Genomic DNA, 106,765 nt, shown 5'->3' on the forward strand with positions numbered 1-106,765 from the left:
ATCGACGACCTCGACGAGCAAAACAACCACTAGCTCGCCGACACCCCGGGTTTGCTGCCCTGGGTGGCGAATTCAGGAAATCCGGGTGTCGTCGCCACCCCGGGTTTGCTGCCCCGGGTGGCGAATTCAGGAAATCCGGGTCTCGTCGACGACGGATGCCCGCGGTCGCGGGCATCCGTCGTCGGGCGTTCCCGGATTACCTGAATTCGCCACGCAGTGCGGGCGGGCCGGGCCGGGCCGGGCCGGGCCGGGGTGAGGTGGAGCGGGCGGGCGGCTCAGCGCAGGTAGTCGACCAGGGGGGACGCGAGGCCCACGTAGGTGTCGGGGGTCAGGGCGAGGAGGCGCGCCTTGGCGGCGTCGCCGATGTCGAGGCCCTGCACGAAGGCCACCAGGTCGGCCTGGGTGATGCGCTTGCCGCGGGTGAGATCCTTGAGCAGCGCGTACGGGTCGGCAATGCTCGAACGGCCGGCCGAGACCTCCGCGCGAATCACGGTCTGGATCGCCTCGCCGAGAATCTCCCAGTTCGAGTCGAGGTCGCTTGCGAGCAGCACCCGGTCGATGTCGATCTCGCCGAGGCCGCGCTCGATGTTGTCGAGGGCGAGCAGCGAGTGTCCGAAGCCGACGCCGATGTTGCGCTGCGTGGTCGAGTCGGTCAGGTCGCGCTGCAGGCGGCTCGTGACGAGCGTGGCGGCGAGCGAATCCAGAATCGCGCAGGACAGCTCGAGGTTCGCTTCGGCGTTCTCGAAACGGATCGGGTTGATCTTGTGCGGCATCGTCGAGGAGCCGGTCGCGCCGACCTGCGGAATCTGGCGGAAGTAGCCGACCGAGATATACGTCCAGATGTCGGTAGCGAGGTTGTGCAGCACTCGGTTGGCGTGAGACACCCGCGAGTACAGCTCGGCCTGCCAGTCGTGTGACTCGATCTGGGTGGTCAGCGGGTTCCAGCCGAGGCCGAGACCCTCCACGAACTGCTTCGACACGGCGGGCCAGTCCACGCTCGGCTCGGCAACGACGTGCGCGGCAAAGGTACCGGTGGCGCCGCTGAACTTGCCGAGGTACTCGCCGTTCTCGATCTGCTTCTGGATGCGCTCGAGCCGATAGATGAAGACGGCGATCTCTTTGCCCATGGTCGTCGGCGTCGCCGGCTGCCCGTGGGTGCGGGCGAGCATCGCATCCGCTCGAAATTCCTCGGCCCGCGTGCGCAGCGCCGCAATGACGCCGCGGTACTTGGGCAGCCAGACCTCGGCCACCGCCTGCTGCACGGTGAGGGCGTAGGAGAGGTTGTTGATGTCCTCGCTCGTGGCGGCGAAGTGGGTGAGCTCGGCGATGTGGTCGAGCCCCAGGGTGGCCAGGCGTCGGCGCACGAGGTACTCGACGGCCTTTACGTCATGGCGGGTGGTGGCTTCGAGCTCGGCGAGCTCGTCGATTTCGGCCTGGCCGAAGTCGGTCACGAGCGCGCGCAGCGCGGCCTTCTGGGCCGCATCGAGGGCGACGCTGCCGAACAGGTTGCGGTCGGTGAGCACGATGAGCCACTCGACCTCGACGCGCACGCGGGCACGGTTGAGGCCGGCCTCCGACAGGTGCTCACCCAGCTCGGTTACGGCGGCGCGATAGCGGCCGTCGAGGGGACTTAGCACCTGCGGGGGTAATGAACTCATCGGACTCCTTGTCGAATGGCGGGGGCAAGCTGCTTGAAAAGCGCGGTGTTTGCCCTCTCAATCATGCCTAATACCGAGTCAAACAGTGCATCGTCGGAATAGTAGGGGTCAGGCACGTCCCCCATCGCGGCCTGGTCGCCGTCAAAACTGAGCAGCAGGTGCACCTTCGAGAGGTCCCGTTCCGAGGTGGCCCAGTTGCGCAGAATGCGTTCCTGGGTGCGGTCGAGCACCACGACGAGGTCAAAATCGGCGAACCAGGCCGGATCAAACTGGCGCGCGCGGTGATGGCTGCCGTCGTAGCCGAGCTTGGCGAGGGCGGCGATCGTACGCGTATCGGCCTGCTCGCCGACGTGCCAGTCGCCGGTGCCGGCCGAACTGGTGGTGATCAGGCGACCGAGGCCGGAACGCGTGACGATGTCTCGCAACACCACCTCAGCCATCGGAGACCGGCAGATATTACCGGTGCACACGAAGATGATTCGGAAGGGGGTCGCTTCGTCGGGGCTGAGCGAGGCGAAACTCATACTCCTATTGTGGAGCACATCTGGGCGTTGTGGAGCACATTTGGGCGCTGTGGAGCACGATCCATTCCTCCACAACCTTGCGGGCGGAATCTGTTTCCACATTGTGCGGTCTAGGGCGGCGGACAGGCAGCGGATGCGGGCACACTCGACCTGAGAAGTAATGGCGGCCAGTCGAGGAGGCACGGTGGGCGAATACCCGATCTGCATCATTGCCAGCGAGGGCAGCGGCATGACCGCGGCCGAGCAGATTCAGGCTCTGCGCGCGCAGAGACGGCTGCTGGACGACCTGCTCGAGGACGTGGGGCGCACCCGTCGTCGCCTCGACAGTGAGCCAGGGGCGGGGGCCGCGTGGCAGTCGGCGGCCCAGCGGCACTACATGCTGCGCCGCCTCGACCTGCGGAGTCAATTCGGGACGGTCGTGTGGTTACTCGAGGAGGCCAGGGGCTCCCTGAGTGCCTCGATCGCCGAGGTGGCACGCGGGTGAGCGGCCACGACACGGAGATCGGCCGGGCCTCCGGGGCGTTCGCGGACGGAGGCGCACACGGGGCGCCGGTCACGGTCGGTGGCCCTGGTGGCGTCGGTGGTGGCCCGCTCATGGTCAGCGGCGGCGGGTCGACGAAGGTCGCCACGGGTGAGCTCTTCGCCGAAAGCGCAGTGCTGCGCCGGGCGGAAGCGGATGCCGAGAACTGGCTGGGGCAGCTGGGCAGCATCCGCTCGCTGCAACCCCTGTCATCGTCGGGGTGCACGTACGTGGGTACCGCTGAGCTGTCGGCCGCCGCCGAGGCGATCAGTGCGGTTCGGGAGGAGGCCGCCGACCTCGCTGCGGCACTCGACAGGGCGGCCGAGAACTATGGCGCGACGGAGGGTGACATCGAACGCCTGCTGCGCTCGCTGGGGGCCGATGCAGGCTGGTGGTTCGGACTCACGTCGCACGTCTGGCTGCCTCTGGTCGCCGGGCCCGCACTCGCTGGGATCGCGATCAGCGGTCTGCTGGCGTCGATGATCACCGGCACCCCGCTCAACGAGTTGCCGGCCGAGGTCCTGAAGTATGTCGCCGACCATCCCGAGATCTACACCGATCCGGCCTTCGTGGAACTCGTAGCGGTACTCGTGGCGTCGGTCGACGATGCGGTCGCCGGGCGGATCGGCATTCCGCACTGGCTGTCGCGGCTGCTCGGGGACGACCAGCTCGGCATCCTTGGGGCGTCAACCTCGGCCGCCGGGGTGACGCTGCTGCTGCGGAACGCGGGCATTGGGCGCAGCACGGCGATCACCGTGAAGCAGGCCGCCGAACCGAAACCCGTGCAACCGCCGGCGGGTTTCGCCCAGGCAAGTGCGCGCATCCCACCCTCAGTTGCGGGCACTCCCCAGATCCTGATCGAACGGTATGCGGGCCCGGACGGGCCGGTCTGGTTCGTTTACGTGGGTGGAACGGTGGACTGGAGCGTCTTCCCGGGCATGGAGCCCTTCGACATGTCCTCGAATCTGCAGGGAGTTGGCCAGTTGCAGCCCGCGTCGCGTGAGGCCGTCGAATTGGCCATGCTCGAGGCCGGAATCCAGAAGGGCGACACCGTGCAGATATTCGGGCACTCCCAGGGCGGGCTGATCGTGGCGCAGGTGGCTGAGGCCGGAAAATTCGGCATCGACGGGGTCACAACCTTCGGGGCGCCGAGTGGCCAGGTTGACGTGACGGTATCGACGATGGCGTTTGAGAACAGCGACGATGCCGTCGTGGCCACGGGCGGCCGGGCTGAGCAGCCGTCGCCCGACCGCCTCGTGGTGGGGCACCAGGCCTATCTGGACAAGGAGATCCCGAAGGGGCAGGGGCTACCGGCCCACCAGCTCGCCGCCTATACCGACACCGCGGGGCTGGCCGATGCGTCGGAGGACCCGCGCGTGCGGGCGAAGAAGGAGGCCAGGTTCGGCCTCGAGTTAGGCGCCGGGACGGCCGTACTCTGGCGGGCTGACCGCGTCGAAGAGGGGCGATCCGCTCACGAAGCCGGAGTCGCCGGCGGGGGTGGTCGACGAGGCGGCGGCGGCAGAATGTGAGCCGTCAGGCATCCGCTCGAATGGTCAAGCGCGGGCGGGGCGCACGATCAGGCCGAGCAGCCAGCCGATGATGCCGAGCACGAGGGCCCCGAGTACGCCGGTCCAGAACCCGTCGACGACCAGACCGAAGCCGAGAAAGCCCGAGATCCAGGCCACGAGCAGCAGCAACAGCCCGTTCACGATCAGCGAGAACAGGCCCAGGGTCAGCACATAAAGGGGGAATGCGACGATGCGAACGAAGGTACCGACGAAGCTGTTCACGAATCCGAAGATCAGGGCGATGAGCAGATAGGTCAGCACCTCGGCGCCAGTGTCGGAGGCGTACGAGACGACGTCGACGCCCGCGACGATGAGGGCGGTGAGCCACAGGGCCACGGCATTGACGATCAGGGTGATCAGGAATCTGGCCATGCCTCCACTATGACACCGCCGACGCGTCCCGACGCGGTCGGCGCATACTCCCGTGCGAATATGTCGCGGCGTAGACTCGCCGAGTGAGCCCTACAGACACGTCCGGAGTCCGCCTGCGCCCCGAAATCGTCGCACTGCCGGCGTATAAGCAGGGTAAAGCGGCCGACGCCGACGCTTTCAAACTGTCCAGCAACGAGAACCCCTTCGATCCGCTGCCCGGAGTTATCGCCGCCGTACAGGCCGAAACGGCCTTCAATCGCTACCCGGATGCCTCGGCACGCGCCCTGCGCGAACGACTCGCGGCCAAGTTCGGTCGCCCCCTCGATGAGGTGCACGTCGGCTCTGGTTCGGTGGCGCTGCTGGCCCAGCTGATCCTGGCCGCCGCCGGACCCGGCGACGAGGTGCTCTACTCCTGGCGCTCCTTCGAGGCCTACCCGAGCCTGGTCACCGTTTCCGGCGCCACCAGCGTGCGGGTTCCGGGGCGCGCCGACTACGGTCACGACCTGCCCGAAATGGCGGCCGCGCTGACCGACAAGACCCGTGTCGTCATCGTCTGCTCCCCGAACAACCCCACCGGCACCATCGTGACGACCGAGGAGTTCACCTCCTTCATGGCCGTGGTGCCGAGCGACCTGCTCGTGATCCTCGACGAGGCCTACATCGAATTCGTGACGGACCCCGAGGCCGTGAACGGACTCACCCTGCTCGATTCCTACCCGAACCTCGTCGTGCTGCGCACCTTCTCGAAGGCCTACGGCCTCGCCGGGCTGCGGGTAGGCTACGCGCTCGGCGCCTCGGCGATTCTCGACGCCGCCCGGGCCACGGCGATCCCGCTGTCGGTCACCGGCCAGGCCAGCGCCGCCGCCCTCGCCTCGCTCGACGCCGAGCCCGAGCTGCTCGCCCGGGTACGCGTGCTCGCTCACCGCCGTGACGCGGCCTGGCGGGCGCTCACCGAGCAGGGCTGGGCGATTCCCCGGCCGCAGGGCAATTTTCTGTGGCTGCCGACCGCAGCCGAGACCGCGGCGGTCGCCGAGACCCTGGCCGATGCCGGACTGGTGGTGCGTGCGTTCGCGCCCGAGGGCATCCGCGTCTCGATCGGCGAGGAGGACGCTATCGCGACCCTCCTCTTAATTGGTGCAGATATTGTGCAGGACCTTCCCTCAACACACCCGGCCCGGCAGCTAGGTTAGTACGGTGCCAGCGACCCGAAACGATGCGTCCGTGCCCACGGTGGCGCCCCCGACTCTGCCCCGCCCGCCCCACGCAGCGGCGCCCCACGCAGCGGCACTGAACGACGACGGCCCGACCGTTCGGCTGCTCTCGCCCTCCGGCGAGTTCATCCCGAGCGCCGCCGCCGAACAGTACCTGCCGTATCTCGACCGCCTGACCGAGGCCGATTACCGCAGGTTCTACCGCGACATGGTCGTCGTGCGCCGGTTCGACACCGAGGCCGCGAACCTGCAGCGTCAGGGCCAGCTCGCCCTCTGGGTTCCCAGCCACGGCCAGGAGGCCGCCCAGGTCGGATCGGCCTACGCCACGCGTGCGCAGGACCACGTCTTTCCCTCTTACCGTGAGCACGTGGTCGGCATGGTCCGCGGCCTCGACGTCGTCGATATTCTGCGGATGCTGCGGGGCGTCACCCTCGGCGGCTGGAAGCCCGAAGAGCACGGCAATTTTCACCTGTACACGCTCGTGCTCGCCGCGCAGACCCTGCACTCCACCGGCTACGCGATGGGCATGACGCTCGACGGCTCGACCGGAACCGGCAACCCCGAAACGGACCAGGCCGTCATCGTCTACTACGGCGACGGCGCCAGCTCGCAGGGCGACGCCAACGAGGCGCTCGTCTTTGCGTCGAGCTACCAGACGCCCCAGGTGTTCTTCATGCAGAACAACCACTGGGCGATCAGTGTGCCCGTGTCCCGACAGTCCCGCTCGCCGCTCTACCTGCGGGCGAGCGGCTTCGGCATGCCCGGGGTGCAGGTCGACGGCAACGACGTGCTCGCGAGCTTCGCGGTGACCGCGAAAGCGATGGACGACGCCCGGGCCGGCCACGGCCCCTCGCTCATCGAGGCGCTCACCTACCGGGTCGGGGCCCACACCACGGCCGACGACCCCACCAAATATCGGGACCCGGCGGAACTGGCCTACTGGGTTGCCCGCGACCCGATCGAGCGGTTTCGCGCCTATCTCACGGGCCGCGGTGTCGAGCAGGAGTTTCTCGACTCCGTCGAGGAGGAGGCGAATGACTTCGCCGCCGATACCCGCCGCCGCGCCCTCGAGATCGTCGGCCCGGAGGTGTCGGTCATCTTCGACAACGTCTACGCCGAGCCGCACCCGCTCGTGACCGAGCAGAAAGCGTGGCTCAGCCGCTACGAAGCATCCTTCGAAGGGGGTCAGAAGTGACACCGAGCGCCGCATCCACCGCCGTTACCGGCACAGCCGCCAGCGCGAACCTGCCGATGACGAAGGCGCTCAATGCCGGCCTGCGCCAGGCCATGCTGAACGACCCCAAGGTCATTCTGATGGGCGAGGACATCGGCCCGCTCGGCGGAGTGTTTCGCGTCACCGAGGGCCTGATCAAGGAGTTCGGCGACAAGCGCGTGCTTGACACGCCGCTCGCCGAATCCGGCATCATCGGCACCGCGATCGGGCTCGCCATGCGCGGCTTTCGACCGGTCTGCGAGATCCAGTTCGACGGCTTCGTGTTTCCCGGCTTCGACCAGATCACGAGCCAGCTCGCCCGCATGCGCAACCGCCACGAGGGCGGCCTGATCATGCCCGTGGTGATCCGCATCCCCTACGGCGGACACATCGGCTCGGTCGAACACCACCAGGAAAGCCCGGAGGCGTACTTCGCGCACACTCCCGGGCTGCGGGTCGTCAGCCCGTCGAACCCGCACGATGCCTACTGGATGATGCAGCAGGCCATCGAAAGCAACGACCCGGTGATCTTCTTCGAACCCAAGAGCCGCTACTGGCCCAAGGGCGAAGTCGTATATGCCGAAAGCGGCATACCGCTGCATGCGAGCCGGGTGGTGCGCACCGGCAGCGACGTGACCGTTGTCGGCCACGGTGCGATGGTCAGCGTGCTGCTGCAGGCCGCCGAGATCGCCGCTACCGAGGGCATCACGCTCGAGGTCATCGACCTGCGCTCGATCTCACCGATCGATTTCGGCCCGATTCTCGCCTCGGTCGAGAAGACCGGTCGTCTCGTCGTCGCCCAGGAAGCCGCGGGCTTCGTCAGCGTCGGTTCGGAGATCGCCGCCACCGTCGCCGAGCGGGCGTACTACTCGCTCGAGGCCCCGGTGCTGCGGGTCTCCGGCTTCGACACCCCCTTTCCGCCGGCCGCCGTGGAGACGCACTTTCTGCCGAGTCCCGACCGGATACTCGAGGCCGTCGACCGCGCCCTCGCCTACTAGCGCCCCGCCGGCCAGCGTGTTGGCATTCCGACATCCCCCTAACTTTCAGGAAGGCACCCCATGAGCGTGTCGAAATTCACTCTTCCCGACGTCGGTGAAGGCCTCACCGAGGCCGAAATCGTCGAGTGGAAGGTCGCCCCCGGCGACACCGTGGCCATCAACCAGGTGTTGGTCGAGATCGAGACGGCCAAGTCACTCGTGGAGCTGCCCTCGCCGTTCGTCGGTGTGGTCGGCGAGATCTTCGTGCCGGCCGGCACGACGATTGACGTGGGCACCCTGATCATCACGATCCACTCGGGGGCGGATGCCGCGGGCAGCGCCCCGGCGGCAGCCGCGCCAGCCGCAGCCGGTACCGTCGCCCCGGTCGACCCCGAACTCGTTGCGGCCGCGAACGATGTGAGCGCCAGCATCTCCGCCGAGGCAGCGGAGCTCGCGCAAGCCGAGGAGAAGCCCGAGCCCGTGCTCGTCGGCCGGGGCACGGCCGCGACCATGCCGACCCGTCGGCGCCGCCACACCGGGCCGCCGGTCGCCCACGAGTCGCTGGCTCCCGCTCCCGCAGCACGCGTGGGACCGGCGCCGACGGAGCATATGCCGCGCACGGCATCCGTCGGCCCGGTGCTCGCCAAGCCGCCGATCCGTAAGCTCGCCAAGGATCTCGGAGTCGACCTTGCCTTCGTCGAGCCGACCGGCCCGATCGGTGACGTGACCCGCGAAGACGTGCTGCGCGGCGCCACCCAGGCCAGCGTGTTCCGCAACATCCAGACCCCGGAATGGCCCTCTGACCGCGAAGAACACATCCCCGTCAAGGGTGTGCGCAAGGTCATCGCCCAGGCGATGGTGAAGAGCGCGTTCACCGCGCCGCACGTGAGCCTGTTCGTCGACGTCGACGCGACCCGCACGATGGAGTTCGTGAAGCGGCTGAAGGCCTCGACCGACTTCGCCGGCATTCGCGTCTCGCCGCTGCTCATCATGGCCAAGGCCATGATCTGGGCCGTGCGCCGCAACCCCACCGTGAACTCCACGTTCACCGACGAGGAAATCATCGTGCGGCACTACGTGAACCTCGGGATTGCGGCCGCGACGCCGCGCGGGCTCATCGTTCCCAACATCAAGGAAGCGCAGGACATGAGCCTGCTCGAACTGGCCGGCGCCCTCGAAAACCTCACCCAGACCGCCCGCGACGGCAAGACCAGCCCCGCCGAGATGTCGAACGGCACGATCACGATCACCAACATCGGCGTGTTCGGCATGGACACCGGAACGCCCATTCTCAACTCGGGTGAGGCCGGCATCGTGGCGCTCGGCACGATCAAGCAGAAGCCGTGGGTTGTGGACGGCGAAGTGCGGGCCCGGTTCGTGACCACGATCGGCGCGAGCTTCGACCACCGCGTCGTCGATGGCGACGTGGCGAGCCGTTTTCTGGCCGACGTTGCGAGCATCATCGAGGAACCCGCGCTGCTGCTCGAGTAACCGAACCGATGACCCCCGAAGGCGCCCTGTTGGTTTTGACAATCATTATCATCAGGGTTAGCCTCGGGACATGCACAAACGATACTTCGCTGCCCCCGCCCTGCTCGCCGGGGCGGCCCTGGCCCTCTCTGGCTGCGCCTCGACTCCCACGAGCAACACGGGCACCGAGGGTGATCTGCGCGTCGTCGCCACGACCACCCAGATTGCGGACTTCACCCGCAGCGTCGTCGGCGACGCCGAGGGCGTGTCGATCACGCAGCTCGTGCAGCCCAACCAGAGCCTGCACAGCTACGACCCGTCCGCCGCTGATCTCACGGCCCTCGGCGCAGCCGACGTGCTCGTGATCAACGGTGTCGACCTCGAGGAATGGCTCGATGACGCCATCGACGCGTCCGGATTCGACGGCGTCACGATCGACTCTGACGAGGGCATCGACATCATCGAGAGCGAGGTCGACGACCACGCCGGTGAGACCGAAGCCGAGCACGCCGAGCACGCCGACGAAACCGAGGAAGAACACGCCGCCGAAGAAGCGGCCGAAGCCGCGGAGTCCGAGGACGACGAGCACGCTCATGACGGCGGAGACCCGCACATCTGGACCGATGTCAGCAACGCCCTGACCATGGTCGGCACCATCGCGACCGGCCTCGAAGACGCGAGCCCCGACGCCGCTGCCGACATCACCGCCAACGCGGCCGCCTACAGCGCTCAGCTGACCGAGCTCGACAGCTGGATTCGGACCAACGTCGAGACCGTTCCTGCCGAGGAACGCCTGCTCGTGAGCAACCATGACGCGCTCGGTTACTACACCGCCGCCTACGGCATCACCTACGTTGGCGCCGTGATTCCGAGCTTCGATGACAACGCCGAGCCCAGTGCAGCCGCCATCGACGAACTCGTCGCGGCGATCAGCGCGACCGGCGTGCAGGCGGTCTTCTCCGAGGCCTCGCTCAACCCCAAGACCGCCGACACGATCGCGTCCGAGGCGGGCGTCACGGTCTACTCCGGAGATGACGCCCTCTACGTTGACTCGCTCGGCCCCCAGGACAGCGCCGGCGACACCTACCTCAAGGCTCAGCTGCACAACACGACGTTGATCCTCGAATCCTGGGGCGTCACACCGACGGATGTCCCCGCCGACCTCGAAAAATAGGTAATAGTTAACGAGTGAACGAGAATCCTTCTCAGCAGTCAACGACTGCGCCCCGAGAGACCGACGCCGACGGCGAGACCACCGTCGACTCCGCCCACGCCCCCGCACTGCGGGTGGCGGGGGCGTCTTTCGCGTACGGCGCCGCGCCGGCCCTGGCCGACATCAACTTCGAGGTTGCCGCCGGAACCGCCGTTGCGATGATCGGGCCGAACGGCTCCGGCAAGTCCACCCTGCTGAAGGGCATCCTGGGCCTGATCGCCCGCACAGCGGGCACGGTCGAGGTTCTCGGTGCCTCTCCGGCTCCGGCCGGCACCGTCGGCTACGTGCCGCAGACCGACGAACTCGACCCGCAGTTTCCCATCACCCTCGAGCAGGTCGTCATGATGGGCCGCTACCGGGCGCTCGGCTGGCTGCGCCTTCCCGGCAGGCGCGATCGGGCATCCGTCGCCGAGGCCCTCGAGGTCGTGGGCCTCAGCCACCGCGCGAAAACACGTTTCGGCGAACTCTCCGGCGGCCAACAGCAGCGCGGCCTGCTGGCCAGAGCAATCGCGTCGAACCCGCGCCTGCTGCTGCTCGACGAACCGTTCAACGGCCTCGACCAGCAGAACCGCGACGCACTCATCGAAACCGTCAAGAGACTCAAGCACGACGGCGTCGCGGTGCTCGTCTCGACCCACGACATTGAACTCGCCCGCGCCGTCTGCGACTGCGTGCTGCTGCTCAACGGTGAACAGGTAGCCTTCGGCCCGCTCGAGCAGGTGCTCACCCTCGACAACGTGCAGCGCGCGTTCCACAATGTGGGCATCGAGATGGACGAGCACACGGTTGTCGTGCCCGGCCACGGCGGCCACTAGGTTCGGCCGATTTCCATGGATGTTTTCAGCCCCCTCTTCGACGCGTTCGCGCTGCCCTTCATGTCCCGGGCGCTCGTTGTGCTCGTGGTGCTCAGCCTCGTCGCCGGCCTCGTCGGCGTGCTCGTCAACCTGCGCGGGCTCGAATTCATCAGCGACGGCCTCACGCACGCCGTCTTTCCGGGCATCGCGATCGGTTTCGTCTGGGGCGGCCGCGACGGCCTGTTTCTCGGTGCCATGATTGCCGCGCTGCTCGCCGCCGTGGTGCTCACCCTGATCGTGCGCCGCGCGGTGACAACGGATGCCGCCATCGCCATCGTCTTCACGGCCATGTTCAGCGTGGGCGTCATCGTGGTTTCACGGGAAACCAACTATGTCGGGCAGCTCGAGCAGCTGCTGTTCGGCAGGTTGCTCACCGTGAGCCCGACCGAGGTCGTGCAGACCATCGTCATCTGCGGAGTCGCGCTGCTGCTCGTCGGGCTCACGCTCAAGGAGCAGGTCTTTCGTGCCTTCGACCGCACGTACAGCGCCGCGGCGGGCTTTCGCCCGCTCGTTCTCGACATGCTGCTCAACGTCGCGATCGCCCTCGTCGTGGTGGCGGCGAGCAACGCGGTCGGCAACCTGCTCGTGCTTGCCGTGCTGATTGTGCCGGGCGCCTTCGCCCGGCTCGTGACCCAGCGGGTCTGGTGGCTCTTCCCCCTCGCGGCCGGCTTCGCCGGGCTCTGCGCCTGGTTCGGGCTCGCGCTCGGGTACGAGGCATCCGTCAACAACGGCATCGACCTGCCGAGCGGCGCGACCGTCGTGCTCGTGCTCGTGGCCGGATACGCGGTCGCCTTCCTCGTGCGACTCGCGGTCGATCGCGTTCGCGGCGGCACCGTCGCAGGGACCGCCGTCGCGCGTCGCGCGGGACCTGCGCCGCTGCGCGGTAGGCGTGCCACCCGCGCAGCGGCGCAGGTCCCGCGTAACTCCGCCAACAGCGGAGTGCGACACTGATGGGCTATTTTGCACAGGCGCTGCTTGCCGCCGTGACGATCGGCGCCCTCAGCGGACTCGTCGGCACCCTCGTGGTGCTGCGCCGCCGCACCTTCTTCGCCCAGGCCCTCACTCACGCGACCTTCCCGGGNTCGGCACCCTCGTGGTGCTGCGCCGCCGCACCTTCTTCGCCCAGGCCCTCACTCACGCGACCTTCCCGGGCGCCGTCGGCGCGGCGATGCTCGGCTGGAGCATCCCTCTCGGCGCGGCGATCGCGAGCGTCGCGATCGTGGGCATCATGACCCTGATCGGCCGGGTGAAACGCCAGGGCAGCCAGGTTGCGTCGGGTATTCTGCTGACCGCGGGGTTCGCGCTCGGCGTGACGGTGCAGTCGCTGAACCCGTCGCTGCCGGTGCACGTCGACTCCTACCTGGTCGGATCGATCCTCACCGTCACGAGCGGCGACCTCGTGCTCGCGGTCTCTGTGCTCGGCGCCGCCGTGCTCGTGCTCGCGGTCTTCGGCAAGCAGATTCTGTTCTCGACCTTCGACGTCAACGGCTACCGGGCCGCCGGCTACCGGGAATGGCCGATCGAGGTGCTGACGCTCGTGCTGATCACCGCGACCGTCGTGACGGCCATGCCCGCCGTCGGTGCGATCCTCGCCATCGCCCTGATCGCGGCGCCGGCCGCCGCGGCCCGCCTCGTGACCCGCACCGCGAGCCACATCTTCATCGTGGCGCCGGTACTCGGGGCCGTCTCCGGGGTTGCCGGAGTGCTGTTCTCTCGCAGTCTCGACGTGGCGGCCGGCCCTGCGATCGCCCTCTGCGCCGCGGCCCTCTTTGTGGTGGCCCTGCTCGTTCGCTCGCTCGAACGAATGTGGCTACGGTTAAAGCTATGAAGCGAAATACCTGGCAGCGCGAAGCAGTGCGCGGCGCGCTCGACGCGAGCGGCGGCTTCGTCAGCGCCCAGGGCCTGCACTCGGCGCTGCACGCGAGCGGCTCCCCCATCGGCCTCGCCACGGTCTATCGCGCTCTCGCCGACCTCGCCGTCGGCGGCGACGCCGACTCCCTGCAGTCGCCCGACGGCGAAAGCCTCTACCGGGCCTGCAGTACCAACGAGCATCACCACCATCTCATCTGCCGCAATTGCGGGCTCACCGTCGAAATCGAAGCGGATGCCGTGGAGACCTGGGCGAAGAACGTCGCCTCCCAGAATGGCTTCACCGATGCCGCGCACGTTGTCGACGTCTTCGGGCTGTGCGCCGCCTGCACGGCGGCGGCCGCCGCATCCGCGGTCTGAATCGCGGTCTGATTCGCCACCCGAACGGGGCGCGCCTATTCTGTGTCACCATTGGTCCGTTCGGTGCAGGCGTGCAGTGCACGGCAACTGAACGGTGAGTGCGGGTGGGCAACCATGGATACTGAGCGGCGCGAGACGTCGAGTGCAACGATAACGCTGCTGCTGCGCTATGTTCGGTCGCAGGGCGGGGATGCGGCCGTGCTCGAGGTTCTCGATCGTGCCGGAGTCAAACAAGACGCGAAGGCCCTGCAGGACTCGTCGTCGTGGGTGAGCTACAAGTCCAAGATCCGCTTGTTTGAGGCCGCGACGATCGTTCTCGATGACTCGGGCACCATGTTCGCGGTGGGTGCCAGTGCGGTCGTCGGGGGCGTGCCGCTGGTGCTCGTGCAGTTGCTGAGCATGCTGGTCTCGCCCGGAGCGATCTATCGCCAGCTACCCCGAATGGTGCCGAAGTTCACCACGACGTCCACCATTGACAACGTTCAGGTGACCAAGAACACGGCGACGCTGCGGTTTCGCCTGCACGACGGTTACCTCCCCTCACGGCTGGACTGCCAGTATGCCCAGGGCCTGTTCTCGGCCGTGCCGGTCTTCTTCGGCCTTGCGCCGGCTCGGATCTCCCACCCGACGTGCCAGTCCGACGGCGCTCCAGCCTGCGAATTTCTGCTCACCTGGTCCAGTCGACCGAACTGGTGGCTGCGGCGCAAGCGGAGTCGAATCGTTGACGATTCGCTGTCGGTGCTGCGCGACAAGGTGCGTGACGTGCAGATCGCTGCCGCCGATCTGGTGAGCAGCGATAACGTCGACGAGGTTCTGGCGCGCATCGTCGATCACGCGGCCTCGGCCGTGATCGCGCCCGGCTACCTGCTCGTTCTGAGGTCCGACGACGGCCGGCCGCCGGTGGTGCGCGATCGCGGGCTCAGCAGCGAACGTGCCGCCCGGCTGGCCGAACGGTTGCTGGGCCACGATGATCTCGGCGCGCGCGCGTTGGTGGTGGAAGTCGTGTCGTCCCGCAAGTTGCACGGATACCTGGCTGCGGTGTTCGAGCAGGGGCACGCGGCCATGACCGGCGATCGGCTGCTGCTCGAGGCCTACGCCGGCCACGCGGCCGCCGCCCTCGACCTGGTGACGGCACTGGAGGAATCCCGACGGGAAGGGGCGCGAGCGGCCGCGCTGCTCGCACTCGCGCAGGAACTCGCGGGCAGCGACAGCATCGATGTCATCGGCGGTATCGTCGCGGAGGCTTTGCCCACCATTGTCGGTTCTCAGGCGGCATCCGTGCTGCTCTGGGATGCCGAACGGGGCGAGCTGCGTCCGATCGCGGCCTCCGGGCTGGATCCTGCGGAACGAGAACCGTACCTGCAATCGAGCGTGCCCGTGGCCCAGACCCCGGAGCTGATGGGACTGCTCACCAGACGGGAACGGGTCGTTGTCACGGCCCAGGGTGCCAGCCCGGCCCTCTCCCAACTCCTTCTCGCCACGAGTTCGCACACGCTCATGGGCGTGCCACTGCTCGCGGGCGACGTCTTCATGGGCGTGGCCACGGTCACCTGGGGCGCTGCGGTCACGGCCGAGACGCTCGCGGAGGCCGCAGCGCGGCTGGAGGGCGCGAGCCATCAGGCCGCCACGGCCATGCAGAAGGCCCGGCTGCTCGCCACGGTGCGGCATCAGTCGCTGCATGACGCCCTGACCGGTCTGCCCAACCGGCTCATGTTCGCTCAGAAGCTCGACGCCGCGCTGTCAGCCTGTGACGCTGCCACGATGACCGCGGTCGTGTTCTGCGACCTCGACGATTTCAAGGGGGTCAACGATCGACTGGGGCACGGCTCCGGCGATGAACTGCTGCGCCAGGTTGCGGCCCGGCTGCGCGGCGCGATCAGGCACACGGATACCGTCGGCCGTCTGGGTGGGGACGAGTTTGCCGTCGTCTTCAGCGAGGTTTCCGGCGAGCAGGAGGCCATCGACATGGCGAACCGACTCGTGGAGAGTCTGAACCGTGCGTTCAGGGTGGAAGGCCGTGACCTGCGGATCTCGGCCAGCGTGGGAGTGTCCGTGCATGTGGGTCGGGGCGGGTTGGGTGAGATTCTGCTCGACGCGGCGGATCGCGCAATGTATTCGGCCAAGAGAACGGGCCGAAATCAGGTCGCCGTTTCCGGGCGTCTGACGAGCCATGACCTGCGCGATTCACTGGCTGCCGAGCTGTCCTCGGCCTTGCAGGCGGGCCAGATGCGGCTCTTCTTCCAACCGGTTGTCGATGTCTCCACCCCGCACGGCGACCGGGTGGTGGGTGCGGAGGTACTCATCCGCTGGAATCATCCGAGGCTCGGAGTGTTGGTGCCGGCAGCCTTTCTGCCGCTTGCTCAGGAGATTGGCGAGATCGCCAACCTCGACCTGTGGGTCGTGGGGGCCGCCTGCGCTGCCGCCGCCGCGTGGCCCCAGCCCGGCGATTCGCCCCTCACCGTTGCGGTCAACCTCGATGCATCAACGCTCGTGGACGACAGGCTCTTCACGACCGTCCGAGCCGCGCTCAAGCTCAATGACCTGCTTCCCGAGCGATTGGTTCTCGAGATCGTCGAGAGCAGGGCTCTCATCGACCTGCCCGGGGTCGTGGAGCGGCTGACTGCGCTGCGACAGCTCGGGGTGCGCATCTCGCTCGATGACTTCGGTACCGGATTCTCGACGCTCACCTGGCTGAACACGCTGCCGGTCGACCAGATCAAGATCGATCGAAGCTTCACCATGAACCTTCCGCAGAAGCAATCCACGACCATGGTGCAGGGCATTCTCGCGCTCGCCGCCACGCTCCAGGTGGAAGTGATCGCCGAGGGCGTGGAGACCGTCGAACAGCTGGCCGTGCTGCGCGCGAGCGGATGCCGCCTGGTGCAGGGCTACCTGTTTGGTCGCCCGCAACCGATTCTGAAAACGGTACCCGGGCCCCTCGAGGCCGCGAGTCCTGGCCTTGCGGCTCACGGCAGCGATCGTCCCTGACGCGGCGGATTTGCGGGCGGGGGCCGCGCCCTGTAGTGTGGGACGCTGCTACGCCTGTGTGCGTGCATTGCACGTCGTCCCTCGCGGATCGCGCGCCGACAAGAAATCTTGGGAAGGGCACTCGCCCTTCGGTAATGGAGGAAAACCATGGCATCTGTATGCCAGGTGACTGGAGCCGTTCCCGGCTTCGGGCACAACATTTCGCACTCGCACCGACGCACCAAGCGTCGCTTCGACCCGAACGTTCAGAAGAAGACGTACTACGTGCCGTCGCTTCGTCGCAAGGTCACACTGACCCTGTCCGCAAAGGGCATCAAGGTAATTGATGCTCGTGGTATCGAGAGCGTCGTCAAGGACGTTCTCGCCCGTGGGGTGAAGATCTAATGGCTAAGGCTCATGACGTACGTCCGATCATCAAGCTGCGTTCCACGGCTGGAACCGGTTACACCTACGTAACCAAGAAGAACCGCCGGAACAACCCCGACCGTCTGGTACTCAAGAAGTACGACCCCGTAGTGCGCAAGCACGTTGACTTCCGTGAGGAGCGCTAAAAATGGCGAAGAAGAGCATGATTGCCAAGAACAACCAGCGCAAGGTTATCGTCGAGCGCTACGCCGCGAAGCGCCTTGAGCTCAAGAAGGCCCTCGTTGACCCGGCCGGCACCGACGAGTCCCGCGAAGAGGCTCGCAAGGGCCTGCAGAAGCTTCCGCGCAACGCGAGCCCGGTGCGCCTGCGCAACCGTGACGCCGTTGACGGTCGTCCCCGTGGACACCTCTCCAAGTTCGGCATCTCGCGCGTTCGTTTTCGCGACATGGCGCACCGCGGAGAGCTGCCCGGCATCACCAAGTCCAGCTGGTAACACCCTGCTGCCCACCGTCTAGACGGTCGGATGGGATGTCGACTTCGGTCGACATCCCATCCGTGTTTTAAAGCCGGATGCCCTGCACGGTTTTCGCGCACAGCGAAAATGAGGGCGAATCCCCCGTGAAAAGTGCCCAAAAAGGGCGGAAATCCGCGGAATCCCGCGGATGTCTGTTAGATTCAACGCGGTCGAACCGACCAACGGAGCGCCCGTAGCGGGCGCGCCCGCTTCATGAATACTTTTCTGTTAATACAGACGAAGGTCCGAGGAGGACACTCAATGGCTGACAAGTCGCTGAACAAGACCGAGCTCGTTGCCAAGGTTGCCGCTGACTCCGGACAGAGCCAGGCCACCGTTGACGGCGTGCTGAACGCATTCTTCGCAACCCTGGCCGAGACCGTTGCCGCTGACGGCAAGGTCACCATCCCGGGTTGGTTGGGCGTTGAGCGCACCGCCACCGCCGCTCGCACCGGCCGCAACCCGCAGACCGGCGAAGAAATCGCCATCGCTGCCGGCCACCGCGTCAAGCTGACCGCCGGAAGCAAGCTGAAGGCTGCCGCAAAGTAGTCTTTTCTACCTGAAAGGGCGTCGACCGCGGTCGGCGCCCTTTTTCGCGCCCGAGCGGATGCTGCCCGTCGGCCGGGCGGGTGCGCAGGTGCCGACCGTTAAGATTGAGGCGTGCCTCGCCTCGTTCGCCTTCTCGCACCGGCAGCCCTGCTGCTGGTCGCTCTGCTCTCGACCCTTGCCGCCCTCGCCTACGGCGGAGGAGCCGCAGCCCAGCTGCTGGCCGATCCCGGTCCGGTCGTTCGCTACGGCCTGCCGCTTGCCAAGCTGCTCGTCAACATCAGCGCGGCCGGCACGATCGGCGCCCTCGTGCTGGCGCTCTTTGCGCTGAGCCCGAAGGAACGCGAGTTCAACACGGCCCTCGACTTCGCCGCCGGATCCGCAGCGGTCTTTGCCGTGGCATCCGCCGTGACCGGCTTCCTGACGTTCCTGCTCGTGACCAACGTGTCGATCAGTTTTGACGATCGGTTCAGTGCCACCGCCGGTCAGTTCTTCGGTCAGATCGAGATCGGCCAGGCCTGGCTGGCCACCACCCTGATCGCCGCCGGCGTGACCGTGCTGTGCTTCGCGGTGCGCAACCAGACCGCGCTCATCTTTGTCACGCTGCTCGCGCTCACCGCGCTGCTGCCCATGGCGCAGCAGGGACACTCGGCCGGCGCTGAGGGCCATGACGCCGCCATCACCGCCCTCGGGCTGCACCTCGTCTTTGCGGCCGTCTGGCTGGGCGGGCTGCTGACCATCGTCGTGCTGCACCGTCAGCTGGGTTCCGACCGCCTGCGCAGCGTGCTCGGTCGCTACTCGACCCTGGCCCTCGTGAGCTTCATCGTCGTGGCGGCCTCCGGCTACGTCAGCGCCGAACTGCGGGTCGGCTCCCTCGACAACCTGCTGACGCCCTACGGCCTGTTGGTGCTCGTGAAGGTGGCCGCTCTCATCGTGCTCGGCGGCTTCGGGGTGCTGCAGCGCCGGTTCTTCCTGCGTAAAATCGCCGCCGCCCGCCCGGACGCCGCAGCCCCGGGGCGGTACTTCTGGTGGCTCGTTGTGGCCGAGCTCGGCTTCATGGGCCTCGCGAGCGGTGTCGCGGCCGCGCTGGCCCGTACCGCCACCCCGGTCGCCCAGATCGTCACGACCGAGCAGCTCACGTCGACGCCGGCCCAGGTGCTCACTGGCCAGGTGCTTCCGCCCGAGCTGACCTTCGCCCGCTACTTCACCGAGTGGAACTTTGACATCGCCTGGGCGCTGTTCTGCGCCTTCGGCATATTCTTCTACCTGGCCGGCGTCTGGCGGCTGCATCGCCGCGGCGACCGGTGGCCGCTGCACCGCACCATCCTCTGGGTTGCCGGCCTGGTCGCACTGTTCTACATCACCAACGGCGGCGTGAACGTGTATGAAAAGTACCTGTTCTCGACCCACATGCTCGCCCACATGATGCTCACCATGCTCGTGCCGCTCTTGCTCGTTCCGGGCGCCCCGGTGACCCTCGCCGCTCGCGCCATCGCCAAGCGTCAGGACGGCAGCCGCGGTGCCCGCGAGTGGATCCTGCTGGCCGTGCACTCCCGTTACGCCGGCATCATCGCCAACCCGCTGGTGGCCGCCGGACTGTTCGCCGGATCGCTCTACGTGTTCTACTACTCCTCGATCTTCAGCTGGGCGACCACAGATCACCTCGGTCACATGTGGATGATCGTGCACTTTCTCATCACCGGGTACCTGTTCGTGCAGTCACTCATCGGCATCGACCCGGTTCCGTACCGGCTGTCCTACCCGTTCCGCCTGCTGCTGCTCATCGGCACGATGGTGTTCCACGCCTTCTTCGGCCTCACCCTGATGATGGGCACCGGACTGCTGCTGGCTGACTGGTACGGGGCGATGGGCCGCACCTGGGGGCTCAGCGCGATCGGTGACCAGCAGTTCGGTGGCGGTATCGCCTGGGGCGTCGGAGAACTGCCGACGATCGCCCTCGCGATCGTGGTCGCGATTCAGTGGAGCCGCAACGACGAGAAGGTGACCAAGCGGCTCGACCGCAACGCGGACCGCACCGAAGACGCCGAGCTGATCGCCTACAACGAGCGTTTCGCCAAGCTCGCGGCGCACGACCAGAAGTAGACGCCCGGGCAGGTCGGGCAGGTCGGGCAGGCCGGGCTGCGGGTCAGCGCAGCTGGATTGCCAGGTTACCGTCGGACTGGATCGTGACGCTCAAACCGATCACGAACGACACGTCCTCGTCGCGGGTGCTCTTGTCACCATCGAAGAGTGACTGCACGTCGACCACGATGTGCGCGAGACCGGTGGTGGAGGCCATCTCGAACGAGGACTCGCCGGCCTCGAGCAGAACCGACGGGTACTGGGCGATCGACCAGACCGGCGCACTCAGCACCCGGTCGTTGATCGTGATGCCGAACGGGCAGTTCGAGGGCTGCAGCACCTGGTCGACGATGCACTTGTCGAGAAAACTGTTCAGTTCCGCCTGCACCTGGCCGGTGAAGGTCTCCGTCGGCATCGCGTTGATGGTCACGTCGGTGGCGCCCGAGGCGACCACCGGCACGCTCAGGGGCTCGGAGCTGAGCATGGTGGAGTCGTGCGCGAAGGAATACCGCATCGGAGCGAAGGCCAGGTAGGCGGCCTGCGTCGAGAAGGTGTCCGGGGCATCCGTCGCCGCGTGCGCCCGGGTATCGAGGTCGAGACCGTTCACCGTGAAGGCCCGTTCGTGCAGCACGGTCACCTGCAGCACGGCGAGCGGGCTGGTGGCGAACCGCCAGGCGGTGAAGACTCCGGCGAACGTTCCCGTGCTCTGCACCGTGAACTGCATGGTCGCGGCTTCACCGTCGAGAAGAAAATCGTAGACGACCGTGTGCAGGCCCGGTGACGTTTCGGTGTCGCTGATCTGTTCGAGATCGGTCAGGTCCCCGAGAACGGATGCGCGCAGCAGGGTCCGCGGAAGATTCTGCGGCAGCGAGGCGGCTTCGAGGTCGTCGTTGCTCGGCACGACGCCGGGAAGCGCGAGCGCCCCCTCGGTGTCGTGGCGGGCGAGGGAGTCGAGGTACCCGCCGACGAAACCGCCGGCGCTGTAGACGCCGCGGTTCAGGGCGGTGATGGCGGCCAGCAGCGCCCCGCCGAGCAGAACGGCGATGACGAAGACCGCGATCACGGTGCGCAGCGTGCGCGCACTGGTGCTGCGCAGAGCGCTCATTTGCGGTGGTCCGCCCCCGTTGGTCACTCCACCAGCTTACGGGGGCGACTACAGTGGGATATCCGTGCCGAGCCAAATCGCCCCCCACACCGTCCGAGTGAAAGTACCCCTGTGACCGAGATTCCACTGTCGCGCGAGCAGGCCGAGGTCTACGCGGCCATCGAGGGCACGAAACAGAACGTTTTCGTCACCGGGCGGGCCGGCACCGGCAAGTCCACGCTGCTGAACCACCTGTCGTGGAACACCAGCAAGCAGATCGTGATCGCCGCTCCGACCGGCGTCGCCGCCCTCAACGTGGGCGGGCAGACGATCCACTCCCTGTTCCGGCTGCCGATCGGGGTCATCGCCGACAGCCCGATCGTGCAGAACGATCAGGTACGCAAGCTGCTCAACACCATCGACACCCTCGTGATCGACGAGGTCTCCATGGTCAACGCCGATCTCATGGACGCGATCGATCGCAGCCTGCGGCAGGCCCGCCAGCGCCGGCACGAGGCGTTCGGCGGGGTGCAGATCGTGCTGTTCGGTGATCCGTACCAGCTGGCCCCGGTGCCGGGCGGCCCCGAGGAGCGCGCCTATTTTGCCGATCACTATCGGTCGATGTGGTTCTTCGACGCAACGGTCTGGCAGGGCGCCGACCTGCGTATTTTCGAGCTGACCGAAATTCACCGCCAGCGCGACAATGACTTCAAGGTGATGCTCAACGCCGTGCGGCACGGTCAGGTCACGCCGGAGATCGGCGGGGCACTCAACGGCGCCGGCGCCCGCACCCCACCGACCGAGGGCGTGATCACGCTCGCGACCCGCAACGACTCGGTGAATCGTATTAACGCGGCGGCGCTGAAACGGCTGTCCGGCAAGTCCCTCACGGCCAAGGCCGAGGTCACCGGCGATTTCGGTGGACGCAACTTTCCGGCCGACGCGGAACTCGAGCTCAAGGTCGGCGCCCAGGTGATGTTTCTGCGCAACGACTCGCCGCTCGACGGGGGCCCGCGCTGGGTGAACGGCAGCGTGGGAACGGTCACCAAGGTCAAGGACACGGTGTTCGTCGATATCGACGGGGACGAGCACGAGGTCGAGCCGGCGGTGTGGGAGAAGTACAAGTACACCTATAACGCGGCCACGAAGAAGCTCAGCCGCGATGTGGTGGCCGAATTCACCCAGTTTCCGCTGCGCCTCGCGTGGGCGGTCACGATTCACAAGTCGCAGGGGGCCACCTACGAGCGCGCGATCGTGGATCTCGGCACCCGGGTCTTCAGCCCCGGCCAGACCTATGTGGCGTTGAGCCGGCTGACCAGTCTCGAGGGTCTGTACCTGACGCGGCCGCTGCGGCCGAGCGACATCATCGTCGACGAGAACGTCATCCGCTTCATGACGGTGCTGCCGACGGCGTAGAACGCTGCCCTTCCGCGAAAGCGGGTGAATCGTCGGTCTGGGGCACCCATACCGACGATCCACCCGCTCTCGCGGACGGGGTGGCTCTCGCAGAAGGGGTGGCGGGTCAGTGGCCGCTGTGGGAGGTGCCGTGAGGCACGGCGAGTTGGCCGGCATCCGTCGCCGCCAGGGCCGGGGTGGTCAGTCCGGAGAAGAGCACGCCACCGAGCGTGAGGGCGGTGAGAAAGCGCCAGCCGCCCGCTGCAGCCGGAGTGCTGCGGGTGCTGACAGCGGATGCCCCGCCCGCGTCGGCGGCTGCGGCCTCGGCCGAGCGGTGGCGCTGGTGCACCGCCATGACCACGGCGAGGAACAGATTGAACAGTGAGGCTACGGCCATCGAGTAGAGCGGCAATCCGGTCGCCTCCGCAGAGACTCCGAGGCCCGATCCGAGGGCGGCGGTGGCGCCCCAGACGAAGACGGGAATGAGGGCGGCGCCGGTCACGGCGCGCGGGGCCGGTAGCCGCCCGAGAGACAGGGTTGCGACGCCCCAGGCGAGCTCGGCGATGCCGAACCCGACCAGGAGAACCGCCAGCGGAAATGGAGCGCTCGCTCCGACCGCGACGTGGATCAGGCCGGCGCCGAGTGCGGCGAAGGCGAGCCAGAGGCGAGTGACGGCGCTCATGAGCGCTCCATTTCCGTGGGGTATTACGTGGGGTGGTGCGTGGGTCACGCGGTGAGGGCCGTGACCCGGGTGATTGCGGTGCGTGTTGGTGCGGGCAGTGCCAGGCGATTAGACGCTGGCTTTGGCGTTCACGTTCTTGTCTGCGGTCAGGCCGACTCCGAGCAGCACGATGGCGCTGGCCAGGTGCAGGAAGTGGTCCGCCGTGTTCAGGGCAAGGATGTTCAGGGCCGAGTCCGCGATGAAGAAACCGAGGAGTCCGAGGAGCAGGTAAACCGCTCCGACGGTGGTATTGACGGCCTTCGCAGCGGATGCGCTGGAGAGTCCGGCAATCAGCAGGGCCGCACCGATGAGCAGGTGGGCGACGTTGTGCAGCGGGTTGACCTCGAAGATTCCGAGTAGCAGTCCGCCCTCGGTGGCGATGAAGCCGACTCCGCCGGTGACGGCGAATCCGAGCAGTCCGACGAGCACGTACACGGCGCCGAAGACGGTGCCGATCAGACGGTTGGGTGAAGTGCGCATTGCTGGTGCCTCCTGTAGTTGTCCACGGTTGACCCGTGCTGGCGAGTCTTTCGACTACACGTACTTATTCGTTTCTCCCGCTGATTTGGATTGGAACTCGTTGATTGGCTGTTTTGTCGAATTGGCGCGCCGCGTCTCGGCGCCTTCGCAGGAGCTTCCTAGCGAATAATTTTAGCCAAAGTGGGAGGTGACCGAAAGGTGTGCGTGATCTTACTGAGAAGAGCCCCGGAGCGCGCGCAGGGCGTCACTCCGGGGCGGACCCATGCGGGTCGTCTCAGGCCGTCTTGCGTCGGCTGACCGCGCCGTAGATGAGCAGCACGATCAGTGATCCGGCGATGGCAAGCAACCACGTCGAGATCGAGAAGAACTCATTGAGGTTGACGTTGAAGAGCAGACCGCCGAGAAAGCCGCCGAGCAGCGCGCCAACGACGCCGAGCAGCAGCGTGATGAACCAGCCGCCGCCCTGTTTGCCGGGCAGAATCGCCTTTGCAATGGCTCCTGCGATCAGGCCGAGAAGAAGAAATCCGAAAAAGCCCATGGGGTGTTCCTTTCTGTGGGGGACAAAGCGGTGCTGGTGCAGAGCGAGAGTGACCGCGCTACTCCTTGAAGGTGTCCTTGGCGGCATCCTTCACGTTCTCGCCGGCCTTCTTGACGTGGGCGCCGGCCTGATCGCCCTTGCCCTCAGCGACCAACGAATCGTCATTGGTGGTCTTGCCCAGCGCTTCCTTGGCCTTGCCGGTGAGGTCCTGCGCGGCGTTGCGAATCTTGTCTGATGCACTCATGCGGTTGTTCTCCTTATGTGGGTTGGCCCTGCGAGGCGGCTGCGGAAGCCGCCGCCGATGTGCAGGAGCACGGGGATCTCAGTGCCGAGGACCCGGTCGAGGCCTCGAACGGATTGGTGCACTGCATCGATGACGTCACGCGGTGCCGTGCCGCGCCTCGCCACCACCGATACTTTGAGCATTGAAGCGCCATTTACGCGATATGTCGAGGTGTGCAGGCCCAGAAAATCGCTCTGACCGGCCAGAGATTGTTCGAGTGCCTGTTCGGCGAAGGCCGCGTCGATGCGGGTGCGTCCCTGGTCGGTCTGCGGTGTGTTCACCAGCGTCCGGGTGCGCCCGCGCCCCTGCCGCACGGTGAAAGCCACCAGCGCCCCGATGAGCGCGGCCATGAGCGCCACGACTGCGACCCCGGCCCAGCTGTCGCCGGTCGCGGCCACGGGGATCGCTGACAGCAGTGTCTCGGTTTCGACGATCGCGAACGCCGCGCCCGACCGCCAGAGCTGCAGTGCGGCCGGAACGCTTGCGACGAGCGTTGCGCTCGATCCCGCGAGAAGCAACAGCAGTCCGCTGAACGCGAGCAGCAGCCGATTCAGGGCTCGGTTCGTGGTGGTCACGAGCCGACTCGGCCCGTTGGGGCGACGAGGAGGCGGGGGCGGATGCTGGGCCGCGGCCCCACGCGTTCAAGCGCCGAGACGGCGGCCTCGGTGACCCGAGCCTCGTCGACGCGAATTCCCGAGGTTGGCGTCAGTCGAACCTGCGCGGATCGCCGACCGACCGTGACGCGCACCGCGTCGGGCGCGACGCCGGCGGCGATCGCTGCGCTGCGGGCGAGAGCGGATGCGATCACCTCGTCGTCGACCACCACGGCCAGCCGGTCGGTGGACAGGCCGTGCCTGGTGCGACGGCCGGGCAGCACCGCGGCGAGCAGCAGGAGCAGTCCGACAAGGGCCACCCCGATGCCAAGCGGGACCATGACCCGGCGCAGGTCGCTGGCCGGGGCTGCCGCCGTGCGTGCGGCATCCGTCGGCGAGAACAGCAGCGGGGCGCGGCCGAGGAGCTGCAGCACCATCTCGGTTCCCACGATCAGGCACACCACGATGATGAGTAACGCGACCGTGATGGCGAGGCCGGATCGCGACGAGTGGGTTTCGCGCCGCAGCACCCGGCGGTCGCGCGCGGCCGGAGTCATGGCAGGTGTTGCGGGGGCGGTCTTCACAGCAGTCTCCGCCCCTCGGGGTTGATGGTGGCGCCGCTGACCTGGACGATGACGTGGGCAACGTCGGTGCCGGTGAGGCGGCCGGTTTCGAGTCGGATGTGTTGCCGGGCGCGTTCGGTGCGCTGCAGAACCGTGCCGTCGGAGTGCGGGTCAGGCCACGATCGCGTCGCGGACAGCGAGGTGATGCCGATCGGGGCCCGCACGTGCACGGCCAGCCGGCCGGCGGCATCCGTCAGCCCGACCGTCACCTGGTCGGCCGAGACCGTCAGGGCCTCGGCGCTCAGCACCCTGATGAGCCGGGTCAGGGCTCGCGACGTGATGTGGGTGCGGCCGCGCAGGTCGCTCGCGGTCACGGCGGTCACGATGAACTGCGCTTGCCTCGAAATGCGTCGACGAGCGCCGTGACATCCAGGCGTCCGTCGACGACGCGTCCGACGAGGCCGCCGATGAGCATGAAGAGGGCAACGAAGGCGCACGCCCAGAACCCCAGCACGGCCCAGGTCAGCGCCAGGGTGCCGCCGATCACGATGCCGAGCACCGTCATGGTGTGCGGCGGCGTCATTGGACCCGTGCCTCTGCGGGGTCGGTGCTGTCGTCGTCGCTCGGGATGTGCACATCGTTCACGGTCACGTTGACCTCGGTGACCTGCATGCCGACGAGGCTTTCGATCGCGGTGATGACGGCGAAGCGCACGTCGTCGGCGACCTTTTGCAGCTCGATCGGGTATTCGGCGACCAGGGAGATGTCGACGGCCACCTGGGTTTCACCGACCTCGACGCTGACGCCCTGAGACAGATCGGTTGAGCTGATCGCATTGCGGATGGCACCGAGGGCCCGAGCGGCGCCCCCGCCGAGCGCGTAGACGCCGGTGACTTCGCGCGCCGCGATGCCGGCGATCTTGGAGACCACGCTGTCGTGGATGACGGTCTTTCCGGTGCCCGCCCCGATCTCGGAGGTGGTGCTTGAAGCGAGGGCGGTGGGCTCGGTGCTGGCCATGAGGGCTCCTTGGGTCGGTCGTGGCGTGGCTGGCAAATCGGAAGGGACCATGGCATAGTCACTTCGGATGGTTACAAGTGAGACGTGTCGTCACCCTGATTCGTCACGCAACTGGGTCAACAATTAGTGAACGGCACCCGAATGTCCCTGTCTGATCGCTCCGTTCCGCGGCCGCTCGACCCCCCGGGATCCCTGCCGCGCTCGCTCGACAACGCACCCGACGGGATCCTCGCCAGTCGGGCGGCGGATGGCGATCCGCGCGCCTTCGAAGTGCTGGTGCGGCGCCATGGCCCGTTGATGCGCGCCTACGCCACCCGCATGATGGGCGGCACGAGCGAGTCGGATGACATCGTGCAGGAGAGCTTCATCGTCGCGTGGGAACAATTGCCCACGCTGAAAGACGGCAATTCCGTTCGAGCCTGGCTGATGCGCATTGCGAGCCGCAAGGCGATTGACCGCATCCGCTTGCGTAAGAACGACGAGCCCCTGCACGACTGGGATGCGGAGGCCCCGACATCGCAGTCTCCGGCGCACCGCGTGGAGGTCGCGTCGCAGCGAGAGCGGCTCACCCAGGCGTTGGCCGGTTTGACGCCGACGCAGCGACAGAGTTGGCTGTTGCGTGAGGTTGGCGGGCACAGCTACGAGGAGATCGGTGAGCAGCTGAGCATTCCGCCGTCGACGGTTCGTGGGCTCTTGGCCCGGGCCAGGCGCAAACTGGTAGAGGAAATGGAGGGCTGGCGATGACGAGCTCAGACGACACTCCCGACCGCTCCGTTGACCGCTCCGGCTCCGAACCCGAGGTGACCAACGATTCGGGTGACCTCATCGAGGTGCTCAACGACTATCTTGACCGCGGTGAAGATCCGCCTCGGGAACTGCTCGACGGTTCGCCGGATCATCAGCTGACCCTCGACGCGCTGGTGCGGTTTCGTCGGTTGACGAGGGAGCTGCTGGCCGACGACGTGGCCGCAGAACCCGCTCGCGATGACGGATGGGTCGCCACGATTCTCGCGAATATCCACAGTGAGTCGCGGGCCGGGCGATCGATTCCGTTGGCGCATCCGTCATCGATCGCCGATTTGAGCATCTCGGAGGGGGCCGTTCGCGGCCTCGTGCGGGCGGCCGGCGACGCGGTCTCGGGAACCCTGATCGGCGCCTGCCGGCTCGAGGGTGACGTGACGGAGCCGGGCTCGCCGATCACCGTGGCCGTCGAGGCGAGCGTGTTCTGGGGCGAACGCATCCGAGCGACCGCTGATCACATTCGAACGGCGATCGAGTCGGCGCTGCTGTTGCACACGGAACTCAACATTGTGGCCGTTGATGTGACCGTCACCGACGTGCACCTGCGGCGCACGGGACAGGAGAACAGCTGATGCCCGGCGAATCGGTGCCGCAGGAACTCGTAGAGAATCTCGGCCGGATCGTGCGCGAGATCGACGGGGTCACCGACCTGTATGACGCGCGGCCGACGCCGGTCGCTGCGGTGACGAGCGTCGCGATGCGGCTCACCGGGCGTGGCGCCCCTGAACCGGTGGTGGTCTCGTCGTCGGGTGACGGCCTGACCATCTGGGTGAGCCTCGCCGTGAGTGAGAATCACCCGGCCGCGGACACCTGTCGACGGGTGTTTGACGTGGTTCACGACTTCGTGGCCGCGCACGTGCCGGAGGACACGCTGCGCACGGTGAGGATCCGTGTCAGTCGCATCGGGTAGCTTGGGGGCGAGCCGGTGCCGACGCCGGTAGCTGGAAGAGAAGACATGACAACCGCCGTCAACCTGAACGCGTCGACCCTGATCGCCGACGTTCCCTCCCTGTGCGTCTTCGACCTCGAAACCACCGGAGTCGACACCGACGAAGACCGCATCGTCACCTCGTTCATTGGCCGCATCATGCGCGACGGCCAGGTGAACGGCTCGTACAGCTGGCTCGTCAATCCCGGCGTGCCCATTCCAGAAGGGGCCTCGGCCATTCACGGCATCACCGATGAGGTGGCGCAGCGCGACGGCACAGACCCCGCAGCGGCGATTGCCGAGATGCTCGTGGTGCTGCGTCGCAGCATCGCGGCCGGTCGGCCGATCGTGGCGTACAACGCGAGCTTCGACCTGTCGATGCTCAACGCGGAGGCCCGCCGCTACGGGCTCGAACCGATTGAGGACTTCGGTCCGGTTCTTGACCCCTACGTGATCGACAAGGCCATCGACAAGTACCGCAAGGGCAAGCGCACCCTCATCGTGACGAGTGAGTTCTACGGCGTCACGCTCGAGGGCGCCCACGATGCCGAAGCGGATGCCGTGGCCACCGGCCGGGTCTGCTGGGCCGTGCTGGCGAAGTCCGAGGAGCTCGAGCTGCAGGCGCTGCACGCCCGTCAGGTGGTCTGGGCGGCCGAGCAGGCCGCGAGCCTGCAGTCCTACCTGCGCCGCTCGAAGGCCGACGACCAGATCGTGATCGACGGTACCTGGCCGGTGCGGTAAAGCGCGCTAGCTCAGGCCGCCGATGCGTTCGAGTACCTTCTGCATGATCTGCTCCTCTGGGCTCAGCGAGGAGTGGTGGTTCTCGTAGAACGCCTCGAACCAGTGCAGCACCTCGGCGGCCTCGAGGCCGACGGCCGCCCAGTCGACCCCGGCCGACGCGGTGACGAGAATCGCTCCGGTCTCGAGGTCTTCTGAGGCGGTGGCGATGATGCGGTCTTCTTCGGGGCCGTCGGGGTTCCACAGCAGGGCGATACTGTGATTTTCGTCATCGCCGTGGGCGTGCTCGATCTCGCCGGATCCCAGCCACGGCAGGGTCATCAGTTCACCGGTGATGAGTACCTCGATGAGTTCGAGGGCGACCGGTTCGGTCTCCGGCACGAAGATCAGCAGTCCGCTGTCGTACCAGTCGGCGGCGTCGTCGACGGTGTCCTCGAGGTCTTCCAGCTCGCGCACCAGGGCGGTGAGGCGCATCGCCCAGGCGACGATCGCGGCGGTGTCGCTCGTGCCCCAGGGGGAATCGGCCTCGTCGCCCGGGCCGTGAAAATGAAACGTCGGCTCCCCGTCTTCGATGATGACGTGCAGCTCGCCGCTGTCGAAGCCCACGGTGATGCCCAGGGCGTGGTCTTCGTCCCAGTCGGCCATGAGGCTCGGGTTCTCGAAACCGCGGGGCAGCGCGCGCGGGGGGAGCGCGGTGATGTTACCGAGGTCGAACACCGCGCGAAACAGCACCGACGGCATCCGCAGGCTCTCATCGGCCATTGAGAACGCTCCGTTCGCAAATCGCGGTGGTGCGGTGGGTGTGGCAGCGGCGTGTGGACATGTCGAAAGTTTACTGGGAGCCTCGGACCCGCTGGGCGCGGCTCCGGGGGGCGCCGCCCCTGTACCATTCGACGGAGAGTGGGCTCGACAGCATCCGTTTCGGGCGACCTGCCGCGAAAAGTGGGCTCAACACCGTCGAATGGTACGGGGCAGGTCGGGGGCCGGGCGCGGCGCGGCTGGTCAGGCCGAGGCGAGCGAGGCCGTGGTGAGGGTGACCCGCAGAGTCTCCTCGATCTCGGCCGCACTGATCGGTTTGGTGCAGAAGAACCAGTCCTGGCAGTCGATGTCGGAGGTGTCGTCGGTGGAGTCCTGCATCCGCTCCTTGGCGGTGCCGCAGGAACCGGGCAGGGGAACGATGACGGGTTCGCCGGGAACCCAGTCGGCGGGCGTGGCCACGTCGAAGGCGTCTGCGGTCTGCAGCGCCTTGATGACGCGCAGCAGTTCGGCAAAGTTGCGGCCGGTGCTGAGCGGGTAGTAGATGATGGTGCGAATCGTGCCGGTCGGGTCGATGATGAACACCGCGCGCACGGCGGATGAGGCGTGCTCGCCCGGCATGATCATGCCGTACTGCATGGCAATGCTCATGGTGTGGTCGTCGATGAGCGGGAAGGTGACCTGCACGCCGCTGTGGCCGCGAAAGGTGATCTTCTCTTCGATCGTGCGCAGCCAGGCGATGTGGCTGTACAGTCCGTCGACCGACAATCCGACGAGATCGGTGTTGTATTCGGCGAACTCGGGCTGCATGACGGCGAAGGTCATGAACTCGCTCGTGCACACCGGGGTGAAGTCGGAGGGGTGGCTGAACAGAATCACCCAGCGGCCCGCGTAGTCGCCGGGAAAGCTGATCTCGCCCTGCGTCGTGACGGCGGTGAAGTGTGGGGCCGGGTCGCCCAGGCGGGGCATCGCGTACGGGGCGGTCGGCAGTGATGTGGTTGGGGTGATGTCGGGCATAGCGGCTCTTCTCTTGTCGATGAGTCGACGCGAGAATCCGTGGACTCGAGCCCCAGTATACCCCTTGGGGTATCTTTCTGTTATGCCACAAGCTGCCTATCGACGAATGCCGGAGACAGATGCTCAGTCGTTGAGGTGGAATGGTGCCTGGAGGTGGAGTGCGGATTTGCTCTGCAGGTGAATTGGTCGCTGTGCGGGGTCGGCTGTGGCTGGTGGGGTGATCCAGTATTCGCACCCACCGACATTCTCAGAAGAAAACTCACGTATGAGTAAACCCCACACTTGCAGCGCCCTGTGGAGGGATTATGCGGTCGTTGATCACCGGTGTCGGGTGCCGACGCCGGCGAGCAGGGCGCGGTAGCCCTCCACGTAGCTGGGGTAGGTGAACTCAAAGCCGGTGCTGCGCAGCAGGGCATTGCTCAAGCGTTTGTCGCCGCCGCGCTGGCTCTCCGCGCCGGTCAGCCGCGGTGCCGGAAGGCCGAGTTCTGCGGCCACGAACGTGAGCACCTCGGCGCTCACGACGGGAGCGTTGTCGACCCCGAGGTAGACCGGTGCGGGCGCCTCACGTCGCAGCAGCAGGTGCACGATCGCGGCCGCCGCGTCATCACGGTGGATGCGGTTCGTGTGTCGGGACTGGGCGGATACCGTCGCGGTGCCCTCGCGTACCTGTCGGATCAGTCGTTCCCGGCCAGGACCGTAAATGCCGCCCAGACGCAGAACGGTGGCGGCCGGCTGGCGGGAGTGCAGCATCCGCTCGGCCTCGAGCAGAAGCTCGTCTGTGCTGCCGGGCCGCGGATTGGCGGGGGTCTGCTCGTCGACCCAGCTGCCGTCGTTCACGTCGTAGACGGCGGTGGAGGAGACCAGCACGAACCGTCGCGGGGTCACGCCGGCCGCGTCGAGGGCATCGAGCAGGTTGCGCAGGCCGTCGATGTACGCCGCCCGGTAGGCGACCGGCGTGGGGGCGGCAGCGGCGATCGCCATCATCACGAGGTCGGTACCGGCCGGAACGGTGGGTTGCTCGAGGCTGAGGTCGACGGACTGGCCGGTGATCGCCGCGGGCAGCACGCTGGCGTCGCGGCGCAGTCCGACGACGGTGTGGCCGAGCGCGGCCAGGCGCAGCCCGACCTCGGTGCCGAGGTCGCCGCATCCCGCAATCAAAACCGTCATCTGTCTCCTCTTTCCGCCCCCTGCTGCTTTCAACGGTATGCGCCCGAAGCGCGGTTACCTGACAGTTAGCATGGGGCCATGGCTATCGTTCCCGACACTTCTGACTGGACCTGGGTGCTCGAACGCCCCTGCGGAGCGTGCGGATTGCGTGCAGGTGCGGTCGCTTTCGATGAGCTTCCGGGGCTCATCAGGGGGAACGCCGCCGCATGGCTTCCGGTGCTCGGTCGAGCGGATGCCGCGGTGCGCCCGAACGATCACACCTGGTCGCCCCTGGAATACGCGGCCCACGTGCGTGACTGCTGTCGCCTGTTCGACGAGCGACTGAGCCGCGCGCTGCACGAGAACGACCCACAGTTGGCCGACTGGGACCAGGACGCCACGGCGATCGCGGCTCGCTACGACCTGCAAGACCCCGAGACCGTGGGCCGAGAGCTCGAAGCGGCCGCGGCATCCGTCGCCGAGGCCTTCGCGGCGGTACCGGTCGGCGCCCAGGGCCGCACTGCCCGCCGCAGCGACGGGGCGTCGTTCACCGTGACGACCCTCGGGCAGTACTTTCTGCACGACATCGTGCACCACCTGCACGACGTGGCCGGCGACTGACCGGCCGCCGGGCGCAGGTTAAAGACGCCGGCGCAGTGTAGAAACTGCGCCGGCGTGAACAGGGTGCGCCACGAGTCGCGCACCGGGGGAAGTGGAGCGGATGACGGGAATCGAACCCGCGCTATCAGCTTGGGAAGCTGAAGTTCTGCCATTGAACTACATCCGCATGCCCGCAGGCGCCGCAGAGCGGCAACTGCGAACCGTGCCAGCATACCAAGCTCGCGGCGATAGGCTGGCACCGTGCTGCTCTCCGATCGCGATATCAAGGCCGAACTCCAGCGTGACCGCATTCGGATGGAGCCGTTCCTGCCGGAGATGATCCAGCCCTCGAGCATCGATGTGCGTCTCGACCGCTATTTTCGGCTGTTCGACAACCACAAATACGCCTATATCGACCCGGCCGAGGACCAGCCCGAGCTGACCCACCTGATCGAGACCAAGGCCGGCGAACCCTTCATTCTGCACCCGGGCGAGTTCGTGCTCGGCTCCACCTACGAGCAGATCACCCTGCCAGACGACATTGCCGCCCGGCTCGAGGGCAAGAGCTCGCTCGGCCGCCTCGGCCTGCTCACCCACTCGACGGCCGGTTTCGTCGACCCGGGTTTCAGCGGCCACGTCACCCTCGAGCTCAGCAACGTGGCGACGCTGCCGATCAAGCTGTGGCCCGGCATGAAGATCGGCCAGATGTGCTTCTTCCGCCTGAGCTCACCGGCCGAGCGCCCGTATGGTTCGGCCGAATACAGCTCGCGCTATCAGAACCAGCGCGGCCCGACCGCTTCGCGCTCGTTCCAAAACTTTCACCAGACGGATGTCTCGGTCACCGAAGCGGGCCACGCCGGTACCTGACGCCCCGCTACAGGGTTCACACGATTGAAACGCGCGGGCCGGTAAAATCGGAGGATGACCGACGCCGCGCGCCCCCGATTCGCCGAGGCGCTCGTCGCGCCGTCCGCCACCCCCGACTATCCCGGCCGCATGCGGCGCTTCGGCCAGCTCGTCGGAACCTGGGCCGCCAAGGGCCACCGCCTCAACGAGGAAACCGGCGAATGGGTCGAACGCGACTTCACCTGGCTCGTCGAGTTCATTCTGGAGGGGCGTGCGGTGCAGGACGTGGAGATCGTGCCGAGCGAGACGCATCCGTCGGGCTATGAAACGGTCGCAACCGCGCTGCGGGTGTACGACCCCTATGCCGGGCTCTGGCGCGTGAGCTATGTCGCGCCGACGATGGGGGAGTACTGCCACCTCGTGGCCACCCCGTACCGTAACGGGCTGCGCCAGGACGGAACCCGCACCGACGGGCGCCCGATCCGCTGGAACTTCACGTCGATCACGCCCGACGGCTACACCTGGGAGGGCTGGATGAGCGCCGACGACGGCGCCACCTGGGTGATGGTCGAGCACAACGAGGCCACGCGCCTTCGCTGACCTGACCCGGTTCGAACCGGCCCAGGTCAAAAATTCGTGAAACTTTTTTCGTGACGATGTGCCTGCTTTGTGCGTCTTAGTGGAATCCAGAGAAAATTTCACGAAGGGAGCACCATGTCCAACACCTACACCCCCCACTCTGCGCCTCCCGGGGACAGCGCGGATACCTCGCCTCGCGAGCAGGCGGCCCGTGTCGGCGGTGAGGCCGCAGCTGCCGGTCACCACGTCGCCGATGTCTCGAAAGACGAAGCGCATCGGGTGGCCTCCGAGGCTAAGAAACAGGCCTCCGATGTGCTCGCCGAGGCCCGCACCCAGCTCAGCGACCAGGCCGCCCAGCAACAGGCCCGCGTGGCCTCCGGCCTGCGCTCGATCAGCGACGAGCTGACCGGCATGGTCCGCTCGTCCGCCGACAACGGGGAGAGCGGCGTCGCCAGCGACCTCGTGCAGCAGGCCGCCCGGCGAGCCGGCACCGCCGCCAGCTGGCTCGATGCCCGCGACCCGGGTTCTTTGTTGCAGGAAGTGCGCACGTTCGCCCGACGCAAACCAGGAACGTTCATTGCCCTCGCAGCAGCCGCAGGCGTGCTCGCCGGTCGTCTGACCCGCTCGGTCGTGAGCAGCAACGACGCCGGCGACTCCGGCAGTGCGGGGGCGCATCACGACACGACGCGTGACGCTGTGCGCTCGGCGCAGCAGCCGGCCGGCACCCTCGGTGCGGCAGGCCTTGGCACCAGCGGCCTTGGCACCAGCGGGCGCGGCGCCGACGACCTCAGCGCTGATCCCGACTTTCAGCGCGGCGACGGCCAGAGCACCGGCACCGCTTATCGCGGTGTCGATGGCCTGGGCAGCGACCGATGAGCGGCGAACACGCCACCTCCGCACGCGCTACGTCTGAACACCGCGCACCCGCCGAACACCAGGCGACATCAGAGCAACGGGCCGCCGACACCTCTCTCGGCGACCTGCTGGGGGAAGTCAGCCGCGACCTGTCGACCCTGATGCGCCAGGAACTCGAGCTGGCCAAGGCCGAACTGACCCAGTCCGCGACGCGCGCCGGCAAGGGCGCCGGGTTTCTCGGCGGTGCCGGGTATGCCGGATTGATGGCCGTGCTGTTCCTGTCGATCGCCCTCTGGTGGGGGCTCGGCTACCTGGTCGGCAATGGCTGGTCCGCGGTGATTGTGGCCGTGCTGTGGGCGGCGATCGGCGGCATCCTCTATGCCAGCGGACGCCGCGAGCTGAAGGCCGTCCGCGGAGTACCGCAGACGGCTGAATCACTGAAAAAGATCCCCGAAACACTGACCCGTTCTGACAACCCGAGCCGAAATGAGGACACCCAATGACTGACCGCGCCGATTTCACGGACCCCGCCTACCCGGCAGCCCCGCGCCCCGCGCGCACGGCCCACGACGACTACCGCGACCTGAGCAGCGACGACCTCGAGGCCATGGCGGTTGCCGGCACCAACAGCGAATCCGGCACCGGCTCGAAGGATCCTGACCAGATTCGTCGGGAGATCGAACGCACCCGCCGCGAACTCGGCTCCGACGTCGACGCTCTGGCCGACAAGGTCACCCCGTCGAAGATCATCCAGCGTCAGACGGGCAAGATCCGGTCCGCGCTCGGCTCCGTGTCCGACCGTGTGATGGGCTCGGCGTCCGACGCGTCCGACGCGTCCGACGCCTCCGACGCCGTGGGCGAGCTGCCGCACACGGCGGTGCAGCAGGCCAAGGGCAACCCGATGGCGGTGGGCTTGATTGCTTTTGGAATCGGCTGGCTCGCGGCGTCCCTGGTTCCGGCCAGCGCCTCGGAACAGCGGATGGCGGCCCAGATCAAGGATGCCGCCGCGCCCCTCGTCGATGAGGCCGTGGGGGCAGCCAAGTCGGTGGGGGACTCCCTGCGGGAGCCCGCTCAGAACGCGGCCGCGGCAGTGAAGGATGCCGCCGCTGACGCGGTCGACACCGTCACGAGCGAGGCGACGGATGCGTCCGACGCCGTGAAGGCCCAGGCCCACCGCTCGGCGAATGACGTGCAGCTCTAAGTCAGCACGCCGACTGTTGTGCCCCGCTGATCCGTGAATTCGGGTTGGCGGGGCACATGCGCCCGATGCGCCCCCCGAATACCCAGACAAGGAGAGCCCGATGGCCGACTCCGGAACGAGCCAGAACCTCGTCTCTGCTCCCGCCCCTGACGACCCTCGCAAGCCGGACTCGCCGACCGAGGTCTCACCCACCTCATGGAAATACGTGCTGCGCAAGACCGTGCACGAATTCACCTCTGACCAGTGCACCGACCTCGCGGCCGCCCTCACCTATTTCGCGGTGCTGTCGATCTTTCCGGCCCTCATCGCGCTCGTCTCGCTGCTCGGCGTGATCGGGCAGGGGCCGGCATCCGTCGACGCGCTGCTGTCGATTGTGCAGTCCGTGGCCCCCGGATCGACCGTCGACCTCATTCGCGGACCACTCGAACAGTTCAGTGACTCGCCCGCGGCCGGAGTCGCGCTCGTCATGGGTGTTCTCGTGGCGATCTGGTCGGCATCCGGATATGTGGGTGCCTTCAGCCGGGCCATGAACCGCATCTACGAGATCGACGAGGGCCGCCCGTTTCTGAAGCTGCGCGCGACGCAGCTGGGGGTGACCGTCATCACGATTCTGCTGCTGCTCGTGATGGTGTTGATTCTGGTGGTCTCCGGTCCGGTGACGGATGCCGTCGGCAGCGCCCTCGGCATCGGTCAGACCGCGCAGCTGGTCTGGTCGATCGTGAAGTGGCCCGTGCTCGCCGCGGCCGTCGTACTTCTCATCGCGATCCTCTACGACGACGACTGACGTTCCGACCCGCAACGGCGATGAGCGCGCCCGAAACGGGTGGCCGCTACGGTAATAACGGTAGCGGCCACCCGTTTCGGGCGCGGTCAAGGCAGAAAGGCTAGAGCTTGAAGGGAAAGCCCAGCTCGTCGGGGTAGTCGCCGAGGGCGGTCAGGTTCGTGGCGGCCTTCTGCAGGGCCGCGAGGGTGAGGCCGAGTGTCCCGGGGCCGAAGCTCACGCGGCTGATGCCGAGCTCGGCGAGGCGCTTCAGTGGCACGAGTCCGGGGGCGCCGATCACGGAGAGGCGGCCGTGCACCTGCTCGATCGCGCGGGAGACCTTGTCTTCGTCACCGAGACCGAGGAAGAAGACCACGTCGGCTCCCGCGCCGAGGTAGGCGTTGGCTCGAGCGACGGCTTCGTCCCAGTCGCCGCCGCCGGCGAGCGTGTCGACGCGTGCATTGATGACGAGCGGGATGCCGCTCTGGTCGGCGCCGGCGCGGGCGGCGGCGATGCGGGCCGCGGCGGTCTCGATGTCGAATTGCGGGGCCTTGGCGGCGCCGACGGAGTCCTCGATGTTGATGCCGACGATGCCGGCCTCCTCGATGAGGCGACGGACATTGCGGGTGATCCCCGCGGCATCCGAGGCGTAGCCCTTTTCAAAGTCGGCGGAAACCGGCAGCGGGGTGGCGGCGGCGATGATGGTCGCCGCCCGGATGGCCTCGTCGAGGCTCAGCCCTTCGCCGTCTTCGATGCCGCGCACGTTCGAGATCGAGTGGCTCGCGGTGGCGAGGGCCTTGACGCCGGGGGCCTCGGAGACGATCTTCGCGGTGATGGCGTCCCACACGTTCGTGACGATGAGCGGCTCACCGGGAACGTGGAGTGCGTTGAACAGTTCGGCCTTCTGCAGCTGGGAGAGTGTCATGGCCCCAGTCTGACCGGCGGCCATCGCCCTGGCTAGACCGGCAGAGCGAGAGTGCAGCAGATACTCAGTACTAGTTGATCTGTTGCTGGTGGGCCTTCACCGGGATCAGCAGGAGCAATCCGACGAGCAGCACGAGCATGATGCCGAGAATTCCCCAGTAGGTTTCGCCGAAGACGGTGACCATGATGGCGAAGGCGGTGGGCGCGAGAAAGCTGACCGCGCGCCCGGTCGTGGCGTATAGGCCGAAGACCTCGCCCTCCCGGCCGGCCGGAATCAGTCGGGCCAGAAACGTGCGGCTCGCCGACTGGGCCGGCCCCACGAAGAGGCAGAGCGCGAGGCCGGCGGTCCAGAACACGATTTGCCCGCCGTCGTGCAGAAAAAACACGACGAGACCGCTCACGAGCAGGCCCACGAGGGCGGTGACGATCACGGGTTTCGCCCCGAGCCGGTCATCGAGCGCCCCGACCGCGATGGTCGCGACGCCCGCGACGACGTTGGCCGCGATCGCAAAGATGATCACCTCGCCCGCCGAGAATCCGAAGACGGATGCCGCGAGCACGCCCCCGAAGGTGAACACGCCGGCGAGACCGTCGCGGAACACGGCGCTCGCAACGAGGAAATACACCGTCTGCCGGCTGGTCTTCCAGAGCCGGGCGACGTCATGGCCGAGCACCCGGTACGACGCGAAAAAGCCGACCGTGGCTTGACGCTGTGACTGTGGAGCGCGATACTCCGGAACGCGCAGCAGCACCGGCAGGGCCGACAGCCCGAACCAGGCGGCCGCGATGAGCATCGACACCCGCACCGCGAGGCCGTTCTCACTCGTGACCCCGAACAGCCCCACCTCGGGCGCGATGAAGCCGAAGTACACGATGAGCAGCAGCACGATACCGCCGAGGTAGCCCATGCCCCAGCCGAAGCCACTGACCCGACCGATCGTGGCGGGCGTGGAGACCTGGGCGAGCATGGCGTTGTAGTTGACCGAGGCGAACTCGAAGAACACGTTGCCGGCCGCGACGAGGAACAGCCCAAGCACGAGGTAGCTGGGGCTCGCCTGCACGAAGAACATCGCGATGGTGATGGCGACCACGATGAAGGTGTTCACGCCCAGCCAGAACTTGCGCCGCCCGGACGAGTCGGAGCGTTGCCCGGTGATCGGGGCGAGCAGGGCGATCAGCAGCCCGGCGATCGCGAGGGCCCAGCCGAGCTGGGCCGAGATGACGTCTTCGTCACCGAACGAGGAACCGGTGATGTAGACGGTGAAGACAAAGGTCGTGACGACCGCGTTGAACGCGGCCGAACCCCAGTCCCAGAAGGCCCAGGCCACGACGCTGCCGCGCGTCGGGGTCGGCGTGGCAACGGCGTCGGAGCTGACAGCGGGCTCGATCATGCGCTTACCCTAGTCGTCGCCGGTAACCGGCGGGCATTTTCGCAGAGTTGAGTCACTCACACTCAACTTTCAGGCACAGAAGTTGACAAGGGTTTTCACGACCTGCAACACTTGAGTCAACAAGGCTCAAGTCTGCAAGACCTGAGATTTACACTTTGAAGGAGAACCCCCCACATGGCTCGTGCAGTAGGTATTGACCTCGGAACCACCAACTCTGTGGTGGCCGTGCTCGAAGGTGGAGAACCCACCGTCATCGCCAACGCAGAAGGCTTGCGCACCACCCCGTCGGTCGTCGCGTTCACGAAAGACGGCGAGGTTCTCGTCGGAGAAACCGCCAAGCGCCAGAACGTCACCAACGTCGACCGCACCATCAGCTCGGTCAAGCGCCACATGGGCACCGAGTGGACCGTCGGCATCGACGACAAGAAGTACACCCCGCAGGAGATCAGCGCCCGCATCCTCGCGAAGCTCAAGCGCGACGCCGAGCAGTACCTCGGCGAGAAGGTCACCGACGCCGTCGTGACCGTTCCGGCGTACTTCAACGACGCCGAGCGTCAGGCCACGAAGGAGGCCGGCGAGATCGCCGGACTCAACGTGCTGCGCATCATCAACGAGCCGACCGCCGCGGCGCTCGCCTACGGCCTCGACAAGGGTAAAGAAGACGAGCTCATTCTGGTCTTCGACCTCGGAGGCGGAACCTTCGACGTGTCGCTGCTCGAGGTCGGTAAAGACGACGACTTCAGCACCATTCAGGTGCGTTCGACCGCCGGCGACAACCGCCTCGGTGGCGACGACTGGGACCAGCGCATCGTTGATCACCTGATCAAGCGCTTCAAGGAGACCACCGGCGTCGACGTGTCCAAGGACAAGATCGCCAAGCAGCGCCTCAAGGAAGCCGCCGAGCAGGCGAAGAAAGAACTCAGCTCGAGCATGTCGACGAGCATCCAGCTGCCGTACCTGTCGCTGACCGAGAACGGCCCGGCCAACCTCGACGAGACGCTCACCCGCGCCCAGTTCGAGAAGATGACCGAAGACCTGCTCGACCGCACCAAGAAGCCCTTCCAGGACGTCATCCGTGAGGCCGGCGTCAAGGTCGGCGACATCGCCCACGTCGTTCTCGTCGGTGGCTCCACCCGCATGCCCGCCGTCTACGAGCTCGTCAAGAGCGAGACCGGCGGCAAGGACCCGAACAAGGGCGTCAACCCCGACGAGGTCGTCGCCGTCGGCGCGGCACTGCAGGCCGGCGTGCTGAAGGGCGAGCGCAAGGACGTTCTGCTCATCGACGTCACCCCGCTGAGCCTCGGCATCGAGACCAAGGGCGGCATCATGACGCGCCTCATCGAGCGCAACACGGCCATCCCGACCAAGCGCAGCGAAACCTTCACCACGGCCGACGACAACCAGCCGTCCGTCGCGATCCAGGTCTTCCAGGGCGAGCGTGAGTTCACCCGCGACAACAAGAACCTCGGAACCTTCGAGCTCACCGGCATCGCGCCGGCGCCGCGCGGCATTCCGCAGGTCGAGGTCACCTTCGACATCGACGCCAACGGCATCGTGCACGTGTCCGCCAAGGACAAGGGCACCGGAACCGAGCAGTCGATGACCATCACGGGCGGTTCCTCGCTCGCGAAGGAAGACATCGAGCGCATGGTACGCGAGGGTGAAGAGCACGCAGCAGAAGACAAGCGCCTGCGCGAGGTTGCCGAAACCCGCAACACCGCCGAGCAGCTCGCCTACTCGATCGAGAAGCTCATCAAGGACAACGACGACAAGCTGCCCGAAGACGTCAAGACCGAGGTTCAGGCTGACGTCGACGCCCTCAAGTCCGCGCTCGCCGGCGACGACGAAGCGGCCGTGAAGACCGCCTACGACAAGCTGAACGAGAGCCAGGGCAAGATCGGTGAGGCCATCTACAAGAGCAGCCAGGCGGATGCCGCCGCTGCTGATGGCGCACCGGCCGACGATGCTCCCGCCGAAGAAAACAAGGACGAAGACGTTGTCGACGCCGAAGTTGTGGACGACGACGAGCCCGCCAAGGACGAGACCAAGAAGTAATGGCAGACAAAAACAAGAAGAAGCGCCCAGAGGACGCCGCGGGGGAGCCCACTCAGGGCGCCCCCGCGGCGGGCACGCCCGTGCCCGCCGAGTCCGTTCCCGCTGCGCCAGAGTCGGCTGAGGCCGCCGAGGCTCCAGCGGCTGGCGCCCCGAGCGCGGACCCGGCCGCGGCATCCGCGGATGGCATCGAAGAGGACGAACTGACGGTTCAGGACATCCTCGACGCTGCCGCGCGCGAGGTAGCCGAACCCACCAGCGAGCACCTCGCCGACCTCAAGCGGGTGACCGCCGAGTACGCGAACTATCGCAAGCGCACCGAGGCCAACCGTGCCATCGAGAAGGAGCGCGTGACCGGCGACGTCGTCAAGCTGCTCATTCCCGTGCTCGACGACATCTACCGGGCCGAAAAGCACGGCGACCTCGTTCCCGACAGCGCGTTCGCGGCCATCGCGGCCAAGCTGCGGGCGAGCGTGGAACGGCTCGGCCTGACCTCGTTCGGTGAGGTCGGCGAGGTCTTCGACCCCACGATGCACGAAGCCATCTTCCAGCAGCCCTCCAGCGCCGTCGACGTGGACACCGTCGGCGACGTGGCAGAAACCGGCTATCGCCTTGGCTCGACCCTGCTCCGCGCGGCCAAGGTCGTCGTTCAGGTTCCGAGCGATGGCTAGTCAGGACTGGTTCGATAAGGACTTCTACCGCGTTCTCGGTGTCTCGAAAGACGTCACCCCGGCGGAACTGAAGAAGGCGTACCGCAAGCTGGCACGCAAGTATCACCCGGATTCCAACCCGGGCAACGCGAGCGCCGAAGCCAAGTTCAAGGAATTGAGCGAGGCCAACTCGGTGCTCGCCGACCCCGCGCAGCGCAAGGAGTACGACGCCGTGCGCGCGATGGGCAGTGGAGCACGCTTCACTGCCCCCGGGGGCGGCGGCCAGAACGGCGGCTTTGAAGACGTCTTCGGTGGAATGTTCGGCGGCCAGGGGCGACCTCAGCAGCAGAACTATTCCTTCGAACAGGGCGGCTTCGACGATATCCTCGGAGGGATGTTCGGTAGAGGTGGCGGTGGCGGTGGCGGCGGTTTCGGTAACTCCAGTGGGGGATATCGGGGCACCGGCGCGCCCACGCGTGGCCGCGACGTCGTCGCGTCGACGACCGTGGACTTTCTGACCGCGACGCAGGGCGACCAGATCACCCTGCAGACGCAGGACGGCCGCCCCCTCAAGGTGCGGATTCCGGCCGGCGTCAGCGACGGGCAGAAAATCCGCCTGCGCGGCAAGGGGCAGGCCAGCCCCGACGGCGGCGAAACCGGAGACATCGTGCTCACCATCACCGTGCGCAAGCACCCGGTGTTCGAGCGCGAAGGCCTGAACCTGCGCGTGAACGTTCCCGTCACGTTCGTTGAAGCGACCCTCGGCGCCACCATCGAGGTGCCCACCCTGGGCGGCTCTCCGGTGCGGCTGCGCGTTGCCCCCGGCACCCCGAGCGGGCGCGTTCTGCGCGTTAAGGGTCGCGGCGTGGTCACCCCCAAGGGCACCGGTGACCTGCTCGCCGTGGTTCAGGTGGCGGTTCCCTCGCACCTGTCCAAGGACGCGACCGAGAAGCTCGCGGCTTTTGCCGAATCGCTGCCCAAGGAAAACCCGCGCGACGACCTGATCGCGCGGGCCCAGGGCTAGCGGCCCGGGGTTGACGATGGACGAGAACACACCCGTGTTTGTCATTTCGATGGCGGCCGAACTGTCAGGGATGCACCCGCAAACCCTGCGCCAGTACGACCGCCTCGGCCTCGTCAGCCCCGAGCGCACCCCCGGCAAGAGCCGCCGTTACACGATGCGCGACATCGTGAAGCTGCGGGAGATCGCGGAACTCGGCACCGAGGGGGTCAGCCTCGAGGGCATCCGTCGCATTCTGGAGCTCGAAGATCACGTGCGGCGCCTGGAATCGCGCCTGCGTGACCTGGAAACGACCCTCGCGGACGAGATGCTGCAGCGCCCCGGACGCCGCGTTTTCGCCGCCGGTGCGGCGGGCGATGTGATCTCGATGAAGGCCGGAACCCGCACACGCCGGTCGAATCAAGTCGTGATTTGGCGTCCGTTAGACCACACTTAGGTCAGAGCGGCACACGACACACCCAGCTTCACGGCCCATAGTCGTGAGGCAACTCATTTAATACCAGACACGCATCACCATCACCAGCAGTTTCTACCTGTGCGGGTTTACCCGCACAACTGCACCACACTCTTCAGGGGGAACGATGTCCGATCAGGGCACACAAGCACGCACAACCGTCGCCACGCCGCAGGGTTTCGACTTCGACAAGCTGCGCCGCCGGCCCGATGTGGAAGCGGACAACCTCTTCGCCGTCGACGCGAGCGACCGCCTGATTCTCGACGAAGCGGCCGGCGCGCTCGCGGTCGCCGGCCCCGGCGAGGTCGTCGTGCTCGGCGACCGTTACGGCGCACTCACCCTCGGTGCGGCCGCCCTGCACGATGTGCGGGCAATTCGCGTCTACCAGGACGCCCTCTCGGGCGAGCAGGCCCTCGACAGCAACGCCGTCGCCTTCAAGCTGACCAACGCGTATCGCTCCCACGACCTCGGCTCCGAGCTGCTCACCGGCGCCCGCGTCGTGCTGCTGCAGCTGCCCCGCGGCCTCGACGAGCTCGACGAGATCGCCGCCGCGATCGCCCGCTACGCCGCCCCCGACGTGCTGATCTTCGCCGGTGGCCGCATCAAGCACATGACCGTGACCATGAATGAGGTGCTGCGCCGCCACTTCGGCGCCCTCAACATCGCCCCGGCCCGCCAGAAGTCCCGCGTGCTCATCGTCTCCACCCCGCTCGCGGCCGCTGCGAGTGCAGCGCAGGCCTGGCCGCGCTCCGAGGTGCACGAGGACCTGGGCCTGACCGTGCTCGCCCACGGAGCCGCCTTCGCCGGAACCGGCGTGGACATCGGCACGCGCGCCCTGCTCGACGTGCTCGATCGCATGAAACCGGATGCCGAAACCGCCATCGACCTCGGCTGCGGCACCGGGGTACTCGCCGTGGCCCTCGCGCAGCAGCGCCCGCGCCTGCGCGTGCTCGCGACCGACCAGTCCTCGGCGGCCGTCGCCTCGGCCCGAGCAACAATCGACGCCAACGCGGTGGCCGAGCGGGTCACCGTGGCACGCGACGACGCCCTGACCGGGCGACCGGACGCATCCGCTGAACTGATCGTGCTGAACCCGCCGTTCCACATCGGCTCCTCGGTGCACGCCGGGATCGCCCTGAAGCTCTTCGAAGACGCAGCCCGGGTGCTGCAGCCCGGTGGCGAACTCTGGACCGTGTGGAACACCCACCTCGGCTACCGCCCCGAGCTCAGCCGCCTCGTCGGCCCGACCCGGCAGGTGGGCCGCAACACGAAGTTCACCGTGACGGTCTCCACCCGCCGCTAGGTTGACGCGGCCGCAGCGTTCGGCTGGCAGGGCTAGGACCGGTGAAAAGCGTGCTCAATATTGGTGGGCACGCGGCGAGCGGATGGTGCGGCTCGCGCTGCTGAGACTGGTCGCCGGGCCGCTGATGCGGCCAGACAACTGCGCGTGCGCCCAGAAGAGGCTCGGCAGGCGATTGTGCGCCCGAAACCTGCTCATGCGCCCGCGATCGCGGGCGCATGAGCAGGTTTCGGGCGCATGACGGCTGGGGCGTGCAGGTTTTGGGCGCAGGTGCAGCTTGGGGCTGCGCGACGAGGCGCGCGCTTGGGGCGCGCGTGCAGGTTTCGGGCGCAGGTGCAGCTTTAACGCGGGTGATGCTGAGCGAATTCTGGGTGCGTGAGCAGGTTCTCGGCGCACAAGCACCCGACGGGCGCCCAGACGACCGCCGGCCCGATCCCGTATACCCGCGCCGGCGCATCCCCAGCGCTTTCTGGAGCGAGAGCGGGTGAGATGAAGGTTCGAGCAGCTCAAAGCTCGCAGCTCGCGGCGACTTGCTGGGACATGCCGACTAGAGGTCCTTCGAGCTGCCCTTCGTGAGGGTCTTGCCCTGGAAGAACGCCGGGTTGGCGCGGCGCTGCAGCAGCATCAGCACCACTCCGGCGATGAAGAGCACCATCGCGAGCACGAACACGAGGCCCAGACCGCCGATGTTCGAGCCGCTGCCGTACTCCGGGTTCATGCTGTCGATCAGTGTCGTGACGAAGATGACACTGAGGATCACCCCGCCGACCAGCGGCGCGAGGAACTTGAGCAAGAACGACCGCGCGCTCCTGAAGGCTTCGGCGCGGAAATACCAGACGCAGGCGAACGCCGTGACTCCGTAGTAGAAGCAGATCATCATGCCGAGGGTCAGGATCGTGTCGGTGAGAACGTCGGTGCTCAGCACCCGCAGCACCGCATAGAACCCCCAGGCGACGATGGCGGCCATGATGGTCGCGAACCCCGGGGACTTGAAGCGCGGGCTGATGGTGGCGAACCGGTTCGGGAAGGCCTTGTAGTGGCCCATGGCGAGCATCGTGCGCGCCGGGCCGACGAAGGTCGACTGCAGTGACGCCGCCGAGCTGGAGAGTACGGCGAGGGAGAGCAGAATCGCAAACGGCCCCATCACCGGGCCCGCCAGGGCCGCGAAGACGTTGCCCTGAATCTCCTCGTTGCCGAGGCCGAGCTCGCCGGTGCCGATGCCCGAGAACATCAGCGCCGAGATCGCGACCAGAATGTACAGCGCGAAGATGATGACCACGGTGAGGGTCGCCGCGCGGCCGGGCGTGGTCTTGGGATTCTTGGTCTCCTCGTTCATGGTGAGGGTCACGTCCCAGCCCCAGAAGATGAAGATTGACAGCGACACCCCGGCGGCGAAGGCCGAGAAGTCCGGCACCAGGAACGGGTTGAACCAGTTCGGGCTGAAGGCGAGCTCGTCGAAGGCCGAGCCGTTGCCGAACGCGACGAGGGCGGCGACGCTGAACCAGACCAGCACCAGGAGCTGGAACGCGACGAGCACGTACTGCACGGCCTTGGTCGTCTCCATGCCGCGGTACGACACGTAACAGGCCAGTGCCATGAAGACCAGACAGGTGACCACGTTGATGACGACGTTGTTGGTGAGGTCGGCGAGACCAGGATTGTTGAACAGCTGCGCGAGCGCGAGGTACAAGAAGTCGACGGCGACCCCGGCCAGGTTGGAGAGCACCACGACGGTCGCGACGATGAGCCCCCAGCCGCCCATCCAGCCGATCCACGGTCCGAAGGCCCGGGTCGCCCAGGTGAACGACGTGCCGCTGTCGGGCATCGCGTTGTTCAGCTCCCGGTAACCGAGGGCCACGAGCAGCATCGGGATGAACCCGACCAGGAAGATGCCCGGCATCTGCGTGCCGACCGCGGCGACCGTGGGGCCGAGCGAGGCCGTGAGCGTGTACGCGGGGGCAATGCAGGAGATGCCGATGACCGTGGCGCCGAGCAGCCCGATGGACCCGGCGCGCAGGCCCTTGGCGGAGAGACCGCCGGCAGCCGGAAGAGAGGACGTATCGGGCGTGGAGCCCGGTGAGGGGGTGTGTGCCATGGTCCTGGTCCTTGGGTTCGGCGGACTCGGGTCAGTGAGTCCGGGCTGGCGGAGCGGGGGTGGGGGGAATGCGGGTGGGCGGAGCGGGGTGCGGATGCGTGTTGGGCACGACGACCAGGGGAACCGGCAGAGCGTGCAGCATCCGGTTGGCGGTGATACCGAGAAAGATCGTGCTGGGGCGGGCCAGCCGGCTCGACCCGACGAAGACGACCTCGCTCGGGTCCCAGCCCAGAGCCTCGACCGCGGCCTCGACGCTCGATCCGGTGGCGACCTCGGTCTTCACGGTGCCACGTGCGGTGGACTTCGCGCGGAAATAGTCGAGCACGGCCACGAGGTGCGCGGCGCTGCCGGCGTGGGCGCTGCCGGCATGGTCGTGCCCGGCCTGGGGCGGATGCGGCTTGGGGTGCGCCGGGCGGCCGTGCGCGGCATCCACTTCGACGAGTGTGACAAAACGCAGGTCGACACTGAGGCCATTGGACAGGGCGATCATCGAGTCGAGCAGGGCCTCCCAGCCTGGTCGGGTGCCGATGGCGCACGTGATGCGGGTCAGCGCGGCCGGCGCACGATACCCGTGCGGGGCGAGCGCGACCGGCACCGGCGAGGCGTGCAGCAACGCGTTGGCGACGCTGCCGATCGAAAAACGATTCAGGATGCCGCCGCGCGCCGCCCCGACGACGATGCGGTCGGCATCGAAGTTTTTGGCGGCCTCGATCAGGCCCTCCGAGGTGGAATCGGCCCACAGCAGGTGGGTGCTGGCGGTGACATCGGCGGGTACGCGCGCGGCCGCACCGGCCAGCCACTCACGCCCCTGTTCCTCGAGCAGGGAATCAAAGTCGGCGGTCGACGACGGCACCTTGGCCGGCACGGCCGAGGACCGCGGCAGAATCAGGCACAACCGCAGCTCGGCGGCGGTGAGTCGGGCGAGAGCGACCCCGAGTTCGATCGCCTCGTTGCCGCGTTCGGTCGCCTCGTAGGCGACGACATAGTTGGCGACTCGGGTCATTCCACTACCTCCTCGTGGTGGGTGTGCGGGGCGTGGTCGTGCCCGGCCTTCTCGTGCGCGGTGTGGTCCTGACCGGGGGCGCAGTGCGCGGCGGGGCTCGGCGCGACGTCGAGCGAGGGGTTGCGGTCGAAGAACCCGACCGGCTTGAGCCAGAACGCGACCGTGTCGCTCGGCATGATCGGCCAGTCCTCCGGCCGGGTGACGTGGTGGATACCGAACGTGTACCAGAGCACCAGGTCGGTGCCGCGCACCGGACGCTGCGCCCGGATCCACTCGGGCAGGCCATGGTCGATGCTGCTCTGGTTCACGAATTCGCCGCATGGCCAGCGCTCCGACTCGTCGTTCGGCGTCACCCAGACGGTGTGGCCGATGACCTGCGCCCGCTGCAAGACCGGTGAGCCTGAGTCGAAGAACGACGGGATCGCGCCGCTCGGCACGAGCTTGTACGACACCGGGGTGCCGAGCCCGTTGAGGGAATTCTCGTTCACGACCTTCCAGGCCCGCTGGGTGTTCCAGTCGAAGTCGTCGAAGCCCTCGGTCTCGATCGGGGTGTTCAGCTGGGTGAGGGCCAGGCCGTGCGGGTTGTCGGGGCCGGTCGGCACGATGTGGGTCTCGGAGCGGAACACGGTGTTCTCGGTACCGTCGACGTCGAGGTCGAGCCGGGCGACGATGAAGTGTTGGTGGATGGGCGCGTAGGTGCGGGTGTCGACGAGGGTGCCGTTCGGGTGCGGCGCTCCGGCGTCGAGGTGGGTGACGACCATGATGCCGGTGGCGCGCACCTCGCACTCGATGTTGCCGTCCTGATAGAAGCGCCAATAGACCAGGTACTCGTAGTTCGCGACGGTGACGTGGAAGGACACGACGAGGCGGCGCATCCGTCTCACCTCGGCGCCCGCGTCGTGGTCGACGTGCTTCCAGAGCACGGCGTTGTCTTCTTCGTGCACGCAGAACGCGTTGGGGATCTCGTAGGGCTCGCCCTTGCTGTTGTGCAGCACGGCGTCGATGTAGCGGATCTCGCCGAGGCAGTCACAGCCGAGCTCGAGCGAGGTGGTCATGAACCCGAGGCCCCACTCGCCGATGTCGAACGCGGTGCGGCGAAAGTGGTCGACGCTCGGGTCGCGGTACGGCACGACCATTTCACTGAACGAGAGCCGGTTGGCGATCGGCCGGTCGCGCTCGCCGCCGACGGCGTGGCCGTCGCGGTAGCTGACCCGGTGCAGGGTCATGCCCTCGCGGTAGTTGAAGCCGACCCGCATCGACCAGCCCTGCCACTGGATCAGGTGGCCGTCGACCGAAAATCCGGGGCCCTCGGTCTGCACGATGTCGAGCGGGGTGAGCGGCGGGCGCACGCTCTGGGCGCGGATGCGCTCGGGCACCAGGTGCGGAACGTACTCGCCCATGATCTTCGGGGCCTCGACGGTGAAGGAGTCCTCGATCTCGAGCAGTTCCATGGTGTTCACGTCGATCACGAAGTGCAGGCCGTTCACCGGGCCCGCATAGGGGTTGGCGCCGGCGGAGGCTCGCACCCAGATATCCGCCCAGCCGAGACGGCGGCCGCGGAACTTGTCGGGGATGACGGCGTCGCCGTAGGTCCAGGTGTCGATGAAGACGAGGCTGAGGTCGGTGATGCCGCGCCCGGCGAGCACCGCGATCACGTCGGGGTGCGAGCGCAGGGCGGCATCGGCCTCTTCCCACTCGTCGACGGTGAAGTTGGCCTGCACGCCGGGAACGTGGGTCCAGTCGAGGGTGCGGTCGTCGCTCAGCGAGACGACAGCCGTGAAGGTCTCGTTGGCGGCGCGGTTGAGCACGACGAGCCGGGCGAGGCGGGCGGGAACCGTGCCCTCGGTCTCGAAGGCGGCGATCGCGGCGCGCGGCGGCTCGACGAGCTCAATCGAGGCGAAGCGCCAGCCGTCGGCGACGCCGTGGTCCCGGCCGAGGATCGCACTCGCGTGGCTGAACTCCGCGGCCCTCAGCGGATCTAGCGGATGCGAGCCGGTCGAGTGGGTACGGATAGGCGTCACAGATCTCATCCTCTGCAGTGGGCGAGGCACGGCGGTGTGCCCCTGTTGCGTGCACCGAAGTGCGGTAATGCGCAAGTATGGCACGGGCGTGGTCCCCGCGGAGGATTATTATGCTGGCGAGCGGGCTATTCGGGTCAGAAGCTGCCGGACAGGGTGCGCGGGGCGCGAGCGGGGGCATCCGTCGCCGCCTGCAGCCCGGACACGAGCGGCGCCAAAGTGCCGGGTGTGCGCACGAGCGCGACGAGGGCGAGCACCGCCCAGCCGAGCAGAACGACGAGCAGACCGTTACGCAGGGTCAGCAGCACGAGCGAGAACGGGTCGCCGGCGACCAGCGGCAGGTAGAAGACCGGAAAGACCAGCGTCGTCAGGCCCGCGATGACGAGCATGAGATAGGCCGGAACTCGCCAGCGATGCCAGCCGTGCAGCATCCCGGCGGCCACGACGGGCGCGATCCAGAGCATGTACTGCGGGGAGCCGACCTTGTTGAACACGACGAAGGCGGTGACGAGGGCGAGCGCGCCGATTAGCAACAACTGCGTGGCATCGTGCCCGCGGCGCCGGGCGAGAAGCATCAGCACGAAGATCAGGCCCAGAGCCGCGAACATCAGCGGCGTCATGGCGGCCGCGACGACCTCGGCGCCCGGCCCGCGAATCTCCCTGGTCGCGATGGCATAGTTCTGGTAGATCGAGGTCTGCGGCTGCCCCAGCATGGCGAGCCAGACCCACGGCGTCGACACGGGAGCTTCGAGCTGCAGGGCCCGATCCGACTGCATTGTGACGAAGCCGGTGAGGTATTTCAGGCCGCCGAGCAGCCAGACGGATGCCGCGATCGCCGCCGTCACGGCGGCCCCCGTCAGCACCATGGTCACCCTGCGCCTCGACGCGACGACGACCGCGAGCACGACCGCGGCGGGCCAGACCTTGATCCAGGTGGCGACGGTGAGCAGCACCGCCGCGACCACGGGCTGGCGAGCGAGCAGCACGAGGCCCACGATCACGAGCGGTGCGGTGAGGCCCTCGAGGCGCAGCAGACCGACCGGGCTGAGCAGAAAACTCACGGCGAGAAACCACCAGGCGGCCTTGTAGCCGCTGCGGCGGCGGCCGAAGTTGGTGAGGGCGGCCACGGCGGCGGCGTTCATCAGCACCGTCATCAAAAACCACATGAACTGGTAGAGGTAGGGGCCGCCGATGTTGGCCAGCACGACGGGGCCGAGGGCACCGATCGGGTAGACCCACTCCGTGTCGATGCCCTGCCAGACGCCGTGGTCGAAGCCCAGTTCGGCCCACCGCCGGTAGAGCGGCAGGTCGCCGAGTACCTGGCCGGTGAGCATCATCGGCGCGAGGGCAGTGAAGAACACGACGTGCAGCGCGAGAAAGGCGAGGATGAGGGTGCGGGGGCGTTGCAGCCGCAGGCGCCGTTCGGGCGTCAGAAACCGGGCCACGCGGGTATCGATGCGGTCGACCAGTTGGGACATGACACTCACCTCGGCAGAATCAGCACGCACCCGGGGCGGGCACTCTCGTGGAGCCTAGGGTCGCTGCATGGCTGGCGGGCGTCGCAGAGGTGAACGGTGGGTGTATCTGGCGTGCCGACCCGGAACGGTGCGAGCTAGGCCGGGACCAGCGCGCCATTCAGAACGTCGAGAGTCCAGTCATCCGCTGCCTCGGGCTCACCCGATGGTGCGGGCGTGAGTCGCACGAGCGTGAGCGCCGCGTTGTCGATGCTCGGGATGTCGCGCCCGAGGGCCTCGATCAGGCACAGGCGAATGAGGGTGCCGTGTGCGACGACCACGATGCGCGCGCCGGGCCAGGTGCGGGCGAGCTCGCGCAGGGCGTTGAGGCCGCGGGCGGCGACGGATGTCTCACTCTCGGCTCCGCGGAAACCGCCGTAGCCGCCGTCGGGGGTGCGCAGGGCGTCAAGCTCGGGGCCGGCGCCGAGGCCCTCGGCGGGTCCGTAGTCGCGTTCGGCGAGCTGCGGCATGCGCTCGGTCACGGTGAGGGACAGGTCGGCGGCGATGATGTCGGCGGTTTCGGCGGCCCGGGACAGCGGACTCGAGACCACGAAATCCCAGGCGTACGGCGAGAGGGCGGCTTCGGCATCCGTCGCCTGGCCCCGACCGACCGCGTTGAGCGGAATGTCGGTGGACCCTTGAATGCGCATCTGCGCGTTCCAATCGGTCTGGCCGTGGCGGATGAGGGCGAAAGTCGTCGTCGTAGTCACCCGTCTATTCTGCCTCAGGCGGCTGAGACCCGCGCTCGGCTGCGCCATAGAGAAGTTTTTTTGCTGGTCAAGTGCCATGGTCGCTAGGGTCGAGGTATGAAACTCTCAGGAATGTTTCGCACATCACTCGCCATCGGCGTCGTGGGGTTGGCAGCAATCGGCCTGACGGGGTGCGCGGGCGACGACGCTCGGGACGCAGCCCCGGAACCACGGGCCTCGCAGGACGCCGTCACCGAGCCCGAGGATGCGCTCGCCGTCTTCACCCAGCCACAGGCCGCGCAGGATCTGCTCCCCGACTCTCTGCCGGCCACAGCCTTCGAGGACATTGACCGGGACACGACCCGCCTGCTCTGGGCCGACGGCGACACGAGCTACTACGCCGCGACGTCGCCCGAATGGGGGACCTGCCTGCTCGTCTACGGCGGCGAGATGCCCACGAGCTCGTGCACCGAGGACCTGCCGGTGCAATCGAGCACCAATGAGGGTCAGAAGACGACCATGTTCGCCGACAGCCTGCCCGATTACTACAGCGACTGGGACAAGGTCGCCGACCACCTCTGGCGCCAGCCGTAGCCGGCGAACTCAGCCGAGCAGTTCGCGGATGTCGGCGGCCGTGAGCGCGCTGCCGGCCGCGGCTCCGTCGGTCATCACGCTCTCGAACAGCTTGGCCTTGGTGGCCTTCAGGGCCATCACCTTCTCCTCGATCGTGTCCTTGGACACGAGCCGGTAGACCATGACGTTCTTGGTCTGGCCGATGCGGTGCACGCGGTCAACGGCCTGGGCCTCGGTCGCCGGGTTCCACCACGGGTCGAGCAGCACGACGTAGTCGGCCTCGGTGAGGTTGAGGCCGAAGCCGCCGGCCTTGAGGCTGATCAAAAACACCGAGCTCGACCCGGTCTTGAAGTCGTTGATGGCGCGCGCCCGGTTGCGGGTCTTGCCGTCGAGGTAGGAGTACGAGATGCCCGCCGCGTCCAGCCGGTCCCTGGCCTTGCCGAGATACTGCGTGAACTGGCTGAAGATCAGGGTGCGGTGCCCCTCGGCGACGGTGTCCTCGAGCAGTTCGAGCAGGGCGTCGAGCTTGGTCGACGGCACAGCCGCATACTTCTCGTCGTAGAGGCTCGCGTCGAGGCTGAGCTGGCGCAGCATCGTCAGCGAACGGAAGATCTCGAACCGGTTCGCGTTCATGTCGTCGATCAGGCCGAGCACCTTCTGCCGTTCGCGGGCGAGATGGGTGTCGTAAACCTTGCGGTGCTTGGGGTGCAGCTCGAGTTCGAGCACCTGCTCCTGCTTGGCGGGCAGGTCGCTCGCCACCTCATCCTTGGTGCGTCGCAGCATGAAGGGGCGGATGCGTCGGCGCAGCTGCGCGAGCCGCTCGCTGTCACCGTCGGTCTCGATGGGCTTGCGGTAGTAGTCCGTGAAGCGGCTCGGGCTCGGGAACAGGCCCGGCGCGGTGATGGAGAGCAGCGACCACAGCTCCATCAGGTTGTTCTCCATCGGCGTGCCGGTGATGGCGAGCTTGAACGGGGTCTTCAAGCGGCGGGCGCAGACGTGCGCGCGGGACTGGTGGTTCTTCACGAACTGCGCCTCGTCGAGCAGCAGGCCGGCCCAGCCGGAGCCCTCATGCCCGGCAAAGTCGTTGTACTCGTCGAAGTCCAACCGGAACAGCGTGTACGAGGTGATCACGACGTCCGCCCCCGCGGCGATGTCGGCGAGGCTGCCGCCGCGTTTGCGGCTGGTCTCGGTGATCGCGGCGACGACCAGGTCGGGCGCGAAGCGGGCGCACTCGGCGGCCCAGTTGCTGACGACACTCGTGGGGGCCACGACCAGGAACGGTGCGCGGCCGCTGCCGCCGGCCGTATCGCGGGCGTGGGTGATGAGGGCGATCGCCTGCAGGGTCTTGCCGAGGCCCATGTCGTCGGCGAGGATTCCGCCGAGCCGATGGTCGAAGAGAAAGCTCAGCCAGTCGAACCCGGTCTGCTGGTAGCCGCGCAGCGTGGCGTGCACGGAGGGTGAGAGCGGGCGCTCGTCGATGCGGGTGGCATCCGTCAGCCCCTCGATGGCGCTGCGCCAGCTTTTCGCCTGCGCGGCGACGACGCCGAGCATCTGCAGTTCCTCCCAGAGGTCGCTCTGGAACCGGCTGATACCGAGGGAGTCGCTGCCGGATTCCTGCAGGCCGCGGGCCTCGTCGATCAGGCGCCGCAGGTCGTGCAGCTCGGGGCGGTCGAGGCTGAAGTAGGTTCCGCTCTCGAGGATCATCAGTTCTTGTTCGGTGGCGAGGGCCCGGAACAGTTCGTCGAAGGGGATCTCTTCGCCGTCGATGCTGATCGTGACGGCGAGGTCGAACCAGTCGCGGTCGTCGGCGCGTTCGGTCGTCGCGAGGCGGATGACCGGGGCCTCGTCGGCGGGCCGGTACTGCGGGGCGTCGGCGGAGACGCTCACGCGCACGTCGCCCGTGGCCTCGAGGGCGGGAACGGTATCGCCGAGGAAGGCGATCATGCCCGCACCATCGAGGGTGACGCGCTCGGGCAGCGGCGTCAGGCCGGGAAACGGCGCCAGTAGGGGGCTGAGCTCGCGCAGAATCTGGGCCTCGCGCGGGTCGTCGCGAAAGTCGGTGTCACGAGCGGATGCCCGCAACGTGTGGCGATACAGCGCGGGAGCCGGCCGCGGGGCCAGCGCGACGGTGTCGACGGGCTCCTCAGTCAGGGGAGCGCAGTACTGCCAGTCCCAGGCCAGCTCGATGCGGGCATCCGTCAGGTGCGTGACCGCGACCGAGAGTACGGGGCGCGGGGTCTGCGGCAGATCGAAACTGCCGTCGGAGCTCGTGAGGGTGAGCTGCTGGCGCAGGAACGGGTAGTAGTCGGAGAGGAACGCGGGCTCGTCGGCCGCCGGAATGACGAGCGGCTCGGCGGCGGTGGCGAGGGCGCGCATCTGCGCGCTCACCGGGTGGGCGAGGGGCGCGAGGGTCAGGTGCAGCTCGCTCGAACTTGACGTGGAGCCGGCGCCCCGTGCCGGGTCACCGCCGCCGGTCCAGGTGAAGATGCCGTGCGCGGGTTCTCCGATGAAGCCGATGCGGCTGCGGTTGAGGCGTTGTTCATTCACCGTCAGGGTGGGGGTGAGCACGAGGCCGCCGGCGTCGGCTTCGCGCGCGCGGTGAATGTCGAGTTCGAGCGCTGCGGGGGTCTCCGAGATGGTCACCGGCAGTTGGTTCGCGGTCGCACTCACGAGCGGCAGGCCGATCGACTGGGCCTCGTTCAGCAGCTCCCAGAGCGCTCGGTTGCCGAAGGTGTCGAGGTGGATCCAGTGCTCGGTGTAGGTGTAATACCGCTGGCCGGCCGAGTACAGCGCATAGAGCGCGTTCAGCACTCGGCGGTGTTCGGGCGCGAACGAGCCGGGGGTCCAGGCCAGGTTGTCCCAGGTCACGGTGCCGCGAATCCACTTGCCCTTCTTGCCCATCAGCATCGGGCGGGCGCCGAGCCGGCTGGGTTCGGGCGGGCGGCTGGCGTTCAGGCGGGCGCTGCGCGGAGCGGGCGGCAGCACATCGAACTGCAGCGCGAGGGCGGTGCCGACGGGCGCATTCGGGTCGGCGGGGCGGGCGAGCGGGCCGAGCGCGGCCTGCCAGGCGGCAACCGGCGGGGCCGCGGGGGGTTCGGCGGCGGTGGGCCGGTCCGTGGGTTCGAAGGTCGGCATCCGCCGCTCGCCGAGAGAGCGTGTGCCCGAAGGAGTCAGCGCCGACGGTTTTGCCGGGTTCGTGGCGCTCGCGATGAGCAGGGCCGCGACGTGCTTGCAGTTGTTCTTCATCGGGCAGGTGCAGACCCCGGATGCCCGCACCGGCAGCCCGACGGAGTTGACCGTGAACGACACGGTCACCGAATACGGCTGTGAGCTGGTGCCCTCCACGGTGCCAAACAGCTGGGTGCCGTCGCCGAACCAGGACTGTTCGGTGACGTGACCATTGCGCGCGTACCGCTCACCACGAGAGAATGCCTGGCTGCCGACCATGCGGGCAATCTCGTGGGTGCTGAGGGTATGGGCCATAGGTGAGTGTGTCCGTCATGAGTCGTCGAAGCCAGGGAAAAACCAACCTCTATTGTCGCACCTTTCGCTGGTGTGCTCGCCCAGAGGTGCGGGTGCACACGGGGTGCGTGGTCGGTCTCGACACCGGGAGCGAGCAGTCGCTAAACTTGAGCCACGGTGACTCAGGTTTGAAGGAGAGCAACCATGCAGGCAGGGCAACAACCATCCCAGGAGAAGGCCAAGACGGCCCTCGAGCAGTACGGTCTCAACCTCACCGAGATTGCCCGCAGCGGCAAGCTCGACCCCGTGATCGGCCGGGACGCCGAGATTCGCCGCATCAGCCAGGTGCTGACCCGTCGCACCAAGAACAACCCCGTCTTGATCGGCGAACCCGGCGTCGGCAAGACCGCCGTGGTCGAGGGCCTCGCCCAGCGCATCGTGGCCGGTGACGTCGCTGAATCGCTCAAGGGCAAGCAGCTCGTCTCCCTCGACTTGGCCGCGCTCGTGGCCGGTGCGAAGTACCGCGGCGAGTTCGAGGAGCGGCTGAAGGCCGTGCTCAAGGAGATCAACGACGCCGACGGAGCGATCATCACCTTCGTCGATGAACTGCACACCCTGATGGGCGCGGGCGGCGGCGAGGGCTCGGTCGCGGCCGCGAACATGCTCAAGCCCATGCTCGCCCGCGGCGAACTGCGCCTGATCGGTGCCACCACTCTCAACGAGTACCGAGAGTTCATTGAAAAAGACGCCGCGCTGGAGCGGCGGTTTCAGCCGGTGTACGTGGGGGAGCCATCCGTGGAAGACACCGTCGCCATTCTGCGCGGGCTGAAGGAACGTTACGAGGCGCACCACAAGGTGACGATCGCGGATGCCGCGCTCGTCGCCGCCGCGGCCCTCTCGAACCGCTACATCACCGCCCGGCAGCTGCCCGACAAGGCCATCGACCTGATCGATGAGGCCGCGAGCCGGCTGCGGATGGAGATCGACTCGTCGCCCGTGGAGATCGACGAACTGCGCCGCGGCGTGCAGCGCCTCGAACTCGAAGAACTCGCCCTGAAGAAGGAGAAGGACGACGCCTCGAAGCAGCGCCTCGCGAAGCTGCGCGGCGACCTCGAGGAGCGCCGGGGCAAACTGGCCGAGCTGCAGGCGCGCTGGGAGAAGGAGCGCGCCTCGCTCAACCGGGTCGGCGAGCTCAAGGAGCGCCTCGACGCGGCCCGCAGCGCCTCCGAGCGCGCCCAGCGGGAGGGCAACCTCGAGAAGGCCTCGCGGCTGCTGTACGGCGACATCCCGGTGATGGAGCGCGAGCTCGCCGCCGCCGAACGGGAGGAATCCGACGGTCCGCGCATGGTCAACGAGCAGGTCACGGCCGAGGACATCGCCGCGGTCGTCGCCGCCTGGACGGGCATTCCGGTCGGCCGGCTGCTGCAGGGTGAGACCGAGAAGCTGCTGCACCTCGAGAGCGAGCTCGGGCACCGACTGATTGGCCAGAAGCCGGCCGTGCGCGCGGTCGCCGACGCGGTGCGCCGCTCGCGGGCCGGAATCAGCGACCCCGACCGGCCGACCGGCTCGTTTCTGTTCCTCGGCCCGACCGGTGTCGGCAAGACCGAGCTCGCCAAGGCGCTCGCCGAGTTTCTCTTCGACGACGAGAAGGCCATGATCCGCATCGACATGAGCGAGTACGGCGAGAAGTTCGCGGTGTCCCGGCTCGTCGGCGCCCCTCCCGGCTACGTCGGCTACGAGCAGGGCGGTCAGCTGACCGAGGCGGTGCGCCGCCGGCCCTACTCGGTGATCCTCTTCGACGAGGTCGAGAAGGCGCACCCCGAGGTCTTCGACGTGCTGCTGCAGGTGCTCGACGATGGCCGCCTCACCGACGGCCAGGGCCGCACGGTCGACTTTCGCAACACCATCCTCGTGCTCACCTCGAACCTCGGCTCGCAGTACCTGGTCGACCCGACCCTCTCGGCCGACGAGAAGGAGGAAGCCGTGCAACTCATGGTGCGGCAGGCCTTCAAGCCCGAATTCGTCAACCGGCTCGACGACATCGTGGTGTTCTCCTCGCTCTCGACCGAGGACCTCGGCCAGATCGTCGAACTCTACGTCGACCGGCTGCAGCGCCGGCTGGGTGAGCGTCGCCTCGAGCTCGCGGTGACACCGGATGCCCGCAGCTGGCTCGCCGAGCGCGGCTACGACCCGATCTACGGGGCACGCCCGCTGCGACGCCTGATGCAGCGGGAAATCGACGACCGGTTGGCGCGTGAACTGCTTGGCGGTGGCATCCGTGACGGCGACGTCGTGCGCGTGGACCTCGCGGCCGACGGCGACTCGCTCTCGGTCGCCGCGTCGGCCCCGGTGCCCGCCGACGAGACTGACGCGCTCGACGACGACCTGCTGTAGCGCGGGGAGCGCTCAGGGTTCGCGGGTTAGAGTCGGATCATGCTTGCAACTGTGATTTATGGCGAACGCGACATTCGACTCGACGAGGTTCCCGAACCCGTGCTCAGCAGCGGCGGCGACGCCATCGTGCGCGTCGTCGCGGCCTGCGTCTGCGGATCCGACCTCTGGCCCTACCGCGGCGTGACCGAGACGAAGGAGCCGCACCGCATCGGCCACGAATTCGTCGGCATCGTCGAGGCCATCGGAACGGATGTCTCCACTGTGAAGGTCGGCGACTTCGTCATCGCCCCGTTCTACGACTGCGACAACACCTGCGCCAACTGCCGCAACGGTGTGAGCACGAGCTGCCTGAACGGCGGCTGGTGGGGTGCGAACGACCGCGAAGGCGGCTTCGCCGACGGCGCCCAGGGCGAGAAGGTGCGGGTTCCGCACGCTGACGGCTCGCTCGTGGCCACCCCGACCGTGCCGGACGACGCTCTCGTTCCTGGCCTGCTGACCCTCGCCGACGTCATGGGCACCGGACACCACGCGGCCGTCTCGGCCGGCGTCACACCCGGCAGCACCGTCGTCGTTGTCGGCGACGGCGCAGTGGGACTCTGCGCGGTCATCGCCGCGAAGCGCCTCGGCGCGAGCCGGATCGTGGCCATGAGCCGCCACGCCGATCGCCAGGCCGTGGCCCGCGAGTTCGGCGCGACCGACGTGATCGAGCTGCGCGGCGATGAGGGCGTCGCCGCCGTCAAGGCCCTCTTCGATGGCATCGGCGCGGACTTCGTGCTTGAGTGCGTCGGCACCCAGGAATCCATGGACCAGGCCATCCGCTCGGCCCGCCCGGGCGGCATGGTCGGCTACGTCGGCGTGCCCAACGGCGGCGCCGAACTGCCCATCCGCACCCTGTTCGGAACGAACGTGGGCGTGAACGGCGGCGTCGCCTCCGTTCGCGGCTACATCGACGAGTTGCTGCCCGAGGTGCTGAGCGGAGCAATCAACCCCGGCCGGGTCTTCGATCTGCAGTTGCCGCTGGCCGAAGTGGCCGAGGCCTACGCCGCCATGGACGAGCGCCGCGCCATCAAGGTGCTGCTGCGCCCGTAGGGCTCGCTCGTGAACCAGCCATTTCTCTGGGGAGGACTGCTCGCCTTCGCGATCACCGCTGGTGTCGTGCGCGCGGTGCGCGGGCGGCCGTTTCTGCCCGGGCGGGCGGTGGCTCTCGGGCCGGTCGAGCACACGGTCGCGGTGCTCAGCACGGTGGCGTTGATCTTCCACTGTTCGGCCATGTTCTTCGGGCCGTGGGTGAACGTGGTCGCGTTTCTGCGCCCGCTCGCGGCGGAGGTCAACAACATGGGAATCGCCAGCCAGATCGCCTACTGGGTTCCGGCGGCGCTGCTGCTGCTGGCCTGGCGCCGGGTCTGGTGGCCCGGGCTCGCGCTCCTGGCGCTGACCCTGGTCGGTGTGGGCGTGACGATGTACTGGCCGTACCCGCTCGGAGTGCATCTGTGGTGGCTCGCCGCGGTGATCGTTGCCGGCGTATTCGTGGGGTCCGCGCTCACCGGGCCGCGCGCTCGCCGTGCCGTGACGGCGGACGAAGCCTGACACCCTGTTTGAACAAACAGTGTGGTTGGATTGTTTCATGGCAGAGATGAATCACACACCCGATCGACGTCCGCGCCGTCAGCTGAGCGACTCGTTCTACTTGGTGCTGGCGGCTATGAGCCTCATGCAGGTGCCGGGCGGCATCGAAGCGACGGGACCTTGGCCCGCAGCGCTGATCGGCGTCGTGACCGTGACGTTCGCCGTGTTGATCGCGTTGGGCAATCGCGGGCGGTTCCTGCCGATGTTCGACAACCGCCGCAAGCGGTAGGCGCCGACTCGGAACGAGCCCACCGGCCGGATGCTGGCACGCCCAGACTCCTGCGCCCATAACCCGCACCCTCAGCTGCTTGTGCGCCCCGAAGCTGCACGTGCGCTTGTAATCGCGGGCGCATGAGCAGGTCTTGGGCGCACGATGACGTGCGGGTGCGGGTTTCGGGCGCACAAGCAGCTTCTCGGCGCGTGATCACGTGCAAATTAGAGGTGCGGGTGCAGCTCGCGGGCGCAGAAGTTTCTACCGGCACGACGGCCGCCTTCTGAGCGTACGACGGTGACAACTCACCTGTACCGGTGGGCTTAACGAGCGGATCGGCGCGCTCGGGCACGCGGTGGGTGCCCGGAGAGGCTCAGTCGTTGACGAGCAGCAGCTCGTCGAGCGGCTTGCGCACGCGGGGCGCGATCTCGCGCTCGCGCAGCTCGGGAGTGAGATCGTCGAGCTCGCCCAGCACACCGAGGGCCGTCACGGTGACGACCGTCTGGTCGGCGGCGAGGCCGAAGGCCGCGGCGATCGCGGCACCGTCGAAGCCGCCGAGCTGGTGGGTGTGCAGGCCCTCATGCTGCGCCTGAATGGTGAGGTGCGCCACGGCCTGGCCGAGGTCGTAGCGTGACCAGGGGTTCTCGGCAGTGTCGGCGTCGGGTTTTGCGGGCAGGTTCAGCTGGGCGACGTTGGCGATCAAAACGGATGCCGTGTCGGCCCACGCCTGGTTGAACCCCATCAGGGCATCGTTGATCGTGGCAAAGCTCGCGGAGCCACGACGAGCGACGATGAACCGGGCCGGCTGCATGTTGCTGGCCGACGGCGCCCAGCGGGCGGCCTCGAGCACGGTCGTAAGAGTGGCCTCGTCGATGACGGCGGTCTTGCTGTAGCCGCGCGGGCTCCACCGCTCGGCGAGCGGGGAGAGCAGCGGGGCATCCGTCACCGCGTGGCGGTTGGGGGAGGTGGTGAGGTTCACGGTCATCCTTTGGTGCGGCCGAACACGAGTGGGTTCGGGGAAACACTGACCCACCGGAAACAACCGGGACCCGCGGGAGGATATTCCGACGTGTGGCCGCCCCTTTCGCGGCACTTCTTGGGTCAGCCGGCACGTGTTGCACGGAGTGCCGGTTGGCGTAACGAGTGCCGCGACGCCCGGGAGCGCGCCACGAGCCTCGCTGGTTGAGCCTGCGCGCGAAGCGCGCTGGTCGAAACCTGGCGAGCCGAGCCTCGGACGTGGCCCGCCTCGGTTTCGACCGCTCGCAAGCTCGCGGCTCAACCGGCGCCGTGCCGGGCGCGGCTAGTTGCCCTGCAGGCGGTTGCGCACCTCGCGGCGCAGCACCTTGCCGATGAGCGAGCGGGGCAGGTCGTCGACCTCCACGATGCGCTTCGGAATCTTGTACGCCGAGAGCCGAGTGCGACAGTAGTCCCGTAGCAGGTCGACGTCGAGCTTGGCGCCGGCCGTCATCACCACGACCGCGACGACATCCTCACCGCCGGTCTTGCTCGCCAGGCCGACGGCGGCGGCATCCGCGACATCGGGGTGGGAGAGCAGGGCCTCTTCCACCTCGGACGGAGACACATTGAAGCCTCCGGTGACGATGAGCTCTTTCATGCGGTCGACGATGGTGATGAAACCGTCATCACTGACCCTGGCGATATCGCCGGTGCGCAACCAGCCGCCGGGCAGCAGCACCTGAGCGGTCTCGCTCGGGCGGTCCCAGTAGCCGCTGAAGACCTGCGGGCCGCGGATCAGCAGCTCGCCCTCCTCATTGAAGCCGCGCAGCGTGGTCGGGTTCGCGGGGTCGACGACGCGGATGTCCGTGCTCGGAAACGGCACGCCGACCGTGCCGGGGCGCCGGCTCGGTCCGATCGGGTTGCCGGCGGCGATCGGGGAGGCCTCCGTCATGCCGTAGCCCTCGACGAGCAGGCCGCCGGTTGCGTCTTCCCAGCGGGCCACGATCGACACCGGCAGGTTCATCGCGCCGGAGATCGCGAAGCGGGTGCCGCGCAGGCTGACCTTGCGCGCGGCGGCCGCGGTCACGAGCTTGTCGTAGATCGGGGGCACGGCGGGCAGGAACGTGGGCGGGGTGTGCTTGGCGGCGTCGAGCACGAGATCCACGTCGAACTTCGGAAACAGCACAAGGCGGGCGCCCATGCTCATCGCGAAGGTGAGGCACAGTGTGAGGCCGTAGGCGTGGAACATCGGCAGTACGGCGTAGACGGTTTCGCCGCCCGGTCGCAGGCCGACGACCCAGGCCGAGCCCTGCGCGGCGTTGGCCCGCAGGTTGTAGTGACTGAGAATGGCGCCCTTGGGGGTGCCCGTCGTACCGCTCGTGTACTGCAGCACGGCCGTGTCGGTGAGGGCAGGCCGGGGATGCGTCGAGCGCAGCTTGCGGGCGCCGGTCAGCGAGCTCCACTCGATGGCGCCCTTCTGCGGCCCGGAGGTGAGGGCGTCGCGTGAGGTGCGGGCCTTCGCAATCGGCAACTTCAACAGCAGCCGTTTGGAGAGCGGCATGGCGCGCGTGAGGTCGATGGTGACGACATCGCTCACCCCCATGTCCTTCGGAAACGCACGCACGGTGTCGTAAACCTTGTCCCAGACGATCGCGACGCGGGCGCCGTGGTCTTCGAACTGGTGACGCAGCTCGCGGTCGGTGTAGAGCGGGTTGTGTTCGACGACGATGGCGCCGAGGCGCAACACCGCGTAGAACGCCACGACGTGCTGCGGGCAGTTCGGCAGCACGAGCGCGACCCGGTCGCCCTTGTGCACGCCGAGTTTGCGCAGGCCGTTCGCGACCCGGCAGATCTGCTCGCCGAGGGAGTCATACGTGGTGGTAGCGCCGAAGAAATCGAGGGCGACGGATGCCCCGAAACGGGCCACCGAGGCATCCATCATGTCGGTCAAGGTCTGGGTGGTCTCGGCGATGGCGTCGGGAACACCGTCGGCGTAGGCGGCAAGCCAGGGCCGGTCGGCAAACGTCACGGAGTGCCCGGCGGGGAGCGCGTCGGGGGTTTGGTCGTCGGCGAAGACGGGGTCGGGGCTCATGCGGACACCAGTTCCTGGCTGAGGGCGGCGACGAAGGCGTCGATGTCGTCTTCGGTGGTATCGAACCCGCACATCCAGCGCACCTCGCCGGTCGCCGGGTTCCAGTCGTAGAAGCGGAAGGACTCACGCAGCCGGTCGGCCACTCCGGGCGGCAGCACGGCGAAGATCGCGTTGGCCTGGGTGGCCTGGGTGAAGCTGATTCCGGTGAGGGCGCCATCCGCTTGCCCGCGTTCGACGGCGCCGCGCAGGCGCGCGGCCATCTTGTTGGCGTGGCTCGCGTTGCGCAGCCACAGGTCGCCGTCGAGCAGCGCAATCAGCTGCGCCGAGATAAAGCGCATCTTGCTCGCGAGCTGCATGTTGGATTTGCGCAGGTATTTCAGGCCGACGGATGCGGCGGGGTTCAGCACCACGATGCACTCACCGAGCATCATGCCGTTCTTGGTGCCGCCGAAACTCAGCACGTCGACGCCGGCTTCGCTGGTGAAGGCGGCGAGCGGTACGCCGAGGCTCGCGGCGGCGTTGCTGATGCGGGCGCCGTCCATGTGCAGGGTCATGCCGTGGCTGTGGGCGTGGTCGGCGATGGCCCGCACCTCGTCGACGGTGTAGACGGTGCCGAGTTCGGTGCTCTGGGTGATCGAGACGACGAGCGGCTGGGCGCGGTGTTCGTCGCCCCAGCCCCAGGCCTCCTGGTCGATCAGGGCGGGGGTGAGCTTGCCGTCGGGGGTGACGATCGGCAGCAACTTGAAGCCGCCGACGCCCTCTGGCGCGCCGCCCTCGTCGTTGTGGATGTGGGCGGTGGCCGCGCAGATCACGGCGCCCCAGCGGGGGAGCATCGACTGCAGGCCGGTCACGTTCGCGCCGGTGCCGTTGAACACGGGGAAGGCGAGGGTGCCCTCGCCGAAGTGTCGGGCGAAGACCTGCTGCAGGCGGGCGGTGTAGACGTCGTCGCCGTAGGCGATCTGGTGCGCGCCGTTCGCGGCCGTGATCGCGGCGAGGATCTCCGGATGAATGCCGGAGTAGTTGTCGGAGGCGAAACCACGCTGGTGCAGATCATGTAGTTGGGTCACGCGTCTAGTCTGCTACACGGGACTGCGCCGCGTCTGTGCGCGTTCAGCGCTTGAGGGCTTCGCGCAGGGGCACCCGGGCGCCCATTCGCAGCAGGGAGTTGGCGTAGATGCGGGCGCCGAGCAGAATGACGATGCCGGTCGCGGCCAGCAGAATCGCCAGCGACACGAGCGGTTCCCACCACAGTGCCGAGTCAAGAAAGATGCGCATCGGCATGCCGACCGGCGCCGAGAACGGAATGTAGGACATGACGGCGAGCACGGCCGGGTTGTCGTTGAAGAAGATCACCAGAAAATAGGGGATCATCACGAGCACCATCACCGGGGCGGTCGCCGAACCGACATCCTCCTGCCGGGAGACCATCGACGCCGTTGCCGCGTACAGGGCGGCGAGCAGCACGAATCCGAACGCAAAGAAGACCGCGAACCAGACGATGGCCGGACCGACGTCGGCGAGCAGTGTCTGCTGCCCCGTCACGGCCATGCCGAGGGACACGAGCAGGCCTATCGCCACGATCTGCCCGAAGGCCATGATGCTGTTGCCGAGCACCTTGCCGGCCAGCAGGGCGCGCACCGAGATGGTCGACATGAGAATCTCCACGACCCGGGTCTGCTTCTCTTCCACGACACTCTGCGCGATCGTCGAGCCGAAGGTGACCGCGGACATCAGAAAGACCAGGCCGAAACCGATCGCGACGAGGTAGACGAGGCCGCCGTTTGGTGCGCCCTGTTCGAGCAGTGTGAGGGCGGGGCTCACGCTCAGGGCCGTGAGTACCGCGGTCGGCGGGGTGTCGAGGGCGATGACGGTGACGTCGAGCAGCGAGCCCTCGCCCTCGGCCGGCACGACTGCGGCCGTGACCGTGCCGTCGCGCACGAGGGCCTCGGCGGCGGCCTGGGTGTCGACCGAGATCGTGTCGAAGGCCTGGGTCTGTTCGACGACCATGGCCGCATTGCCGACCACGGCCACCTGGGGCAGCGTGGCGTTCTGGCCCGCGATGCCGCCGACGATGACGGATGCGACGGAGATCAGCAACAGGATTCCGGTCGAGATGAGAAACGCCTTGCTGCGCAGCCGCACGATGATTTCTCGGCACGCGACGAGCCAGACGCTCTGGCCGACGGTCGGCGCGGTGTGCACCCGGCGGCCGACATGGTGTGCGGATGCGTGCAGCTCGGTGCTGATGCTGCCGGTGTTGGTGTGCTTGTCGGTCATTGCACGACCTCCTTGAAGATGCTGGCGAGTGACGGGCGCTGGTGGTTGAAGGCCGAAACCGGACCACGCGCGATCGCCTGCTGCAGAACGAGCTGGCTCGCGGCATCCGTCTCGGCTTCAAAGACCACGTGGCCACCGGCTGCGTCGAGGGTGAGGTCGACGATGCGGATGCCGGGAAGGTCGCGAATCCAGCTCGCGTCGCCGTGGGTGCGAATCTCGAAGCGGGGGCTGCTGTATTCGTCGCGCAGGGTTTCGCGGGCGCCCTGGGCTCGGATTTCGCCGTCGCCGATGATGACGAGGTCGTCGCAGAGCCGTTCGACGATGTCGAGCTGGTGTGAGGAGAACAGCACGGGGGCGCCGCCGGCGGCGTATTCGGCCAGTACCCCCATCACGACCTCGACCGCGATCGGGTCAAGGCCCGAGAAGGGCTCGTCGAGCACCAGAAATTCGGGGTCGTGCACGAGGGCGGCGGCGATCTGGGCGCGTTGCTGGTTGCCGAGTGAGAGCGATTCGACGAGGGCGTTGCTGCGGTCGGTCAGTCCCAGGCGTTCGAGCAGGTCGGTTGTGTTGCGAAGCGCCGCGTGCGGGGTGAGGCCGTGCAGGCGGGCCAGGTAGATGAGCTGTTCGGCGACCTTCATTTTGGGGTACAGGCCGCGCTCTTCGGGCATGTAGCCGAAACGGCGGCGGTCACTCGCGGTAACCGGTGCTCCGTCGATGAGTACCGTGCCGGCATCGGCCGTGAGCACGCCGAGGATGATGCGCATGGTGGTGGTCTTGCCGGCGCCATTGGCGCCGACGAAGCCCGTCATGCGGCCGTTGCCCACGGTGAAACTCACGTCGGTGAGCACCTGCCTGGTGCCGTATCGCTTGGTGATGCCCCTGATGTCGAGCATGCCCCGCCCCTTCGTCGCCGTGATGACAACGCTAGCGCGACCGGCGCGGCGGCGGCAGGGGTCGTTCGCGCGGTGCGGTTATCGCTTCAGAGCGTCACGCAGGCTGACCCGGGCGCCCATGCGCAGCAGCGAGTTCGAGTAGATGCGGGAGCCGAGCAGGATCACGACCACGGTGGAGGCGACCAGAACCACGAGCGCGAGCAGCGGTTCCCACCACTCGGCGGTGCCGAGGAAGATGCGCAGCGGCATGCTGACCGGGGCGGAGAACGGGACATAGGACATGATCGCGACGACGAGGGGGTTGTCGTTGAAGAAGACCACGAGGAAATACGGGATCATCGTGAGGAACAGCACCGGGCTGGTGACCGAACCCACGTCTTCCTGCCGGGAGACCATCGACGCGGTCGCCGCGTAAAGTGCCGCGAGCAGCACGAAGCCGAAAGCGAAGAACACCACGAACCAGCCGATCGCCGGCCCGACGTCGGCGAGGAGCACCCGTTGCCCGGTGACGGCCATGCCGCCCGCGGCCAACAGGCCGATGGCCACGATCTGCCCGAAGGCCATGATGCTGTTGCCGAGGACCTTGCCGGCCAGCAGGGCGCGCACCGAGATCGTGGACATCAGGATCTCGACGATGCGGGTCTGCTTTTCTTCGACGACGCTCTGCGCGATGGTGCCGCCGAAGGTGGTCGCGCTCATCAGGAAGACGATGCCGAACGCGAGCGCCACAAGGTAGGCGATGCCGCCGCCCTGCTCGGCCGGGTCGAGCAGCTGCACCTCGGGGCTGACGCTCAGGGCACCGGTCACATCCAGCGGAGCGGAATCGAGGGCGATCACGGTGACGGGAAGGACGGCATCCGCGCTGTCGCTCGGAACAATCGCCGCCTTGACCGTGCCGTCCCGCACGAGGGCTTCGGCGTCGGCGACGGTATCGACCGCCATGATCTCGAAAGCGCCGGTGCTCTCGACGACGGCTTCGGCCGAGCCGACCACGGCGACGGTGTCGAGGCTCGTGTCCTGGCTGGCGATGCCGCCGGCGACGACGGCTCCGACGGAGATCAGCAGCAGGATTCCGGTCGAGATGAGGAAGGCCTTGCTACGCAGCCGCACCAGGATCTCGCGGGTGGCGACCAGCCAGACGCTCTGGGCGACGCTCGGCGCCGTGGAGCGTTGCGGCGAGGTCGGTGTGCCCCGGGTGCTCGCTTTTTCCGTGACGCTCACTGCACGACCTCCTTGAAGATGCTGGCCAGGCTCGGCCGTTGACGGGTGAAAGCGGTGACCGGGCCGCGGGACACGGCCTCACTGAGCACGTGCTGGCTGGCAGCATCCGTCTCGGCCTCGAAGACGGCCCAACCGCCGTCGAAGTCGACGACGTCGATGCCGGGCAGGTCGCGCATCCAACCGGCATCGCCGAGGGTCTGGATTTCGAAGCGAGCGCTGGTGTGGTCCTCGCGCAGTTGCTCGCGGGATCCGGCGGCGCGGATGCTGCCGTCGCCGATGATCACGAGGTCGTCGCAGAGCCGTTCGACGATGTCGAGCTGGTGCGAGGAGAAGAGCACCGGAGTGCCGCCGGCGGCGTAGCCGGCCAGCACGGTCATCACCGTTTCGACGGCAATCGGGTCGAGACCCGAGAACGGCTCGTCGAGCACCAGGAATTCAGGGTCGTGCACGAGGGCGGCGGCGATCTGCGCGCGCTGCTGATTGCCGAGCGAGAGGGCTTCGACGAGGTCGTCACGGCGCTCGCCGAGGCCGAGCTGCTCGAGCAGGCTGGTGGTGTTGCGCTGAGCGGATGCCGGCGACAGGCCGTGCAGGCGCGCCAGGTAAACGAGCTGCTCGGCGACCTTCATCTTTGGGTACAAGCCGCGTTCTTCCGGCATGTAGCCGAAGCGTCGTCGGTCGCTCGCCGTGACGGCGGTTCCGTCGATGAATACGGTTCCCTCATCGGGCGCGAGCACGCCGAGGATGATGCGCATGGTGGTGGTCTTGCCGGCACCGTTCGCGCCGACGAAGCCGGTCATGCGGCCGTCGGCGACGGTGAAGTTCACGTCGCTGAGTACCTGCCGGGCCCCGTAGCTCTTGCTGACGCCCCTGATGTCGAGCATGTGCACCCTCTCGTTCTGTGTACCGCGTCTATATGTACTCTTCACGGTACGCAGAGGGCGGCGGGGGCGCATCCGTCGCTGGGGGGAGAGGCAGATTGGTTGCGTGTGGTCAAGACCCCGCTGCCCGACCAGGATCTGCAAAACTATGCAGTTTGATGACGCAAAACAGTAAAGTATGGCTGTACGAAACGGTGCAGTATGGATCGACGAAATGGTAAGGTCAGTTATGGACTACGCGCCCCGAATCGTAGATGCAGAGCTGACAGCGATGCTCGCGGGACTGCCCGCGATCGCCATAGACGGACCGAAAGCTGTCGGTAAGACGGCGACGGCCTCGCGACGAGCTGCCTCTGTCATTGAACTCGACGATCCCGACCAGCTCATCCTGCTGCAGGCGGACCGGGAGCGGCTGGCTCGGTTGCCTAAACCTGTCCTGCTCGACGAATGGCAGCTGTACCCGACCGTCTGGGACACCGTTCGACGAAATGTAGACCACGATTCGCGGCCCGGCCAGTACCTGCTTGCAGGCAGCGCGACCCCGACGAAAGCGCCGACCCATTCCGGAGCCGGTCGCATCGTGCACCTGCGCATGAGGCCGATGGCATTCTCCGAACGAGGAATCACTCCCCCAACCGTGTCGCTGGGACAACTCTTGTCAGGCTCGTCCCCAATTGTGACAGGGGAAAGCGCGGTGACGCTCGTGGACTACGCATCCGAGATCACGCGCTCCGGGTTCCCCGCGATCCGGCTTCAGCCGGAGAGCTACCGATCGGAGACGCTCGATGGCTATCTCGCTGCTATCGTCGAGCACGACTTTCCAGACGCCGGCTACACGGTCCGGCGACCAGCCTCTCTTCGCGCTTGGCTGGCGGCGTACGCTGCCGCGAGCTCCACCACGGCAAGCTATGACAGCATCATCCGCGCGGCCACCCCGGGGGACTCGGCGAAGCCGTCGCGCTCCACTGCGCAGGACTACCGAGAAGTGCTCGCGAAGCTGTGGGTGCTGGATCAGGTTCCTGGCTGGCTCCCGAGCAGAAATCGTCTCAGCGGGCTTGGACAGGCTCCGAAACACCAGCTCGCGGATCCGGCACTGGCCGCTCGACTCTTGCGCGTGTCAGCGGATGCGCTCATCAGTCAGGCCGACATCGGCCCGCCCGAGCTGCGAGATGGTCCATTGCTGGGGGCGCTGTTCGAGTCACTCGTGACTCTGAGCGTGCGTGCCTACGCGCAGGCATCCGGGGCGTCTGTGCACCACTTGCGGACCCACAGAGGCGACCATGAAGTGGACCTCATTGTTGAGCGACCCGATGGCCGTGTGCTTGCGCTCGAAGTCAAACTTTCGGGAACCGTGGACGACAAGGACACTCGTCACCTGCGCTGGCTGGCCAAAGAGATCGGCCCAGATCTCGTGGATTCGGCCGTCATCACGACCGGAAAGGTCGCGTACCGGCGGCCCGACGGCATCGCCGTGATTCCACTCGCGCTGCTTGGACCGTGAGGTGCCGGTGAGCAGACCTCAGACGAGCTGGTGCTCGTAGGCGAAGACGACGGCCTGGACCCGGTCGCGCAGCACGAGCTTGAGCAGCACCTTGGAGACGTGGGATTTCACGGTGGCGTCGCCCACGTAGAGGGTGTGGGCGATCTCCTGGTTGCTGAGGCCGCGGGCGAGGAGCAGGAAAACCTCGCGCTCGCGGTCGGTGAGGTCGGCGAGCGGTGCCAGGTTGGCCGCCGCAGGCACGGCGACGGATGCCGCGGGTCGGCCCACGAAACGCTCGATCACCCGCCGCGTGACATCGGTGGACAGCAGCGCGTCGCCCCGGGCGAGCACCTGCACGGCGTCGATGAGGGCCTCGGGGCTGGAGTTCTTCAGCAGGAAACCGCTCGCCCCATGCTGAAGCGCGGTGAACAGGTAGTCCTCGCGGTCGAAGGTGGTCAGCATCAGCACGGCCGAGCGGATGGCGGGATCCGCCACGATCGTGCGGGTCGCGGTGAGTCCGTCGAGGCCGGGCATTTCGACGTCCATGCAGATCACGTCGGGGGTCAGCCGGCGTGCCTGGGTGATGGCCGCGAGGCCGTCGGCGGCCTCGCCGACGACGACGATGCCGGACTCGGATTCGAGGATGGTGCGAAAGCCCGCGCGCACGATGGCGTGGTCGTCGACGAGCAGCACCCGGATCGGTGCGGCCCGCTCGGTCAGCGAGAGCGGCGCACTCACGCGGCGGGCTCCGGTTCGGGGGCGGTCGCGCCGAGCGGCTGCGGGAGGGGCTGGGTCGACAGCAGCGGGAACCGGGCGCGCACGATGTAGCCGCCGCGCGGACGGGCTCCGAGGTGAAGCTGACCGTTGACGGCGAGCACCCGTTCCCGCATGCCGCGCTGGCCGAGCCCGCAGCCGCTCGCCGCGTGTGTGGGCACGGCGCTGCTCGCGGTGACCCGCGGTCCGCTGCCGGTGTCGGTGATCTCGACCTCCACGGCATCCGTCTCGTAGCGCAGCCGTACCTCGGCGCTCGCTCCGCGACCGGCGTGTTTGCGGGTGTTGGTGAGGGCTTCCTGCACGACCCGGTAGATGCTCTGGCCGATGGTGCCCGGCACGGGCCGGGGATCGCCGATGATGCTGAGCGCGGTGGGCACGCCGCCGGCCCGGCTCTCCTCGGCGAGGTCAGGCAGATGGTCGACGGTGTGGGTGCTGGGGCTCTGGCTGGCCGGGCGGGCCCCGGCCGGGTCGTCGTCGGCGCGCAGGGTGCCGAGCATCGTCTGCAGCTCGTCGATGGCGCTGCGGGCGCTGTGTTCGATGACTCCGAGAGCGTCGGCGGCGGCTATCGGGTCACGGTCGAGGATGCGGCGGGCGGCTCCGGCCTGCACGCCCATCACGGAGACGTGGTGGGCGACCACGTCGTGCAGCTCGCGGGCGATGCGCACGCGCTCGAGGGTCACGGCCTGGGCGGCGGTACGCTCGCGTTCGGCGGCGAGCTCGCGAGTGCGCTCGGCGAGGACGGCGGCCCGCTGGGCGGACTGCCAAGCCGTGTCGCCGAAGTAATATGCCGCCCAGAAGTAGAGGAGGTTGATCAGTACCTGAAGCATGCCGAAAGCGGCATATGGGGAAAAAATGCCGTCACGCGACAGATCCGGCATCGCGGTGGCCTGGTTGGCCTGCACGATGAGCTGCCAGAAGAGCCAGATGAACATGCCGGCGATGATGCAGAGGCGCACCCAGCGGGACAGCACCGGGTTCTGGCTCCAGGCGCCCACGGCGTAGATCGCCAGGTAGAGGCAGATGCTGGCGAAGAAACCGTCACCGACGCCGAACATGGCGCCGACCCCGAAGACGAGGGCGATCACGAGCGCGACGAGCTCGGGAAGGCGACGGCGCAGGGCCAGGGGGCCGGCCATCAGCACCACCCAGATCGCGGCCTGCCACCAGGGCGACTCGCTCATCACCCCGGCGGCGCGGGTGAGCGTCACGCTCAGTGCGGTGCCGCCGAGCATGGCCAGGGCGAGCACGCTGTCGCGCCGGTAGCCCCGGGCGCTGGGCCGGGGTCGACGCCACGCGGCGTCGAGGGGTTCGGCAGAACGGGCCACGGGGGTCATCTGTCAAGGGTAGACCCTGTGTCTAGCCCTACGCCTCCGCCGAGCGGCGGAGGCGCGGGCGCACCGCTACGGCGCCGCCAGGGTGACGCGGGTGTTGTTGACGGCTGCCGCGGGCTCGGCCCAGAGTCCCACCACCCGGGTCGCCAGTTCGGCCTCGAGCCCCTCGAGGGAGCGCACGACGAAAATGGCCGTCGCAGCGGCGTCCCCGGCCTTCGCGAAGCCCTGGCCGATCGCCCGCACCCAGGTCTCGGCGGCGGCCTTTGCCGCGGCATAGTTCGCACCGCCCGGGGTGGGCTTGTCGACCGAGACGCTCGACACGATCGCGAGCCGGCCGGCCGACGACGCCAGCAGGTCGGCGTTGAAGACCCGGGTGGTATTGCGCAGGGTGGTCAGCACGTGGTCGTGCAGAAAATCCCAGTCCTCATCGGTCTGGCCGGCGAGGCCGCCGCCGCCGCGCCATCCGCCGACAAGGTGAATGAGGCCATCTACGGGTCCGTGCTCGGCGTGCACCCGGTCGGCAAGGGCAGTCACCGCTTCGAAGTTGGCGAGATCGCACTCGTAGCGGGCCGCGGCGGCGACCGGTGCCAGGCGGGCGGCGTTGGAGCCGACGGCGATGACGCGGGCGCCGGCATCCGTCAGCGCGCTCGCGACGGCCCGCCCGGCGGCGCTGCTCGCCCCGGCGATCAGCACGAGACGACCAGCGACGCCCGCAACTGCGCCCGGGTCAGTCATGCGCCGTGATGCCGACGGTCGAGGCGATGACGACCTTCATCTTCTTCTCGAGGGCCTCGAAGAACATCGACAGCGGAAACTCGTCGTCGAGCACCTCGTCGGTGTAGCCCTTCGGCGCTCCGGCCAGTACCTCGTAGCTCAGCCCGCGGGCCCAGCGCGAGGCCGGATTCGGGGTGAGGGTCTCGGCGATCATCGCGTAGGCGGCGAGCCAGTGCGCCTTCTTCGGCCGGTCGATCGAGGCCCAGTAGAGCTCATCGATGCGGGCGCCGAGGGCGATGACGCACTCGGGAACGGCGTCCCAATCGACGGTGAGGCGGGTGTCGGTCCAGTGCAGCACGTGGTGCTGATGCATCCACGCGAACAGTAGCTGCCCGCCGAGGCCGTCGTAGTTGCGCACCCGGCTGCCGGTGATCGCGAAGCGAAAGATGCGGTCGAAAATAACCGCATACTGCACGAGTTTCGCGTGCTGGCGCGCCTCGGGGCTCGCCTCATCGTCGCGTTCGATGCTCACCGACTCACGAAAGGCCGTGAGATCGCAGCGCAGTTCCTCGAGCGAGTACAGGAAGAACGGCATCCGCTGCTTGATCATGAACGGATCAAAGGGCAGGTCACCGCGCATATGCGTGCGGTCGTGGATGAGATCCCACATCACGAAGGTTTCTTCGGTGAGGTGCTGATCGTGCAGCAGTACCGCGGCATCCGCCGGCAGCTGCAGGCGCGTGATCTGGGCGGCCGCGCCGACCACCCGGCGAAAGCGGGCGGCCTCGCGGTCGGCGAAAATGGCGCCCCACGTGAACGTGGGTATCTCGCGCATCGCGACGGTCTCGGGAAACAGCACGGCGGAGTTGGTGTCGTAACCCGCGGTGAAGTCGAGAAACCGAATCGGTACGAACAGCGCGTTGGTGTACTGCTGTTCGAGCTCGGCGATGAACTCGGGCCAGATGACCTCGATCAGCACCGCCTCGACGAGCCGGCTGGTGCTGCCGTTCTGGGTGTACATCGGAAACACCACGAGGTGTCGCAGCCCGTTCACCCGATGCTTTTGCGGCTGGAATGCCTGCAGCGCATCGAAGAAGTCGGGCACGCCGAAACCGGCCGCCACCCACTTCTCGAAGTCCACGACGACGGCCGCCAGGTAGGCGGCGTCGTGGGCGAACAGCGGAGTGAGTTCATCGATCGCGGCGACGATGATGGCGACGGATGCCGCGGCCTCCGCGCGCGAGTCGGCGTCGGGAACGCTGCCGTCTTGCACCTGCAGGCCCTGCAGCGCGGTGGCCGCGGCCTTGAGCGCGAGCCAGGCCGGCTGCTCGGCGAGGTTCGCGTCGGCGGCTCGTGCGGCATCCGTGGTGAGGGCTTCGTCTTCGAGAACCTCGGGCTCACCGACCAGAGCGTCTGCGCTGAGCGCAGCCGCAACGTTTGTTCTTTCAACAGAAATCGACATGGAAACCTCCCGTCCTCGTGGATGCCGCGGGTGCGGCGGGGTGGCCGCAGGGGCCACCTTCAGGCTATCCGGGCAGGCCCGGCGTTTTCTTGTGCAACCGTGCGGGTAATCGTGCGCCGGGCGCGGTGATCGCGCCGTTTTTCGCCGTCACTTGCCGATTTGTGTCGCCGCCCTCCGAGAGCTGCCCGCACCGCCGCCGGAAAGTTTTCCACGGGTGAGTTATCCACAGATTGTGTCGGCATCGGTTTCGTGGCCCCCGAACATGGCACGATCACATCGGCCAGCCGTTCTCGTGACCGAAAACCTTGGAGGTACCGTGCCCACACTCACCCCCCTCGCGCGCGCGGCGACGCTCATCGCCGTCACCCTGTTGGCCAGTCTCGCCCTGAGCGGCTGTACCGATACGGCGGCCGAGGCCGAGAAGGCCGCCGTCGCTGCCGAGAAGGCCGCCGTGCTGGCCCTCGCGGTCGAATACAGCACGCCGATCGACCCCGTGTGGAGCGTCACGGCCGACCTGGTTGGCACTCCGGCGGTCAGAAGCGAGGTCGTGGTCTCGTACGTTCGCAGCGCGACGGGCCTGCAGATCGCGGCGTGGGATGCCGCGTCGGGCGCCGAGCTGTGGCGGCACGCTGCGGTTCCCGGGGTGCAATCGCACGCAGTCGAGCTCAAGGCCACGACCGTGCTGGTGGGCGACACTCTTCTCGTGCCGTACCTGCGCGATGAGGCCGGCAGTCACTTTGGCTGGCAGGAATTGGTGATCGCAGACGCTCTGACCGGAGTAGCACTGGCTCACGACTGGGGAGCGCTGTGGGTCTCCGATCGGCCCGGCGCGTGTTCGGGCGCGCAGGGGATCTGCTTTACCGGGTGGACCTGGGCCGAGATCGACGCCGACCAACGATCGTTTCGCGTTGATGTCGCAACCGGTGGACTCAGTGTCGACACCGAAGTGCCCGCCCCTGTCTCGGGAGAAATCCTGTCCGATGGGGTCTTTGTCACCGCGCCGGACGGGACCGAACTGCTCGGCTACAGCGCAGACGGTGCCATTGCCTGGCAGAGACCGTATCGGGACTACTTTGGACCGAACTCCAGCTCGGATCAGGGCTGGGCATGGGGATGGGGGCGTTCGGCCGACATCGTGATCGGTCACGGATTCAACCGGGGCAGTGAGGACGCGGCGGATTACCTTCGCGATCTCACTGCGGTACGCACGGTCGGCGTTCGCCGGGATTCCGGTGACATTGCGTGGTCGCTCGACGGCGTTCAGCTCGGCTGTCCCGCGGCCGAGTATCCCTTCGTGCTTGACGAAAAGATCGTTCCGATGTGCCGCATCAACTCCGGCACCCTGCATGTCATCGACGGGAACGATGATGCGTCGACCTACGACGACCTCGATGTTGACCTCATCGGGGTCGACGAGAAGACCGGCAAGACTCGCTGGACCGTTCCGCTGGGCGCCGATGAGGGGAGCCTCACCTCCCGCAACAACACGTTCTTCAGCAATGCGGCCCAGCGGGTGCTCATGATCGGCACGGTGCCGATGATTGTTGACCTGACGACCGGCGATAGCCTGCCGGCGCCGAGTGAGGGCGTCTACGCCTGTGCCGTCGATCGCGGCACCCTCGACGCGAACACCTTCGAAGTCGAAAGAACGCATGGCGGATCCGTCAATCCGTACCGGACCGGCCAGAATCTCTTCGCCTGCGACGCCCAACGGGCTCCCGTCGCGGGTACCTTCTCCCGGGGCAGCGTACTGATGGCCGGGTCACACGCCGATGACGGCATCTACGTCGTCGGGGGTGCCGCCGGGCTGAGCGCCTTCCAGCTGCCGGATGACGAACCGGTCGAGAAGAGCTGAGCGGCCTGGGCGGGTTAGAGTGCCCAGATGACGGATGCCGCGCCCGCCCGCCCGACCAGACCCGCGGCATCCGCCGCCCCGAGGGGGGCAGAGCCGACCGCGGCGGGCCTGCGGGCGGCGCTTGCCGCCCGCGCCGACCCGGAGCTGGCGGTGGGGGTCGCGCGGTTCTTTCAGACCGGGCCAGGGCAATACGGCGAGGGTGACGTCTTCGTCGGCCTCAAGGTTCCGGTGATCCGTCAGCTGATCAGGCCCTTCGGCGCGCTGCCGCCGATCGAGCTCGATGCACTTCTCGACAGCGCCGTGCACGAGCACCGTCTCGCGGCCCTGCTCGTGCTGGTCGGGCAGTTCGACCGGGCGGGCGCTGCGGGAGGCCGGGATGACACCGAACGCGACCGGCTCGCGGCGTTCTACCTGTCGGCCGTGCGCCGCGGCCGGGTCAACAACTGGGACCTCGTCGACTGCTCGGCGCCGACCCTCGTGGGCGCGTACCTGTTCGACCGCCCCCGCGACGTGATGTTCGCACTCGCCGCGAGCGACTCGCTGTGGGAACGCCGGGTCGCCATGGTCGGCAGCCTCGGCCTGATCATGCGCGGCGATGCCACGACGACCCTGGAGCTCGCCGCCCGATTGCTGGGCGACCGCGAAAGCCTCATGCACAAGGCGGTGGGCTGGATGCTGCGCGAGGTTGGCAAACGCATCGAGCGCGCGCTGTTGCTTGGCTTTCTCGACGAGTACGCGGCGCGGATGCCGCGCACGGCGCTCAGCTACGCCACCGAGCACCTCGACCCGGCCGTGCGCGCGGCCTATCGCGCGCGGCGCTGATCGGGGTGCCGCATCGACCGGCTGTCTGAGCGTGGCGGCACCCGCGAGCACCGGCGCCCCCTGTGCCGGTGCCGCCTGCACCGTGCCCCCAGCGCTGTGCCCCCAGCGCCGTACCCCCTGCACCGTGCCCCTGCATCGCGCCCCCAGTGCGGGCCGCGGGGCCCGAATATCAAGTCCCTGGCCTAAACCCGGGGATGGCGCGCTGGGTTTATACCAGCAGCCGGGTACACGGACCGAGCACGGAGCGCCGAGCGGCGCTAGCGTGAGGGTGTGCGGCTCGGTGGCCCTGTCGCACTGCAGAAAGCCGCCTCATGAAGAGACTGATCGCATCCGTTGCCCTGCTTGTTCTCGCGCTGACCGGCTGCTCGAATTCGGGTTCACCGACGTGACGGATGTCGGTAGCTTCGAGAACGCGGCGGCCGAGACCGGGCTCGCGGTGGCCACGGAGCCACCCGTCGTCGCCGACGCGCCCGAATCGGTGACTCCGGCGACTCCGGCGACTGCCGGGTGCACGGAAACGCCTCCGGATCAGTGAATACTTAGGGGTGCCCGACCCGACCTTCGATCCCCAGCGCGCGCCGGACCCCGCCGCGCTGATCGCCGCGCGGTACGCGGCAGTGCCGGGCTTCGGCCTGCGTCGCCGCGAACCCGGCATCGCACTCAGCGTGCTGGCCCTCGTGGTGATGCAGTTGCTGCTGCTGCACGGTCTGGTACCGAACCTCGGCGGCTACGCGTCGCTCGCGGAGTCCCTGCTGCCCTGGCTGGGCCTGCCGATCGTGGTGCTCGCGGCCCTCGTCGTGCGCCGATTCTCGCGACTCGCCGCGCTCGCCGTGGCGGCCGCCGCCCTCGTCTGGGCGCTCTTGTTCGTGCCGTCGATTCTGCCGCAGGGCGATTCCGGCTCGGCATCGGGCGGCACGCTCACGGTGGCCAGTGAAAACGTGAAAGCCGGCAACGCACGCGCCGGCGAGGTTGCGGACGACCTCGCGGCGACGGGCGCCGACGTCATCGCCATCCAGGAACTCGACGCGGCGTCGCAGGCGGCCGTCGCGGCGGGGCTCGACCCGACGCATCCGTTCAGCACGATCGTCGGCACCATCGGACTCTGGAGCACAACCCCCATTCTGGACTCCCGCAGCCTCGACCTCGGGCTCGGCTGGACGCGCGCGCTGTGGGTCGATGTCGACACCGACGCCGGCCGTACCCGCGTCTACGTCGTGCACCTCGACTCGATTCGTCCGGGCCAGAAATCCCAGCGCGACGAGATGCTGCGCGAACTGCGCCTGACCCTGGCCGCCGACGTGGCCGAGCGCATCGTCGTGATCGGGGATTTCAACAGCGCGACGACAGACCGCGCCTTCGCCCGGCTGACCGACACGGTGACGGATGTCGGCACGAGTACCGTGGGCCTCGGCTTCACGTGGCCGAGCGCGTTTCCGATCGCGCGCCTCGATCACGCCCTCGTGCGCGGTCTCGATCCGGTGTCGAGCGAGGTGCTGCCGGCCAACGGCAGCGACCACCGCGGCATCCTCGTCACCCTGCGTTAGCTGGCCCGCGGGGCTGACCGCCCCCGTACCATTCGACGGTGTTTGATGCGCTCTCGCGTGTCTTGTGGCCCCCCACTGCTCTTGTGGGTCACAGTCCGTCGAATGGTACGGCGGCGGCGAGGCGCCAGAGCGAGGTGACCTCGGCGGCGCGCGCGGCGTGCAGCGGATCGCTCGGGTCAGCGGCCCGCGGATGCGTCGGGCGGGTGTCGAGGCGCGACACCACGGTCAGCCCCGCGGCGTCGATCAGGTCGAGCAGTGTGCTGCGGGAGCGCAGGCCCAGCCGTTCGGCGATGTCGGAGATGATCAGCCAGCCCTCACCGTGCGGCAGCAGGTGGTCGGCGAGGCCGCCCAGAAACCCGCGCAGCATGCGACTGTCGGGGTCGTAGACGGCGTGGTCGGTCGCGGTGACGGCGGAGGCGGGAATCCACGGCGGGTTGCAGACCACGAGGTCGGCCCGGCCGGTCGGAAACAGGTCGGCATCGACAACCTCGACGCGGTCGTCGAGGTCGAGGCGGGCGAGGTTGTCGCGGGCGCAGGCGATGGCGCGCGGCGACTGGTCGGTGCCGACAACGTGCGCCACTCCGCGGCGGGCGAGGATCGCGGCGATCACGCCGGTGCCCGTGCCGATGTCGAAGGCAACCAGGGCGTGTGGCTGCTCCGGCAGCGGAGCCGTCGCGACCAGGTCGAGGTATTCGCCGCGTACCGGGGAAAACACTCCGTAGTGCGCGTGGATGCGGTCGTCGAGCGCCGGGATGGCCACGCCCTTGCGGCGCCATTCGTGCGCGCCCACGATGCCGATGAGCTCCCGCAGCGACGTCACCGAGGCCTCTGACGCCTCTGACACCTCCGACGCGTCCGAGGTGTTCGAGGCGTTCGAGGGGGCGCCCCAGGTCTCGGCGCAGGCCTCGCGCACGTCGGGCGCACGCCGCAAGGCCACGCCCAGGTCGGCGTCGAGGGGCACGAGCAACAGGCCGAGCAACTCGGCCCGGCGGGCGGCCTCGGTGCGGTGACGCCGAAAGGCCTGGGTGAGGTCGGCGTCCTTCGGGCGACGGCCGCCGTCGATCCTGCGGCCCAGCGCCTGCAGCAGCTGCCGGGCATTGTGATAATCGCCGCGCCACAGCAGGCCGGTGCCGGCCTTGATCAGGCGCAGGGCGGCATCCGCCGTCAGGGTATCGTCGACGACCGCGACCCGGGTCGGAGCCACGAAGCCGCTCTCTGACCGCCAGAGCGCGCTGCGCTCGACGCCGGCCTCGGTCCAGTGGATGCGGGCGGCGCCTGTGGACGTGGCGAACGGGGCGGAAGACATTTCCCCATTGTCCCTTGACGCGCCGCAAGACTCGATTTATCTCGTATTCAACCGAATGGTTGATCAAGGAGTTGGTTGAATAATGGTGGTCGGTTCCGAGCCCGACAACGCGAGCGAGAGCGAGGACGATCGGCTCGACCGGGCCTTCGCGGCCCTGGCCGACCCGATCCGACGACGGATGATTGCCCGCCTGAGCCGAGGGCCGGCATCCGTCACCGAGTTGGCCGAGCCCTTTCGCGTATCGACGCAGGCGGTCTCCAAACACATTCAGGTGCTCGAACAGGCCGGCCTCGTGACCCGCACCCGCGATGCTCAGCGCCGGCCGGTGCATCTGGATGCACACGCCCTCGAAGAGCTCACCGCCTGGATCGACACCTACCGGCTGATTCATGAACAGCAGTTTCGTCGCCTTGACGGCCTGCTGGCCGCACTGAGTACGATCCCGCAAGAACCGAACCCAAGGAGAAGATCGACATGAGCACACATCCCCTCACCCTCACCGTTCCCGGCGGCGTTCCGTTCATCGACTGGACGCGCGAGTTCGACGCCCCGATCAGCGCGGTCTACCGCGCGCACTCCGACCCTGACCTCGTGAAGCTGTGGCTCGGCCCGGCGGTCTATTCGATGCGCATCGAGGTCTGGGAGCTGCGCACCGGAGGCCGGTTCCGTTTCGTGCAGAGCGACGGCGCCGAGAGCGAGAGCTACGCCTTCAACGGGGTCTTCCACGTGGCCCGCGAGAACGAGCTGATCATTCAGACCTTTGAGTTCGAGGGCTTTCCCGACGTGGTCAGCATCGAAACGCTGCGCTTCGAAGACCTCGGCGGCGACCGGACGCGGCTGGTCGGACACAGCACCTACCCGAGCCAGGAGGCCCGCGACGGCATGGCCCAGAGCGGCATGGAGGGTGGTATGGCTGAGGGTTACGACCGTCTCGACGCCGTGCTCGAAGCCGAGCGCGCCGTTCAGTGAGCCCGGGTCAGCGCAGGGCCGGCATGACCTCCCGCTCAAAAAGCTCGATGCCGGAGCGGTCGTAGGCCGCCTCGGGGAAGTAGTGGATCGCGTAACCCAGCCCGCGGGCCTGCATGCCGGTCAGGCGCTCCGTGATCTGCTCAGGGGTGCCGACGCCGAGCGCGTCGCCGCTGCGGTACTCGGCCATGAACCCCCGCGCGCCCTCAGCGCCGAGGTACGGGGTCACGCGCGCTTCGATGGCATCGAGGCGTTCGGCGACCTCGGCCTCGGTCGACCCGATCACGGTGTTGTAGTTGGACGACCGCGTGATGGCGTCGAAGTCGGTGTCCTGGGCCGCGCAGTGCCCGCGCAGTACCTCACTTTTGTGGCTGAAACCCTCGGGGGAGCCGTCGAAGTTCGTGTACTGCGCGTGCTGCGCGGCGATGCGCAGGGTGACCTTCTCGCCACCGCCGGCGATCCAGATCGGGATGCCGCCCGGCTGCAGCGGCAGCGGCTGAAAGATGGCACCGTTCATCTGGTAGTGCGCGCCATTGAGGGTGGCGGTGCCCGTGCTCCAGGCCTGCTTCATGATCTGCACGCCCTCATCGAGGCGCGCGAGGCGCTCGCCGGCCCGGGGAAATCCGTAGCCGTAGGCGCGCCATTCGTGCTCGTACCAACCGGCCCCGATGCCCATCTCGACGCGACCACCCGAGATGATGTCGGCCGTCGTGGCGACCTTGGCGAGATATCCGGGGTTGCGGTAGCTCATGCAGGTGCACATCTGACCGAGGCGCACGCGGCTGGTCGTCGCGGCGAACGCCGCGATGAGCGACCACGCCTCGTGGGTGGCCTGCTCGCTCGGCACCGGTACGGTGTGGAAGTGGTCGTAGACCCAGATCGATTCCCATTCGGCGGCATCGGCATGGGCGGCCAGACCGCTCATCGCCGCCCACTGCGCGGCCGGCTCAATGCCGACCAGATCGTGACGCCAACCCTGGGGAACGAACAGTCCGAATCTCATGACTCGAGCCTACGGGCCGGCCTCTGGCCTCGCGCGCACGGTCGTGCGTTCGTGCGGCCGGTCACTCCGACTACGATTTGACTACCGGGCTTGTCTGCCCGGGCCACAGATCCAGAGTTTTCCAAGCCAGAAGAGGTCACGTGAGCGGGCTCGAATTCGCCGGCATCATTAGCGAAATCCTTACGCTCATCGGTCTTTTCGTGGGTGGCTCCCTCTACGCTGTCGGCCTCTCGGTGCGGGGCATCAGCGGTCGCTGGGTGCGAACGGATGCGGTGATCGCCGCGGCACTGCCGACCCACGTCATCCGCTGGTACGACCACGAAGGCGATGTGCACGAACGACCCGCCGACACGCATGAAACCCACGAGCTGGCGCCCGGCGAAGACGTGCTGGTCTGGTTTCGGCGGCGCTCGCCGGATCGGTGCCGCACCCACGACCCGGCCCTCGACGGCAAGGCCTTTCGGGTGATCGGACTCGTGTTGCTCGGTATCGGTGTGGCCGCCGCCGTGCTCGGCATCGTGCTGATGTTTCTCTGAACTGCGCTGCGCTGCGCGGCTGGGGCTCCGCACGCCCGGCTACACGGCTACACGGCTACACGGCCGGAGCGGATGGCGGCGGGTCGGCCGGCAGAAAACGCGGATTGTCGGCCGCTCGGGCGCTGCTCGCCGAGGCCACGATGATCGTGATGAGCGCGCCCAGAATCAGCGCCGCGGCCTCGCCCGGCAGCAGCAGGTTCGACGCAGTGCCGATCGCGACCGCGGCCACGGGCACGCCGAGCTGCCCGGCGGAGAGCAGCCCGAGTGTCAGCGGCAGGCGTGCCAACCGGGCGCTGGCGTGGGTGATCAGAGCGCCGACGCCGAGGGTGAGGCCGAGCACGATCATCTGCGGGTGGCCGGCGAGGTCGCGCAGGTTGAGCGAGGCGCCGAGCCAGACGAAGAACAGCGGACCGAGAAACCCGTCGGCGAGGGCGAACAGCTGGCGGGCCAGCCTGCGCGGCTCACCGACGGCGGCGACCGCCAGCCCGAAGGCAAAGCCGGCGAGCATGATCGACACCTGGGTGTAGACGGCGAGGGCGGCGAGAGCGAAGAGAATGGCCAGCTGGATACGCAGCTCGAGCGCGAATTTGCGGGCGGACGACAGTCGGTGCATCCGTAGCCGGGCGCCGGTGAGTTCCAGGCGTCGCAGCAACAGGTACAGCAGCACGGCGGCCGCGAGCACGAGCACCGCCCCGAGGGCCGAGCGGCCGGCATTGGGCGGGTCGATCGCGAGCGGCAGGGTGACGATCGCCGCGATGTCGGCGATGGCCACCTGCGCGGTCATCGCCAGTATCTGAGGCCCGCCGAGGCGCAGCGAGTCCACGATCGGCAGCACGAGCGCCGCCGACGACGAGGCGAGCAGCACGATGTAGAGCGGTGCATGGCCGGTGCCGAAGACGAACGCCGTGCCCGCCCCGAGGGCCACCGCGACGAGAGCGACCCCGCCGGCCCTGACCGCTCCGTGACCCAGGGCCGAGCGGATCGCCTCGTCGCGAATGGGAACATGGCTTCCGGCGACGAACATGATCAGGGCGAACCCGACATTGGCGAGCAGGGTGAAGGTGGGGTCGCCGGCGTCGACCAGGTTGAAGCCGGTCTGGCCGATCAGCACTCCGGCGAGCAACTGGCCGACGACGACCGGCAGCCGCCACCGTCGCGGCAGCGCGAGCAGCGGGCCGAGCAGCGCCACGACCGAGATGAGCGCCAAGGCCTGGAACGTCACCGGGGCACCCCACGGCCGGGGCCGGGCTGCCCGGCGGCGCGCCGCATCCGCTTCACACTGCTGTGCGGCATGCTGACCCCTTCTAGGTCGAGCGTAGTCCCGACTCAGGCCTGGGCTGCGCGCACGATCTCAGCGATGCGGCGCGGAGCGGAATCGTCCTGCAGCGACGAGACGTCGCCGAGCGGGCGGCCGTCGACGATGTCGCCGAGCAGGCGCCGCATGATCTTGCCCGAGCGGGTCTTCGGCAGGTCGGGCACGATGAAGACGTCGCGGGGCTTGGCGATCGCACCGATCTCGTGGGTGATGTGGGCGCGCAGCACCGGGGCGAGTTCGGCCGCGGCGGCAAGCCAGGCGGCGACGTCGTGCTCGGTCTCGGGCGCCGTGGCGGGAATCACGAACGCCGCGATGCCCTCGCCGGTCGTCGCGTCGGCCACTCCGACGACGCCGGCTTCGCCCACGAGCGGATGCGCCACCAGGGCGGATTCAATCTCGATCGTCGACAGGCGGTGGCCAGAGACGTTGATCACGTCGTCGACCCGGCCGAGAAGCCAAATGTCACCGTCTTCGTCGTACTTCGCGCCGTCGCCCGAGAAGAAGTAGCCCTGATCGGCGAATTTAGCCCAGTAGGAGTCGCGGTAGCGTTCGGGGTCGCCCCAGACCGTGCGGGCCACGCCCGGCCACATGCCGTCGATCACGAGGTAGCCGCCGGAGCCGAAAGGCACCTGCCGGCCGGCATCGTCGACGACGAGGGTCGAGAGACCGGGGATGGCCCGCAGGGCCGATCCGGGCTTGAGGGTGCTCACGCCGGGCAGCGGCGACATGATCGTCGCACCGGTCTCTGACTGCCACCAGGTATCGACGATCGGCGCCGTACCGGCACCGATATTATCGCGGAACCAGACCCAGGCCTCGGGGTTGATGGCCTCGCCGACCGAGCCGAGCAGGCGGATGCTCGACAGGTCGTACTCGGCGGGCAGCCCCTCGGGGAACCAGGTCATGAACGTGCGAATCAGGGTCGGCGCCGTGTAATAGGTCGTGACACCGTAGCGCTCGATGATTTCGAGGTGCCGCGCCGGGTGCGGGGTGTTCGGGGTTCCCTCGTAGAGGACCGAGGTGGTGCCGTTTGAGAGCGGTCCGTAATGTACGTAGCTGTGCGCGGTGACCCAGGCCAGGTCGGCGGTGCACCAGTGCACGTCGCTCGCCTTGGCGTCGAAGACGGCCCAGTGGCTCCAGCTCGCGTGCACGAGGTAGCCGCCGCTCGTGTGCACGAGGCCCTTCGGCTTGCCGGTGGTGCCCGAGGTGTAGATGATGAACAGCGGGGTTTCGGCGTCGAAGAATTCGGGCTCGTGGGTTTCGGAGGCGACATCGACCGTGTCGTGCCACCAGACGTCGCGGCCCGGGGTCCAGGGGATGTCGGGGGTCGCGTCGCCGGTGCGGCGCACCACGAGTACGTGCTCGACCGAGTCGACGCCGGCGACGGCCTCATCGGCGGCGGCCTTGACGGGCACGGCCTTGCCGCGGCGGTACTGGCCGTCGGTCGTGACGAGCAGCTTGGCGCCGGTGTCTTCGACCCGAAAGCGCAGCGCCTCGGCCGAGAATCCCCCGAAGACGAGCGAGTGGATCGCGCCGATGCGGGCGATCGCGAGGGTGATGATGATGGTCTCGGGAATGACCGGCAGGTACAGCACGACCCGGTCGCCCTGCACGATTCCCAGCGCGGTCAAGGCATTTGCGGCCTTTTTGACCTCGATCTCGAGGTCGGCGTAGGTGATCGTGCGGCGGTCGCCGGGTTCGCCCTCGAAGTAGAATGCGACCTTGGAACCGTTGCCGGCCGCGACGTGCCGGTCAACGCAGTTCACGGCGACGTTGAGCTTGCCGCCGGCGAACCACTCCGCGCGCGGCACCGAGAGCTCGCCGTCTGGGCCGGTGACGGCTGGCTGCCAGGTGTGGTCGGTGTGCCAGGGCTCGGCCCAATCGAGCCGGGCCGCCTGCTCCGTCCAGAAAGCGATCGGATCGGCCGCCGCGCGCTCCCACTCGCTCGCGTCGACGTTGGCCTGGGCAGCAAAGGCGGCCGGGGCCGGGTAACGGCGGTGCTCGGTGGACAGGTTGCGGATGGTGTGTTCGGTGAGGTCGGGGTGGGTGCTCGCGTCGTTCTCGTTCTCGTTCTCGTTCTCGTTCTCGTTCTCAGTGCTGGTGCTGGTGCTGGTGCTCATGGTGTTCATGCCCACTTCTTATTGGCCCATTTTTCGAATATGCCGACAACGGCATCCGTTATTTTGCCGATCACGGCCAGCAGAACGATGGCGAGAATGATGCGGTCGATGCGCCCGTTGCCGCCCGATTCCGAGAGCAGAAATCCGAGGCCCATCGAGGCACCGAGCAGTTCGGCCGCGACGAGAAAAAGCCAGGCCTGCACGAGGGCGAGCCGCAGGCCCGAGATCACCGAGGGAATCACGGCGGGCAACTGCACGGCCGTGAACAGACGGATGCCGCCCAGACCGAACGCGCGCCCGGCCTCGACGAGCTGCTGGTCGACGTGGCGCAGCGCCAGCGACACGGTCGTGTACACCGGAAAGAACGCGCCAATGGCCACGAGCGTGATCTTGGGCTGTTCGCCGAAACCGAGCCAGAGCAGCAGCAGCGGCACCCAGGCCAGTGAGGGCACGGCGCGAATGGCGCCCAGCGTCGGGGCGAGCAGCACGTTGGCGCTGCGCGAGAGCCCGACGAGGGCGCCGGCGGCAACGCCGAGCGAGGCGCCGATCGCGAAGCCGATGAGAACCCGCTGGGTGGAGATGGCCACGTACAGCGTGAGCAGGCCCCGCTCCGAGAGGTCGACCGCGGCGAGCAGCACCATGGCCGGTGAGGGCAGCTGCGTCACGCTGACCAGGCCGAGCGTGATGCTCAGCTGCCAGACGAGCAGAATGGCCAGTGGCAGCAGCGCGCCGCCGAGAATGACCGGTCCGCGACGGGAGGTCCACGCCGCGCGGCGGGCGGGCCGCGCGGTGTGCGCGGTGCCGGGCGTGGCCGGCGCCGCAATCGGGGTCTGCGTCACGGTGGTGTCCTTCTCTCTTCCCGGGGCTGGGCTCGAGGGTGCCGGTCTGGGTGGTGGTCGACGAGCTGGTGGCTAGTCGCTGACGACCGTCGGGTCGGCCTTGGTCGCGAACGTGTCGTTGATGATGGTGTCGAGTGCCTCATCGACCATGTCCTGGCTCGGCACGTCGCCGATTTCGACGAAGGTCGGGCCGATCTTCTCGAGCACCGTGAGCTGAGCGTCGCCGGGAACGTTGTCGACGTCGAGGTTGGTGCGTTCGGTGATGACCGTTGTGGCGATGGCGAGGTCGATACCCGCGACGTCGGCCAGAATCTGGGCGGTCTCTTCGGGGTTCTCGAGCGCCCAGGCGCGGGCGTGCTCGTAGACGTTCACGACGGTCTGGGCCACATCGGGCTTCTCGGCGATGAAGGCCTCGGTGGCGTTGAGAAAGCCATAGCTGTTGAAGTCAACCTCGCGGTAGAACAGCTCGGCTCCGGCCCCTTCGGCGGCGCCCATGATCGGGTCGAGTCCGGCCCAGGCGTCGACGGATCCGCTCTGCAGGGCGGACCATCCGTCGGCGTGCTGCAGATTCTGGATGGTGACGTCGTCCTGGCTGAGCCCCTCGGCCTCAAGGGCCTGCAGCAGAAAGAAGTAGGGGTCGGTTCCGAGGGTCGCGGCGACCTGCTTGCCGGCGAGGTCGGCGACGGAGGTGACCTCCGAGCCGTCGGCGGCGACGAGCGCGGCCCACTCGGGCTGGGAGTAGATGTCGATGACCTGAATGGGCGATCCGTTGGACCGGTGCAGCAGCGCTGCGGAGCCCGCGGTCGAACCCACGTCGATGGCGCCGGCCCGCAGGGCCTCGTTGGCCTTGTTCGAGCCGGCCGACTGGATCCAGTTCACGGTGATGTCCTGCTCGGCGAGGGCATCTTCGAGCCAGCCCTTCTCCTTGATCACGAGCGAGAGCGGGTTGTAGGTCGCGAAGTCGATGTTGAGCTCGCCGCCGGTGGTGACGGTGGCGTCGCCGGTGGAGGCGGCGGCACCCTGCGCCGGGGCGTTCTCGCCGGCCACGCAGCCGGTCAGCAGCAGGGCGGCCGCGGCGGCGCCGGCGATGAGGGCAGCGGAAATGCGTCGGTTGGTCATGATTTTCTCTCTGGCTGTGGGGTCGGGCGGCCGGGAAGGCGGGGAAGGGTCAGTACGGGAAGTGTGGGATGGTCGTCGTCGCGGCGACGCCGCGGGCCTGGCCGTGCCGGTCGATGCCGAGGCCGGCCAGCAGGCGGCCGCGCAGTTCGGCGAGTTCCGCCGATCCCCGGTCGCGGGGGCGGCCGCCGGGAACGGTGAGCTCCTGAACGATGGTGGCGCCGGTGCGGCCGCCGGCCATGTCATCGGCATCGTCGTCGGCGCCGAGCAGAATGATGCGATCGGCCAGCTGCAGCGCCTCGTCGACGTCGTGCGTGACGAGCAAAATCGTGGTCGGTGCCGCCGCGTGCACGTCGAGCAGCAGGTCCTGCATCTTGAGCCGGGTGAGCGCATCCAGTGCGCCGAATGGTTCGTCGAGAAGCAGCACGCCGGGATTGCGGGCGAGGGCGCGGGCGAGCGAGGCGCGCTGGGCCATACCGCCGGAGACCGCGCGGGGGCGGTGGTCGGCGAAGCTGGTGAGCCCCACGAGCTCGAGCAGGGCGGCGACGCGGGCGTTGCCGGCGGCGCGGCCGATTCGGTGCGGAAGGCCGAGCGCCACGTTGGCCGCGATCGTGCGCCACGGCAGCAGCCGTGGTTCCTGAAAACCGACCGCGCAGCGGGCATCGATTCCGTTCAGCGGCGACCCGTCGATGCGGATGCTTCCGGTGCTGGGCTCGTCGAGGCCGCCGGCGATGCGCAGCAGAGTGGACTTGCCGCATCCGCTGGTGCCGAGAATGGCCAGAACCTCGCCGGGCTGCACGGTGAGCGACACGTCGCGCAGCACCGGGCGGGCAGCGGCGCCGCGCTGGCTGCCGGGCTGGGAGTTGTGCTGTGGCTTCGCGGCGAAGGAGCGGCCGATGTCGGCGAACTCGACGGCGAAAGACGTGTTGTCCGCAGGACCGGCCCGATGCACGGGAGGCGCTGCGGGCGCAATCGCGGTGGCGACGTTGGACACGAGAAACTTCCTTTCAGAAACGGGTCGGGAGTGCGGGGCTGAGATCGACCGTACTCAGGAGCGTGTGTGCGCGTAGTGACGCGCGAAACGGGGCGTAATAGAACAACGGGCCAACTCTTGCGATGATGGGGGTATGAGCCGAACCGTTTCCGGAGCCCGCGTGCTGATCACCGGTGCCGCCCAGGGGCTGGGGCGCCTGTACGCGGAGCGGGCCGTGGCCGAGGGCGCCGCCGCCGTGATCCTCTGGGATCGGGATTCCGCCGCCCTCGCCGCCACGACTGCCGCCCTCGTGCAGCGGGCCGCGGCCGGAACCCAGATCGCGCCGTACGTCGTGGATATCAGCGACCTCGGCGCGATCGCCCAGACCGCGCAGCGCGTGCGCACGGAGGTCGGCGACCCCGATGTGGTCATCAACAACGCCGGAATCGCGCGCGCCGCACTGTTCTGGGACCACAGCAACGGCGAGGACACCCGGGCCACCATGCAGATCAACGGGCTGGCCCCCATGTACATCACGCGCGAATTTCTGCCCGCGATGCTGACGGATGCGTCGCGCGAGTCCCGCATCGTGAACATCGCCTCGGCGGCAGGGGTGCTCAACGCGCCGCAGCTGAGCGTGTATGCGGCCTCGAAGGCGGCGGTGATCGCCTGGAGTGACACCCTGCGGCTCGAGCTGGTCACCGAGGGCTACGGGCACGTCAAGGTCACGACCGTGTGCCCGAGCTACATTTCGACGGGCATGGTGGCCGGCCTCGACCACGTTCCGCGCAGCAACTGGCTGATGCCTCGGCTCGCTCCGGCCTACGTCGTCGACCGGGTCTGGCGGGCCATGCTCGCCGGGTCGCCGATGCTCGTGTTGCCGTGGACGGTCGGACTCGCGCGCGCCCTGCGCAGCGTGCTGCCGCGGCCCGTGCTCGACGCCCTCGCGTCGGGCGTCGGCCCGTCTTCCGCGCGCCGCAGACGCTGAGGCAGACGCCGAGGCAGACGCTGAGGCGGGGCCCGAGCAGGTGGCCCGTGGTGGTGGAGCGGCATCGGTGGCGCGCTTAGGCGAGTTACGCGGTAGCTGCGCCGCTGCGCGGTAGGCGCGCGTACCGCGCAGCGGCGTTAGTATCGCGCAGCTCCTGGCGGGGCCAGTACCGCGTAGCCGCGGGGGTCAGGCCGCAGCGCGCGCGACGAGGACGGTGTCGAGGGCGTAACGCGGGGCATCCGCTTCGGGCACGACCGAAGGTTCGCCCGACGCAGCGCCGGAGTTGTGCTTCATCGCAGCCTCGGGGTCGACGGCCAGGTCGCGGCGCACCGTCTCGCAGCGCAGCACGCAGGCCGGATCGAGAGCGGATGCCAGCAGTTCGGGTGTGTAGAGCAGCTCCGGGTCGCGCGGGCCGGGCGCTCCGGCCGCGATGTTTCCCCGGTCATGGCCGAGCACGAAGAGCTGGCCGCCGGGAGCGAGGCGGGCGAAGGCATCCGCCAGGGCCTGCCGCAACAGGGGTGACGGCAGGTGCAGGTAGAGCATCGTAACCAGGTCGAAGGTCTGCGTGGATGCCCACGAGAGCGCGTCGGCGACGACCCAGTCGACCTCGACTCCGGCGCTCGCGGCATGCCCGCGGGCCTGGTTGATGGCCTCGGCCGAGAAATCGACCGCGGTCACGGCGTGCCCGGCGGCCGCGAGCCAGATGGCGGTGCGGCCGTCACCGGTCGCGAGGTCGAGCGCCCGGCCAGGCTGCCAGGAGGCCGCGGACTGCTGCAGCAACAGCGGCGGCACGGCCGACCAGAGCCGCGCTTCATCTGCGGCGCCGGCCTTCAGATATCGTTCGTTCCACTCGCTCGCGTCCATGCGCCCAGTCTGGCAGCGGCTGTACTCACCGCGCGAGGGCGGCCAGTTCGGCGCGGGTCGAGGCGCCGACCTTGCGCAGCAGATTGGCGACGTGAAACTTGACCGTGTTCTCGCTGATCAGCAGTGTTTCGGCGATCGCCCGGTTGCGGGCACCGGAGGCGACGAGCGCGAGCACGCCCTGCTCCCGCGGGCTGAGCCCCCAGGCCGCCGCGGCCGTCACGGTCGCGGCCGGCGCGTCGAGCGGCAGGCCCACCGACATCTCCGAACCCCAACCGGGCGTGGCCTCCATCTGCAGGCTGCCGTTGAGTGCCTGCACGCGCGCCGCGAGCTGGCTGACGCTCGGCGTCTCGGGGGTCAGGGCGCCGGGGCCGTCATCGCGAATGTGAATGAGCAGGTTGCTGCCGTCGCAGTCCCACTGCACGCGCACCCGGGCCACGCCCGGCTGTTCGACGAGGGCCAGCACGGCCCCCCGCACGATCGCCCGCGCCGCCTGGGCAACCTCGCCGGGCAGCGCGCGGCCGTTGACGGGAGGTTCGATGAACTGCACGTCGAGGTCGCCGAAGCGCACGAGCGGCCGCAGGTCGTCGCGCAGCCGCTCGAACGCCCGGGCTACCGGCTCCTCGGTCAGCACGCGATCGCGGTCAGAGACGGCGCGCAGCTGCACCATCGCGGCAGCGGCCAGGTCGGTGGCCTGCTGGCGCGCGGCGGCGTCTCCCGTGTCGCGTGAGCGCAGAATCGCCAGCAGCGATTCCAGGGTCGTGGAGTGGGCATCCGTCAGGTCGGCGATCACCTTGGTGCGTTCGGCAGCCGCCGTGCGTGAATCAAGCGGATGCGCGGGCGCGGCTGCAGAAGTCATGGTTCGACCCTAGCCGCGCACCCCCTACCCTGACTACCCGCTGGAGCTGAAAGTTCGTGCGCAACCTACCCGTTTGGTTAGGTAAACCGTTCATTCGGCGGGCTGCGAACCCATTCGAAAAGATTGAGGATAGGGACATGGCAACGCAGAGCACCACCTCGACCCCCGGCGCGACGAGCGCTTCCGGCACGGCGTCGACCCCGTCGGTTGCCGAGTCGCTCGCGCTGATCACCGACGAGGTACGCGACGTGATCGCGACCCTCGTCGCCCGGAACGACTCGGCGCTCGACGCGGCCGCCGTGCGGCTTCGAAGTGCCGACCGGGTGTTCGTGCTCGGTGCCGGACGCTCCGGACTCGCCCTGCGCATGACCGCGATGCGGCTCATGCACCTCGGCCTCGACGTGCACGTGGTCGGTGACGTCACGACCCCGGCCATCACCGCGGGCGACGTGCTGCTCGTGGCAAGCGGCTCGGGCACGACCGGCGCCATCGTGCGGGCGGCCGACACCGCCGCATCCGTCGGCGCCGAGATCGTGGCAGTCACGACCGCGCCCCGGTCCCGGCTCGCCGAGCTGGCCGACGTGACGATCGTCGTTCCGGCCGCCCAAAAGACCGACCACGACGGAAACATCAGCGCTCAGTACTCCGGCGCGCTCTTCGAGCAGGTCGTGACGTTGCTCGGCGACGCCCTGTTCCACAGCCTCTGGCAGCAATCCGGTGCCAGCGCCGACGAGCTGTGGCCGCGCCACGCCAACCTCGAGTAGGCCCCCAGCTTCTACCGCATTTTTCGAACCTCGCACCACCAACAGAAAGAAGATCCCCATGAAGCTTCAGGTTGCAATGGACGTTCTCACCACGGACGCCGCCCTCACCCTCGCCGCCCAGGTCGCCCCCTACGTCGACATCATCGAGCTCGGCACCCCGCTGATCAAGGCCGAGGGCCTGCGCGCCGTCACCGCGATCAAGGCCGCCCACCCCGACAAGATCGTCTTCGCCGACCTCAAGACGATGGATGCCGGCGAGCTCGAAGCCGACATCGCCTTCGCCGCCGGCGCTGACCTCGTCACCGTGCTCGGCACGGCCGGCGACAGCACGATCGTCGGGGCCGTTGCCGCGGCCACCAAGCACGGCAAGGGCATCGTCGTCGACCTCATCGGCGTCGCCGACAAGGTCCCCCGTGCTCGTGAGGTCACCGCCCTCGGCGCCCAGTTCGTGGAGATGCACGCCGGTCTCGACGAGCAGGCCGAAGCCGGCTTCTCGCTCGAAGGCCTGCTGAACCAGGGCGAGACCTCGAAGGTCCCGTTCTCCCTCGCCGGTGGCGTGAGCCTGGCGACCATTGCCTCGGTGCAGCGCGCCGGAGCATCCGTCGCCGTCGCCGGTGGCGCCATCTACGGCGCCGAGGACCCGGCTGCTGCTGCTGCCGCCCTGCGCGCCGCCATCATCTAGTCTGATCGCGTGATCGAGTGCCGCCCCGCTTCAGCGGGGCGGCACTCGTGCGTTCGAGGGGCTACTCGCGAGCGACCCTGGCGTAGGAGCGCAGCGCGAGCGCGGTCAGGGCGAGAACACCGCCGAGAATCGCGAGGATGCCGAAACCGAGGCTGCGCCCCAGATCGATGCCGGTCGTCGGCAGCGCTCGCAGAGCGGATGCCGCCGCCGCGGTCGCCGGCGCATCGACCGTCGGCAGGGCGGTCACGATGGACACGGTCGGCGTCACCGTGGGTGTCACGGTGGGCGTTGCAACCGGTGTCACCGCGGGCGTAACCGTCGGAGCGCCCGAGGGGTCTGCGGTCGGCGTCGGGTCGACGACGGGCTGCGGCGTCGTTGTCGGTGGCGTTGCGGGCGGCGTCGTGACCGGGGTCGTGACCGGCGGTACGACCACGATGACGGCCGCGGGCACGATGCGGAAGGCGATCGAACCGTAGACCGGCGTCGACCCGGGCAGGGCCGCGGCGGCTCGCTGATTCTGGGTGGCGCCGGGTACCGAGAACACCGTAGAGGCCGTGAAATCGCCGAGCTGCGTCGGGGTGCCGATCAGATGAATCACGATCGACCGATCGGTCGGATTCTGTTCTGCCGTGTAGTCCAGCCCGGCGGGCAGCTCCGCGACGACGACGTCGATCGGGTCCAGAAAGAACCCGTCGGCAGAGAGCATCGGGTCGACCGCAAAGGTGAGAACCTGATCCACGAGTGCTCCGAGCTCGAGGGTGACGGGGTCGAAGGCGAGGCAATCACCCGTGGCGGGGTGCACCTCGCCGAACCGGGCCGGCAGGTTCGGCAGCAGCGACATCACCAGCGACTGAGCGGCCGCGAAGCCACAGGAGTTGTAGTCGGCGTACACGAGGTCGACGGTGAAGTGTGTGACGCCCGTCGCTGTGGCCTGCGGTACGTCGGTGCCCGGCACGGCGGTCCACCCCGTGAAGGCGCCGTCGGTCGTGACCGCGTAGCCGAGCACTGGGTCGGTGGCGGCGGCGTCGCCGTAGCCGCCGTCGTCGGACATGAGCGTCGTGCCGTTGACCGTGTATCGAGTGGCATCGTCGGATCCCAGTTCGCCGCGGAAGTCGACGGTGAGGCCCGGGCCGACGACGGCGGCCGGCGCGAGTGCCGGCTCGCCGTCGACGACCAGGGGCTCGACCGGCGCCGCGGTCACGGCGCCGCCGGTGACGGCATACGCCCAGCGCGCCGAATTTCCCTGCATCGTCAGCGTCAGGGTGACGGCGTAGTCAAAGCCGGCCCAGGCCGGGCTTCCCGTCAGCACCCACTCGGCGGTTTCGCCGTCGATCACGGTGCTCGTGCTGCTGTTGGCGACGAAATCCCAGATTTGTCCGGTGCCCGGTTCGGTGACCCGCAGCTGCCCGAACCTGTCGAAGGCGTCCGAGGTCCACCCAATCAGGTCGCCGACGTTGTCATGGGCCGCGGCGTCGCCGATGATGCCGGTCACGTCGTCAACGAACTGCCAATTGACGGATGCCGTGGCCACGTCGTGTCTGGCGGCCATCGCCGGCGAGGCGGCCAGCGAGCCGAGCATTGCCGTCAGGCAGAGGATGCTCGCGGAGCGCACGATCGCGCGTGCCGGGCGGTGGGGAACGTGTGCTGCTCTCACGACGGAACCGTTTCTTCGAGGGGACGGTTCGCAAAAGAGCAACCAGGCACGGGTGTGCTGGGTGCTGCGCTCGCCGGAACCGGAGCCGAAAATTGTCCCCCTTTATGAGGACTAGTCGGATGCTAGGGGCACGCCGGGCCGACCCGACACCCCCAGACCGGGCGCGAAAAAGCCCCCACCGATCCGGCTGCGCGAGCAGGCAGATCGGTGGGGGCTGCGGGGCGGGGCTAGCCGAGCAGAAGCTTGGCGAGCTGGTCGGTGGAGTGCACGACGGCGGTGGCCTCGCCAGCTTCGGCGGGGGAGCCGTAGCCCCACTCGACGAGAATCGCCGGGATGCCGTTCGCCGCGGCGCCCTCGGCGTCGTAGATGCGGTCGCCGACCAGCACCGGGGCACTCATGTTCGCTCCAGTGGCGTCGAGGCGGCTGAGCGCTTCGGCGACGATGTCGGCCTTGGCACTGCGCACCTCGTCTTCCGAGGCCCCCACGACGACCGTGAAGTACTGGGTGAGTTCGAAGTGGGTCAGAATTTCGATGGCGCTGAGTTCGGGCTTGCTCGTGGCCAGCGCAATCGGGATTCCGGCGGCGTGGATGCGTTCGAGCAGGCCGGCGATGCCGGGAAAGACGGCCGTGTCGAGCGAGGCGGCGCCCTGATACTCGGTGCGGTAGACGGCGCGGGCCGCGGTGGCCTCGGCGAGGGTCATGCCGGCATATTCCTGAAAGGCCGCGATCATGGGTGGGCCGACGTAGGCGAGCAGTTCGACTTCGGAGGGAACAGGGCGGCCAAGCAGAGCGAAGGTGCGGGCCAGTGAGCTGGTGATGGCCGGGGCGGAATCGGTGATGGTTCCGTCGAGGTCAAAGAGGATGGCGCTCCAGGTGCGCGTCAGGGTGGGATTCACTCGCCTATCCTAGGTGAACTCGCGGGGAACTCGCGGGGAACTCGCGAAGAACCGTGCAAGCCCCCGTCGAGGGGCGGGCGACCCCCAATTCCGGAGGCATCGGGTCCAGCGCCAGAACCCCCGGTCAGCGCACCTCGATTGCGGCGCCCGAGGCGGCGCTCACCTCGTTCTCGGCGTTGATGCTCAGCGACACGGTCGCGCCCGCAAAGCGCAGGCCAGCGACGGTGAGCGGGGCGAGGCCCTCGGCGGCGGGGGAGACTCCGAGAACGCCGCCCGGGGCATCCGCCGCCAGGCCCAGAACGCTCGCCAGCACGGCCACCGCCGACGCCGCCGACCAGGCCTGCGGGCGGCAGGCCGCTGGGTAGGGGATGGGGTGTGGCAGGGTCGCGGCACTGTCACCGGAGTGCAGCTCCGGCATGCGGTAATCGAAGCCGGCCGCCGCCGCAAGTAGGCCGCTGATCAGGGTATTCGCCTCGCTTGTGAAGCCGTCGCTGGCGAGCCCGGTGATGGCGATCGCGGTGTCGTGGGTCCAGACGCTGCCGCCGTGGTAGCTGAGCGGCCAGTATCCGGTCGCCTCGGTGCTGAGGGTGCGCAGGCCGAAACCGCTGCTCATCTCGGGGGAGACGAGCCGGCGGGCGACCAGCGTGCGCTGCTCGGCGGTCAGCAAGCCCGTGCCGAGCAGGTGCCCGAGGTTGCTCGTGACCGTGTCGACCGGGCGTTTGGCCGCGTCGAGGGCGATCGCGGGGTACGCACCCTGCGGGGAGTCGACCCAGAAGGCCTCGGTGAACCGTTTCTGCAGAGCGGATGCCCAGACTCGCCACTCATCGCCGCCGGGCGCGGCGCCGTCGATTCGGGCGAAGTGGTCGAGCAGGTCGGCGCCGTTCATGGCGGCCTCGAAGGCGTAGGCCTGCACCTCGCAGAGCGCGATCGGGCCCTCGGCGAGCGAACCGTCCTGCCACTGCACCGAATCGCCGGAGTCCTTCCAGCCCTGGTTCGAGAGGCCGTGACCGGTCTCGTCGGCGCAGTTCAGCGGCCGGTCTTCGAGCAGGCCGTCGCCGTCGGCGTCACCGAAGTCGCGCATCCAGCTGAGGGCGGCTTTCAGGTTCGGCAGCAGGGCGCGCACCTCGGTCTCGGGCAGGCCCCATTTCCAGGCGTCGTGCAGCAGGCAGACCCAGAGCGGGGTCGCGTCGACGGTGCCGTAATAGAGGGGTGGCAGGATGAGGCCCGCACCGTGGATTTCGAGGGTGTCGCGGCGCAGCTCGTGCATGATCTTGCCGGGCTGTTCGGCCGTGTCCGGCACGGTCGCCGTGCCCTGCAGGGCGGCGAGTACGCGCAGGGTGCCGCCGGCCAGTTCGGTGCCGAGGGGCAGCATCATGCGCGCCGCCCAGATCGAGTCCCGGCCGAACAGCGTGAAGAACCACGGCGCTCCGGCGGCGAGAAAGACCTCGTCGGGGTGCGCGGTCGTGGTCAGGCGCAGCGCATCAAGGTCGGAGAGCGCGGTGCTGAGCCAGCGGTTGAGGCGGTCATCGGCGGTTTTCACGGCGGGCACGCTCCAGCTCGGGGCGCCCTCGACGCCGCGCACGACCGCGCGGGTGTCGGCGGCCTCGATCTGCCAGCCCACGCGTACCTCGCCGCGGGCCGGTACGGTGACCGCCCAGCTCAGGCGCAGCTCGCCGCCGGGCAGCTGGGTGAGGGTGCCCGATTCGATCGCGAGATTCACGGTCAGCGAGTCGCTGGCCCAGCTCGCCGCCCGGTCGCCGTTCAGCGTGACGGCGGGCATCGGAAGCGCCGGCAGGCCGCTCCTGATGTGGTCCATGGTGCTGAGGTCGGCGGCAAGGGTGACCGTGACAACGGTCTCGATCGGCTCGCGCAGGTTGCTCGAGACGACGATCGTGTCCGTCACCCCCGTGATCGTGGCCGTGCGGGTGTGCAGGGTGCGCACCCGCGGGTCGGGCCTGGCGTCGTCGAGGTGGCGTTGCAGGCTCACGAAGGTGATCGAGTCGGCGCCGTGCGGCACGGTCGCGATCAGTTCGCCGGCCTCGGCCCCGACCTGCACCGCGACGGATGCGACCAGTCGCGTATCAGAGAAGAAGCAGCCGTGAATCGGCGAGGTCCCCATCGAGCCGTCGGCGGCCGACCAGGCCTGGGTCGGCGCCCGCAGCACGAGGGTCTCGGCGTGGATCAGCGGCTGGCGTGGGGCGGTGGGGGCTTCGGCGCTTGTTGCTGCGGTCATGGGTCGGCCCCGACTCCTCGTTGGTCGGTGACGGAACCGACGGCTGTGACGATCCCGGTCGCCGCGATGCTCTTCCTCTTCCAGAAGCGCATCATGAACACTACCGTGGCGGCGAAAAGAGTAGCCGGTGTCCCGACCTCCGACCTCCGACCTCCCGACCTCCCGGGCCGCGGCAACCGCTGCCCGCGACACCTGCTCCCCGAGTCCTGAGCAGCGAAAAGCACATTTAACACGTGCCGTGACGTGCTGCGCCTTGCCTTGCCTTGACTTGCTGTGCTGTGACGTGCTGTGCTGTGCTGTGCTGCGAGCGGATTCCGCGGCTCCCGCGCGCGCGGCTCCCGGCCCTGAAGTGCTGCGCCCGAAAGCTGCTTCTGCGCCGGAAACGCGCGGCAGGCTTGGCCCATGCGCCCACAAGCTGCACGTGCGCCCGCGATGACGGGCGCACGTGCAGTTTCTGGGCGCACGACCGTGGTGGCCTGCAGAAAAGCGGTGCATGTGCAGCTGTGGGCGCTCAACCGGGTGCAGCACCCAGGCGCAACTGCAGGTTGTGGGCGCATCAGCGCAGAGGCTCGCGGGTCGAGGGCGTGCCTCCAGCCTCCGGGCGACGAGCGAGCCTCTGCGAGCCGCTGCGACCGGCCTGCCGCCGAGGGCAGCATCACAGCCAGTCGCGACGGATGATGCGTGTCGCCCGGACGGGAACGAGTCCGGCCTGTGTCAGCAGTCGAAGCAACCGGGTCGGATCGACGAGGTCGTCCCAGGTCGCCCGGACGACCAGATACCCGAGCGCGCGCAGCCGGTCCTCGCGCAGCTTCTCGATGACCACGATCTGATCGGACGAGAGCCCGCCGCGGAATCGCGCGTCCAGGTACTTAATCTTGCCGTCGAATTCGAGGATCACCTTCGCGAGCTGCCACGTGAAATCGGCGAACCCGATCAAGCCGTCGGCATCGCGGAGTCCTGCCTGTAGCTCCGGTTCGGCAAAGCCCAGCTCGGCGATAATGATGCGGCACAGGGATTCCCCGACCGATTCGGATAACGGCGTGCTCGCGTCGAGCACGGCCAGAACGCGCTTCAGGCCGCGGAACGGCGACATCCGCTCGATCAGTTCGCGCACGTCCTCGTTGGTGGTGAGAAACTGCCGGGTGCGTCGATCTGCGTGCAGGGCGGCATCCGTTGCGATGACAGCGACGTCGAAGGGAGCGCTCGCCGCAAGATCGATGACCGTGCGCGCCGGGGACGTCATGGTCAGGGTGCCGATCGTGGTGACGGGCACGTCCCGGAGCCCGATGGTGTGGCAGTTGAGCACGGTCGTCGATCGGCCGCCGGTCGCGCATTCTTTGAGCACATGTGCTCGGTCCGGCCAGCGGCCGAGCACCGGCAGCCCGATCAGGGCCGCCGCAGTCTGGTGTGAAAAGACCAGCCCCGGTCCGGCCAGCCGTTCGGCGATCGTGGCCAGCAGACGGTGGCGATCGGCGTTGCCGAGGGGAGCCCAGAGTTCGCGGTCGAGATAGACACCCTGCTTGAGACGCACCAAGGTGCCACGCTTCACGGCCCGGCTCAGGCGAGTGTCATCGCGCCCGATAGCGACGGAGTCGCAGGTGAGAATCAGGGACTGACGGGCGAGCTCAAGAGGGTCCATGGCGGACAGAGTGGCAGAGGATGCAGATTCCTGCCCGGCATGCGGATCATCTGTGCACAACTCGTGCGTGGTGGGGCCTGTGGGGGGTGCCCCTATGTGTTTCGTCAAGTCGTGAGTGGTGTTCTGATTTCGGAGAGGGTGCCGTCACGGAGCATGGCGTAGAGCACGTCGCAGCGTCGGCGGGCCAAGGCGATGAGGGCTTGGTTGTGACGTTTGCCTTGGGCGATTTTGCGGTCGTAGTAGTTGCGTGAGACGGGGTCGCTGAGAGCTGCGAAAGCGGAGAGGAACAGGGTTCGTTTGAGGACCTTGTTGCCGCGCCTCGAGGGGTGCTCGCCACGGATCGATGATCCGGAACGCCGGGTCACCGGTGCCAGGCCGGCGTAGGAGGCGAGGTGGCCGGCGGTCGCGAAGTCCTTGCCGCTGATCTCGGTGATGACGCGGGCGGCGGTCCTGACGCCGACGCCGGGCATGCTCCTGATGATCGGTTCCAGCGGGTTGGCCGCGACGAGTTCAGCGACCTCGACGGCGATCTCGGCGCGTTGGCGACGGAGAGTCCCCAGCTGTTCGGCGAGGCGCGGCAGCACCGCTCGGGTCGCGTGGGTGCCGCCGACGACGACGGTCTGCTCGGACAGGGCTTGGAAGATTTCCTCGGCTAGGCGTCGGCCCATTCGTGGGGCGAGCTTGACGAGGCGGTTACCGAGCCGGGCTTTGCCGAGGGCTTTCAGCGCGGTCGGGGTCGGGTATTTCTGAAGGAGGTCCAGGACGGCGGGGTGGTCGAGGTGCGGGCCCAGAACCCGCTCCAACGCTGGGTGGATCTGCATCAGCAAGCCCCGGATCCGGTTGCTGGTCGCGGTCATCTGCCCGACGATGTCATCGTCGAAACCACAGAGCATCGACAGCTCCGCGACCTGCTCGTCTTCGAGCCGGATCGGCCGCAACGCGTGCGGGAGGGTGCGGGCGGCTTCGGCGATGATCGCCGCGTCGCGGGCATCCGTCTTCGCTTCGCCGGCGTGTAGGTCGGCGATGCGCCGCATCGCGAGGCCGGGCAGGTAGCCCACGAGGATGCCTTCGGCATACGCGACGGCGACGGGCAGTGCGCCGACGGTTTCGGGCTGGTCGACGACCAGGAGCACGGTGCCGCGGGCCTTGAGCTTCTGGATCACGGCCCGCAATTTGGCCTCATCATTGGGGAGCGCTTTGTCGTAAAGCCGTTTCCCGGAACGGTCGAGCGCGACCGCGTGATGTTCGCTTTTTCCAACGTCAACACCTATGAACACGTCAACGCTGTCGTAATTCTCAATCATGAGTTTCCCGTCAGCCATGCGGATCGGTTGGCCTGTCCACGGCATCAAGTCTCGGCATCCACGTTACGTTCGGCCAGGAAACCAGTTCCAGTCGAGCCCCTATTAGCGATCACCCAATACCAGTCAGGCCCGGTGACAACACCCCCCGGATCATTAACGACTGGGGGCAACAACCATGCCGGGCCTAACAGGCCAACACCCTTCAGAAGCAAAGCTCCAAGGGCTACTTACAAGGTAACGGGGGGGATCGTTCAGGGGCGACGGGCGCCCCCGGGCTCGTGCACCCGGATCCTGCACTGCGTGGGTCTCGTGCGCCCGATAACTGCTCGTGCGCCCGCGATTACAGGCGCAGGTGCAGGTCTTGGGCGCCTGACAGTGACGGCCTGCGGGTTATCGGCGCACGTGCAGCTTCCGGGCGCTCGAGTGCCTGCGCCTTCGCGGCGCACGTGCAGCTTCCGCCGGCACGGCACCTTCTGGCCGCATCGCCCCACATGCCCGGCCTGATCCGCAGTGCCGAAGTGGCGCATCCGTAGCGCCCTGGCCGGTGCGGAGGCCGTGAGCCGAGCTAGAAGAGACGGGTCGCGGTGTCGTCGACCCCGCGCATGGCATCGTAGTCGAGCAGCAGGCAGCGGATGCCGCGATCCTCGGCCAGCTTGCGGGCCTGCGGTTTGATGGTCTGCGCGGCGAAGACACCCCTGACCGGGGCGATGTGCGGGTCGCGGTTCATGAGCTCGAGGTAGCGGGTGAGCTGCTCGACACCATCGATGTCGCCGTTGCGCTTGAGCTCGATGGCCACGCTGGCACCGTTTTCATCCTGGGCGAGAATGTCGACCGGCCCGATCGCGGTCATGTATTCGCGTTTCACGAAGCTGAAGCCGTCGCCCAGCAGGTGGATCTGTTCGGCCAGCAGCTTCTGCAGGTGCGACTCGGCTCCGTCCTTGATCAGCCCGGGGTCGATGCCGAGCTCGTGCGCGGAGTCGTGGAAGACCTCGAAGATGCTCACCACGAGTTGATCGAGGGTTTTCAGGTGGGTGACGGTCCAGAGGGCGGTGATGCCGGCATCCGTCTGCTCGCTGTCGGGCTCGCTGAGCGAGATGCTGCAGGGCGGGCTCATCCAGTTGAGCGGCTTGTAGGAGCCGCCATCGGAGTGCACGAGCAGGCTGCCATCGGCCTTGATCATCAGCAGGCGGGTGGCCAGCGGCAGGTGCGCGCTGAGGCGTCCGGCGTAGTCAACGGAACATTCGGCTATTACAAGGCGCACTCGAGCAGCCTAATCGTTCAGCAGCCTGAGGTCGCTCATTCGCTTCTCATCTCGGCCAAGGTCACGACCGTGGCGGGTGTTCCCGGCAGTGTGATGTCGATGAGGTCGTCAGGGCAGGTCGCCTGCTCGATGGAGGCGCTCCGCGGTTGTGAGGGGGTGCCCAGCTGGCGCACGCAGAGATAGACAATTTCGGCGTCCTCCCCGGTCCAGTCCGAGGTCACTCCCCGGGCAGAAACCAACACATCCGCATACAGCTGATCGTTGTCGGCCCCCGTGGCGTACAGTGCTACCCCGGTTCGGTTGAAATCGCTGCGCAGAACATCGTCACGCGTTTCGGCCGTGAGCAGGGCCGTACCGAACCCTGTCTCGCCCGCTCGAATCGCCGCCAGTGCCGAGTCCCGGTCGACGAAATCGGCGAGCACCGCCTCGAAATATGATTCAGCGTAGGGCAGCATCGTGCGGGCCTCGGTGACCGCGAGCGAGCGCGTGCTGGAGGCGAACTGAACGCATCCGGTCAGCGCGAGCGTGACCGTGACGGCGACGGCGACGGCCGCGAAGCGTGTCGCCGGCTCGGGCACAGTCACCACGGCTTCTCGGAGGTGTTGGGAATCACCACAACGCCGACACCGATGATGGTGTGGCAGTCGAAGCCGCCGGCGCCATCGAGGCGCTCGAGCTGCCAGTACGCCCGCCCGAAGCGGTCGCAGATGAGGCCGCCCACGTCGCCATCGACGGTCGTATAGCGGATGTTGCCCTCGGCATCCGTTTCGACCGGCCCCATCGCGCCCTCGGCGGGCCCGGTGTCGACGATCGGGTCGGGTGTCGGCTCAAGTGTCGGCTCTGGTGTCGGCTCTGGTGTCGGCGTGGGCTCGACGGTCGCGCTGGGCGACGACACCGCCGGTTCGTCGGCGAAGGTACAGCCAGTGAGGAGTATCCCGGCGATGATCGCCAGACCACCGAGCTTCAACAGTCCGAACGGCATTGGGCGGAGAACAGAGTGGAGCATCGGGACTTTCGTGGCATTGTTCGTGCGCAGACAGTGACTCCATGCTGGCCCTGCACGGCGTGTGACGCCAATCGGCTCTTCGGAGGCCGTCGCCCGCCGTCCCGGGCGTCGCGGCACTCGTTGCGCATGCAGGCACGTGTTGGAAGGAGTGCCGTCTTGCCGGATGAGTGCCGCGGCGGGGCGTGACCGCGCGGAGGAGTGCCGCGAGGGGGTGGAGGCCGGTTACGGCGTCTGCTGCGGCTGCGGCGCCTCGACGGGTTTGCGCGCGGCCGGCGCCGCGAAGCCGGCGAGCACCATGAGAGCCAGGATCACGAGCAGGGCGTTCAGGATGCCCCAGGCCTCGCCGAGCAGGCCGAGCACCGGCGGCCCCACGAGAAAGGCGAAGTATCCGATCATGGCGACCGCGCTGACCCGAGCTGCGGCGTGTGTGGTGTCGTCGGCGGCGGCCGACATGCCCACCGGAAATCCGAGCGATGCGCCGAGGCCCCACAGCACGGTGCCCACAAAGACCAGCCAGACGGTCGGCGCCAGAATGAAGAGCAACAGGCCCACGATGCCGGTCACGGCGCAGGCGCGCAGCACGGGCACCCGGCCGAAGCGGTCGAGCAGTGGCCCGCCGAGCACCCGGCCCACGGTCATCGCGGCAACGAAGACCCCGAAGACGATCGCGGCCAGGGTGTTGCTGAGGCCGTGGCCGTCGACCGCGGCGAGGGCCAGCCAGTCGTTGGCTGAGCCCTCGGCGAAGGTCATGCCGAGCACGATCACCCCGATCAGCAGCAGTTTCATGTCGCGCCAGACGCTGAGGTTCTCGCGCAGGCGATCGCGCCAGCCGGTGACCGGCTTGGCCACCGCGATCGCGCCGGTGTGGGCGGGGCCCTCGTCGCCGAGCTCGGCAATCACCGGAATGAAGCGCACCGCCACGAGCACGGTGCCGAAGACGAGTACCGCCATGATCACGAGGTGAGCGAGCACCGAGAGTTCGACGAAGGATGCCCCGGCACCGAGCAGCGCACCGACCACCGTTCCGAGACTGAAGCAGGCGTGCATGAGCGGCATCAGGGTCTTGCCGATCGCGCGTTCCGCGGCGGCGCCCTCGACGTTCATGATCACGTCGACGGATCCGGTGCCGAGGCCGAACAGTGCGAGACCCACGATCACGACAGCGGCGGCCGGCAGCACGCCCGTGCCGATCCCCACCACGACGAGGCCGAGGGCCGCCGCCCCGATGCCGAGCACCATGGCGCGCCGGGCGCCGAAGCGGGCGAGCATCGGCGTAGCGATCACGAGGCCGAGCACCGAACCGCCCGAGAGCCCGAAGATGACGATGCCCACGTCGGCGGTCGACAGGTCGAGGCTGTCGCGCACCGCGGGAACCCGCGACACCCAACTCGCCAGTCCGAGGCCGCTCAGAAAGAAGATCGCAAAGACGGCGTTGCGCCAGGCTCGAAGGGTTGCGGCAGACATCACTTAAGCGTACGCCCGCCCCACCCCGCGAGTGCGGGTGAATCGTCGGTTAGCTGCGCTCAAACCGACGATTCACCCGCTCTCGCGAGAGGCGACGGATGCGGCCGGTCGCGTTCGTAGGTTAGGCTAGCCTTAGTAGCACATCCCGTCACTCGTTCTGGAGATCGTTTATGCGCCCCTCACGCCGTTTTCTCGCCCTTGCCGCCGGAATCACGGTGCTCGCTCTCACCGGATGCAGCGCCCCCGCCGACACCGACGACGCCGGCACCGCGGCGACCGAAGAAGACGGTGCCTTCACCCTCTACTCCGGCCGTGACGAGGTGCTCGTGCAGCCCCTCATCGACCTGTTCGAAGAACAGAGCGGCATCGAAGTCGAGGTGCGCTACGGCAACACCGCCGAACTCGGCGCGCTGCTGCTCGAAGAGGGCGCGCAGAGCCCCGCGCAGGTATTTCTCGCCCAGGACGCCGGCGCCCTCGGCGCCCTGAGCAACGCCGACCTCTTCGCCACCCTGCCCGCCGCGACCACCGACAAGGTGCCCGCGGGCTTCACCTCGACCGACGACACCTGGGTCGGTGTCACGGGTCGTGCCCGCGTGATCGCCTACGACGGCCAGACCATGACGGCCGACGAGGTGCCGGCATCCGTCGACGCCTTCACCGAGCCCGAGTGGGCCGGACGCCTCGGCATCGCCCCCACCAACGCGAGCTTCCAGTCGTTCGTCACCGCCTATCGGGTGCTGAACGGCGAGGAGGCGGCCGACGAGTGGGTCGCCGCGATTGCCGCCAACGGGCCGCAGATCTTCGACAACAACCGCGCCATCCTCTCGGCGGTCGATGAGGGCGTCGTCGACGCGGGACTCATCAACCACTACTACTGGTTCGCCCAGGCCGCCGAAACCGGCGCCGAAAACATGCGAGCCCAGCTCAGCTATCCGGAGGCCGGCGATGCCGGATCGATCGTCAACGTGACCGGCGCCGGTCTGCTGCAGAGCGGGGCGACGGATGCCGACGCTCTCGCCTTCATCGACTTCCTGGTCTCGGCCGAGGCCCAGCAGTATTTTGTCGACGAAACCTACGAGTACCCGCTCATCGAGGGCGTCGACGCGCCGGAGGGCCTGCCGGCCATCGACTCGCTCGTGAACCCCGAGCTCGACCTGGCCGACCTCGAGTCGCTCGAGATCACCCAGACCCTGCTCGGCAAGCACGGCCTGATCTAGAGGCCTCCGACAACGACACCGGCAGCCGTGGGCGCAACCCGCACCGAGCGCGCTCCCCGCGAGGGAGCGCGCGGGGCGGGTGTGCCCGGGCGCGCCGACTCCCGGCTGCCGGCTCCGCTCTGGCTGCTCGTGCTCGCCGCGATCTGCGCGGCCGCGGCGGCCATTCCGCTGGCCTATCTGGTCGTCCGCACGACCGAGGCGGGGCTGGGCGAACTGCTCGATACGCTGGTGCGCCCCCGGGTGCTGCAGCTCACCCTCAACTCGGTGCTGCTGGCGGCCGCGGTCACCGCAAGCTGCCTCATTCTCGGCACCCTGAGCGCCCTGCTGCTGACGCGGCTGAGGCTGCCCGCCGCACGCGGCCTGCTCATCATCGCGGCGCTGCCGCTTGCGGTGCCGAGCTACCTCGCCGCCTACGGCTGGCTGGTCTGGTTTCCCACCCTCAACGGGTTCGGTGCGGCCTGGTTCGTGATGACCGCCGTCTGCACCCCCTACGTGACGCTTCCGGTCGCGGCGGCGCTGCGCGGGGCATCCGGCGACCTGGAAATGGTCGCCCGCACCCTCGGGCGCGGCCCGATCAGGGCGTTCTGGGCGGCGACCTGGCCGCAGATCCGACCGGCCGCAATTGCCGGTGCTCTGCTCGTGACGCTGTATTCGCTCAGCGACTTCGGGCTCGTCTCGATGCTGCGCTTTCAGACCCTGACCTGGGGAATCAACGCGGCCTATGGCGCCAGTTTCGACCGCAACCAGGCCGCGCTGCTCGCCCTCGTGCTCGTCGTGCTCGCGCTCGTCGTCGTGGCCGGGGAGCGCCGCAGCCGCGGGCAGGTCGACCGCGCCGGCGGCCGCAGCACCACCCCGGCGCGGCGTGCGGGGCGCTGGCTCG

General features: G+C 68.1%; 104 protein-coding genes, 1 tRNA gene and 2 pseudogenes (1 of these 107 running past the window's edge). 53 read left to right on the plus strand and 54 right to left on the minus strand.

What is annotated here, in order from left to right:
- A protein-coding gene (locus E3T55_RS14640; protein WP_241993077.1) for a hypothetical protein crosses the window boundary here: on the plus strand, positions 1-33 show its end. The gene continues 219 nt to the left of window position 1, outside the view; only the last 33 of its 252 coding nucleotides appear in the window; the start codon falls outside the window, past its left edge; the stop codon is at positions 31-33.
- 242 nt (positions 34-275) lie between these two features.
- On the opposite strand, the gene purB is transcribed toward E3T55_RS14640, so the two are convergent.
- Positions 276-1,658, minus strand: a complete 1,383-nt coding sequence (gene purB / locus E3T55_RS14650; RefSeq protein ID WP_134520297.1) for an adenylosuccinate lyase — start codon at positions 1,656-1,658, stop codon at positions 276-278.
- Positions 1,655-2,182, minus strand: coding sequence for a low molecular weight protein-tyrosine-phosphatase (locus E3T55_RS14655; RefSeq protein ID WP_134520298.1), 528 nt, complete (start codon positions 2,180-2,182; stop codon positions 1,655-1,657). Before E3T55_RS14655 ends, purB begins: the two co-directional genes overlap by 4 nt.
- A 184-nt stretch (positions 2,183-2,366) precedes the next feature.
- Here E3T55_RS14655 and E3T55_RS14660 point away from each other — a divergent pair, with 184 nt between their 5' ends.
- Together E3T55_RS14660 and E3T55_RS14665 are read left to right on the plus strand one after the other, a co-directional pair.
- Entirely contained in the window at positions 2,367-2,666 is a 300-nt protein-coding gene (locus E3T55_RS14660) for a hypothetical protein (protein WP_134520299.1), read from the plus strand.
- On the plus strand, positions 2,663-4,231 hold the full coding sequence (locus E3T55_RS14665; protein ID WP_134520300.1) for a hypothetical protein: 1,569 nt from the start codon (positions 2,663-2,665) through the stop codon (positions 4,229-4,231). The genes E3T55_RS14660 and E3T55_RS14665 overlap by 4 nt, the downstream gene beginning before the upstream one ends.
- 24 nt (positions 4,232-4,255) lie before the next feature.
- On the opposite strand, the gene E3T55_RS14670 is transcribed toward E3T55_RS14665, so the two are convergent.
- Positions 4,256-4,642: a phage holin family protein gene (locus E3T55_RS14670; protein WP_134520301.1), complete on the minus strand. Its 387-nt coding sequence runs from the start codon at positions 4,640-4,642 to the stop codon at positions 4,256-4,258.
- A gap of 83 nt (positions 4,643-4,725) precedes the next feature.
- Between E3T55_RS14670 and E3T55_RS14675 the strand changes: the two genes are divergently transcribed.
- The 16 genes and pseudogenes from E3T55_RS14675 to E3T55_RS14750 all read left to right on the plus strand — a co-directional run bounded on the left by E3T55_RS14675 (position 4,726) and on the right by E3T55_RS14750 (position 20,326).
- Positions 4,726-5,832: a histidinol-phosphate transaminase gene (locus E3T55_RS14675; RefSeq protein ID WP_134520302.1), complete on the plus strand. Its 1,107-nt coding sequence runs from the start codon at positions 4,726-4,728 to the stop codon at positions 5,830-5,832.
- A gap of 97 nt (positions 5,833-5,929) precedes the next feature.
- Positions 5,930-7,048, plus strand: coding sequence for a thiamine pyrophosphate-dependent dehydrogenase E1 component subunit alpha (locus E3T55_RS14680; protein WP_134520396.1), 1,119 nt, complete (start codon positions 5,930-5,932; stop codon positions 7,046-7,048).
- Between the two features lie 56 nt (positions 7,049-7,104).
- Positions 7,105-8,064, plus strand: a complete 960-nt coding sequence (locus E3T55_RS14685) for an alpha-ketoacid dehydrogenase subunit beta (protein WP_134520397.1) — start codon at positions 7,105-7,107, stop codon at positions 8,062-8,064.
- A 60-nt stretch (positions 8,065-8,124) separates the two neighbouring features.
- The gene (locus E3T55_RS14690) at positions 8,125-9,534 is read left to right on the plus strand and encodes a dihydrolipoamide acetyltransferase family protein (protein WP_134520303.1); all 1,410 of its coding nucleotides are present in this window, start codon (positions 8,125-8,127) and stop codon (positions 9,532-9,534) included.
- Between the two features lie 70 nt (positions 9,535-9,604).
- Positions 9,605-10,687: a metal ABC transporter substrate-binding protein gene (locus tag E3T55_RS14695; protein WP_134520304.1), complete on the plus strand. Its 1,083-nt coding sequence runs from the start codon at positions 9,605-9,607 to the stop codon at positions 10,685-10,687.
- A gap of 14 nt (positions 10,688-10,701) precedes the next feature.
- Complete coding sequence (locus E3T55_RS14700; protein ID WP_134520305.1) at positions 10,702-11,541, plus strand: metal ABC transporter ATP-binding protein; 840 nt, start codon at positions 10,702-10,704, stop codon at positions 11,539-11,541.
- A gap of 15 nt (positions 11,542-11,556) precedes the next feature.
- Positions 11,557-12,531 carry a metal ABC transporter permease gene (locus E3T55_RS14705; RefSeq protein WP_134520306.1) on the plus strand — a complete coding sequence of 325 codons (975 nt, stop codon included), beginning with the start codon at positions 11,557-11,559 and terminating at the stop codon, positions 12,529-12,531.
- A pseudogene (locus E3T55_RS21225) lies at positions 12,531-12,593 on the plus strand (hypothetical protein); the annotation flags it as partial. The gene E3T55_RS14705 and the pseudogene E3T55_RS21225, both read left to right, overlap by 1 nt.
- 80 nt (positions 12,594-12,673) lie before the next feature.
- Positions 12,674-13,408 carry a metal ABC transporter permease gene (locus tag E3T55_RS14715; RefSeq protein ID WP_255455397.1) on the plus strand — a complete coding sequence of 245 codons (735 nt, stop codon included), beginning with the start codon at positions 12,674-12,676 and terminating at the stop codon, positions 13,406-13,408.
- Positions 13,405-13,809, plus strand: coding sequence for a Fur family transcriptional regulator (locus E3T55_RS14720; protein WP_134520309.1), 405 nt, complete (start codon positions 13,405-13,407; stop codon positions 13,807-13,809). Before E3T55_RS14715 ends, E3T55_RS14720 begins: the two co-directional genes overlap by 4 nt.
- A 114-nt stretch (positions 13,810-13,923) precedes the next feature.
- Positions 13,924-16,797, plus strand: a complete 2,874-nt coding sequence (locus E3T55_RS14725) for a putative bifunctional diguanylate cyclase/phosphodiesterase (protein WP_134520310.1) — start codon at positions 13,924-13,926, stop codon at positions 16,795-16,797.
- Positions 16,798-16,944: 147 nt separating this feature from the next.
- Positions 16,945-17,181, plus strand: a complete 237-nt coding sequence (rpmB, locus tag E3T55_RS14730) for a 50S ribosomal protein L28 (RefSeq protein ID WP_035835252.1) — start codon at positions 16,945-16,947, stop codon at positions 17,179-17,181.
- Complete coding sequence (gene rpmG, locus E3T55_RS14735; RefSeq protein ID WP_022885354.1) at positions 17,181-17,348, plus strand: 50S ribosomal protein L33; 168 nt, start codon at positions 17,181-17,183, stop codon at positions 17,346-17,348. The genes rpmB and rpmG overlap by 1 nt, the downstream gene beginning before the upstream one ends.
- A gap of 2 nt (positions 17,349-17,350) precedes the next feature.
- Positions 17,351-17,656, plus strand: a complete 306-nt coding sequence (gene rpsN, locus E3T55_RS14740; protein ID WP_035835254.1) for a 30S ribosomal protein S14 — start codon at positions 17,351-17,353, stop codon at positions 17,654-17,656.
- 282 nt (positions 17,657-17,938) lie between these two features.
- Positions 17,939-18,226 carry an HU family DNA-binding protein gene (locus E3T55_RS14745; protein WP_119975824.1) on the plus strand — a complete coding sequence of 96 codons (288 nt, stop codon included), beginning with the start codon at positions 17,939-17,941 and terminating at the stop codon, positions 18,224-18,226.
- A gap of 111 nt (positions 18,227-18,337) precedes the next feature.
- Complete coding sequence (locus E3T55_RS14750; protein WP_134520311.1) at positions 18,338-20,326, plus strand: bifunctional copper resistance protein CopD/cytochrome c oxidase assembly protein; 1,989 nt, start codon at positions 18,338-18,340, stop codon at positions 20,324-20,326.
- Between the two features lie 43 nt (positions 20,327-20,369).
- Here E3T55_RS14750 and E3T55_RS14755 read toward each other — a convergent pair whose 3' ends face one another.
- Complete coding sequence (locus E3T55_RS14755) at positions 20,370-21,410, minus strand: hypothetical protein (RefSeq protein WP_134520312.1); 1,041 nt, start codon at positions 21,408-21,410, stop codon at positions 20,370-20,372.
- Between the two features lie 111 nt (positions 21,411-21,521).
- Here E3T55_RS14755 and E3T55_RS14760 point away from each other — a divergent pair, with 111 nt between their 5' ends.
- The gene (locus E3T55_RS14760) at positions 21,522-22,805 is read left to right on the plus strand and encodes an ATP-dependent DNA helicase (RefSeq protein ID WP_134520313.1); all 1,284 of its coding nucleotides are present in this window, start codon (positions 21,522-21,524) and stop codon (positions 22,803-22,805) included.
- Between the two features lie 106 nt (positions 22,806-22,911).
- Here E3T55_RS14760 and E3T55_RS14765 read toward each other — a convergent pair whose 3' ends face one another.
- The 9 genes from E3T55_RS14765 to E3T55_RS14805 form a co-directional block, all read right to left on the minus strand.
- Positions 22,912-23,466, minus strand: coding sequence for a hypothetical protein (locus E3T55_RS14765; RefSeq protein WP_134520314.1), 555 nt, complete (start codon positions 23,464-23,466; stop codon positions 22,912-22,914).
- Between the two features lie 108 nt (positions 23,467-23,574).
- A complete protein-coding gene (locus E3T55_RS14770) occupies positions 23,575-23,985 on the minus strand; it encodes a DUF4383 domain-containing protein (RefSeq protein WP_134520315.1) in 411 nt (136 codons plus the stop codon).
- A 274-nt stretch (positions 23,986-24,259) separates the two neighbouring features.
- Positions 24,260-24,523: a GlsB/YeaQ/YmgE family stress response membrane protein gene (locus E3T55_RS14775; protein WP_134520316.1), complete on the minus strand. Its 264-nt coding sequence runs from the start codon at positions 24,521-24,523 to the stop codon at positions 24,260-24,262.
- 58 nt (positions 24,524-24,581) lie between these two features.
- Positions 24,582-24,767 (minus strand): CsbD family protein, encoded by a 186-nt coding sequence (locus E3T55_RS14780; protein ID WP_134520317.1) that lies wholly within the window; start codon positions 24,765-24,767, stop codon positions 24,582-24,584.
- Positions 24,764-25,381 (minus strand): hypothetical protein, encoded by a 618-nt coding sequence (locus E3T55_RS14785; protein WP_134520318.1) that lies wholly within the window; start codon positions 25,379-25,381, stop codon positions 24,764-24,766. The genes E3T55_RS14780 and E3T55_RS14785 overlap by 4 nt, the downstream gene beginning before the upstream one ends.
- A complete protein-coding gene (locus E3T55_RS14790; protein ID WP_134520319.1) occupies positions 25,378-25,983 on the minus strand; it encodes a DUF6286 domain-containing protein in 606 nt (201 codons plus the stop codon). The genes E3T55_RS14785 and E3T55_RS14790 overlap by 4 nt, the downstream gene beginning before the upstream one ends.
- Complete coding sequence (locus E3T55_RS14795) at positions 25,980-26,345, minus strand: hypothetical protein (RefSeq protein ID WP_134520320.1); 366 nt, start codon at positions 26,343-26,345, stop codon at positions 25,980-25,982. The genes E3T55_RS14790 and E3T55_RS14795 overlap by 4 nt, the downstream gene beginning before the upstream one ends.
- Positions 26,342-26,545 (minus strand): DUF2273 domain-containing protein, encoded by a 204-nt coding sequence (locus tag E3T55_RS14800; protein WP_134520321.1) that lies wholly within the window; start codon positions 26,543-26,545, stop codon positions 26,342-26,344. Before E3T55_RS14800 ends, E3T55_RS14795 begins: the two co-directional genes overlap by 4 nt.
- Positions 26,542-26,979: an Asp23/Gls24 family envelope stress response protein gene (locus tag E3T55_RS14805; protein ID WP_134520322.1), complete on the minus strand. Its 438-nt coding sequence runs from the start codon at positions 26,977-26,979 to the stop codon at positions 26,542-26,544. The genes E3T55_RS14800 and E3T55_RS14805 overlap by 4 nt, the downstream gene beginning before the upstream one ends.
- A 126-nt stretch (positions 26,980-27,105) precedes the next feature.
- Between E3T55_RS14805 and E3T55_RS14810 the strand changes: the two genes are divergently transcribed.
- The 4 genes from E3T55_RS14810 to E3T55_RS14825 are packed head-to-tail and all read left to right on the plus strand — an operon-like array spanning position 27,106 to position 29,449.
- A complete protein-coding gene (locus E3T55_RS14810; protein ID WP_241993079.1) occupies positions 27,106-27,723 on the plus strand; it encodes an RNA polymerase sigma factor in 618 nt (205 codons plus the stop codon).
- Positions 27,720-28,352 (plus strand): hypothetical protein, encoded by a 633-nt coding sequence (locus tag E3T55_RS14815; RefSeq protein ID WP_241993080.1) that lies wholly within the window; start codon positions 27,720-27,722, stop codon positions 28,350-28,352. Before E3T55_RS14810 ends, E3T55_RS14815 begins: the two co-directional genes overlap by 4 nt.
- Positions 28,352-28,690: a hypothetical protein gene (locus tag E3T55_RS14820; RefSeq protein WP_134520323.1), complete on the plus strand. Its 339-nt coding sequence runs from the start codon at positions 28,352-28,354 to the stop codon at positions 28,688-28,690. The genes E3T55_RS14815 and E3T55_RS14820 overlap by 1 nt, the downstream gene beginning before the upstream one ends.
- Positions 28,691-28,735: 45 nt before the next feature.
- On the plus strand, positions 28,736-29,449 hold the full coding sequence (locus tag E3T55_RS14825) for an exonuclease domain-containing protein (protein WP_134520324.1): 714 nt from the start codon (positions 28,736-28,738) through the stop codon (positions 29,447-29,449).
- A 6-nt stretch (positions 29,450-29,455) separates the two neighbouring features.
- Here E3T55_RS14825 and E3T55_RS14830 read toward each other — a convergent pair whose 3' ends face one another.
- The 3 genes from E3T55_RS14830 to E3T55_RS14840 form a co-directional block, all read right to left on the minus strand.
- Complete coding sequence (locus E3T55_RS14830) at positions 29,456-30,208, minus strand: hypothetical protein (protein WP_134520325.1); 753 nt, start codon at positions 30,206-30,208, stop codon at positions 29,456-29,458.
- A gap of 240 nt (positions 30,209-30,448) precedes the next feature.
- Positions 30,449-31,219, minus strand: coding sequence for a peroxiredoxin (locus E3T55_RS14835; protein WP_198418578.1), 771 nt, complete (start codon positions 31,217-31,219; stop codon positions 30,449-30,451).
- A gap of 318 nt (positions 31,220-31,537) precedes the next feature.
- Positions 31,538-32,386: an NAD(P)H-binding protein gene (locus tag E3T55_RS14840; protein WP_134520326.1), complete on the minus strand. Its 849-nt coding sequence runs from the start codon at positions 32,384-32,386 to the stop codon at positions 31,538-31,540.
- 78 nt (positions 32,387-32,464) lie between these two features.
- On the opposite strand from E3T55_RS14840, the gene E3T55_RS14845 reads away from it, so the two are divergent.
- Positions 32,465-32,986, plus strand: a complete 522-nt coding sequence (locus E3T55_RS14845; RefSeq protein WP_134520327.1) for a DinB family protein — start codon at positions 32,465-32,467, stop codon at positions 32,984-32,986.
- Between the two features lie 92 nt (positions 32,987-33,078).
- On the opposite strand, the gene E3T55_RS14850 is transcribed toward E3T55_RS14845, so the two are convergent.
- Positions 33,079-33,152 (minus strand) — tRNA-Gly (locus tag E3T55_RS14850).
- 74 nt (positions 33,153-33,226) lie between these two features.
- On the opposite strand from E3T55_RS14850, the gene dcd reads away from it, so the two are divergent.
- The 6 genes from dcd to E3T55_RS14880 all read left to right on the plus strand — a co-directional run bounded on the left by dcd (position 33,227) and on the right by E3T55_RS14880 (position 37,230).
- Positions 33,227-33,832, plus strand: a complete 606-nt coding sequence (gene dcd / locus E3T55_RS14855) for a dCTP deaminase (protein ID WP_134520328.1) — start codon at positions 33,227-33,229, stop codon at positions 33,830-33,832.
- A gap of 54 nt (positions 33,833-33,886) precedes the next feature.
- Entirely contained in the window at positions 33,887-34,411 is a 525-nt protein-coding gene (locus E3T55_RS14860) for a hypothetical protein (protein WP_134520329.1), read from the plus strand.
- 114 nt (positions 34,412-34,525) lie between these two features.
- Positions 34,526-35,266: a hypothetical protein gene (locus E3T55_RS14865; protein WP_134520330.1), complete on the plus strand. Its 741-nt coding sequence runs from the start codon at positions 34,526-34,528 to the stop codon at positions 35,264-35,266.
- A complete protein-coding gene (locus tag E3T55_RS14870) occupies positions 35,263-35,748 on the plus strand; it encodes a phage holin family protein (RefSeq protein WP_134520331.1) in 486 nt (161 codons plus the stop codon). Before E3T55_RS14865 ends, E3T55_RS14870 begins: the two co-directional genes overlap by 4 nt.
- Positions 35,745-36,446 carry a DUF3618 domain-containing protein gene (locus E3T55_RS14875; protein ID WP_241993081.1) on the plus strand — a complete coding sequence of 234 codons (702 nt, stop codon included), beginning with the start codon at positions 35,745-35,747 and terminating at the stop codon, positions 36,444-36,446. Before E3T55_RS14870 ends, E3T55_RS14875 begins: the two co-directional genes overlap by 4 nt.
- A 100-nt stretch (positions 36,447-36,546) precedes the next feature.
- Positions 36,547-37,230 (plus strand): YihY/virulence factor BrkB family protein, encoded by a 684-nt coding sequence (locus E3T55_RS14880; RefSeq protein WP_134520332.1) that lies wholly within the window; start codon positions 36,547-36,549, stop codon positions 37,228-37,230.
- Positions 37,231-37,330: 100 nt separating this feature from the next.
- Here the strand turns inward: E3T55_RS14880 and E3T55_RS14885 are convergent, their stop codons facing one another.
- The gene (locus tag E3T55_RS14885) at positions 37,331-38,131 is read right to left on the minus strand and encodes an isocitrate lyase/PEP mutase family protein (protein ID WP_134520333.1); all 801 of its coding nucleotides are present in this window, start codon (positions 38,129-38,131) and stop codon (positions 37,331-37,333) included.
- A gap of 70 nt (positions 38,132-38,201) precedes the next feature.
- Entirely contained in the window at positions 38,202-39,521 is a 1,320-nt protein-coding gene (locus E3T55_RS14890; RefSeq protein ID WP_134520334.1) for an MFS transporter, read from the minus strand.
- A 174-nt stretch (positions 39,522-39,695) separates the two neighbouring features.
- On the opposite strand from E3T55_RS14890, the gene dnaK reads away from it, so the two are divergent.
- From dnaK to E3T55_RS14915, 5 genes are all read left to right on the plus strand, one after another.
- Positions 39,696-41,576 carry a molecular chaperone DnaK gene (dnaK, locus tag E3T55_RS14895; RefSeq protein WP_134520335.1) on the plus strand — a complete coding sequence of 627 codons (1,881 nt, stop codon included), beginning with the start codon at positions 39,696-39,698 and terminating at the stop codon, positions 41,574-41,576.
- The gene (locus E3T55_RS14900) at positions 41,576-42,244 is read left to right on the plus strand and encodes a nucleotide exchange factor GrpE (RefSeq protein ID WP_134520336.1); all 669 of its coding nucleotides are present in this window, start codon (positions 41,576-41,578) and stop codon (positions 42,242-42,244) included. Before dnaK ends, E3T55_RS14900 begins: the two co-directional genes overlap by 1 nt.
- Positions 42,237-43,247 carry a DnaJ C-terminal domain-containing protein gene (locus E3T55_RS14905; RefSeq protein ID WP_134520337.1) on the plus strand — a complete coding sequence of 337 codons (1,011 nt, stop codon included), beginning with the start codon at positions 42,237-42,239 and terminating at the stop codon, positions 43,245-43,247. Before E3T55_RS14900 ends, E3T55_RS14905 begins: the two co-directional genes overlap by 8 nt.
- Before the next feature lie 16 nt (positions 43,248-43,263).
- On the plus strand, positions 43,264-43,680 hold the full coding sequence (locus tag E3T55_RS14910) for a heat shock protein transcriptional repressor HspR (RefSeq protein WP_134520338.1): 417 nt from the start codon (positions 43,264-43,266) through the stop codon (positions 43,678-43,680).
- A 145-nt stretch (positions 43,681-43,825) separates the two neighbouring features.
- Positions 43,826-45,001 carry a class I SAM-dependent methyltransferase gene (locus E3T55_RS14915; protein ID WP_134520339.1) on the plus strand — a complete coding sequence of 392 codons (1,176 nt, stop codon included), beginning with the start codon at positions 43,826-43,828 and terminating at the stop codon, positions 44,999-45,001.
- A 544-nt stretch (positions 45,002-45,545) separates the two neighbouring features.
- Here E3T55_RS14915 and E3T55_RS14920 read toward each other — a convergent pair.
- The 5 genes from E3T55_RS14920 to E3T55_RS14940 form a co-directional block, all read right to left on the minus strand.
- On the minus strand, positions 45,546-47,093 hold the full coding sequence (locus E3T55_RS14920) for an APC family permease (protein ID WP_134520340.1): 1,548 nt from the start codon (positions 47,091-47,093) through the stop codon (positions 45,546-45,548).
- A gap of 31 nt (positions 47,094-47,124) precedes the next feature.
- A complete protein-coding gene (locus tag E3T55_RS14925; protein WP_134520341.1) occupies positions 47,125-48,096 on the minus strand; it encodes a universal stress protein in 972 nt (323 codons plus the stop codon).
- Complete coding sequence (locus tag E3T55_RS14930) at positions 48,093-50,117, minus strand: primary-amine oxidase (protein ID WP_241993082.1); 2,025 nt, start codon at positions 50,115-50,117, stop codon at positions 48,093-48,095. Before E3T55_RS14930 ends, E3T55_RS14925 begins: the two co-directional genes overlap by 4 nt.
- Before the next feature lie 134 nt (positions 50,118-50,251).
- On the minus strand, positions 50,252-51,592 hold the full coding sequence (locus tag E3T55_RS14935) for a glycosyltransferase 87 family protein (RefSeq protein WP_134520343.1): 1,341 nt from the start codon (positions 51,590-51,592) through the stop codon (positions 50,252-50,254).
- 134 nt (positions 51,593-51,726) lie between these two features.
- On the minus strand, positions 51,727-52,338 hold the full coding sequence (locus E3T55_RS14940; RefSeq protein ID WP_255455398.1) for a histidine phosphatase family protein: 612 nt from the start codon (positions 52,336-52,338) through the stop codon (positions 51,727-51,729).
- 96 nt (positions 52,339-52,434) lie between these two features.
- On the opposite strand from E3T55_RS14940, the gene E3T55_RS14945 reads away from it, so the two are divergent.
- Positions 52,435-52,911 (plus strand): hypothetical protein, encoded by a 477-nt coding sequence (locus tag E3T55_RS14945; protein ID WP_134520345.1) that lies wholly within the window; start codon positions 52,435-52,437, stop codon positions 52,909-52,911.
- 9 nt (positions 52,912-52,920) lie between these two features.
- Here the strand turns inward: E3T55_RS14945 and E3T55_RS14950 are convergent, their stop codons facing one another.
- Positions 52,921-56,373, minus strand: coding sequence for a DEAD/DEAH box helicase (locus E3T55_RS14950; RefSeq protein WP_134520346.1), 3,453 nt, complete (start codon positions 56,371-56,373; stop codon positions 52,921-52,923).
- Between the two features lie 183 nt (positions 56,374-56,556).
- On the opposite strand from E3T55_RS14950, the gene E3T55_RS14955 reads away from it, so the two are divergent.
- From E3T55_RS14955 to E3T55_RS14970, 4 genes are read left to right on the plus strand one after another with little or no spacing between them, the layout of a single operon-like run.
- The gene (locus tag E3T55_RS14955) at positions 56,557-58,746 is read left to right on the plus strand and encodes an ATP-dependent Clp protease ATP-binding subunit (protein WP_134520347.1); all 2,190 of its coding nucleotides are present in this window, start codon (positions 56,557-56,559) and stop codon (positions 58,744-58,746) included.
- A gap of 39 nt (positions 58,747-58,785) precedes the next feature.
- Entirely contained in the window at positions 58,786-59,835 is a 1,050-nt protein-coding gene (locus E3T55_RS14960; protein WP_134520348.1) for a zinc-dependent alcohol dehydrogenase family protein, read from the plus strand.
- A gap of 9 nt (positions 59,836-59,844) precedes the next feature.
- On the plus strand, positions 59,845-60,333 hold the full coding sequence (locus E3T55_RS14965; RefSeq protein ID WP_134520349.1) for a hypothetical protein: 489 nt from the start codon (positions 59,845-59,847) through the stop codon (positions 60,331-60,333).
- A 37-nt stretch (positions 60,334-60,370) separates the two neighbouring features.
- On the plus strand, positions 60,371-60,601 hold the full coding sequence (locus E3T55_RS14970; protein ID WP_134520350.1) for a hypothetical protein: 231 nt from the start codon (positions 60,371-60,373) through the stop codon (positions 60,599-60,601).
- Positions 60,602-60,956: 355 nt separating this feature from the next.
- Here the strand turns inward: E3T55_RS14970 and E3T55_RS14975 are convergent, their stop codons facing one another.
- From E3T55_RS14975 to E3T55_RS15005, 7 genes are all read right to left on the minus strand, one after another.
- Positions 60,957-61,568 carry a nitroreductase family protein gene (locus tag E3T55_RS14975; RefSeq protein ID WP_134520351.1) on the minus strand — a complete coding sequence of 204 codons (612 nt, stop codon included), beginning with the start codon at positions 61,566-61,568 and terminating at the stop codon, positions 60,957-60,959.
- A gap of 315 nt (positions 61,569-61,883) precedes the next feature.
- The gene (locus E3T55_RS14980) at positions 61,884-63,632 is read right to left on the minus strand and encodes a long-chain-fatty-acid--CoA ligase (protein ID WP_134520352.1); all 1,749 of its coding nucleotides are present in this window, start codon (positions 63,630-63,632) and stop codon (positions 61,884-61,886) included.
- Positions 63,629-64,699, minus strand: a complete 1,071-nt coding sequence (locus E3T55_RS14985; RefSeq protein ID WP_134520353.1) for a threonine aldolase family protein — start codon at positions 64,697-64,699, stop codon at positions 63,629-63,631. Before E3T55_RS14985 ends, E3T55_RS14980 begins: the two co-directional genes overlap by 4 nt.
- 43 nt (positions 64,700-64,742) lie before the next feature.
- On the minus strand, positions 64,743-65,909 hold the full coding sequence (locus E3T55_RS14990; RefSeq protein ID WP_134520354.1) for an ABC transporter permease: 1,167 nt from the start codon (positions 65,907-65,909) through the stop codon (positions 64,743-64,745).
- On the minus strand, positions 65,906-66,802 hold the full coding sequence (locus E3T55_RS14995; protein WP_134520355.1) for an ABC transporter ATP-binding protein: 897 nt from the start codon (positions 66,800-66,802) through the stop codon (positions 65,906-65,908). The genes E3T55_RS14990 and E3T55_RS14995 overlap by 4 nt, the downstream gene beginning before the upstream one ends.
- Before the next feature lie 78 nt (positions 66,803-66,880).
- Positions 66,881-68,023, minus strand: a complete 1,143-nt coding sequence (locus tag E3T55_RS15000) for an ABC transporter permease (protein ID WP_134520356.1) — start codon at positions 68,021-68,023, stop codon at positions 66,881-66,883.
- Complete coding sequence (locus E3T55_RS15005) at positions 68,020-68,904, minus strand: ABC transporter ATP-binding protein (protein ID WP_134520357.1); 885 nt, start codon at positions 68,902-68,904, stop codon at positions 68,020-68,022. The genes E3T55_RS15000 and E3T55_RS15005 overlap by 4 nt, the downstream gene beginning before the upstream one ends.
- Before the next feature lie 226 nt (positions 68,905-69,130).
- On the opposite strand from E3T55_RS15005, the gene E3T55_RS15010 reads away from it, so the two are divergent.
- Positions 69,131-70,402, plus strand: coding sequence for an ATP-binding protein (locus E3T55_RS15010; RefSeq protein WP_134520358.1), 1,272 nt, complete (start codon positions 69,131-69,133; stop codon positions 70,400-70,402).
- 18 nt (positions 70,403-70,420) lie between these two features.
- On the opposite strand, the gene E3T55_RS15015 is transcribed toward E3T55_RS15010, so the two are convergent.
- From E3T55_RS15015 to E3T55_RS15030, 4 genes are all read right to left on the minus strand, one after another.
- Complete coding sequence (locus E3T55_RS15015; protein ID WP_241993083.1) at positions 70,421-71,119, minus strand: response regulator; 699 nt, start codon at positions 71,117-71,119, stop codon at positions 70,421-70,423.
- Positions 71,116-72,489, minus strand: coding sequence for a sensor histidine kinase (locus E3T55_RS15020; RefSeq protein WP_134520359.1), 1,374 nt, complete (start codon positions 72,487-72,489; stop codon positions 71,116-71,118). The genes E3T55_RS15015 and E3T55_RS15020 overlap by 4 nt, the downstream gene beginning before the upstream one ends.
- Before the next feature lie 66 nt (positions 72,490-72,555).
- A complete protein-coding gene (locus E3T55_RS15025; RefSeq protein WP_134520360.1) occupies positions 72,556-73,221 on the minus strand; it encodes an SDR family NAD(P)-dependent oxidoreductase in 666 nt (221 codons plus the stop codon).
- Positions 73,214-74,662 carry a DUF6421 family protein gene (locus tag E3T55_RS15030; protein WP_134520361.1) on the minus strand — a complete coding sequence of 483 codons (1,449 nt, stop codon included), beginning with the start codon at positions 74,660-74,662 and terminating at the stop codon, positions 73,214-73,216. Before E3T55_RS15030 ends, E3T55_RS15025 begins: the two co-directional genes overlap by 8 nt.
- A 316-nt stretch (positions 74,663-74,978) precedes the next feature.
- On the opposite strand from E3T55_RS15030, the gene E3T55_RS15035 reads away from it, so the two are divergent.
- The 3 genes from E3T55_RS15035 to E3T55_RS15045 all read left to right on the plus strand — a co-directional run bounded on the left by E3T55_RS15035 (position 74,979) and on the right by E3T55_RS15045 (position 78,883).
- Positions 74,979-76,517 (plus strand): hypothetical protein, encoded by a 1,539-nt coding sequence (locus E3T55_RS15035; RefSeq protein ID WP_134520362.1) that lies wholly within the window; start codon positions 74,979-74,981, stop codon positions 76,515-76,517.
- 27 nt (positions 76,518-76,544) lie between these two features.
- Positions 76,545-77,339, plus strand: a complete 795-nt coding sequence (locus E3T55_RS15040) for a DNA alkylation repair protein (RefSeq protein ID WP_134520363.1) — start codon at positions 76,545-76,547, stop codon at positions 77,337-77,339.
- 545 nt (positions 77,340-77,884) lie between these two features.
- Positions 77,885-78,883 (plus strand): endonuclease/exonuclease/phosphatase family protein, encoded by a 999-nt coding sequence (locus E3T55_RS15045; protein WP_134520364.1) that lies wholly within the window; start codon positions 77,885-77,887, stop codon positions 78,881-78,883.
- Between the two features lie 88 nt (positions 78,884-78,971).
- Here E3T55_RS15045 and E3T55_RS15050 read toward each other — a convergent pair whose 3' ends face one another.
- Positions 78,972-80,189: a methyltransferase gene (locus E3T55_RS15050; protein WP_134520365.1), complete on the minus strand. Its 1,218-nt coding sequence runs from the start codon at positions 80,187-80,189 to the stop codon at positions 78,972-78,974.
- A gap of 82 nt (positions 80,190-80,271) precedes the next feature.
- Here E3T55_RS15050 and E3T55_RS15055 point away from each other — a divergent pair, with 82 nt between their 5' ends.
- Both E3T55_RS15055 and E3T55_RS15060 read left to right on the plus strand, forming a co-directional pair.
- Complete coding sequence (locus E3T55_RS15055; RefSeq protein WP_134520366.1) at positions 80,272-80,667, plus strand: ArsR/SmtB family transcription factor; 396 nt, start codon at positions 80,272-80,274, stop codon at positions 80,665-80,667.
- Complete coding sequence (locus E3T55_RS15060; protein ID WP_134520367.1) at positions 80,664-81,158, plus strand: SRPBCC family protein; 495 nt, start codon at positions 80,664-80,666, stop codon at positions 81,156-81,158. The genes E3T55_RS15055 and E3T55_RS15060 overlap by 4 nt, the downstream gene beginning before the upstream one ends.
- 7 nt (positions 81,159-81,165) lie before the next feature.
- Here the strand turns inward: E3T55_RS15060 and E3T55_RS15065 are convergent, their stop codons facing one another.
- On the minus strand, positions 81,166-82,158 hold the full coding sequence (locus tag E3T55_RS15065) for an LLM class F420-dependent oxidoreductase (RefSeq protein WP_134520368.1): 993 nt from the start codon (positions 82,156-82,158) through the stop codon (positions 81,166-81,168).
- Positions 82,159-82,298: 140 nt separating this feature from the next.
- On the opposite strand from E3T55_RS15065, the gene E3T55_RS15070 reads away from it, so the two are divergent.
- Positions 82,299-82,694 (plus strand): sortase, encoded by a 396-nt coding sequence (locus E3T55_RS15070; protein ID WP_134520369.1) that lies wholly within the window; start codon positions 82,299-82,301, stop codon positions 82,692-82,694.
- 55 nt (positions 82,695-82,749) lie between these two features.
- On the opposite strand, the gene E3T55_RS15075 is transcribed toward E3T55_RS15070, so the two are convergent.
- From E3T55_RS15075 to E3T55_RS15095, 5 genes are all read right to left on the minus strand, one after another.
- On the minus strand, positions 82,750-83,916 hold the full coding sequence (locus E3T55_RS15075; RefSeq protein WP_134520370.1) for a cation:proton antiporter: 1,167 nt from the start codon (positions 83,914-83,916) through the stop codon (positions 82,750-82,752).
- A gap of 104 nt (positions 83,917-84,020) precedes the next feature.
- On the minus strand, positions 84,021-86,138 hold the full coding sequence (gene acs / locus E3T55_RS15080) for an acetate--CoA ligase (protein WP_166791800.1): 2,118 nt from the start codon (positions 86,136-86,138) through the stop codon (positions 84,021-84,023).
- Positions 86,135-86,968, minus strand: a complete 834-nt coding sequence (locus E3T55_RS15085) for an ABC transporter permease (RefSeq protein WP_134520371.1) — start codon at positions 86,966-86,968, stop codon at positions 86,135-86,137. Before E3T55_RS15085 ends, acs begins: the two co-directional genes overlap by 4 nt.
- A gap of 72 nt (positions 86,969-87,040) precedes the next feature.
- The gene (locus E3T55_RS15090) at positions 87,041-88,087 is read right to left on the minus strand and encodes an aliphatic sulfonate ABC transporter substrate-binding protein (protein ID WP_134520372.1); all 1,047 of its coding nucleotides are present in this window, start codon (positions 88,085-88,087) and stop codon (positions 87,041-87,043) included.
- Positions 88,088-88,136: 49 nt separating this feature from the next.
- The gene (locus E3T55_RS15095; protein WP_241993084.1) at positions 88,137-89,078 is read right to left on the minus strand and encodes an ABC transporter ATP-binding protein; all 942 of its coding nucleotides are present in this window, start codon (positions 89,076-89,078) and stop codon (positions 88,137-88,139) included.
- A gap of 133 nt (positions 89,079-89,211) precedes the next feature.
- On the opposite strand from E3T55_RS15095, the gene E3T55_RS15100 reads away from it, so the two are divergent.
- Positions 89,212-90,045: an SDR family NAD(P)-dependent oxidoreductase gene (locus tag E3T55_RS15100; RefSeq protein ID WP_134520373.1), complete on the plus strand. Its 834-nt coding sequence runs from the start codon at positions 89,212-89,214 to the stop codon at positions 90,043-90,045.
- Positions 90,046-90,231: 186 nt separating this feature from the next.
- On the opposite strand, the gene E3T55_RS15105 is transcribed toward E3T55_RS15100, so the two are convergent.
- Positions 90,232-90,909 (minus strand): class I SAM-dependent methyltransferase, encoded by a 678-nt coding sequence (locus tag E3T55_RS15105; RefSeq protein WP_134520374.1) that lies wholly within the window; start codon positions 90,907-90,909, stop codon positions 90,232-90,234.
- Between the two features lie 25 nt (positions 90,910-90,934).
- Positions 90,935-91,765 (minus strand): LuxR C-terminal-related transcriptional regulator, encoded by an 831-nt coding sequence (locus E3T55_RS15110; RefSeq protein ID WP_134520375.1) that lies wholly within the window; start codon positions 91,763-91,765, stop codon positions 90,935-90,937.
- A 137-nt stretch (positions 91,766-91,902) separates the two neighbouring features.
- Between E3T55_RS15110 and hxlB the strand changes: the two genes are divergently transcribed.
- Entirely contained in the window at positions 91,903-92,529 is a 627-nt protein-coding gene (gene hxlB / locus E3T55_RS15115) for a 6-phospho-3-hexuloisomerase (RefSeq protein WP_134520376.1), read from the plus strand.
- 58 nt (positions 92,530-92,587) lie between these two features.
- Entirely contained in the window at positions 92,588-93,211 is a 624-nt protein-coding gene (hxlA, locus tag E3T55_RS15120) for a 3-hexulose-6-phosphate synthase (RefSeq protein ID WP_134520377.1), read from the plus strand.
- Positions 93,212-93,272: 61 nt separating this feature from the next.
- Here the strand turns inward: hxlA and E3T55_RS15125 are convergent, their stop codons facing one another.
- From E3T55_RS15125 to E3T55_RS15165, 9 genes and pseudogenes are all read right to left on the minus strand, one after another.
- Positions 93,273-94,865 (minus strand): hypothetical protein, encoded by a 1,593-nt coding sequence (locus tag E3T55_RS15125; protein WP_134520378.1) that lies wholly within the window; start codon positions 94,863-94,865, stop codon positions 93,273-93,275.
- 227 nt (positions 94,866-95,092) lie between these two features.
- Positions 95,093-95,761: an HAD hydrolase-like protein gene (locus E3T55_RS15130; RefSeq protein WP_241993085.1), complete on the minus strand. Its 669-nt coding sequence runs from the start codon at positions 95,759-95,761 to the stop codon at positions 95,093-95,095.
- 124 nt (positions 95,762-95,885) lie between these two features.
- Complete coding sequence (locus E3T55_RS15135) at positions 95,886-97,994, minus strand: amylo-alpha-1,6-glucosidase (protein ID WP_134520379.1); 2,109 nt, start codon at positions 97,992-97,994, stop codon at positions 95,886-95,888.
- A gap of 655 nt (positions 97,995-98,649) precedes the next feature.
- Positions 98,650-99,633, minus strand: a complete 984-nt coding sequence (locus tag E3T55_RS15140) for a type IV toxin-antitoxin system AbiEi family antitoxin domain-containing protein (RefSeq protein ID WP_134520380.1) — start codon at positions 99,631-99,633, stop codon at positions 98,650-98,652.
- A 104-nt stretch (positions 99,634-99,737) separates the two neighbouring features.
- Positions 99,738-100,995: pseudogene (locus E3T55_RS15145) on the minus strand (IS110 family RNA-guided transposase).
- A 507-nt stretch (positions 100,996-101,502) separates the two neighbouring features.
- Positions 101,503-102,198: an endonuclease NucS gene (nucS, locus tag E3T55_RS15150; protein WP_134520382.1), complete on the minus strand. Its 696-nt coding sequence runs from the start codon at positions 102,196-102,198 to the stop codon at positions 101,503-101,505.
- Positions 102,199-102,233: 35 nt separating this feature from the next.
- The gene (locus tag E3T55_RS15155) at positions 102,234-102,782 is read right to left on the minus strand and encodes a hypothetical protein (protein ID WP_134520383.1); all 549 of its coding nucleotides are present in this window, start codon (positions 102,780-102,782) and stop codon (positions 102,234-102,236) included.
- Entirely contained in the window at positions 102,779-103,180 is a 402-nt protein-coding gene (locus E3T55_RS15160; protein WP_134520384.1) for an IgG-binding virulence factor TspB family protein, read from the minus strand. The genes E3T55_RS15155 and E3T55_RS15160 overlap by 4 nt, the downstream gene beginning before the upstream one ends.
- 246 nt (positions 103,181-103,426) lie before the next feature.
- Positions 103,427-104,668 carry an MFS transporter gene (locus tag E3T55_RS15165; protein WP_134520385.1) on the minus strand — a complete coding sequence of 414 codons (1,242 nt, stop codon included), beginning with the start codon at positions 104,666-104,668 and terminating at the stop codon, positions 103,427-103,429.
- A 170-nt stretch (positions 104,669-104,838) separates the two neighbouring features.
- Here E3T55_RS15165 and E3T55_RS15170 point away from each other — a divergent pair, with 170 nt between their 5' ends.
- Both E3T55_RS15170 and E3T55_RS15175 read left to right on the plus strand, forming a co-directional pair.
- Positions 104,839-105,885: an iron ABC transporter substrate-binding protein gene (locus tag E3T55_RS15170; RefSeq protein WP_134520386.1), complete on the plus strand. Its 1,047-nt coding sequence runs from the start codon at positions 104,839-104,841 to the stop codon at positions 105,883-105,885.
- Between the two features lie 27 nt (positions 105,886-105,912).
- Positions 105,913-106,765 (plus strand): ABC transporter permease (locus tag E3T55_RS15175; protein ID WP_134520387.1); only part of this gene is annotated, 853 nt, incomplete at its 3' end.

Origin of the sequence: Cryobacterium frigoriphilum (genome assembly GCF_004403305.1) — a bacterium.
Classification (GTDB): Bacteria; Actinomycetota; Actinomycetes; order Actinomycetales; family Microbacteriaceae; genus Cryobacterium; species Cryobacterium frigoriphilum.

What these genes read in the sequence shown, in the direction of transcription:
- E3T55_RS14875 (WP_241993081.1), top strand. Translation starts at nt 35,745, where the DNA reads ATGACTGACCGCGCCGATTTCACGGACCCCGCCTACCCGGCAGCCCCG.
- E3T55_RS14905 (WP_134520337.1), top strand. Translation starts at nt 42,237, where the DNA reads ATGGCTAGTCAGGACTGGTTCGATAAGGACTTCTACCGCGTTCTCGGT.
- E3T55_RS14945 (WP_134520345.1), top strand. Translation starts at nt 52,435, where the DNA reads ATGAAACTCTCAGGAATGTTTCGCACATCACTCGCCATCGGCGTCGTG.
- E3T55_RS15020 (WP_134520359.1), bottom strand. Translation starts at nt 72,489, where the DNA reads ATGACCCCCGTGGCCCGTTCTGCCGAACCCCTCGACGCCGCGTGGCGT.
- E3T55_RS14865 (WP_134520330.1), top strand. Translation starts at nt 34,526, where the DNA reads ATGTCCAACACCTACACCCCCCACTCTGCGCCTCCCGGGGACAGCGCG.
- E3T55_RS14770 (WP_134520315.1), bottom strand. Translation starts at nt 23,985, where the DNA reads ATGCGCACTTCACCCAACCGTCTGATCGGCACCGTCTTCGGCGCCGTG.
- E3T55_RS15060 (WP_134520367.1), top strand. Translation starts at nt 80,664, where the DNA reads ATGAGCACACATCCCCTCACCCTCACCGTTCCCGGCGGCGTTCCGTTC.
- E3T55_RS15040 (WP_134520363.1), top strand. Translation starts at nt 76,545, where the DNA reads ATGACGGATGCCGCGCCCGCCCGCCCGACCAGACCCGCGGCATCCGCC.
- rpsN (WP_035835254.1), top strand. Translation starts at nt 17,351, where the DNA reads ATGGCGAAGAAGAGCATGATTGCCAAGAACAACCAGCGCAAGGTTATC.
- E3T55_RS14805 (WP_134520322.1), bottom strand. Translation starts at nt 26,979, where the DNA reads ATGGCCAGCACCGAGCCCACCGCCCTCGCTTCAAGCACCACCTCCGAG.
- E3T55_RS15050 (WP_134520365.1), bottom strand. Translation starts at nt 80,189, where the DNA reads ATGTCTTCCGCCCCGTTCGCCACGTCCACAGGCGCCGCCCGCATCCAC.
- E3T55_RS14745 (WP_119975824.1), top strand. Translation starts at nt 17,939, where the DNA reads ATGGCTGACAAGTCGCTGAACAAGACCGAGCTCGTTGCCAAGGTTGCC.
- E3T55_RS15030 (WP_134520361.1), bottom strand. Translation starts at nt 74,662, where the DNA reads ATGTCGATTTCTGTTGAAAGAACAAACGTTGCGGCTGCGCTCAGCGCA.
- dnaK (WP_134520335.1), top strand. Translation starts at nt 39,696, where the DNA reads ATGGCTCGTGCAGTAGGTATTGACCTCGGAACCACCAACTCTGTGGTG.
- E3T55_RS14995 (WP_134520355.1), bottom strand. Translation starts at nt 66,802, where the DNA reads ATGCTCGACATCAGGGGCATCACCAAGCGATACGGCACCAGGCAGGTG.
- hxlA (WP_134520377.1), top strand. Translation starts at nt 92,588, where the DNA reads ATGAAGCTTCAGGTTGCAATGGACGTTCTCACCACGGACGCCGCCCTC.
- E3T55_RS14880 (WP_134520332.1), top strand. Translation starts at nt 36,547, where the DNA reads ATGGCCGACTCCGGAACGAGCCAGAACCTCGTCTCTGCTCCCGCCCCT.
- E3T55_RS15090 (WP_134520372.1), bottom strand. Translation starts at nt 88,087, where the DNA reads ATGACCAACCGACGCATTTCCGCTGCCCTCATCGCCGGCGCCGCCGCG.
- E3T55_RS15100 (WP_134520373.1), top strand. Translation starts at nt 89,212, where the DNA reads ATGAGCCGAACCGTTTCCGGAGCCCGCGTGCTGATCACCGGTGCCGCC.
- E3T55_RS14780 (WP_134520317.1), bottom strand. Translation starts at nt 24,767, where the DNA reads ATGAGTGCATCAGACAAGATTCGCAACGCCGCGCAGGACCTCACCGGC.
- E3T55_RS14830 (WP_134520325.1), bottom strand. Translation starts at nt 30,208, where the DNA reads ATGGCCGATGAGAGCCTGCGGATGCCGTCGGTGCTGTTTCGCGCGGTG.
- E3T55_RS15105 (WP_134520374.1), bottom strand. Translation starts at nt 90,909, where the DNA reads ATGGACGCGAGCGAGTGGAACGAACGATATCTGAAGGCCGGCGCCGCA.
- E3T55_RS14685 (WP_134520397.1), top strand. Translation starts at nt 7,105, where the DNA reads ATGACGAAGGCGCTCAATGCCGGCCTGCGCCAGGCCATGCTGAACGAC.
- E3T55_RS14815 (WP_241993080.1), top strand. Translation starts at nt 27,720, where the DNA reads ATGACGAGCTCAGACGACACTCCCGACCGCTCCGTTGACCGCTCCGGC.
- E3T55_RS15055 (WP_134520366.1), top strand. Translation starts at nt 80,272, where the DNA reads ATGGTGGTCGGTTCCGAGCCCGACAACGCGAGCGAGAGCGAGGACGAT.
- E3T55_RS14860 (WP_134520329.1), top strand. Translation starts at nt 33,887, where the DNA reads ATGACCGACGCCGCGCGCCCCCGATTCGCCGAGGCGCTCGTCGCGCCG.
- E3T55_RS14910 (WP_134520338.1), top strand. Translation starts at nt 43,264, where the DNA reads ATGGACGAGAACACACCCGTGTTTGTCATTTCGATGGCGGCCGAACTG.
- E3T55_RS14955 (WP_134520347.1), top strand. Translation starts at nt 56,557, where the DNA reads ATGCAGGCAGGGCAACAACCATCCCAGGAGAAGGCCAAGACGGCCCTC.
- E3T55_RS14990 (WP_134520354.1), bottom strand. Translation starts at nt 65,909, where the DNA reads ATGACCGACAAGCACACCAACACCGGCAGCATCAGCACCGAGCTGCAC.
- E3T55_RS14970 (WP_134520350.1), top strand. Translation starts at nt 60,371, where the DNA reads ATGGCAGAGATGAATCACACACCCGATCGACGTCCGCGCCGTCAGCTG.
- E3T55_RS15005 (WP_134520357.1), bottom strand. Translation starts at nt 68,904, where the DNA reads ATGCTCGACATCAGGGGCGTCAGCAAGAGCTACGGGGCCCGGCAGGTA.
- E3T55_RS14960 (WP_134520348.1), top strand. Translation starts at nt 58,786, where the DNA reads ATGCTTGCAACTGTGATTTATGGCGAACGCGACATTCGACTCGACGAG.
- purB (WP_134520297.1), bottom strand. Translation starts at nt 1,658, where the DNA reads ATGAGTTCATTACCCCCGCAGGTGCTAAGTCCCCTCGACGGCCGCTAT.
- E3T55_RS15065 (WP_134520368.1), bottom strand. Translation starts at nt 82,158, where the DNA reads ATGAGATTCGGACTGTTCGTTCCCCAGGGTTGGCGTCACGATCTGGTC.
- E3T55_RS14690 (WP_134520303.1), top strand. Translation starts at nt 8,125, where the DNA reads ATGAGCGTGTCGAAATTCACTCTTCCCGACGTCGGTGAAGGCCTCACC.
- E3T55_RS15165 (WP_134520385.1), bottom strand. Translation starts at nt 104,668, where the DNA reads ATGTCTGCCGCAACCCTTCGAGCCTGGCGCAACGCCGTCTTTGCGATC.
- E3T55_RS14835 (WP_198418578.1), bottom strand. Translation starts at nt 31,219, where the DNA reads ATGCCCGACATCACCCCAACCACATCACTGCCGACCGCCCCGTACGCG.
- E3T55_RS14925 (WP_134520341.1), bottom strand. Translation starts at nt 48,096, where the DNA reads ATGACCCGAGTCGCCAACTATGTCGTCGCCTACGAGGCGACCGAACGC.
- E3T55_RS15110 (WP_134520375.1), bottom strand. Translation starts at nt 91,765, where the DNA reads ATGACTTCTGCAGCCGCGCCCGCGCATCCGCTTGATTCACGCACGGCG.
- rpmB (WP_035835252.1), top strand. Translation starts at nt 16,945, where the DNA reads ATGGCATCTGTATGCCAGGTGACTGGAGCCGTTCCCGGCTTCGGGCAC.
- E3T55_RS14725 (WP_134520310.1), top strand. Translation starts at nt 13,924, where the DNA reads ATGGATACTGAGCGGCGCGAGACGTCGAGTGCAACGATAACGCTGCTG.
- rpmG (WP_022885354.1), top strand. Translation starts at nt 17,181, where the DNA reads ATGGCTAAGGCTCATGACGTACGTCCGATCATCAAGCTGCGTTCCACG.
- acs (WP_166791800.1), bottom strand. Translation starts at nt 86,138, where the DNA reads ATGAACACCATGAGCACCAGCACCAGCACCAGCACTGAGAACGAGAAC.
- E3T55_RS14695 (WP_134520304.1), top strand. Translation starts at nt 9,605, where the DNA reads ATGCACAAACGATACTTCGCTGCCCCCGCCCTGCTCGCCGGGGCGGCC.
- E3T55_RS14720 (WP_134520309.1), top strand. Translation starts at nt 13,405, where the DNA reads ATGAAGCGAAATACCTGGCAGCGCGAAGCAGTGCGCGGCGCGCTCGAC.
- hxlB (WP_134520376.1), top strand. Translation starts at nt 91,903, where the DNA reads ATGGCAACGCAGAGCACCACCTCGACCCCCGGCGCGACGAGCGCTTCC.
- E3T55_RS14755 (WP_134520312.1), bottom strand. Translation starts at nt 21,410, where the DNA reads ATGAGCGCTCTGCGCAGCACCAGTGCGCGCACGCTGCGCACCGTGATC.
- E3T55_RS14975 (WP_134520351.1), bottom strand. Translation starts at nt 61,568, where the DNA reads ATGACCGTGAACCTCACCACCTCCCCCAACCGCCACGCGGTGACGGAT.
- E3T55_RS14885 (WP_134520333.1), bottom strand. Translation starts at nt 38,131, where the DNA reads ATGACACTCTCCCAGCTGCAGAAGGCCGAACTGTTCAACGCACTCCAC.
- E3T55_RS15170 (WP_134520386.1), top strand. Translation starts at nt 104,839, where the DNA reads ATGCGCCCCTCACGCCGTTTTCTCGCCCTTGCCGCCGGAATCACGGTG.
- E3T55_RS15010 (WP_134520358.1), top strand. Translation starts at nt 69,131, where the DNA reads ATGGACTACGCGCCCCGAATCGTAGATGCAGAGCTGACAGCGATGCTC.
- E3T55_RS14775 (WP_134520316.1), bottom strand. Translation starts at nt 24,523, where the DNA reads ATGGGCTTTTTCGGATTTCTTCTTCTCGGCCTGATCGCAGGAGCCATT.
- E3T55_RS14980 (WP_134520352.1), bottom strand. Translation starts at nt 63,632, where the DNA reads ATGAGCCCCGACCCCGTCTTCGCCGACGACCAAACCCCCGACGCGCTC.
- E3T55_RS14870 (WP_134520331.1), top strand. Translation starts at nt 35,263, where the DNA reads ATGAGCGGCGAACACGCCACCTCCGCACGCGCTACGTCTGAACACCGC.
- E3T55_RS14935 (WP_134520343.1), bottom strand. Translation starts at nt 51,592, where the DNA reads ATGTCCCAACTGGTCGACCGCATCGATACCCGCGTGGCCCGGTTTCTG.
- E3T55_RS14655 (WP_134520298.1), bottom strand. Translation starts at nt 2,182, where the DNA reads ATGAGTTTCGCCTCGCTCAGCCCCGACGAAGCGACCCCCTTCCGAATC.
- E3T55_RS15135 (WP_134520379.1), bottom strand. Translation starts at nt 97,994, where the DNA reads ATGACCGCAGCAACAAGCGCCGAAGCCCCCACCGCCCCACGCCAGCCG.
- E3T55_RS15140 (WP_134520380.1), bottom strand. Translation starts at nt 99,633, where the DNA reads ATGGACCCTCTTGAGCTCGCCCGTCAGTCCCTGATTCTCACCTGCGAC.
- E3T55_RS14670 (WP_134520301.1), bottom strand. Translation starts at nt 4,642, where the DNA reads ATGGCCAGATTCCTGATCACCCTGATCGTCAATGCCGTGGCCCTGTGG.
- E3T55_RS14950 (WP_134520346.1), bottom strand. Translation starts at nt 56,373, where the DNA reads ATGGCCCATACCCTCAGCACCCACGAGATTGCCCGCATGGTCGGCAGC.
- E3T55_RS14820 (WP_134520323.1), top strand. Translation starts at nt 28,352, where the DNA reads ATGCCCGGCGAATCGGTGCCGCAGGAACTCGTAGAGAATCTCGGCCGG.
- E3T55_RS15025 (WP_134520360.1), bottom strand. Translation starts at nt 73,221, where the DNA reads ATGACTGACCCGGGCGCAGTTGCGGGCGTCGCTGGTCGTCTCGTGCTG.
- E3T55_RS14705 (WP_134520306.1), top strand. Translation starts at nt 11,557, where the DNA reads ATGGATGTTTTCAGCCCCCTCTTCGACGCGTTCGCGCTGCCCTTCATG.
- E3T55_RS14800 (WP_134520321.1), bottom strand. Translation starts at nt 26,545, where the DNA reads ATGACGCCGCCGCACACCATGACGGTGCTCGGCATCGTGATCGGCGGC.
- E3T55_RS14765 (WP_134520314.1), bottom strand. Translation starts at nt 23,466, where the DNA reads ATGAGCGCCGTCACTCGCCTCTGGCTCGCCTTCGCCGCACTCGGCGCC.
- E3T55_RS14890 (WP_134520334.1), bottom strand. Translation starts at nt 39,521, where the DNA reads ATGATCGAGCCCGCTGTCAGCTCCGACGCCGTTGCCACGCCGACCCCG.
- E3T55_RS14840 (WP_134520326.1), bottom strand. Translation starts at nt 32,386, where the DNA reads ATGACGGTTTTGATTGCGGGATGCGGCGACCTCGGCACCGAGGTCGGG.
- E3T55_RS14900 (WP_134520336.1), top strand. Translation starts at nt 41,576, where the DNA reads ATGGCAGACAAAAACAAGAAGAAGCGCCCAGAGGACGCCGCGGGGGAG.
- E3T55_RS14825 (WP_134520324.1), top strand. Translation starts at nt 28,736, where the DNA reads ATGACAACCGCCGTCAACCTGAACGCGTCGACCCTGATCGCCGACGTT.
- E3T55_RS14915 (WP_134520339.1), top strand. Translation starts at nt 43,826, where the DNA reads ATGTCCGATCAGGGCACACAAGCACGCACAACCGTCGCCACGCCGCAG.
- E3T55_RS15160 (WP_134520384.1), bottom strand. Translation starts at nt 103,180, where the DNA reads ATGCCGTTCGGACTGTTGAAGCTCGGTGGTCTGGCGATCATCGCCGGG.
- E3T55_RS14920 (WP_134520340.1), bottom strand. Translation starts at nt 47,093, where the DNA reads ATGGCACACACCCCCTCACCGGGCTCCACGCCCGATACGTCCTCTCTT.
- E3T55_RS14845 (WP_134520327.1), top strand. Translation starts at nt 32,465, where the DNA reads ATGGCTATCGTTCCCGACACTTCTGACTGGACCTGGGTGCTCGAACGC.